The 112,278-nt window shown below is 71.7% G+C and carries 104 protein-coding genes and 2 riboswitches (1 of these 106 only partly in view); of the genes, 56 read left to right on the top strand and 48 right to left on the bottom strand.

Annotated features, from left to right (window positions below; genetic code table 11):
- Window positions 1-132 precede the first annotated feature (132 nt).
- Window positions 133-531, bottom strand: coding sequence for a hypothetical protein (locus ACWDZ4_RS09955; RefSeq protein ID WP_451507911.1), 399 nt, complete (start codon window positions 529-531; stop codon window positions 133-135).
- Window positions 532-806: 275 nt separating this feature from the next.
- Here ACWDZ4_RS09955 and ACWDZ4_RS09960 point away from each other — a divergent pair, with 275 nt between their 5' ends.
- From ACWDZ4_RS09960 to ACWDZ4_RS09975, 4 genes are read left to right on the top strand one after another with little or no spacing between them, the layout of a single operon-like run.
- Window positions 807-1,112: a hypothetical protein gene (locus ACWDZ4_RS09960; protein ID WP_451507912.1), complete on the top strand. Its 306-nt coding sequence runs from the start codon at window positions 807-809 to the stop codon at window positions 1,110-1,112.
- A 44-nt stretch (window positions 1,113-1,156) separates the two neighbouring features.
- Window positions 1,157-2,419 carry a hypothetical protein gene (locus tag ACWDZ4_RS09965; RefSeq protein ID WP_451507913.1) on the top strand — a complete coding sequence of 421 codons (1,263 nt, stop codon included), beginning with the start codon at window positions 1,157-1,159 and terminating at the stop codon, window positions 2,417-2,419.
- Window positions 2,416-3,156 carry a hypothetical protein gene (locus ACWDZ4_RS09970; protein ID WP_451507914.1) on the top strand — a complete coding sequence of 247 codons (741 nt, stop codon included), beginning with the start codon at window positions 2,416-2,418 and terminating at the stop codon, window positions 3,154-3,156. The genes ACWDZ4_RS09965 and ACWDZ4_RS09970 overlap by 4 nt, the downstream gene beginning before the upstream one ends.
- 14 nt (window positions 3,157-3,170) lie before the next feature.
- Window positions 3,171-3,785 carry a hypothetical protein gene (locus ACWDZ4_RS09975; protein WP_451507915.1) on the top strand — a complete coding sequence of 205 codons (615 nt, stop codon included), beginning with the start codon at window positions 3,171-3,173 and terminating at the stop codon, window positions 3,783-3,785.
- Window positions 3,786-4,157: 372 nt separating this feature from the next.
- Here the strand turns inward: ACWDZ4_RS09975 and glnA are convergent, their stop codons facing one another.
- Entirely contained in the window at window positions 4,158-5,567 is a 1,410-nt protein-coding gene (gene glnA / locus ACWDZ4_RS09980) for a type I glutamate--ammonia ligase (RefSeq protein WP_451507916.1), read from the bottom strand.
- A 197-nt stretch (window positions 5,568-5,764) separates the two neighbouring features.
- Between glnA and ACWDZ4_RS09985 the strand changes: the two genes are divergently transcribed.
- Window positions 5,765-6,232, top strand: a complete 468-nt coding sequence (locus ACWDZ4_RS09985; protein WP_451507917.1) for an RDD family protein — start codon at window positions 5,765-5,767, stop codon at window positions 6,230-6,232.
- A gap of 127 nt (window positions 6,233-6,359) precedes the next feature.
- Here ACWDZ4_RS09985 and ACWDZ4_RS09990 read toward each other — a convergent pair whose 3' ends face one another.
- From ACWDZ4_RS09990 to lipB, 4 genes are all read right to left on the bottom strand, one after another.
- A complete protein-coding gene (locus ACWDZ4_RS09990; RefSeq protein WP_451507918.1) occupies window positions 6,360-7,064 on the bottom strand; it encodes a DUF4191 domain-containing protein in 705 nt (234 codons plus the stop codon).
- Between the two features lie 10 nt (window positions 7,065-7,074).
- Complete coding sequence (locus ACWDZ4_RS09995; protein ID WP_451507919.1) at window positions 7,075-7,311, bottom strand: SCO2195 family GlnR-regulated protein; 237 nt, start codon at window positions 7,309-7,311, stop codon at window positions 7,075-7,077.
- A 273-nt stretch (window positions 7,312-7,584) separates the two neighbouring features.
- Window positions 7,585-8,550, bottom strand: a complete 966-nt coding sequence (gene lipA / locus ACWDZ4_RS10000; RefSeq protein WP_451507920.1) for a lipoyl synthase — start codon at window positions 8,548-8,550, stop codon at window positions 7,585-7,587.
- A 112-nt stretch (window positions 8,551-8,662) separates the two neighbouring features.
- On the bottom strand, window positions 8,663-9,460 hold the full coding sequence (gene lipB / locus ACWDZ4_RS10005) for a lipoyl(octanoyl) transferase LipB (RefSeq protein WP_451507921.1): 798 nt from the start codon (window positions 9,458-9,460) through the stop codon (window positions 8,663-8,665).
- Window positions 9,461-9,700: 240 nt separating this feature from the next.
- Here lipB and ACWDZ4_RS10010 point away from each other — a divergent pair, with 240 nt between their 5' ends.
- Window positions 9,701-11,170 (top strand): regulator, encoded by a 1,470-nt coding sequence (locus ACWDZ4_RS10010; protein WP_451507922.1) that lies wholly within the window; start codon window positions 9,701-9,703, stop codon window positions 11,168-11,170.
- 237 nt (window positions 11,171-11,407) lie between these two features.
- Here the strand turns inward: ACWDZ4_RS10010 and ACWDZ4_RS10015 are convergent, their stop codons facing one another.
- Both ACWDZ4_RS10015 and ACWDZ4_RS10020 read right to left on the bottom strand, forming a co-directional pair.
- Complete coding sequence (locus ACWDZ4_RS10015; RefSeq protein ID WP_451507923.1) at window positions 11,408-12,712, bottom strand: NAD(P)/FAD-dependent oxidoreductase; 1,305 nt, start codon at window positions 12,710-12,712, stop codon at window positions 11,408-11,410.
- A gap of 193 nt (window positions 12,713-12,905) precedes the next feature.
- On the bottom strand, window positions 12,906-13,820 hold the full coding sequence (locus ACWDZ4_RS10020) for a TIGR01777 family oxidoreductase (RefSeq protein ID WP_451507924.1): 915 nt from the start codon (window positions 13,818-13,820) through the stop codon (window positions 12,906-12,908).
- A gap of 124 nt (window positions 13,821-13,944) precedes the next feature.
- Between ACWDZ4_RS10020 and ACWDZ4_RS10025 the strand changes: the two genes are divergently transcribed.
- Both ACWDZ4_RS10025 and ACWDZ4_RS10030 read left to right on the top strand, forming a co-directional pair.
- Entirely contained in the window at window positions 13,945-14,478 is a 534-nt protein-coding gene (locus tag ACWDZ4_RS10025) for an N-acetyltransferase family protein (protein ID WP_451507925.1), read from the top strand.
- 108 nt (window positions 14,479-14,586) lie between these two features.
- The gene (locus ACWDZ4_RS10030; RefSeq protein WP_451507926.1) at window positions 14,587-15,744 is read left to right on the top strand and encodes a PP2C family protein-serine/threonine phosphatase; all 1,158 of its coding nucleotides are present in this window, start codon (window positions 14,587-14,589) and stop codon (window positions 15,742-15,744) included.
- Between the two features lie 31 nt (window positions 15,745-15,775).
- Here ACWDZ4_RS10030 and ACWDZ4_RS10035 read toward each other — a convergent pair whose 3' ends face one another.
- Window positions 15,776-16,300 carry a DUF4240 domain-containing protein gene (locus ACWDZ4_RS10035; protein WP_451508036.1) on the bottom strand — a complete coding sequence of 175 codons (525 nt, stop codon included), beginning with the start codon at window positions 16,298-16,300 and terminating at the stop codon, window positions 15,776-15,778.
- A gap of 178 nt (window positions 16,301-16,478) precedes the next feature.
- Between ACWDZ4_RS10035 and ACWDZ4_RS10040 the strand changes: the two genes are divergently transcribed.
- A complete protein-coding gene (locus ACWDZ4_RS10040) occupies window positions 16,479-17,414 on the top strand; it encodes an SDR family oxidoreductase (RefSeq protein WP_451507927.1) in 936 nt (311 codons plus the stop codon).
- A gap of 3 nt (window positions 17,415-17,417) precedes the next feature.
- Here the strand turns inward: ACWDZ4_RS10040 and ACWDZ4_RS10045 are convergent, their stop codons facing one another.
- From ACWDZ4_RS10045 to ACWDZ4_RS10070, 6 genes are all read right to left on the bottom strand, one after another.
- Window positions 17,418-18,386 carry a helix-turn-helix transcriptional regulator gene (locus ACWDZ4_RS10045; RefSeq protein WP_451507928.1) on the bottom strand — a complete coding sequence of 323 codons (969 nt, stop codon included), beginning with the start codon at window positions 18,384-18,386 and terminating at the stop codon, window positions 17,418-17,420.
- Window positions 18,387-18,422: 36 nt separating this feature from the next.
- Entirely contained in the window at window positions 18,423-21,131 is a 2,709-nt protein-coding gene (gene aceE / locus ACWDZ4_RS10050; protein WP_451507929.1) for a pyruvate dehydrogenase (acetyl-transferring), homodimeric type, read from the bottom strand.
- Window positions 21,132-21,383: 252 nt separating this feature from the next.
- Entirely contained in the window at window positions 21,384-22,007 is a 624-nt protein-coding gene (locus ACWDZ4_RS10055) for a GntR family transcriptional regulator (RefSeq protein WP_344491443.1), read from the bottom strand.
- A 98-nt stretch (window positions 22,008-22,105) separates the two neighbouring features.
- Window positions 22,106-23,929 carry a 2-oxoglutarate dehydrogenase, E2 component, dihydrolipoamide succinyltransferase gene (gene sucB / locus ACWDZ4_RS10060; protein WP_451507930.1) on the bottom strand — a complete coding sequence of 608 codons (1,824 nt, stop codon included), beginning with the start codon at window positions 23,927-23,929 and terminating at the stop codon, window positions 22,106-22,108.
- Between the two features lie 54 nt (window positions 23,930-23,983).
- Window positions 23,984-25,372, bottom strand: a complete 1,389-nt coding sequence (gene lpdA, locus ACWDZ4_RS10065) for a dihydrolipoyl dehydrogenase (RefSeq protein WP_451507931.1) — start codon at window positions 25,370-25,372, stop codon at window positions 23,984-23,986.
- Window positions 25,373-25,677: 305 nt separating this feature from the next.
- Window positions 25,678-27,231, bottom strand: a complete 1,554-nt coding sequence (locus tag ACWDZ4_RS10070; protein WP_451507932.1) for a leucyl aminopeptidase — start codon at window positions 27,229-27,231, stop codon at window positions 25,678-25,680.
- A 339-nt stretch (window positions 27,232-27,570) separates the two neighbouring features.
- On the opposite strand from ACWDZ4_RS10070, the gene ACWDZ4_RS10075 reads away from it, so the two are divergent.
- From ACWDZ4_RS10075 to ACWDZ4_RS10095, 5 genes are read left to right on the top strand one after another with little or no spacing between them, the layout of a single operon-like run.
- The gene (locus tag ACWDZ4_RS10075) at window positions 27,571-29,589 is read left to right on the top strand and encodes a hypothetical protein (protein WP_451507933.1); all 2,019 of its coding nucleotides are present in this window, start codon (window positions 27,571-27,573) and stop codon (window positions 29,587-29,589) included.
- 56 nt (window positions 29,590-29,645) lie between these two features.
- Window positions 29,646-31,187 carry a GT4 family glycosyltransferase PelF gene (gene pelF / locus ACWDZ4_RS10080; protein WP_451507934.1) on the top strand — a complete coding sequence of 514 codons (1,542 nt, stop codon included), beginning with the start codon at window positions 29,646-29,648 and terminating at the stop codon, window positions 31,185-31,187.
- Window positions 31,187-32,818, top strand: coding sequence for a hypothetical protein (locus ACWDZ4_RS10085; RefSeq protein ID WP_451507935.1), 1,632 nt, complete (start codon window positions 31,187-31,189; stop codon window positions 32,816-32,818). Before pelF ends, ACWDZ4_RS10085 begins: the two co-directional genes overlap by 1 nt.
- A gap of 10 nt (window positions 32,819-32,828) precedes the next feature.
- Window positions 32,829-33,464 (top strand): spherulation-specific family 4 protein, encoded by a 636-nt coding sequence (locus ACWDZ4_RS10090; RefSeq protein WP_451507936.1) that lies wholly within the window; start codon window positions 32,829-32,831, stop codon window positions 33,462-33,464.
- Entirely contained in the window at window positions 33,461-34,264 is an 804-nt protein-coding gene (locus tag ACWDZ4_RS10095) for an endo alpha-1,4 polygalactosaminidase (protein ID WP_451507937.1), read from the top strand. The genes ACWDZ4_RS10090 and ACWDZ4_RS10095 overlap by 4 nt, the downstream gene beginning before the upstream one ends.
- Before the next feature lie 9 nt (window positions 34,265-34,273).
- Here the strand turns inward: ACWDZ4_RS10095 and ACWDZ4_RS10100 are convergent, their stop codons facing one another.
- On the bottom strand, window positions 34,274-36,910 hold the full coding sequence (locus ACWDZ4_RS10100; protein ID WP_451507938.1) for a hypothetical protein: 2,637 nt from the start codon (window positions 36,908-36,910) through the stop codon (window positions 34,274-34,276).
- Between the two features lie 90 nt (window positions 36,911-37,000).
- A complete protein-coding gene (locus ACWDZ4_RS10105; RefSeq protein WP_451507939.1) occupies window positions 37,001-37,783 on the bottom strand; it encodes an adenosylcobinamide-GDP ribazoletransferase in 783 nt (260 codons plus the stop codon).
- Window positions 37,784-37,861: 78 nt separating this feature from the next.
- On the opposite strand from ACWDZ4_RS10105, the gene ACWDZ4_RS10110 reads away from it, so the two are divergent.
- Entirely contained in the window at window positions 37,862-38,620 is a 759-nt protein-coding gene (locus tag ACWDZ4_RS10110; RefSeq protein WP_451507940.1) for a hypothetical protein, read from the top strand.
- A 341-nt stretch (window positions 38,621-38,961) separates the two neighbouring features.
- Here the strand turns inward: ACWDZ4_RS10110 and cobT are convergent, their stop codons facing one another.
- Window positions 38,962-40,095, bottom strand: a complete 1,134-nt coding sequence (cobT, locus tag ACWDZ4_RS10115; RefSeq protein WP_451507941.1) for a nicotinate-nucleotide--dimethylbenzimidazole phosphoribosyltransferase — start codon at window positions 40,093-40,095, stop codon at window positions 38,962-38,964.
- Between the two features lie 221 nt (window positions 40,096-40,316).
- Window positions 40,317-41,516 (bottom strand): bifunctional adenosylcobinamide kinase/adenosylcobinamide-phosphate guanylyltransferase, encoded by a 1,200-nt coding sequence (locus ACWDZ4_RS10120; RefSeq protein WP_451507942.1) that lies wholly within the window; start codon window positions 41,514-41,516, stop codon window positions 40,317-40,319.
- A 109-nt stretch (window positions 41,517-41,625) separates the two neighbouring features.
- Between ACWDZ4_RS10120 and ACWDZ4_RS10125 the strand changes: the two genes are divergently transcribed.
- Window positions 41,626-41,835, top strand: a complete 210-nt coding sequence (locus ACWDZ4_RS10125; RefSeq protein WP_093803583.1) for a hypothetical protein — start codon at window positions 41,626-41,628, stop codon at window positions 41,833-41,835.
- A gap of 131 nt (window positions 41,836-41,966) precedes the next feature.
- On the opposite strand, the gene ACWDZ4_RS10130 is transcribed toward ACWDZ4_RS10125, so the two are convergent.
- The 3 genes from ACWDZ4_RS10130 to ACWDZ4_RS10140 form a co-directional block, all read right to left on the bottom strand.
- Complete coding sequence (locus tag ACWDZ4_RS10130; protein ID WP_451507943.1) at window positions 41,967-43,058, bottom strand: S1C family serine protease; 1,092 nt, start codon at window positions 43,056-43,058, stop codon at window positions 41,967-41,969.
- A 226-nt stretch (window positions 43,059-43,284) separates the two neighbouring features.
- Window positions 43,285-44,019, bottom strand: a complete 735-nt coding sequence (locus tag ACWDZ4_RS10135) for a class I SAM-dependent methyltransferase (RefSeq protein ID WP_451507944.1) — start codon at window positions 44,017-44,019, stop codon at window positions 43,285-43,287.
- A 77-nt stretch (window positions 44,020-44,096) separates the two neighbouring features.
- Entirely contained in the window at window positions 44,097-44,696 is a 600-nt protein-coding gene (locus ACWDZ4_RS10140; RefSeq protein WP_451507945.1) for a DUF3043 domain-containing protein, read from the bottom strand.
- A 251-nt stretch (window positions 44,697-44,947) separates the two neighbouring features.
- Between ACWDZ4_RS10140 and ACWDZ4_RS10145 the strand changes: the two genes are divergently transcribed.
- The 5 genes from ACWDZ4_RS10145 to ACWDZ4_RS10165 all read left to right on the top strand — a co-directional run bounded on the left by ACWDZ4_RS10145 (window position 44,948) and on the right by ACWDZ4_RS10165 (window position 51,555).
- On the top strand, window positions 44,948-45,727 hold the full coding sequence (locus ACWDZ4_RS10145; RefSeq protein ID WP_093801203.1) for a PspA/IM30 family protein: 780 nt from the start codon (window positions 44,948-44,950) through the stop codon (window positions 45,725-45,727).
- A gap of 30 nt (window positions 45,728-45,757) precedes the next feature.
- Window positions 45,758-46,036 (top strand): PspA-associated protein PspAA, encoded by a 279-nt coding sequence (gene pspAA / locus ACWDZ4_RS10150; protein WP_451507946.1) that lies wholly within the window; start codon window positions 45,758-45,760, stop codon window positions 46,034-46,036.
- A gap of 229 nt (window positions 46,037-46,265) precedes the next feature.
- Entirely contained in the window at window positions 46,266-47,534 is a 1,269-nt protein-coding gene (locus ACWDZ4_RS10155) for a sensor histidine kinase (RefSeq protein WP_451507947.1), read from the top strand.
- Window positions 47,531-48,229 carry a response regulator gene (locus ACWDZ4_RS10160; protein ID WP_451507948.1) on the top strand — a complete coding sequence of 233 codons (699 nt, stop codon included), beginning with the start codon at window positions 47,531-47,533 and terminating at the stop codon, window positions 48,227-48,229. The genes ACWDZ4_RS10155 and ACWDZ4_RS10160 overlap by 4 nt, the downstream gene beginning before the upstream one ends.
- A gap of 146 nt (window positions 48,230-48,375) precedes the next feature.
- Complete coding sequence (locus tag ACWDZ4_RS10165; RefSeq protein ID WP_451507949.1) at window positions 48,376-51,555, top strand: efflux RND transporter permease subunit; 3,180 nt, start codon at window positions 48,376-48,378, stop codon at window positions 51,553-51,555.
- 94 nt (window positions 51,556-51,649) lie between these two features.
- Here ACWDZ4_RS10165 and ACWDZ4_RS10170 read toward each other — a convergent pair whose 3' ends face one another.
- Together ACWDZ4_RS10170 and nadA are read right to left on the bottom strand one after the other, a co-directional pair.
- Window positions 51,650-52,051 (bottom strand): YciI family protein, encoded by a 402-nt coding sequence (locus ACWDZ4_RS10170; RefSeq protein WP_451507950.1) that lies wholly within the window; start codon window positions 52,049-52,051, stop codon window positions 51,650-51,652.
- 114 nt (window positions 52,052-52,165) lie between these two features.
- A complete protein-coding gene (gene nadA / locus ACWDZ4_RS10175) occupies window positions 52,166-53,353 on the bottom strand; it encodes a quinolinate synthase NadA (RefSeq protein ID WP_451507951.1) in 1,188 nt (395 codons plus the stop codon).
- A 244-nt stretch (window positions 53,354-53,597) separates the two neighbouring features.
- Between nadA and ACWDZ4_RS10180 the strand changes: the two genes are divergently transcribed.
- Window positions 53,598-53,954, top strand: a complete 357-nt coding sequence (locus ACWDZ4_RS10180) for an iron-sulfur cluster assembly accessory protein (RefSeq protein ID WP_344498376.1) — start codon at window positions 53,598-53,600, stop codon at window positions 53,952-53,954.
- A gap of 117 nt (window positions 53,955-54,071) precedes the next feature.
- On the opposite strand, the gene ACWDZ4_RS10185 is transcribed toward ACWDZ4_RS10180, so the two are convergent.
- Both ACWDZ4_RS10185 and ACWDZ4_RS10190 read right to left on the bottom strand, forming a co-directional pair.
- Window positions 54,072-55,553, bottom strand: coding sequence for a hypothetical protein (locus ACWDZ4_RS10185; RefSeq protein WP_451507952.1), 1,482 nt, complete (start codon window positions 55,551-55,553; stop codon window positions 54,072-54,074).
- Between the two features lie 121 nt (window positions 55,554-55,674).
- Window positions 55,675-55,884: a hypothetical protein gene (locus ACWDZ4_RS10190; protein ID WP_451507953.1), complete on the bottom strand. Its 210-nt coding sequence runs from the start codon at window positions 55,882-55,884 to the stop codon at window positions 55,675-55,677.
- 179 nt (window positions 55,885-56,063) lie between these two features.
- Between ACWDZ4_RS10190 and ACWDZ4_RS10195 the strand changes: the two genes are divergently transcribed.
- Window positions 56,064-57,038 (top strand): carbohydrate kinase family protein, encoded by a 975-nt coding sequence (locus tag ACWDZ4_RS10195; protein WP_451507954.1) that lies wholly within the window; start codon window positions 56,064-56,066, stop codon window positions 57,036-57,038.
- Between the two features lie 144 nt (window positions 57,039-57,182).
- On the opposite strand, the gene ACWDZ4_RS10200 is transcribed toward ACWDZ4_RS10195, so the two are convergent.
- Window positions 57,183-58,568, bottom strand: coding sequence for an aminotransferase class V-fold PLP-dependent enzyme (locus tag ACWDZ4_RS10200; protein ID WP_451507955.1), 1,386 nt, complete (start codon window positions 58,566-58,568; stop codon window positions 57,183-57,185).
- A gap of 272 nt (window positions 58,569-58,840) precedes the next feature.
- Between ACWDZ4_RS10200 and ctaC the strand changes: the two genes are divergently transcribed.
- The 4 genes from ctaC (at window position 58,841) to ACWDZ4_RS10220 (ending at window position 63,347) form a co-directional block, all read left to right on the top strand.
- Entirely contained in the window at window positions 58,841-59,809 is a 969-nt protein-coding gene (gene ctaC / locus ACWDZ4_RS10205; RefSeq protein WP_451507956.1) for an aa3-type cytochrome oxidase subunit II, read from the top strand.
- On the top strand, window positions 59,806-61,545 hold the full coding sequence (gene ctaD, locus ACWDZ4_RS10210) for an aa3-type cytochrome oxidase subunit I (RefSeq protein ID WP_451507957.1): 1,740 nt from the start codon (window positions 59,806-59,808) through the stop codon (window positions 61,543-61,545). Before ctaC ends, ctaD begins: the two co-directional genes overlap by 4 nt.
- A complete protein-coding gene (locus ACWDZ4_RS10215; RefSeq protein ID WP_451507958.1) occupies window positions 61,542-61,940 on the top strand; it encodes a cytochrome c oxidase subunit 4 in 399 nt (132 codons plus the stop codon). Before ctaD ends, ACWDZ4_RS10215 begins: the two co-directional genes overlap by 4 nt.
- A gap of 144 nt (window positions 61,941-62,084) precedes the next feature.
- Window positions 62,085-63,347, top strand: coding sequence for an Ig-like domain-containing protein (locus tag ACWDZ4_RS10220; RefSeq protein ID WP_451507959.1), 1,263 nt, complete (start codon window positions 62,085-62,087; stop codon window positions 63,345-63,347).
- Between the two features lie 16 nt (window positions 63,348-63,363).
- Here ACWDZ4_RS10220 and ACWDZ4_RS10225 read toward each other — a convergent pair whose 3' ends face one another.
- Complete coding sequence (locus tag ACWDZ4_RS10225) at window positions 63,364-63,759, bottom strand: hypothetical protein (protein ID WP_451507960.1); 396 nt, start codon at window positions 63,757-63,759, stop codon at window positions 63,364-63,366.
- A gap of 205 nt (window positions 63,760-63,964) precedes the next feature.
- Between ACWDZ4_RS10225 and ctaE the strand changes: the two genes are divergently transcribed.
- The 6 genes from ctaE to ACWDZ4_RS10255 all read left to right on the top strand — a co-directional run bounded on the left by ctaE (window position 63,965) and on the right by ACWDZ4_RS10255 (window position 71,123).
- Window positions 63,965-64,585 carry an aa3-type cytochrome oxidase subunit III gene (ctaE, locus tag ACWDZ4_RS10230; RefSeq protein WP_451507961.1) on the top strand — a complete coding sequence of 207 codons (621 nt, stop codon included), beginning with the start codon at window positions 63,965-63,967 and terminating at the stop codon, window positions 64,583-64,585.
- 66 nt (window positions 64,586-64,651) lie between these two features.
- Window positions 64,652-65,461, top strand: coding sequence for a cytochrome bc1 complex diheme cytochrome c subunit (gene qcrC / locus ACWDZ4_RS10235; RefSeq protein WP_451507962.1), 810 nt, complete (start codon window positions 64,652-64,654; stop codon window positions 65,459-65,461).
- Window positions 65,458-66,510: a cytochrome bc1 complex Rieske iron-sulfur subunit gene (gene qcrA, locus ACWDZ4_RS10240; RefSeq protein ID WP_451507963.1), complete on the top strand. Its 1,053-nt coding sequence runs from the start codon at window positions 65,458-65,460 to the stop codon at window positions 66,508-66,510. The genes qcrC and qcrA overlap by 4 nt, the downstream gene beginning before the upstream one ends.
- Entirely contained in the window at window positions 66,507-68,159 is a 1,653-nt protein-coding gene (qcrB, locus tag ACWDZ4_RS10245) for a cytochrome bc1 complex cytochrome b subunit (RefSeq protein WP_451507964.1), read from the top strand. The genes qcrA and qcrB overlap by 4 nt, the downstream gene beginning before the upstream one ends.
- Window positions 68,160-68,302: 143 nt before the next feature.
- Window positions 68,303-69,367 (top strand): anthranilate phosphoribosyltransferase, encoded by a 1,065-nt coding sequence (trpD, locus tag ACWDZ4_RS10250; RefSeq protein WP_451507965.1) that lies wholly within the window; start codon window positions 68,303-68,305, stop codon window positions 69,365-69,367.
- Between the two features lie 85 nt (window positions 69,368-69,452).
- Window positions 69,453-69,569: riboswitch (SAM riboswitch) on the top strand.
- A 159-nt stretch (window positions 69,570-69,728) separates the two neighbouring features.
- Window positions 69,729-71,123, top strand: coding sequence for an aminotransferase class V-fold PLP-dependent enzyme (locus ACWDZ4_RS10255; protein ID WP_451507966.1), 1,395 nt, complete (start codon window positions 69,729-69,731; stop codon window positions 71,121-71,123).
- Here ACWDZ4_RS10255 and ACWDZ4_RS10260 read toward each other — a convergent pair.
- From ACWDZ4_RS10260 to ACWDZ4_RS10290, 7 genes are all read right to left on the bottom strand, one after another.
- Window positions 71,084-72,280 (bottom strand): glycerate kinase family protein, encoded by a 1,197-nt coding sequence (locus tag ACWDZ4_RS10260; RefSeq protein ID WP_451507967.1) that lies wholly within the window; start codon window positions 72,278-72,280, stop codon window positions 71,084-71,086. The two genes, ACWDZ4_RS10255 and ACWDZ4_RS10260, sit on opposite strands and share 40 nt — an antisense overlap.
- Before the next feature lie 4 nt (window positions 72,281-72,284).
- Window positions 72,285-73,718: an SLC13 family permease gene (locus tag ACWDZ4_RS10265; protein ID WP_451507968.1), complete on the bottom strand. Its 1,434-nt coding sequence runs from the start codon at window positions 73,716-73,718 to the stop codon at window positions 72,285-72,287.
- A 96-nt stretch (window positions 73,719-73,814) separates the two neighbouring features.
- A complete protein-coding gene (locus ACWDZ4_RS10270) occupies window positions 73,815-74,480 on the bottom strand; it encodes a response regulator transcription factor (protein WP_451507969.1) in 666 nt (221 codons plus the stop codon).
- Complete coding sequence (locus ACWDZ4_RS10275) at window positions 74,477-75,955, bottom strand: ATP-binding protein (protein ID WP_451507970.1); 1,479 nt, start codon at window positions 75,953-75,955, stop codon at window positions 74,477-74,479. Before ACWDZ4_RS10275 ends, ACWDZ4_RS10270 begins: the two co-directional genes overlap by 4 nt.
- Complete coding sequence (locus tag ACWDZ4_RS10280; RefSeq protein WP_451507971.1) at window positions 75,894-76,208, bottom strand: small hydrophilic protein; 315 nt, start codon at window positions 76,206-76,208, stop codon at window positions 75,894-75,896. Before ACWDZ4_RS10280 ends, ACWDZ4_RS10275 begins: the two co-directional genes overlap by 62 nt.
- Window positions 76,209-76,293: 85 nt before the next feature.
- Complete coding sequence (locus ACWDZ4_RS10285) at window positions 76,294-76,575, bottom strand: Lrp/AsnC family transcriptional regulator (protein ID WP_005318592.1); 282 nt, start codon at window positions 76,573-76,575, stop codon at window positions 76,294-76,296.
- Window positions 76,572-77,282 carry a rhomboid family intramembrane serine protease gene (locus ACWDZ4_RS10290; protein ID WP_451507972.1) on the bottom strand — a complete coding sequence of 237 codons (711 nt, stop codon included), beginning with the start codon at window positions 77,280-77,282 and terminating at the stop codon, window positions 76,572-76,574. Before ACWDZ4_RS10290 ends, ACWDZ4_RS10285 begins: the two co-directional genes overlap by 4 nt.
- A gap of 146 nt (window positions 77,283-77,428) precedes the next feature.
- Between ACWDZ4_RS10290 and ACWDZ4_RS10295 the strand changes: the two genes are divergently transcribed.
- The 6 genes from ACWDZ4_RS10295 to ACWDZ4_RS10320 all read left to right on the top strand — a co-directional run bounded on the left by ACWDZ4_RS10295 (window position 77,429) and on the right by ACWDZ4_RS10320 (window position 84,266).
- Entirely contained in the window at window positions 77,429-77,671 is a 243-nt protein-coding gene (locus tag ACWDZ4_RS10295) for a hypothetical protein (protein WP_451507973.1), read from the top strand.
- A gap of 34 nt (window positions 77,672-77,705) precedes the next feature.
- A complete protein-coding gene (locus ACWDZ4_RS10300) occupies window positions 77,706-79,064 on the top strand; it encodes an NYN domain-containing protein (RefSeq protein WP_451507974.1) in 1,359 nt (452 codons plus the stop codon).
- Window positions 79,065-79,372: 308 nt separating this feature from the next.
- The gene (locus ACWDZ4_RS10305) at window positions 79,373-80,410 is read left to right on the top strand and encodes a C40 family peptidase (protein ID WP_451507975.1); all 1,038 of its coding nucleotides are present in this window, start codon (window positions 79,373-79,375) and stop codon (window positions 80,408-80,410) included.
- A 251-nt stretch (window positions 80,411-80,661) separates the two neighbouring features.
- Entirely contained in the window at window positions 80,662-81,729 is a 1,068-nt protein-coding gene (locus ACWDZ4_RS10310; RefSeq protein WP_451507976.1) for an NlpC/P60 family protein, read from the top strand.
- Between the two features lie 46 nt (window positions 81,730-81,775).
- Window positions 81,776-83,023, top strand: coding sequence for a hypothetical protein (locus ACWDZ4_RS10315; protein WP_451507977.1), 1,248 nt, complete (start codon window positions 81,776-81,778; stop codon window positions 83,021-83,023).
- A gap of 88 nt (window positions 83,024-83,111) precedes the next feature.
- Window positions 83,112-84,266, top strand: coding sequence for a glycosyltransferase family 4 protein (locus tag ACWDZ4_RS10320; RefSeq protein WP_451507978.1), 1,155 nt, complete (start codon window positions 83,112-83,114; stop codon window positions 84,264-84,266).
- A gap of 77 nt (window positions 84,267-84,343) precedes the next feature.
- Here the strand turns inward: ACWDZ4_RS10320 and ACWDZ4_RS10325 are convergent, their stop codons facing one another.
- Window positions 84,344-86,140, bottom strand: a complete 1,797-nt coding sequence (locus ACWDZ4_RS10325) for an AMP-dependent synthetase/ligase (protein ID WP_451507979.1) — start codon at window positions 86,138-86,140, stop codon at window positions 84,344-84,346.
- 289 nt (window positions 86,141-86,429) lie between these two features.
- Between ACWDZ4_RS10325 and ACWDZ4_RS10330 the strand changes: the two genes are divergently transcribed.
- The 6 genes from ACWDZ4_RS10330 (at window position 86,430) to ACWDZ4_RS10355 (ending at window position 91,462) form a co-directional block, all read left to right on the top strand.
- Window positions 86,430-87,179, top strand: a complete 750-nt coding sequence (locus ACWDZ4_RS10330) for a metallophosphoesterase family protein (RefSeq protein WP_451508037.1) — start codon at window positions 86,430-86,432, stop codon at window positions 87,177-87,179.
- Window positions 87,180-87,285: 106 nt separating this feature from the next.
- The gene (locus ACWDZ4_RS10335) at window positions 87,286-87,741 is read left to right on the top strand and encodes an SRPBCC family protein (RefSeq protein WP_451507980.1); all 456 of its coding nucleotides are present in this window, start codon (window positions 87,286-87,288) and stop codon (window positions 87,739-87,741) included.
- 8 nt (window positions 87,742-87,749) lie between these two features.
- Window positions 87,750-89,024: an ArsA family ATPase gene (locus tag ACWDZ4_RS10340; RefSeq protein WP_451507981.1), complete on the top strand. Its 1,275-nt coding sequence runs from the start codon at window positions 87,750-87,752 to the stop codon at window positions 89,022-89,024.
- Window positions 89,025-89,105: 81 nt separating this feature from the next.
- Complete coding sequence (locus ACWDZ4_RS10345) at window positions 89,106-89,594, top strand: DUF5304 domain-containing protein (RefSeq protein WP_451507982.1); 489 nt, start codon at window positions 89,106-89,108, stop codon at window positions 89,592-89,594.
- Between the two features lie 55 nt (window positions 89,595-89,649).
- Window positions 89,650-90,591: an ROK family glucokinase gene (locus tag ACWDZ4_RS10350; protein ID WP_451507983.1), complete on the top strand. Its 942-nt coding sequence runs from the start codon at window positions 89,650-89,652 to the stop codon at window positions 90,589-90,591.
- A gap of 88 nt (window positions 90,592-90,679) precedes the next feature.
- Complete coding sequence (locus ACWDZ4_RS10355) at window positions 90,680-91,462, top strand: endonuclease/exonuclease/phosphatase family protein (RefSeq protein WP_451507984.1); 783 nt, start codon at window positions 90,680-90,682, stop codon at window positions 91,460-91,462.
- A 45-nt stretch (window positions 91,463-91,507) separates the two neighbouring features.
- On the opposite strand, the gene ACWDZ4_RS10360 is transcribed toward ACWDZ4_RS10355, so the two are convergent.
- Entirely contained in the window at window positions 91,508-92,278 is a 771-nt protein-coding gene (locus tag ACWDZ4_RS10360; protein ID WP_451507985.1) for a hypothetical protein, read from the bottom strand.
- Window positions 92,271-93,050 carry an alpha/beta hydrolase gene (locus ACWDZ4_RS10365; protein WP_451507986.1) on the bottom strand — a complete coding sequence of 260 codons (780 nt, stop codon included), beginning with the start codon at window positions 93,048-93,050 and terminating at the stop codon, window positions 92,271-92,273. The genes ACWDZ4_RS10360 and ACWDZ4_RS10365 overlap by 8 nt, the downstream gene beginning before the upstream one ends.
- A gap of 169 nt (window positions 93,051-93,219) precedes the next feature.
- On the opposite strand from ACWDZ4_RS10365, the gene ACWDZ4_RS10370 reads away from it, so the two are divergent.
- The 5 genes from ACWDZ4_RS10370 (at window position 93,220) to ACWDZ4_RS10390 (ending at window position 98,169) form a co-directional block, all read left to right on the top strand.
- Window positions 93,220-93,948 carry a lysophospholipid acyltransferase family protein gene (locus ACWDZ4_RS10370; RefSeq protein ID WP_451507987.1) on the top strand — a complete coding sequence of 243 codons (729 nt, stop codon included), beginning with the start codon at window positions 93,220-93,222 and terminating at the stop codon, window positions 93,946-93,948.
- Window positions 93,949-93,966: 18 nt separating this feature from the next.
- Window positions 93,967-95,223 carry a MacS family sensor histidine kinase gene (gene macS / locus ACWDZ4_RS10375; protein ID WP_451507988.1) on the top strand — a complete coding sequence of 419 codons (1,257 nt, stop codon included), beginning with the start codon at window positions 93,967-93,969 and terminating at the stop codon, window positions 95,221-95,223.
- Complete coding sequence (locus ACWDZ4_RS10380; protein ID WP_451507989.1) at window positions 95,220-95,900, top strand: response regulator; 681 nt, start codon at window positions 95,220-95,222, stop codon at window positions 95,898-95,900. The genes macS and ACWDZ4_RS10380 overlap by 4 nt, the downstream gene beginning before the upstream one ends.
- A 139-nt stretch (window positions 95,901-96,039) precedes the next feature.
- The gene (locus tag ACWDZ4_RS10385) at window positions 96,040-97,068 is read left to right on the top strand and encodes a 6-phosphofructokinase (protein WP_451507990.1); all 1,029 of its coding nucleotides are present in this window, start codon (window positions 96,040-96,042) and stop codon (window positions 97,066-97,068) included.
- A 93-nt stretch (window positions 97,069-97,161) separates the two neighbouring features.
- Entirely contained in the window at window positions 97,162-98,169 is a 1,008-nt protein-coding gene (locus tag ACWDZ4_RS10390; protein WP_451507991.1) for a 2-hydroxyacid dehydrogenase, read from the top strand.
- On the opposite strand, the gene ACWDZ4_RS10395 is transcribed toward ACWDZ4_RS10390, so the two are convergent.
- The 3 genes from ACWDZ4_RS10395 to ACWDZ4_RS10405 all read right to left on the bottom strand — a co-directional run bounded on the left by ACWDZ4_RS10395 (window position 98,109) and on the right by ACWDZ4_RS10405 (window position 100,859).
- Window positions 98,109-100,019 (bottom strand): anthranilate synthase family protein, encoded by a 1,911-nt coding sequence (locus tag ACWDZ4_RS10395; RefSeq protein WP_451507992.1) that lies wholly within the window; start codon window positions 100,017-100,019, stop codon window positions 98,109-98,111. The genes ACWDZ4_RS10390 and ACWDZ4_RS10395 overlap by 61 nt on opposite strands.
- 93 nt (window positions 100,020-100,112) lie before the next feature.
- On the bottom strand, window positions 100,113-100,205 hold the full coding sequence (locus tag ACWDZ4_RS10400) for a trp operon leader peptide (protein WP_451507993.1): 93 nt from the start codon (window positions 100,203-100,205) through the stop codon (window positions 100,113-100,115).
- Window positions 100,206-100,223: 18 nt separating this feature from the next.
- Window positions 100,224-100,859, bottom strand: coding sequence for a TetR/AcrR family transcriptional regulator (locus ACWDZ4_RS10405; RefSeq protein WP_451507994.1), 636 nt, complete (start codon window positions 100,857-100,859; stop codon window positions 100,224-100,226).
- A 51-nt stretch (window positions 100,860-100,910) separates the two neighbouring features.
- On the opposite strand from ACWDZ4_RS10405, the gene ACWDZ4_RS10410 reads away from it, so the two are divergent.
- From ACWDZ4_RS10410 to ACWDZ4_RS10420, 3 genes are all read left to right on the top strand, one after another.
- Window positions 100,911-101,840: a DUF2867 domain-containing protein gene (locus tag ACWDZ4_RS10410; protein WP_451507995.1), complete on the top strand. Its 930-nt coding sequence runs from the start codon at window positions 100,911-100,913 to the stop codon at window positions 101,838-101,840.
- Window positions 101,841-101,858: 18 nt separating this feature from the next.
- Entirely contained in the window at window positions 101,859-103,211 is a 1,353-nt protein-coding gene (locus ACWDZ4_RS10415; protein ID WP_451507996.1) for a class II 3-deoxy-7-phosphoheptulonate synthase, read from the top strand.
- A gap of 146 nt (window positions 103,212-103,357) precedes the next feature.
- Window positions 103,358-103,630, top strand: coding sequence for a (2Fe-2S)-binding protein (locus tag ACWDZ4_RS10420; RefSeq protein WP_451507997.1), 273 nt, complete (start codon window positions 103,358-103,360; stop codon window positions 103,628-103,630).
- A 13-nt stretch (window positions 103,631-103,643) separates the two neighbouring features.
- Here the strand turns inward: ACWDZ4_RS10420 and bfr are convergent, their stop codons facing one another.
- A complete protein-coding gene (gene bfr / locus ACWDZ4_RS10425) occupies window positions 103,644-104,123 on the bottom strand; it encodes a bacterioferritin (protein WP_451507998.1) in 480 nt (159 codons plus the stop codon).
- A gap of 155 nt (window positions 104,124-104,278) precedes the next feature.
- Here bfr and ACWDZ4_RS10430 point away from each other — a divergent pair, with 155 nt between their 5' ends.
- Entirely contained in the window at window positions 104,279-104,911 is a 633-nt protein-coding gene (locus ACWDZ4_RS10430; protein WP_451507999.1) for a sulfite oxidase-like oxidoreductase, read from the top strand.
- 37 nt (window positions 104,912-104,948) lie between these two features.
- Here ACWDZ4_RS10430 and ACWDZ4_RS10435 read toward each other — a convergent pair whose 3' ends face one another.
- The 6 genes from ACWDZ4_RS10435 to thiO all read right to left on the bottom strand — a co-directional run bounded on the left by ACWDZ4_RS10435 (window position 104,949) and on the right by thiO (window position 110,818).
- Window positions 104,949-105,458, bottom strand: a complete 510-nt coding sequence (locus ACWDZ4_RS10435) for a DUF4396 domain-containing protein (RefSeq protein ID WP_451508000.1) — start codon at window positions 105,456-105,458, stop codon at window positions 104,949-104,951.
- 88 nt (window positions 105,459-105,546) lie between these two features.
- Window positions 105,547-106,422, bottom strand: coding sequence for a deoxyribonuclease IV (locus ACWDZ4_RS10440; protein ID WP_451508001.1), 876 nt, complete (start codon window positions 106,420-106,422; stop codon window positions 105,547-105,549).
- A 96-nt stretch (window positions 106,423-106,518) separates the two neighbouring features.
- Window positions 106,519-108,450, bottom strand: a complete 1,932-nt coding sequence (gene pknB, locus ACWDZ4_RS10445) for a Stk1 family PASTA domain-containing Ser/Thr kinase (RefSeq protein ID WP_451508002.1) — start codon at window positions 108,448-108,450, stop codon at window positions 106,519-106,521.
- Window positions 108,451-108,629: 179 nt separating this feature from the next.
- On the bottom strand, window positions 108,630-109,424 hold the full coding sequence (locus ACWDZ4_RS10450) for a thiazole synthase (RefSeq protein ID WP_093801251.1): 795 nt from the start codon (window positions 109,422-109,424) through the stop codon (window positions 108,630-108,632).
- Window positions 109,425-109,427: 3 nt separating this feature from the next.
- Window positions 109,428-109,628, bottom strand: coding sequence for a sulfur carrier protein ThiS (gene thiS / locus ACWDZ4_RS10455; protein WP_451508003.1), 201 nt, complete (start codon window positions 109,626-109,628; stop codon window positions 109,428-109,430).
- Window positions 109,625-110,818 (bottom strand): glycine oxidase ThiO, encoded by a 1,194-nt coding sequence (gene thiO, locus ACWDZ4_RS10460; protein ID WP_451508004.1) that lies wholly within the window; start codon window positions 110,816-110,818, stop codon window positions 109,625-109,627. Before thiO ends, thiS begins: the two co-directional genes overlap by 4 nt.
- Window positions 110,816-110,928, bottom strand: a riboswitch (TPP riboswitch). Its footprint overlaps the gene before it by 3 nt.
- Window positions 110,929-110,979: 51 nt before the next feature.
- Between thiO and ACWDZ4_RS10465 the strand changes: the two genes are divergently transcribed.
- Together ACWDZ4_RS10465 and ACWDZ4_RS10470 are read left to right on the top strand one after the other, a co-directional pair.
- Entirely contained in the window at window positions 110,980-111,321 is a 342-nt protein-coding gene (locus ACWDZ4_RS10465) for a hypothetical protein (RefSeq protein WP_451508005.1), read from the top strand.
- 69 nt (window positions 111,322-111,390) lie between these two features.
- Window positions 111,391-112,278: the 5' portion of an NAD(P)/FAD-dependent oxidoreductase gene (locus ACWDZ4_RS10470; RefSeq protein ID WP_451508006.1), read on the top strand. 327 nt of this gene lie beyond the right edge of the window; the window shows 888 of its 1,215 coding nt (coding positions 1-888); its start codon is at window positions 111,391-111,393; the stop codon falls past the right edge of the window.

Genomic DNA, 112,278 nt, shown 5'->3' on the forward strand with positions numbered 1-112,278 from the left:
GAGGTGACGGCCCTCAGGGCGTGATCTCGTGATCTCTGGAGGTCGAAGCACAACTCGAAAAACCCTCTGAGCTGCAGGGTTACCCTTCTGACGGGCAGGCGGGCCCCGTACGCCGGGAGATGTCTGAGCACGCTACCGGGCGGCTTTGGCGCACGACGAGTCGCTGCCGGGGGTGACCCTGATGCGGGCGTCCTCCAGACGGATGCCCGCCTTTTGGCTGGCGGCCGGGTCCCGGAACTCGACCCGGTCACCGGACTGCCCGAAGACCACCACCGGACTGTCGTGGGGAGGCGGGGTTCCGTAGTACGGCGCTTCGCGAGAGGTCGGCTCCACGCACGCGTACTCGGCGCTGACGCCGAAGTGCTCCGGGATGCCGCGGCCGACCGCGGTGAGCGCGCGGGTCTCCGCGCCACTGCTCGCCGCCGTGTGGAGGGTGAGCAGGCTGAACGCCATGCCCATGCCCAGGGTCACCGTGGGCGCCCAGGACAGCCACGGCCCCCGGACCCGCAGGGAGGAGGCGAGGAATCGCATCCACCCCGGGTGTGCCGGGCGGCCGTGCGCAGCTGCCGCTGCCGCAGCGGCAAGCTGTTGGCCGCTCGCCCCGACCCGCGCTCCGGGGAGCAGCGCGGCGCTCGTAGTGCTCCGCGACACGGCCTGAACCCGGTGGTCGCCCCCGAGCCGCAGCCGTGATGCGCATCAGATGCAGGGGCTTGCGGTGTGTTTGCCGCTCCATGGCATGATCGGTCCATCCAATTGCCGTTGTCGCTTGCAGATGCGACCGTCGATACGCGAACGGGGAGACCCGCGTGGGGGACCACTTCAGGACCGACATTGATCAGCTCGCCACTTTCACCAAAGACCTCGAGGGAGCCCATGACTCCCTCGAGCAGGTGCGGACCGCCCTCCAGCATGTACGGGCCGACCAGATCGGGACACCGGAGCTGGACGAGGCGTGCGACGCGTTCCAGGAGCGCTGGAAGTACGGCAACGAGCAGATCAAGGAGCGCATCGGCAAGCTCACCGAAGGTCTCCAGAAAAATACGGACAACTACCGCGAAGTAGAGAACTCCCTGGAGGAGAGCTTCAAGCGTGCCGCGGCTGCGGGGAAGTGATCACGATGGCACAGAATCCGTATGTGCACCTCGGGTGGAATCCCGTGCCGGGGCAGCCTGGCGAAGTCGAGAAGCTGCGCACCCAGCTCACCCGTTCGGCCGACGCGCTGCAGACCGCGTATCAGAAGATCGACAAGCTGCTCGGCGAGTCCAGCTTCTGGGAGGGCGACGCCGCCGTGGGCTTCCGCGAGGCCCTCGACGGCGACCTGCCGAAGTACATGAAGGACGCCCACAAGTCCCTGACCCTGGCCGCCGGTCACCTCGGCACCTGGCACGGCGGCCTGACCAGCCGCAGGGAGCTGGCGCACAAGTACGACGTCGAGGCGGCCGACCACAAGGGCGACCTGAAGACCGCCAACTCCCGGCACGAGAAGGCCAAGCAGGACCCGGACCTGAAGCTCGCGGGGCAGACGTTCGCCGAAGGCCCGGAGCTGGAGGCCGCCCAGGCGCGTCTGAACGGGGCCACCGCCCGTCTCAACGACGCCGTCACCGCGGTCAACAACGCGCAGGGCGCCCTGGACGAGTTGATGCGCAAGGCGCGGGAGCTGGAGGGGACGCACGAGGCGGAGGCGCGGGACCTCGCGACGAAGCTCAAGGACTCCACGAAGGATCTGGCGCCCGAGGAGCCGGGGTGGCTGAGCAAGGCGCTCAGCTGGATCGGGGACAACCTCACCAACATTCTCAGTGTTCTGGCCGCGGTGGCGGGGGTGCTCGCACTGCTGTGCACGGGGCCTTTCGGCATTGCGATGCTGCTCGCTGCCGGTGCGTTGAGCCTGGCCACCATGGGGTCCCGGCTTGCCGATCCGAAGGTGCGGGCCTCGCTCAAGGACGGGTTCACGAAGGGCGAGTTCGACGCGGACTTCTGGGAGAACTCCGTGGGGCTCGTCGGTGACGCGCTGGGGGCGGTGCCGGGAGTGGGCGCCGTGAGCCGCGGCCTCAATGGTGCGGTCCAGTCGACGAGGTTCGCGTCCGAAGCCGTGAGCGCCGGGCAGTTCCTCGGCCGGTTCGCCGACGACACCGTCACGGCTGCCGGCCGGATCTCGGCCGCGGGTTCTTACAACCCCGTCGGAGACTTGGTGGCGCAGGCAGCAGGGGGCAGCCAGGCGGTCAGGGTGGGCATGGACTATGTCTCGCCGGTCGCGGGTGTGATGACCTCCGGCTACGGACTGGCCGCCGAGAACATCGACGCCTTGAAGAGCGATGCCGGCAAGAACACCGCCACCGGGGTCGACGCGGCCCGCGCGGGCCTGTTCGACGGCCCCGGTGCCGTCTCGGTCATCGGCAACGTTGCGCGGGCACTGCGATGACACAAGAAGCCCCCGAGAACCCGATCCGCCTGGTCATCGACGACACGGCCAGAGATCCGAGCTCGAAGATCTGGTACGCACTACCTGGCGGATACTTCAACGTCCCCATCGACGCTCTCGACCCCGAACCGGGCTCGGAGCAGGAGACGCACCTTGAGCAGGCGCTGGCGTCGATCCTCGAGCTTGCCCCCGAGGACCAGCGTGACCGGTACACGGGCGCCCTGCGGGACGTTCGGTTCATGGCCGGCCAGATGCGGAGCGAAGGTGTCATCGCCTGCTCGCTCGGTATGCACTACGCGGACGACGGGTCTTCTGCGTCGTCCGTGTTCACGGTGGCGCTCAGAGACATCGACTGGGCCCCGGCCAGGATCACGGCGGTTCGCGCGGTCTCCCTGCGCGAATCCGCTGAGAACGTGGGGTTGTTGACGCTTCCGGGAGGTCGTCCGGCGGCCGTCTCCGACACCATGATCACCATGCCCGCCCTGGAGGAGGTGCCCAGCCAGGACGTCTACCAGTGCAATCTCTACATCCCGGCTCCCTCGGGTACGCAGCTGGGCGTCCTGACGCTGAGCACCACGGCCGTGGGCTCCCGGAAGCATTACCGCGACATGATGCAGGGCATCGCGCACACGGTGTCCTTCCACGATCCCATGCCGGAGATCGAGCGCGCTGCACGTGGTGACAAGGCCGACGGCGCGGGCAGCATCGCGGACGACATCGCCTCCGACTTCGGCTGACCCGGGATGTGCGAGTGACCATGAACGTGAACAAGCAGGGCTTCGACGGCCCGGTGGCGTGGGACACACCGGGTGCCCGACGTGCTTTCCGCCGCTGGACGCTGCGTCACCTGGCCAAGTCGCTCGGTTGGGTGGGGCTGTGGTGGGGGACGGTGTACCTCACGCTCCTGCTGCCCGTGGCGGCCGCGGTTCCCATGGTGCTGGTCCTTTTGGTGATCGGAATCCCGGCACTCCTGGCCGTCGGCCGGCTCAGTACGGGGTGGCGGATGCGGCGCATCCTCGCTGTCTACCCCTGGCGTCAGCAGTCCGGCGCCGTCCGGATCACCCAGGGCAAAAACGCGCTCTTCGTGCTGCCCGACCCCGACAGCCCCGAGAAGACGGTGTCGCTGAAGGTGGCCGCCGGTCTGTTCCGGACCTGGAGCCACGCAGCCTTGAAGGACTACGACGACGAACTCTGGTACGCCGGTGACCCACGCTTCGCCTGCGTGGTCGCCAAGCCCGGCCCGCGGAGCTTGAGCTGTCTCGCCCAGCCCACCGCCTACCACCCCCGCACCTCCCCCCGCCGCAAAGGTCTGAGCCCCGAAGCCCGCCGTCGCGCCCGGGCCATCGGTGCGCGCGTCGCCGACTGACGCGGCCCGACGGCCCCGGCTCAGGCGAAATCCAGCTCCCCGTAAGCCCGTTCGTCTGCGAGCACAACCCATCCCTGGGCTTGATCCGCTTTGGCGGACATCCGGGATCAGGGACCCGGCCCGTTACGGGGAGACGAAGAAGGCTGCCGCCGTACGAAGGAGCCCGGTAAGCCGGCGAGGGCTGCTACCCCGATTACGGGTAGCAGCCCTCGCGGTGGTGACCGACGTCAAGCCGGAGAAGTGGCCGGGCGGTGCGCACCCGGTGCGCAAGGGGGCGGAGAGCAAGCGGTGACAGTGAGAACTACTGAGAAGAGTTTTCGCAGGTCACGTCCTGTTTGCAGGGCTTCCGCCCAGGTCGCCCGACGCTGCCTCTTAGAGGTCGAAGTACAGCTCGAACTCGTGCGGGTGCGGACGGAGCTGGATCGGGGCGATCTCGTTCACGCGCTTGTAGTCGACCCACGTCTCGATCAGGTCGGGGGTGAAGACACCGCCGGCCAGCAGGTAGTCGTGGTCCGCCTCCAGCGCGTCGAGGACGGCCGGGAGCGAGGTCGGGACCTGCTGGACGTTCGCGTGCTCCTCGGGAGCCAGCTCGTACAGGTCCTTGTCGATCGGCTCGGCCGGCTCGATCTTGTTCTTCACGCCGTCCAGGCCCGCCATCAGCAGCGCGGAGAAGGCGAGGTACGGGTTCGAGGACGGGTCCGGGGCGCGGAACTCGACGCGCTTGGCCTTCGGGTTCGAGCCCGTGATCGGGATGCGCATGGCCGCCGAGCGGTTGCGCTGCGAGTAGACCATGTTGACCGGGGCCTCGAAGCCGGGCACCAGGCGGTGGTAGGAGTTCACCGTCGGGTTGGTGAAGGCCAGGAGCGACGGGGCGTGCTTGAGGATGCCGCCGATGTAGTACCGCGCCATGTCCGAGAGGCCCGCGTAACCCTGCTCGTCGTAGAAGAGCGGGTTGCCGCCGGACCACAGCGACTGGTGGACGTGCATGCCCGAGCCGTTGTCGCCGAAGATCGGCTTCGGCATGAAGGTCGCGGTCTTGCCGTTGCGCCAGGCGACGTTCTTCACGATGTACTTGAAGAGCATCAGGTCGTCGGCCGCGGCGAGCAGCGTGTTGAACTTGTAGTTGATCTCGGCCTGGCCGGCCGTGCCGACCTCGTGGTGCTGGCGCTCGACCTGGAGGCCGTTCTTGTCCAGCTCCAGGGAGATCTCGGCGCGCAGGTCGGCGAAGTGGTCGACCGGCGGGGTGGGGAAGTAGCCGCCCTTGTAGCGGACCTTGTAGCCGCGGTTGTTCTCGACCGCACCGGTGTTCCAGGCGCCGGCCTCGGAGTCGATGTGGTAGAAGGACTCGTTCGCGGAGGTCTGGAAGCGGACGTTGTCGAACACGTAGAACTCGGCCTCCGGGCCGAAGTACGCCGTGTCGGCGATGCCGGTGGAGGCCAGGTACGCCTCGGCCTTCTTCGCCACGTTCCGCGGGTCACGGCTGTACTGCTCGCCCGTGATCGGGTCGTGGATGAAGAAGTTGATGTTGACCGTCTTGTCCTTGCGGAACGGGTCCATGCGTGCCGTCGACAGGTCCGCACGGAGCGCCATGTCGGACTCGTGGATGGCCTGGAAACCGCGGATCGACGATCCGTCGAAGGCCAGCTCCTCGGTCGGGTCGAACGCCGCAGCCGGGATCGTGAAGTGCTGCATCACTCCGGGCAGGTCGCAGAACCGGACGTCGACGAACTTGACGTCATTGTCGGCGAGAAACTTCTTCGCTTCGTCGGCGTTCTGGAACATCCAACTCCTCCTACTCCCACCCGGTGGGGATGGGGTTGCAGCTCTCCGTGCGGCCAGTGCGGTGGCACACGCTGGACCCGACCATAGGCAGGCCGGATTTCTCAAGCATGACCCATTTGTTTCGCCCAAGTTAACCGGACCGGCTCCGGACGGCCCCGGCCTCCAGGGTACGAAAGCGGGCGCAGTACCGTGGACGGGTGGACAACAGGCAAGCAATGGGATCGTGGCTCTCCGGGCCGGGCGAAGCCGTCAAGCAGATGGGTGGCGACACCGGGTACCGCGGCGAGCGGCTCGGACTGCCGGAGCACGGGCCGGGCGCCGTCGCCCCGCTCGGCCGGCGCTTCGGCGCCCTCTTCGTCGACTGGGCGCTCTGCATGCTGATCGCATACGGGTTGCTCACCGGGGGTGACGCGCAGGCGTCGGGCAACTGGGCGCTGGGCGTGCTGCTCGTCCTGAGCGTGCTCACCGTCGGCACGATCGGCTCCACCCCCGGCAAGCGCCTCTTCGGTCTGCGCGTCGTCGCCGAGAACGGGGGCCGTCTCGGCTTCGGCCGGACGTTCGTCCGCAGCGCGCTCCTGTGCCTCGCGATCCCGGCCCTGGTCTGGGACCGCGACGGCCGGGGCCTGCACGACCGCCTCGCGCGCGCCGTCCAGGTCCGGCTCTGATGTGCCCGTAGGCCCGTAGGGGCAGACGAGGGAAGGGCGGCCCGGAACCTCTCGGTTCCGGGCCGCCCTTCGGCGTATGTCCGTATGTCCTGATGCTTCTGGCGTGGTACGGGAGCGGGGAAGGCGCTCAGCGCATCTTTCCGCCGCGCGGCATCCGCATCCCCTTGGGCATGGGCCCCTTCGGCAGCGGCATGTTCGACATCAGGTCGCCCATCGCGCGCAGCCGGTCGTTGGCCGTCGTCACCTGGGGGCCGGTCAGGACGCGCGGCAGCTTGAGCATCGTGGTGCGCAGCTTCTTCAGCGGCACCTGACCCTCGTCGTTGCCGACCATGATGTCGTGGACCGGTACGTCCATCACGATCCGCGCCATCTTCTTCTTCTCGGCCGCCAGCAGGCCCTTGAGCCGGTTCGGGTTGCCCTCGGCCACCAGGACGATGCCGGCCTTGCCGACCGCCCGGTGCACGACGTCCTGGTTGCGGTTCATCGCCACCGCCGGAGTCGTCGACCAGCCCCGGCCGACGTTCTGCAGTACGGAGGCCGCAGCGCCCGGCTGCCCCTCCATCTGCCCGAACGCCGCTCGCTCGGCACGGCGTCCGAAGACGATCGCCATCGCGAGGAAAGCCAGCAGGAAGCCAAGAATGCCCAGGTAGACCGGGTGATCGATCAAGAAGCCGATCGCGAGGAAGACACCGAAGGTGACGATGCCCACAGCCGCGACGACAAGACCCACCTTCGAGTCGGCCCGACGGGTCATCTTGTAGGTCAGGGCGATCTGCTTGAGTCGCCCGGGGTTCGCAGTGTCCGCGTTGTCTGCGCGTTCCTTCCTCGCCATGCCCTGAAGTTTACGTTGCCCGGGAAGTACGGGCCGCCCCGGCCTCCAGTACGCGCTCGGCCTCGACCCTGTCCCTGGCCCTGCGCCGGTCCTCGAGCACCGACGTCCAGGCGTTGCGGCGGGCGGTGCGCTGTCCACCGCCCATCAGGAGCGACTCGACGGCGCGCAGGGCGGTGGTGACGGACGGGATGGCGGTGACGTGGGTGACTGGCGTCGTCGCTGCGTGGACGGGCGTCGCGGCCGGCATGGTGGGGATCCCCCTCGGGAGCGGTGACTCGGGAACGGGCGGGATGTGCGGGTGCGCGTGCGGACGCAGGCGCGGGTGCTGGAGTGCAGCTGTGTGTAAGCCTAGGGTCACTGATTGGTGTTACCAGCGCATGGCCGGGCGGTCAAACGCCCGTGAATCCTCGACGCGTACGTCCGGGGCACGGATACGGCCCGTACACTCCCCCGACCTGCGGGGACTGTACGGGCCGCGTCGCCCTGGCCACTACTGGCCGGTAACCGTTTGTGCCTGGATTCACACAGTGGGGGCGGCGGACAGGGCGCCGCGCCGCTCCATCGCCTGGCCGAAGAGCCGGCCCGCGCGGTACGAGGAACGGACCAGCGGCCCGGACATCACACCGGAGTAGCCGATCTCCTCGGCCTCCTCCTTCAGCTCCACGAACTCGTGCGGCTTCACCCAGCGCTCGACCGGGTGGTGGCGCGGGGAGGGGCGCAGGTACTGCGTGATCGTGATGAGCTCGCAGCCCGCGTCGTACAGGTCCTGGAGCGCCTGGCTGACCTCTTCGCGCTCCTCGCCCATGCCCAGGATGAGGTTCGACTTGGTGACCAGGCCCGCCTCGCGGGCGCGCGTGATCACTTCGAGGGAGCGCTCGTAGCGGAAGCCGGGGCGGATGCGCTTGAAGATGCGCGGCACCGTCTCGACGTTGTGCGCGAGCACCTCGGGGCGGGACGAGAAGACCTCGGCCAGCTGCTCGGGGACCGCGTTGAAGTCGGGGATGAGGAGTTCGACCTTGGTGCGGCCCTCCGCGCGCTCCGACGTCATCGCGTGGATCTGGCGCACGGTCTCCGCGTACAGCCAGGCGCCGCCGTCCTCCAGGTCGTCGCGCGCGACGCCGGTGATGGTGGCGTAGTTCAGGTCCATCGTGACGACGGACTCGCCCACGCGGCGCGGCTCGTCCAGGTCGAGCGCGGCGGGCTTGCCCGTGTCGATCTGGCAGAAGTCACAGCGCCGGGTGCACTGATCACCGCCGATGAGGAAGGTGGCCTCGCGGTCCTCCCAGCACTCGTAGATGTTCGGACAGCCGGCCTCCTGGCACACCGTGTGCAGTCCTTCGCCCTTCACCAGGGCCTGCATCTTGGTGTACTCGGGGCCCATCTTCGCCCGGGTCTTGATCCACTCGGGCTTGCGCTCGATGGGGGTCTGGCTGTTCCGGACCTCCAGGCGCAGCATCTTGCGTCCGTCGGGTGCGACTGCGGACACGTCCGGCTCCCTACGACTTCGATTCTTCGGCGCCCACCAGGGTACGCCCGATATTTGTACGGGGATTACGTCCCGCCAACCTGTGGCCGGAGGCACGCATTCCCGGGGCGTCCTAGGCGGAGGCCTTCTCGATGATCCGGGGGGCCGGATCCGCGTTCTCCAGTACGTCCCGCAGGTGCTTCTCGACGACCGGCAGCACCTCGTCGACGGTGACGTCCCGGCCGAGCTCGCCCGCGAGCGAGGCGACGCCCGCGTCGCGGATGCCGCACGGCACGATCCGGTCGAACCAGGTGTTGTCCGGGTTCACGTTCAGCGCGAAACCGTGCATCGTGACGCCCTTGGCGACGCGGATGCCGATGGCGGCGAGCTTGCGGTCCTCGCGGCGCTGGCCGGCGTTGGACGGGGCGTACTCGGGACCGTTCAGCCGCGGGTCGAACTCCTCGTCCTGGAGCCTCGGGTCGAAGTCCAGGGAGAGCCCGCCGGGCGCCGGGCGCTGCTCCACCGGGTCGCCGAGCACCCAGACGCCGCTGCGGCCCTCGACCCGGGACGTCCCGACGCCGAACTCCGCGCACGTACGGATCAGGGCGTCCTCCAGGCGGCGCACGTGCGCCACCACGTCGACCGGACGCGGCAGCTTCATGATCGGGTAGCCGACGAGCTGGCCGGGGCCGTGCCAGGTGATCTTGCCGCCGCGGTCCACGTCCACCACGGGCGTGCCGTCCAGCGGCCGCTCACTGTCCGCCGTACGCCGCCCCGCCGTGTAGACGGGCGGGTGCTCGAGGAGCAGGCACGTGTCCGGGATCTCGTCCGCGAACCGTGCGGCGTGCACCTCGCGCTGCTTCTGCCAGGCCTCCCGGTACTCGACCGCTTCCTCGCCGAACCCCAGTCGGACAAACCGCAGCTCACTCACGGCAACGCCTCCTTAGAACCTTCACCGTGCACGTATCGCGCCCCGGCCACTGTACGGCCGTGACGGTTCCGGCCACCGGGCAGGTCGTTTTCGTCAGCGTTCGTCAGTGTTCCCATAAATCCTCACACGATCGGATGAATGTGGGTGGAAGGTGCCGGAGTGGTCTGCGGGTAAAGCTAAATTCGCGCCGTTCCATGAGGGCTGCTCCCGGAGCCCAGAAGGCAGGAGACCGCACAGCTGATGACGGAACGACCTCCGCAGCGCACCCCCAACCGCCAGCTCGCCGCGCTCATCGCGGAAGCGGGATTCTCCAATGCGGGCCTCGCCCGACGGGTGGACCAGCTCGGTCTGGAGCACGGCCTGGATCTTCGGTACGACAAGACCTCGGTGACCCGCTGGCTGCGCGGTCAGCAGCCGCGCGGCACCACCCCCGCGCTGATCGCCGAGGTCTTCGCCCGGCGCCTCGGACGGCGGCTGACCGCCCAGGACCTCGGGCTGGACGCCTGTGCGCCCGTCTACGCGGGACTGGAGTTCGCGGCCACCCCCGAGGAAGCCGTCGACATCGTCAGCGGGCTGTGGCGCAAGGACTCCGGCAGCCACGCCGAGCTGCGCAAGATCGCGTTCACCCCGGCCGGGCTCGTCGTCCCGAGCCGGGACTGGCTGATCGGGCGGGCGGACGACCGGGTCGCGCGCGCCGATCCGCCGGCGACCGGGGCCGGCGGAGCGACCGGGGCGCACGGGGCACGGGTCTCCGTCCCGGGCCGCCCCGTGATGCCCCGCCAGCGGCAGACGGACCGGGGCCCCGGGCAGCGCGTCTCGACGGGGGACATCGCGGCGCTGCGCTCGGTCGGCGAGCTGTTCCGGACGCTGGACGACGCCTACGGCGGTGGGCACGCCCGGCAGGCCCTGGTGCGCTACCTGGAGCACGAGGCGGAGCCGATGCTGCGCGGTACGTACGGGGAGGCGACGGGGCGGAGGCTGTTCGCGGCCACCGCCGACCTGACCCGGCTGGCCGGCTGGACGTCGTACGACATCGCGGCACACGGCCTCGCCCAGCGGTACTTCGTCCAGGCGCTGCGCCTCTCGCAGGCGGCGGGCGACCGGCCGTACGGCTCGTACGTGCTGGCCACCATGAGCCGGCAGGCCGTCCACCTGGGGCACGGGCGGGAGGCGGTGCAACTGGCGCGGGTGGCGCAGCAGGGCGTGGGCAGCACGGCGCCGGCCGTCGTGCAGGCGCTGCTGCACTCGGTGGAGGCGCGCGGGCACGGGGTGCTGGGGGAGGTCCGGGCGTGCACGGCCTCGCTCGTACGGGCGGAGCGGGCGATGGAGGCGGCGCGGCCGGGGGACGAGCTGCCGCACTGGGCGCGTTTCTTCGACGAGGCGCAGCTGGCGGACGAGTTCGCGCACTGCCACCGGGACCTCCAGCAGCACCGGGCGGCGGCGCAGCACGCGGAGCGGTCGTTGCAGTTGCGGGCGCCCGGCTACGCGCGCAGTCGGCTGTTCTGCCGGGTGGTGCTGGCGTCGGCACGGCTCGGGCTCGGGGAGCTGGACCAGGCGTGCGTGCTGGGGGCGGAGTCGGCACAGCAGGCCACGGAGATGCGGTCGGCCCGGGCGCTGGAGTACGTCCGGGATTTCGAGAAACGGCTCGAGCCGTACCGGGACGCGGCGGCGGTCCGCACCTACCGGGACCGGGTCGCGGCGCTGGGGTGAGGAGCGCGGTTCCCCGCACCAACCGGCGGGTGCTCCGGGGAACAAGCCCCCCGGAGCACCCGCCGGTTGGTGCGGCTTCCTCCTGCCTGAGCCTTCGTCAGCGCGTTCGGCCGGGCAGGGGCGCGCCGCCGACCCGGACTGTTCCGGTACGGAGCCGCCGGACGGACCACCGTGCGGGGGCCGGAGCTGTCCGTCCCCGCCGGCCCTGGTCCTGCCGCGGCTCGGACGTACGGGGGCTCAGGCGGCCTCGCGCAGCTCCCCGGCCGCGTAACCGGGCTGGATGCCGAAGTCGCGGAGGATCTCCCGCGCGGCCCGGCGGCCCGAGTGGAGCGCGCCCTGCACCGTGCTCGTTTCGCGGTGGTCGCCGCAGACGTACAGGCCCGAGAGGAGCCGTACGGGGCGGCGCAGGTCGTGCGGCGCCGGCATGGCCGGGACCGCCTCCTTGTCGTGGTGGACCGCGAGGAGTTCCCAGTCGCCCGTGGGGGCGCCGTAGAGCCTGGCCAGGTGGGCGCGCACCACGCGGTCGGCGTCCGGCGGGGGAGTGCCCAGGACCGTCGAGGAGATCAGCGAGCGGCCGCGCGGCGCGCGCGACGGGTCGACCTCGCTGAGTACGGCGGTGTGCGAGACGGGGCCGCTCCGGTCGGCGTCCAGCAGCAGGGACGGGTCCGCCAGCGGGGTCGTGGGCGCGGCGTGGTGGACGACGGTCACCTGGTGGAAGGGCGGCACCCGCAGGCCGGGCAGCAGGCCGGCGGCGGCGCGGGCGCCGGTGGCCAGCAGGAGGGAGCGGCAGCCGAACGTGCCGTGCTCCTCGGTGGTGACGGAGGTGGTGGAAGCCGAGGTCACCCGTACGCCCGTACGCACGGTTCCCGGCGGCAGTGTGGCGGCCAGCAGCTCGGGCAGCGCGGCGGCCCCGCCCGCCGGTACGCACAGCCTGCCGCGCGCGAAGCCGCGCAGCGCGAGGTCGGCGCACCGGCTGGAGGTGGTGAGGTCCGGGTCGCTGAGCAGCGCCGAGAGCAGCGGGCGCAGGAAACCGTCGACCGTGCGGGACGGCAGTCCGCGCCCGGACAGGGCCTCGGCGGCGGTCCGTTCGGGGCGGGCCGTGAGGCGGTGCACCGGGGTGGCCGCGAACCGCCCGAGCGCCGCGCCGAGGCGGGCCTGGTCGAGTGCGCCGCCGAAGGGGGGCCGCGGGGCGCTTGCCAGGGCGCGCGCGGCGCTGAGCGCGCCCCGCGCGCTGCCTGCCTCTCCGGCGCGGTAGTGGCGGCCTTCGCTGTGCACGAGGACGCCGGGGGAGAAGGTGCGCAGCGCGAGCCCTTCGAGCCCCGGTGTGCGGAGCAGTTCCGGATACGCGGTGCTGAGGACCTGGCCGATGCGGTCGAGCCGGAATCCGTCGACCTCCTCGGTGGCCATCCGCCCGCCGACGTGGGGGGCCGCCTCCAGGACGCCGACTGTCACACCGGCGCTGGTCAGCTGATGGGCGGCGGAGAGACCGGCGACCCCGGCCCCCACAATGACGACGTCCGCGTGGTGTGCGGTGGTGAGCACGTGCCCCTCCCCGAGATCGGCGTGACTGTGGGGGACTCATGCCCTCGCAGGTTCACGGAATGCCCGAATTCGAGTTGCAGCGTAGAAGCGGACGGGGGAGGGCACAGTCGCGCACCGACCGGTGCATCGGAGCACAACCGGAGCACAATGGTCGAACGACGGTCGAATAACGGACAGGAACGATCGGAATCGGTCAGCGTGGCTCGGGTCGGTGCAGCGCCGCCCGCACCGCGTCGTCGATCTCCGGGAACGCGAACGAGAAGCCCGACTCCTCCAGCCGCCGCGGCAGGGCCCGCTGGCTGCCCAGGACGTCCACGGAGAGCTCGCCCAGCGCCAGCCGCAGCGCCGACGCCGGCACGGCGAACGGCGTCGGCCGTCTCAGCACCCGTCCCATCGCCTCCGTGACCTCCCGGTTGGTGACCGGTCGCGGCGCCGTGAGGTTCACGGGACCCGAGAGCGACTCGGTGTCGATCAGATGGCGCAGCGCCGCGATCTGGTCGTGCATCGCGATGAAGCTCCAGTACTGGCGGCCCGACCCCAGCCGCCCGCCGAGTCCCGCCCTGAAGAGCGGGAAGAGCCTTCCCCAGGCGCCGCCCTCGCGTGCGACCACGAGTCCGGTGCGGGCGAAGACCGTCCGTACGCCCGCCTCCTGGGCCGGAGCGGCAGCCTCCTCCCACTCCACGCACACGGACGGCAGGAAACCGTCACCGGGCGGCGCGTCCTCGTCGACCGCGCGTTCCCCGGTGTCCCCGTAGAAGCCGATCGCGGAACCGCTCACCAGAACCTTCGGCGGTACGTCCAGGGAGGCGACGGCTCCGGCGATCGCGGCCGTACCGAGGACCCTGCTGTCGCGGATCTTCTTCTTGTACGCCGCGCTCCAGCGCCGGTCGCCGATGCCCGCCCCGGCGAGATGGACGACCGCCCCGCACCCGGCGAGCCCGTCGGCGTCGACGTACTGCCGCTCCGGGTCCCAGGTCACCTCCTCCGGGCTCCGCGCCGCGCGCCGCACCAGGCGGGCGACCTCGTGTCCGTCCGCGCGCAGGGAGCGCACGAGCGCCGTACCGATGAGACCGGACGAGCCGGTGACCGCAATCCGCATGCCGCCCATCCTGCACCCATCCCGGCCCCATCCCGGCCCCATCCCGGCCCCATCCCGGCCCCATCCCGGCCCCATCCCGGCCCTGTCCGGGCCCGGAGGTGTCCGGACGTGTCCGCGGGGCACAGTGACAGCCATGCCGGAACCCCGTGTCGCACCCACCCGTCCCGCCGTCCCTCCCGCCATCCGTCCCGCCACGCGGGCCGACGACGAGGAGCTGGCCGCGCTCGACCGGGAGACCTGGTCGCCGGTGCACTCCGTGCAGCCGAGGCCGCAGCCGCCGTACGGCCCGTTCTTCGGCGAGGGCGACCGCCCCGAGGACATCCTGGTGGCCGAGGCGGACGGCGTGATCGTCGGATACGTCCGGACGGTCCCGCCCACCCCGCTCGCCTCCCACGCGCACGTCCGGCAGATCCAGGGCCTGGCCGTGGCGGAGCGGGCCCGGGGCCGCGGGACCGGGCGCGCGCTGCTGCGCGCGTCCCTCGACGCGGTGCGGCGCCAGGGCGCCGTGCGGATGACGCTGCGGGTGCTCGGCCACAACGCGCCCGCGCGTGCGCTGTACGAGGCCGAGGGATTCGTCGTCGAGGGCGTGTTGCCGGGCGAGTTCCACCTGCGGGGGGAGTACGTCGACGACGTGTTCATGGGGCGGGCGCTGACGGGCGTGCGGTGACTGCCTGAGCCATAGTGGGAGAGGTATGAAGGAGCTCCGGATGCCGCCCACTCCCCCTCCCACTGCCTCGCCGGCGACCCGCGCGACCGGCCGCGGGCCCTTCCCCCGATGAGTTCGGTACGGGCCAGAGGCGCCGAAGAGACCCCCGGCGGGCTGCGCGGAACGCCGCAGCCGCGCTGGCTCAGGGCCCTGCCCGCGGTGATCCTCGCGCTCCTCACCTTCGCCCAGCTCGTCACCCCCCAGACCCTCCAGCTGGGCTACTTCGTCGTCGCCGTGACACCGGTCGCGGCCCTCGCCTACGGCCCGGTGACCGTCGCGGTGCTCGGCTGCCTCACCCTGGTGGCGCTGAACCTGCCGTACGGCCGCCGGATCTGGGACGTCGAGACCCCGGACCTGCTCGCGCTGGTGGTCGTCGTCGTGCTCAGCGTGGTCATCGCCTGGGTGCGCACCCGCCGCGAACAGCAGCTGGTAACGGTCCGCACGGTGGCCGAGGCCGCCCAGCTCGCCGTACTGCCGCCGCTGCCCGCCGCCGTGGGCCGGGTGCGGTGCGCGGGGCTGTACCGGGCCGCCCAGCGCGGGACGCTGGTGGGCGGCGACCTGTACGACGTACGCGAAGGGGCCCACGGCGTACGGGCCCTGGTGGCCGACGTGCAGGGGCACGGGCTGGAGGCGGTCTCCACGGTCGCCGCGCTGCTGGGCGCCTTCCGCGAAGCCGTACTGGACGAGGAGGACCTCGCGCGCGTGGCGGCGCGGCTGGACAGGCGGCTGGTCGTGGACTCCACCGTCGTGGAACACGCGGAGCTCTTCGCCACCGCGGTGGTGCTGGAGTTCCCCGACGGCGAAGCCGTCGTACGGGTGGTCAGCTGCGGCCACCCGCCGCCGCTGCTGCTGCGGGACGGGGCGGCGCACGAGATCCCGGTGGACCCGGCGCCGCCGCTGGGCCTCGGCCTGGCCGGGACGGTCCCGGCCCCGGTGGTCTGCGTACCGCTGGAGCCCGGGGACCGGATCCTCGCCCACACGGACGGGGTGACGGAGGCGCGCGACACCTCGGGTGCCTTCTTCCCGCTCGCACGGCGGCTGCCCGCGCTGGCCGCCTCCGTACCGGAGGACGACCTGCTGGCCCTCAACGAGGCCGTGCACAGGGACCTGGTGCGCTACGTGGGCAGGACGGAGAACGTGCACGACGACGTGGCCCTGCTCGTGCTGGAGCCCGGGGGCGTCGACGGGCGCCGGCCGGCAGCCGTGTCGCGCCCCGACGGCCGGTAGCCTCCCACCCGCCGGCTTCCCACCCGCCTTTTCACCTGTACCCGCCGAACCGTTCCCACAGCCGGGGGTAGCGGTCGGCCAGGGCCGCGTCGTCCTCGAAGTCGAAGGGGGCGCCCTCCGGCTCGGGTGCCTGCGCCGGGACCCCCAGGTCCGGCGCGACCGCGCCGGTGAGCTGCTCGTACGCCTCGTCCGCCGCGTACCCCAGCTCCTCGCCGTCCCCGTCGACCTCCTCGTCGAACTCGTCGAGGAGGTCCGCCAGGTGGTCCGGATCGTGCAGCGCCCCCTCGAAGACCTCCCGGCCCTGGCCGATCAGCCAGCAGCGGAAGTAGTCGAAGGCGTCGTCGCTCGCACCGCCGAGCAGTACGGCCGCCGCGCCCCACAGGTCCCAGCGGTACGCGCGGTTGTAGCGGGCCTCGAAGTGTCTGGCGAAGTCGAGCACGGAATCGGGGTCCCGCTGGAGCAACTGCTCGACCAGCAGGTCGGCGTGGTCCTCGGGGTCGCCCTCGGCGGCCTCGCGGGTGGCGTCGATGATCTCCCAGAATTCCGTCTCGTCCATCACGGGACAAGCATCGGCCTTGGCCCGGGCCCGTGCACGCCCTGTCCCCCGGATGCGGCTGTGTCGTTACCGGACACACGTCGAGAGGAGTAATCACGACAGAAGGTGTCGGCTTTCGCTGCCAGGGTTGTTCCGCGTACGGACGAAGAGCACGGACAGCGGTACCGAAGGAGCGGACATGAGCGAGCAGGACGCACCACTCACCGGCAGGATCGCGCTGGTGGCCGGGGCGACCCGGGGCGCGGGGCGGGCGATCGCCGTGCAGCTGGGGGCGGCGGGGGCGACGGTGTACGTGACCGGGCGCACCACCCGCGAGAAGGTCAGCGAGGTCGGGCGGCCCGGCGAGACCATCGAGGAGACCGCGGAACTCGTCACCGCGGCGGGCGGCACCGGGATCGCCGTACCCACCGACCATCTGGAGCGCGACCGGGTGCGCGCCCTGGTGGAGCGCATCGACCGGGACCACGGGCGGCTGGACGTCCTGGTCAACGACGTCTGGGGCGGCGAGCACCTGGTGGCGGAGGTCCTCGAGAGCAAGCCCAGGATGTGGGAGTACGACCTCGACAAGGGCATGCGGATGCTCGAACTCGGTGTCCGCAGCCACATCATCACCAGCAGTCTCGCCCTGCCGCTGCTGGTGCGGAACCCCGGCGGCCTGGTCGTCGAGGTCACCGACGGCACCGCGGAGTACAACCGGAGCTACCGCGAGAACTTCTACTACGACCTCACCAAGAACGCCCCGATCCGGATGGCGTTCTGTCTCGCCGAGGACCTGAAGGACTTCGACGGCACGGCGGTCTCCCTCACCCCAGGCTTCCTGCGCTCCGAGCAGATGCTCGACATGCTGGGCGTCACCGAGGACACCTGGCGGGACGCCGTCGAGAAGGTCCCGGAGTTCGCGATCGCCGAGTCCCCGGTCCTGGTGGGGCGCGCGGTGGCGGCGCTGGCCGCCGACCCCGGCAAGCGGCGCTGGAACGGCCGGTCGCTGTCCAGCGGACAGCTCGCCAAGGAGTACGGCTTCACCGACGCGGACGGTTCCCGGCCGGATGCCTGGCTCTACTTCAAGGAGGTCGTCCGGGGTGACAAGGACGCCCCGGTGGACGACTACCGGTAGCGCCTACGCGTAGAGCTCCCGCATTCGCTGCGCCGTCCGCGCGAACCGGTCGCGCAGCTCGCCCGGTTCCAGCACCTCCGCCTCGGGACCGAGGGGCAGGAGCTGGCCGTGCGCCACTTCGGGGGACTCGACGCGCAGGGTCACGGTGATCCGGCCCTGCGCGTCGGGCGGCCCCGCCGCGTCCAGCGCCTCGCGGGCCGCGGCGCGGTCCGTCGCGTACGGCAGCTGTCGCGCCCCCGCCTCCGACAGCCGCACCACCACCTCGGTGCGCAGGATCGAGCGGGCGAAATCGGCCGCCCGCTCCTCCCAGAACTCCGGGAGCACGAAACCCTCGTCCCGTACGAAACGCTCCTCGGACACGACCACCGCGGTGAAGCGGTCGATCCGGTACACCCGGACATCACCGTCCGCGCGGGCGCACAGGTACCAGACGCCGGCCTTGAGCACGAGGCCGTACGGTGCCAGTTCCCGCTCCGCCTCGGAGCCCTGGCGGCGCCGGTAGCGGCAGGTGATCGTCCGGTCGTCCCAGACGGCTTCCGCGATCGCCGGCAGCAACTCGGGCGTCTTCGGCTCCTGGTACCAGCCGGGCGCGTCGAGGTGGAACCGCTGCGCGGCCGTGTCGGAAGCGTCCCGCAGCGAGGGGAGCAGCGCCGCCGACACCTTCAGTCGCGCGGCCGACGCGGCGTCGTCGAGCCCCATCTCCCGCAGCGCGCCCGGCAGTCCGGACAGGAACAGCGCCTCGGCCTCACTGCGGGCGAGCCCGGTCAGCCGGGTGCGGTACCCGCCGATCAGCCGGTAACCGCCGGTCCGGCCCCGGTCGGCGTACACCGGAACGCCCGCCTCCGACAGCGCCTGCGCGTCCCGGGTGACGGTCCGTTCGGAGACCTCCAGCTCACGGGCCAGCTCGGCCGCGGTCATGGAGGGGCGGGACTGGAGCAGGAGCACCATCTTGATCAGGCGGGCAGCGCGCATGACGTCATCATGCACGCTGCCTCCGACGGACCGTCCCTACAGGCCGTACCGCTCGCGGGCCTCGGCCACCGCCTCCGCCTTGACCTCGCCCCGGCGGGCGAGCTGGGCGAGCGCCGCGACCACGATCGACTGGGCGTCGACGCCGAAGTGACGGCGGGCCGCCTCGCGGGTGTCGGAGAGGCCGAAGCCGTCCGTACCGAGCGAGGAGTAGTCCTGCTCGACCCACTGGCTGATCTGGTCGGGGACCTGACGCATCCAGTCGCTCACCGCGAGGACGGGACCGGGCGCGCCTTCGAGCGCGCGGGTGACGTACGGCGTGCGCAGCTCGCCGCGCAGCAGCGCCTCGTCGCACTCCAGCGCGTCGCGCCGCAGCTCGCCCCACGAGGTGGCGGACCAGACGTCGGCCGCGACGCCCCAGTCGGCGGCGAGGAGTTCCTGAGCCTCCAGGGCCCAGTGGATCGCCGTACCGGAACCGAGCAGCTGGATGCGCGGGATCTCGGAGGTGGGGGCGCCTCCCTGCTCGAGCGAAGCCGAGAGCTCGGGGGAGTCCGCCGCCTCCTTGAAGCGGTAGAGGCCCTTGAGGATGCCCTCCTCGACGCCTTCCGGCATCGCGGGCTGCGGCTTGGGCTCGTTGTAGACGGTCAGGTAGTAGAAGACGTTCTCGGCCTCGGGGCCGTACATCCTGCGCAGACCGTCCTTGACGATGACGGCGATCTCGTACGCGAACGCCGGGTCGTAGTTGAGCGACGCCGGGTTGGTGGACGCGATCAGGTGCGAGTGGCCGTCCGCGTGCTGGAGGCCCTCACCCGTCAGGGTCGTACGGCCGGCCGTCGCGCCCACGATGAAGCCGCGGCCGAGCTGGTCGCCGAGCTGCCACATCTGGTCGGCGGTGCGCTGCCAGCCGAACATCGAGTAGAAGATGTAGAACGGGATCATCGGCTCGCCGTGCGTCGCGTACGACGTCGAGGCGGCGATGAAGTCGGCCATGGCGCCGGCCTCGGTGATCCCCTCGTTGAGGATCTGGCCGTCCTTGGCTTCCTTGTAGTACATGAGCTGGTCGCGGTCGACCGGCTCGTACGTCTGGCCCAGCGGCGAGTAGATGCCGGCGGACGGGAACAGCGACTCCATGCCGAACGTGCGGGCCTCGTCGGGGACGATCGGGACCCAGCGCTTGCCGGTCTCCTTGTCCCGCATCAGCTCCTTGGCCAGGCGTACGAAGGCCATGGTGGTGGCCATCTCCTGCTTGCCCGACCCCTTGAGCAGGGCGCTGAACGCGCGCTCGGAGGGCTCGGGCAGGGCCACCGCGTGCACCCGGCGGGCCGGGGCGGGGCCGCCGAGGGCGGCGCGGCGCTCCTGGAGGTAGCGGACCTCGGGGGAGTCGGCGCCGGGGTGCCCGTACGGTACGAGCTCCTCGTCCAGCTTCGCGTCCGGGATCGGCAGGTCCAGCAGGTCCCGCATGGCGCGGAACTCCTTGCCGGACAGCTTCTTCATCTGGTGGTTGGAGTTCTTGGACTCGAAGCCCGGACCGAGCGTGTAGCCCTTCACCGTCTGCGCGAGGATCACGGTCGGCGCGCCCTTGAACTCCACGGCCGCCTTGTACGCCGCGTACACCTTGCGGGCCTCGTGGCCGCCGCGCGAGGTGAAGAAGCACTCGGCGATCTTCGCGTCGGTCAGCAGCTTCCCGAGTTCGGCCAGCGCCGGCTCGGCGCCGAAGAAGTGCTCGCGGATGTAGGCGACGTCACGGGTCGCGTACGTCTGGAACTGGGCGTCCGGCACCTCGCGCAGCCGGCGCAGCAGCGCGCCCTGGGTGTCGAGCTGGAACAGTTCGTCCCAGGCGGAGCCCCACAGCGTCTTGACGACGTTCCAGCCGGCGCCGCGGAACTGGGCCTCCAGCTCCTGCACCACACGGAAGTTGGCGCGGACCGGCCCGTCGAGGCGCTGGAGGTTGCAGTTGATGACGAAGGTCAGGTTGTCGAGCTGCTCGCGGGCGGCGAGGGTGATCGCGGTGGTCGACTCGGGCTCGTCCATCTCGCCGTCACCGAGGAACGCCCAGACGTGGGAGTGGGACGTGTCCTTGATGTTGCGGTTCTGCAGGTAGCGGTTGAAGCGCGCCTGGTAGATCGCGGAGAGCGGACCGAGGCCCATCGACACGGTCGGGAACTCCCACAGCCAGGGCAGGCGCCGCGGGTGCGGGTACGACGGCAGGCCGTCGCCGCCGGCCTCCTGGCGGAAGCGGTCGAGCTGGTCCTCGCTCAGACGGCCGTCGAGGAAGGCGCGGGCGTAGATGCCGGGGGAGGCGTGGCCCTGGATGTAGAGCTGGTCGCCGGAGCCGTCCCCCTCCTTGCCGCGGAAGAAGTGGTTGAAGCCGGTCTCGTACAGCCAGGCGGCGGAGGCGAAGGTGGCGATGTGGCCGCCGACGCCGAAGCGCGAGCCGCGGGTCACCATGGCGGCCGCGTTCCAGCGGTTCCAGGCGGTGATGCGGGACTCCATCGCCTCGTCGCCGTCGAAGGCGGGCTCGGCGGAGGTCGGGATGGTGTTGACGTAGTCCGTCTCCAGCAGCTTCGGCAGCGCGATGCCGGCGCCTTCGGCGTGCTGGAGCGTGCGGCGCATCAGATACGCGGCCCGATGGGGGCCTGCGGCCTTGGTGACGGCGTCGAGAGAGGCCGCCCATTCGGCGGTCTCTTCGGTGTCACGGTCCGGGAGCTGGTCGAGCTCGCTCGGAGAAATGCCTACGGGGTCGGTCACGATGGCCGCCTTCCGGACAGGAGGGGGGTGGAGAAAAAGGGGGGCCTTGTCTGGCAGGACAGGGCGGTGGGGCACGGGTCGGGTGGACCCGTCGTCGACTGTAAGTCTCTGATCGATGATCGATCAAAGCCTGGGACGAAAAAACTTCTCCGTACAACGAAATTGGCATTCCGTGCCGTGAAATGGGGCACGCGGTGCCGAGACGTATGCAACATTTCGGGCACGGGTCGGGGGCGGCAGGCGATACCCGTCTTACGCGCGCGGGGCGCAGCCCAGGACGTGGGCCTTGACCAGGGTGCCGATGGCGGGGTCGCGGCGGCGGAAGGCCTGCACCAGGGCCTCGTGCTCCTCCGCGTACGACTTCTGGACCGTCCCCAGCCAGCGGATGGACAGCGCGGTGAAGACCTCGATGCCCAGGCCCTCCCAGGTGTGCAGCAGGACGCTGTTGTGCGCCGCGCGCACCAGCTCCCGGTGGAAGGCGACGGTGTGACGCACCTGCGCCGTCCCGTCCGCCGTGCGGTCCGCCTCGTACAGGGCCGCCACGTGCGGTTCCAGCGCCGAGCAGTCCTCCGCCAGGGCGGACGCCGCCAGCTCGGCCGCGATCTGCTCCAGACCGGCCCGTACGGGGTAGCTCTCCTCCAGGTCGGCCGCCGTCAGGTTCCGTACGCGTACGCCCTTGTTGGGCGCCGACTCGATGAGGCGCAGGGACTCCAGCTCGCGCAGCGCCTCCCGTACCGGCGTCTGGCTGACCTCCAGCTCGGTGGCGATCCGGCGCTCCACGATGCGCTCGCCCGGCTTCCAGCGTCCGCTGACGATCCCCTCCACGATGTGCTCGCGGATCTGCTCGCGCAGCGAGTGGACGACGGGCGGGGTCATGAAGCGCTCCTTCAAGCCGTGTTCGGTCTCTAGACCATACGGCGGCGCCCCCGTCCGGATGACTCCGGACGGGGGCGCAGGCGCTGGTGAGACGAGTGTTACAGGCCGAGCTCGACCTCGAACTCGCCGGCCTCCAGGATCGCCTTGACGGCCGTCAGGTAACGGGCCGCGTCGGCGCCGTCCACCAGGCGGTGGTCGTAGGAGAGGGCCAGGTAGGTCATGTCACGGATCGCGATGGTCTCGCCGAGGTCCGGGTGGTTGATGACCACCGGGCGCTTGACGGTGGCGCCGATGCCCAGGATGGCGACCTGGTTCGGCGGCACGATGACCGTGTCGAACAGCGCACCGCGCGAACCGGTGTTGCTGATGGTGAAGGTCGCGCCGGACATCTCGTCCGGGCTGATCTTGCCGGAGCGGGCCTTGCCGGCCAGCTCGGCGGTCTTCTTGGAGATGCCGGCGAGGTTGAGGTCGCCCGCTCCCTTGATGACCGGGGTCATCAGACCCTTCTCGGCGTCCACCGCGATACCGATGTTCTCGGTGTCGAAGTAGGTGATCGTGCCCTCGTCCTCGTTGATCCGGGCGTTGACGACCGGGTAGGCCTTCAGCGCCTGGGCCGCGGCTTTGACGAAGAACGGCATCGGGGACAGCTTGACGCCCTCGCGGGCGGCGAACGCGTCCTTCGCCTTGTTGCGCAGCTTCATCAGCTTCGTGATGTCGACCTCGACGACCGAGGTCAGCTGGGCCTGCGAGTGCAGCGCCTTCATCATGTTGTCGCCGATGACCTTGCGCATGCGGGTCATCTTGACCGTCTGGCCGCGCAGCGGGGACGGCTCGAGCGAAACACTGCCCGGAGCCTTGGAAGCGGCCGCCGGAGCGGCGGCGGCCGGAGCCGGGGCAGCGGCAGCGGCCTTGGCGGCCTCCGCGGCGGCCACGACGTCCTGCTTGCGGATGCGGCCACCGACGCCGGTGCCCTTGACCGAGCCCAGGTCGACGCTGTTCTCGGCGGCGAGCTTGCGGACCAGCGGGGTCACGTACGCGCCGTCCGCGTCGCCCGAGGCAGGGGCGGCGGGGGCGGGAGCGGCCGGGGCAGCGGCGGCCGGAGCCGGGGCCGGGGCGGCGGGAGCCGGGGCCGGGGCGGCGGGCGCGGGCTGGGCCGGGGCCTCGACAGCGGCCTCGGCGGGAGCCGGCGCCGGTGCCTGCGCGGGGGCCGGTGCGGCGGCGGCCGGCTCGGGAGCCGGCGCGGCGGCGGGGGCCGGGGCCGGGGCCTCCTGCGCCGGGGCGGCGGCCGGGGCCGCGCCCTTGTCACCGATGACGGCGAGCTTCGCGCCGACCTCGGCGGTCTCGTCCTCGCCGACCAGGATCTCCAGCAGCGTGCCCGCGGCCGGGGAGGGGATCTCGGTGTCGACCTTGTCGGTCGAGACCTCGAGCAGCGGCTCGTCCTCCGCGACCTCCTCGCCGACCTCCTTCAGCCAGCGGGTGACGGTGCCCTCGGTGACCGACTCGCCCAGCGCGGGCAGCACTACATCGGTTCCGCCGCCGGCCGGTGCGGCAGCCGGGGCCTCGGCGGCGGGCGCCGGAGCGGCCTCGGGCTGCGCGGCGGCCGGGGCCGGAGCCTCGGCGGGGGCCTCGGCAGCGGCGGGGGCCTCGGCAGCGGCCGGGGCGGGGGCCTCGGCGGGCGCATCCGTGCCGTCGTCGATGACGGCCAGCTCTGCGCCGACCTCCACCGTCTCGTCCTCGGCGACCTTGATGGACGCGAGGATGCCGGCGGCGGGGGCCGGGATCTCGGTGTCGACCTTGTCGGTCGAGACCTCGAGCAACGGCTCGTCGGCCTCGACGCGCTCGCCCTCGGCCTTCAGCCAACGGGTGACAGTGCCCTCGGTGACGCTCTCGCCGAGCGCCGGAAGGGTTACGGAAACCGACATGGTTTCTGTTGCTCCTTACAAAATTGCGGAAGTGGTCGTCGCGCCCGGACTGGATCAGTCGTGGGAGTGCAGGGGCTTGCCGGCCAGGGCCAGGTGGGCCTCGCCCATCGCCTCGTTCTGCGTCGGGTGGGCGTGGATGAGCTGCGCGACCTCGGCCGGCAGGGCTTCCCAGTTGTAGATCAGCTGAGCCTCGCCGACCTGCTCGCCCATACGGTCACCGACCATGTGGACGCCGACCACGGCACCGTCCTTGACCTGGACGAGCTTGATCTCGCCCGCGGTCTTCAAGATCTTGCTCCTGCCGTTGCCCGCGAGGTTGTACTTCAGAGCGACGACCTTGTCCGCGCCGTAGACCTCCTTGGCCCTGGCCTCGGTGATGCCGACGGAAGCGACCTCGGGGTGGCAGTACGTCACGCGCGGCACACCGTCGTAGTCGATCGGAACGGTCTTGAGGCCGGCCAGCCGCTCCGCGACCAGCATGCCCTCGGCGAAGCCGACGTGCGCGAGCTGGAGGGTCGGAACGAGGTCACCGACGGCCGAGATCGTCGGGACGTTGGTCTGCATGTACTCGTCGACGAGGACGTAGCCGCGGTCCATCGCGAGGCCCTGCTCCTCGTAGCCGAGCCCCTGCGACACGGGGCCGCGGCCGATCGCGACGAGCAGCAGCTCGGCCTCGAACTCCTTGCCGTTGGCGAGGGTGACCTTGACGCCGTCGTTCGTGTACTCGGCCTTCTCGAAGAAGGCGCCGAGCGAGAAGCTGATGCCGCGCTTGCGGAACGCGCGCTCCAGCAGCTTCGAGCTGTTCTCGTCCTCGACCGGCACGAGGTGCTTGAGGCCCTCGACGATGGTGACGTCGGTGCCGAAGGACTTCCACGCGGAGGCGAACTCGACGCCGATGACGCCGCCGCCGAGCACGATCGCGGACTTCGGGACCCGGTCCAGCGTCAGCGCGTGGTCCGAGGAGATGATGCGGTCGCCGTCGATCTCCAGGCCCGGCAGCGACTTCGGCACGGAGCCGGTCGCCAGCAGGACGTGGCGGCCCTGGATGCGCTGGCCGTTGACGTCGACGGACGTCGGGGAGGACAGCCGGCCCTCGCCCTCGATGTACGTCACCTTGCGCGAGGCGACCAGGCCCTGGAGGCCCTTGTACAGGCCCGAGATCACGTCGTCCTTGTACTTGTGGACGCCCGCCATGTCGATGCCGTCGAAGGTCGCCTTGATGCCGAACTGCTCGGACTCGCGCGCCTGGTCGGCGATCTCGCCCGCGTGCAGCAGGGCCTTCGTGGGGATGCAGCCGTTGTGCAGGCAGGTGCCGCCGAGCTTGTTCTTCTCGATCAGGGCGACGTCCAGGCCCAGCTGCGCTCCGCGCAGGGCCGCGGCGTAACCGCCGCTACCACCGCCGAGGATCACTAGGTCGAAAACGGTGCTGGCGTCGTTCGCCACGTCACGTCCTCCATGCATGTGCGCCGGGCGCGGTCTTCGATGACCGGGCGGCGGCTGGTGTTCGGCCGCTTTTTATTCGGCCCTGTGGTGGGGGCCCTGTCCTGCCGAGAACCCATCTTCGCACTTGTTGACGGACGGCGGGACGCGGGGCCGGAGTGCGAGACGGTCGTGGACCGCTCGCCGGGTGTTACGGGGGCGTACAGAGGTGCGGATTTCGTCGAAGGCGAAACCGGCCGTACGCGTCCGTCGTGGGGGCGGCCCCGGACGCCTGCCCGGGGCCGTACCCACGACGGTTCCGCGGGGGATCAGCCGAGGTCGCCCGCGGCGGTGCGCTCGGCGAGCGCCACCAGGGTGCGGATCGCGGAGCCGGTGCCGCCCTTGGGGGTGTAGCCGAACGGGCCGCCCTCGTTGAAGGCGGGACCCGCGATGTCCAGGTGCGCCCAGGCGATGTCCTCGCCGACGAACTCCTGGAGGAACAGGCCGGCGACCAGGCCGCCGCCCATCCGCTCGCCCATGTTGGCGATGTCGGCGGTGGCGGACTCCATGCCCTTGCGCAGCTCCGCCGGCATCGGCATCGGCCAGGACTGCTCGCCGGCCTCCTCCGCGATCTCGTGGATCGCGGTACGGAACGACTCGTCGTTGCCCATGATCGCGAACGTGCGGTTGCCGAGCGCCAGCACCATTGCGCCGGTCAGCGTCGCCACGTCGACGATCGCGTCCGGCCGCTCCTCGGAGGCGCGGGTCAGCGCGTCGCCCAGGACGAGACGGCCCTCGGCGTCGGTGTTGAGCACCTCGACGGTCTTGCCGCTGTACATGCGCAGCACGTCGCCGGGGCGGACGGCGCTGCCGGACGGCATGTTCTCGGCGAGCGCCAGCCAGCCGGTGACGTTGACCTTCAGGCCGAGGCGGGCGGCCGTGACGACGGCGGCGAACACGGCGGCGGCGCCGGCCATGTCGCACTTCATCGTCTCGTTGTGGCCGGCCGGCTTGAGCGAGATGCCGCCCGAGTCGTAGGTGATGCCCTTGCCGACGTACGCCAGGGTCTTCTCCGCCTTGGGGTGCGTGTAGGCGAGCTTCACCAGGCGCGGACCGTGCTCCGAGCCCTGGCCGACGCCGAGGATGCCGCCGAAGCCGCCCTTGACGAGCGACTTCTCGTCGAACACCTGCACCTTGAGACCGTGCTCCTTGCCCGCGGTGGCGGCCACGGCGGCGAAGGACTCGGGGTACAGGTCGTTCGGCGGGGTGTTGACCAGGTCGCGGGCGCGGTTGATCTCCTCGGTCAGCGCGAGGGCGCGCTCCACGGCGGCCTTGAACGCCTTGTCGCGCGGCTTGCCGCCGAGCACGGTGATCTCGGCGAGCGGCTGCTTCGCGCCGTCGCCCCCGGACTTCTCGCCCTTCCCGGACTTCTCGCCACCCTGGTACGCGGTGAAGGCGTACGCACCGAGCAGCGCGCCCTCGGCGACGGCGGCGGCGTCCTCGACGGCCTCGACGGGCAGCGCGAAGCCTGCCTTCTTGGAGCCGCTGAGCGCGCGGGCGGCGACACCGGCCGCACGGCGCAGCGCCTCGGCGCTGTACGCGTCGTCCTTCTCCGGGGGCGCGCCGAGGCCCACGGCCAGCACGACCGGGGACTTGAGGCCCGACGGCGCGGGCAGCTTGGTCACCTCGCCCTCGCCGCCCGTGGCGCCGAGGGTCTCCAGGACGGAGGCGAGCTTTCCGTCGAACGCCTTGTCCACGGCCTCGGCGCCCGGTGCGACGACCAGGGTTCCCGACGTGGATCCGGTGCCCTTCGCCACACCGACGACGATGGCGTCGGCGCGCAGCGCCGCCGCGCCGGAAGTGCTGAGAGTGAGAGCAGTCACGGTGGTGAAATCTCGCTTCCGTTGAGTTGTTCGGCCGATGGGGTGGGGCCGGCCGTGCCCGGCGCATCCGCCGTGATCCCGGTGGCCCGGCGGCCCGGCCGGATGAGCGCCGGTGATGAGCCTACGCGCGCTTGCCCGGTTCGATCACAGCAGCGAGCAGTTCACTCGTCAGAGGTGTCCTCTTTGCGTTTACGGCGCCGGGAGTGAGGGCTGCGTCACACTCGGTGCCATCCAGCAAGTGGCCATGGCCGTGCTTTGCATGATTTCCACAGGTCGCCCGTGGTTTCTCCGCTGGAAGATCTTCGAAGGGGAGGGTGCGCGGTGGCGTACAGGACGCGTATGGGCACAGCCGGAGCGGCTCTGCTGGCGGCGGGGCTGCTGGCGGTGGGGGCTCCGCCGACGGGTGCGGGGGCGGCCGTCGCGCCGCGTATCGACCTGCGGGTGCTGGTCGTCGACGACGGCGGCGACGCCGTGGAGGCGGTCGAGTCGGAGCTGCGCGGCACCGGTGTCCCGTACACCGTGGTGCGGCTCGGCGAGCCCGGCCGGCCGGTGATCGACGCGGGTTTCCTCGCCGACACGGTGGACGGGCGGCCGCGCGCCAGGTACCAGGGCGTCGTCCTGCCGAACGCGGACCCGTTCGGCGCCGGCTCCGCCGAGTCGGCCGCCCTCGCCGCGTACGAGAAGACCTTCGGCGTCCGGCAGGTCGACGCGTACACCTGGGCCCACCCGGATGTCGGGCTCGACCACACGGGTGACGGCGGGTACGCCGGGACGCTCGACGGCGTGGACGCGGCCGTGACGCCGGCGGGGAGGGCCGGTCCCTTCGGCTACCTCGACGGCGCCGTCGAGTTCGAGGACAACGCGCCGTCCGTCGGCGAGAGCTACGGGTACGCGGGCCGGCCCCGCGAGGGCTACACCAGCTACCTGGACATGCCGGTCCCCGGCGACGCCGGGGGACGGGCCAGCCTCCTCGGCGAGTACGTCCACGACGGGCGCCGCGAGCTGGTCGTCACCTTCGCGTACAACCAGCACCAGCGGCAGTTCCGGCTGCTCGCCCGCGGCATCGTCGAATGGCTCACCCAGGGCGTCCACCTCGGGCAGAGCCGCAACTACTTCTCCGTGCACGTCGACGACGTCTTCGCGCCCGACAGCCGCTGGCACACCGAACTCAACTGCACGCCCGGCGACTTCGACTGCGGGGACGGGGAGGGGGAGGGCACCGTGCCGGTCCGGATGACGGCGCAGGACGCCCAGTACGCCGCCCAATGGCAGCAGAGCGCCGGCTTCACGCTCGACATGGTCTACAACGCGGGCGCCGGCGAGGCGTGGAAGGCGGCGAACGGCGGCAGCGACCCGCTCACCGCGCAGCTGCTGGCCGACCGGGCGCGGTACCGCTGGGTGAACCACACGTACACCCACCCCTTCCTGGGCTGCGTCCAGGACACCTCGACCGTGCCGTGGCAGTGCGCGAAGGACGCGGCGGGCAACACGCGCTGGATGAGCCGCGCCGAGATCTCCGCCCAGATCAGGAACAACCACGACTGGGCGGTGCGCAAGGGCATCGCCCTCGACAGGACCGAACTGGTCACCGGTGAGCACTCGGGGCTGAAGGCGCTCCCGCAGCAGCCGGTGGACAACCCCGGCCTGGCGGGCGCGCTCGCCGACAACGGCGTGCAGTGGATCGCCAGCGACAACTCGCGCGAGCCGCGCCAGCGGGCCCTCGGCTCCGCGCTCACCGTGCCGCGCCACCCCATGAACGTGTACTACAACGTCGGCACCGCCGCCGAGATGACCGACGAGTACAACTGGGTCTACACCAGCAAGGCCGACGGGGGCAGCGGCGCGTGCGAGACCAGCCCCGGCTCGACCTGCCTCGACGAACCGCTCGACGCGGCCACCGGTTACGCGAGGCACATCGTGCCGCAGGAGGCGCGCACCGCGCTCGGCCACGTCATCGCCAACGACCCGCGACCGCACTACGTCCACCAGTCCAACCTGGCCGAGGAGCGGATCCTCTACCCTGTCCTGGACAAGGTCCTGGGCGACTACCGTTCCCTCTTCGCCGACAACACGCCGGTCGTCAACCCGCGCCACCGGGACGCCGGTTCCGAGCTCGCCCGCCGCGCCGCCTGGGACAAGGCGCTCGCCGACGGCAAGGTCACGGCGTACCGCGTCGGCACGACCGTCACCGTCCAGTCACCCTCGGGGACCGCCGCGCCCGTCACCGTGCCCGAGGGAACCCGCAGGCAACTGCTCGCGGGAACAACCGCGTTCGGGACGGCGTACGCCGGACAGCGCTCGGCCTGGGCCTCGCCCGAACCGCTCCAGCGGACGGTCACGCTGCGGCTTCCGGCCTGACCGCGGCGGCACCTGACCACAGCAGCACCTGGCCACTCGTCACGGGGGACACGAACATGAGCCGCGGGCTCCACGTCAGCATGCTCACCGAAGGCACCTACCCGCACGTCCAGGGCGGCGTCAGCACCTGGTGCGACCAGCTCGTCCGCGGAATGCCCGACATCGGTTTCCACGTCGTCTCGCTCACCGGCACCGGCCGCGAGCCCGTGACCTGGGAGCTGCCGGGCAACGTCCACCACCACACGACGGTCCCGCTGTGGGGAGCGGAGACGGCAGGGGGCAAGGGGCCGCGGCGCGGCCCGCGCCCCTTCGCCGGCCGGGAGCGCCGCCGTTTCCTCGCCACGTACGAACGCTTCCTGCTGGCCGTACTCGACCCGGAGGCCGGCTGCGACTTCGGCCACGAGCTGTACGCCCTGGCCGCCCTCGCCCGGCAGGGGCGGCTCACCACCGCCCTGCGCACCGAGGCGGCCCTGCGGACCCTGACCGGGATCTGGACCATGCGGCACCTGCCGACGGCCCGCGCCGACCCCACCCTCCACGACGCGCTCACCGGCACCGACCTGCTGGAACACCTGCTGCGCCCACTGGCCGCCCGCATACCCGCGGGCAGCGTCGCGCACGCCGTCAGCAGCGGGCTCGCCACCCTGCCCGCGCTCGCCGCCAAGCACTTCGACGGGGCCCCCTTCCTCCTCACCGAGCACGGCATCTACCTGCGTGAGCGCTACCTCGGCTACCGCACGGCCGCCCAGCGCTGGCCGGTCAAGGCCCTGCTGCTCGGCTTCTACCGGGCGCTCAACTCGCTCGGCTACCGGGAGGCCGACCTGATCACGCCCTGCAACCAGTACAACCGCCGCTGGGAGGAGCGGGGCGGCGCCCCCGCCGACCGCATCCGCACCGTCTACAACGGCGTCGACCCCCACCTCTTCCCGCACGCCGGTCCCGAACCGGAGGTCCCCACCCTCACCTGGGCCGGCCGCATCGACCCGATCAAGGACCTGGAGACGCTCCTACGGGCCTACGCGCTGGCCCGCGCCCGCCTGCCCGAGCTGCGGCTGCGACTCTTCGGCGGAGTGCCGGACGGCGGCGAGGAGTACCGGACGAAACTGGAGAAACTCGCGGCCGAGCTCGGCGTCAGTGACGGCATCACCTTCGAGGGGCGCATCTCCGACGTGGCGCGCGCCTACGGGGCGGGGCACGTCGTGATGCTCTCCAGCATCAGCGAAGGCTTTCCCTTCAGCATCCTCGAAGCGATGTCGTGCGGGCGCACGACGGTGTCGACGGACGTCGGCGGCGTACGGGAAGCCGTCGGTGACACGGGGATCGTGGTGCCCCCGCGCGAACCCGGGGCGATGGCGCGGGCGGTGCTCGGCCTCATGGCGGACGACGCCCGGCGGACCGGGCTGGGGCGGCTCGCGCGCCGCCGGGTGATCGACCTGTTCACGCTGCGGCGCTCGGTCGAGGGCTTCCGCGAGATCTACCACGAACTGGCCGGCGTGACGCAGGCGCGAGGGCCGCTCGCCGCCGGGCCCGTGGCCGACTGGACGACCGAACTCAGGGACCCCTGGTGGGGCGGCCTGACGACGCACGGGGCGGCCTGATGAGCGGGCCCCTGTGGACGGACCCCGCCGTACGGCGCGACACGCTGCCGCGCGTACCGCGCCCGCGCCCGCGCTGGGCGGCCGACCCCTTCGACGAACTCGCCGACCGGCTGCGCGGGCCGGCGGGGGCCGCCGTACATCCCGACGAGATCGCCGCGATCCTCGAGTCCGACGGCATGACGGACGATCACATCCGGCTGACGTACGGCCGTGAGGACTCCTTCGCGCTGGCCGAGGACCTGTTCGCGCGGGTGCCCCGCGCCTACCCCGAACCGGACGCGCCGTCCGGCGGCTCCTGGCGCACGGGCCTCGTCGGCTGCCTGCTGCGCGGGCTGGTGTTCGCGCTGCCGGGGCTCGCGTACGTCCTGGGGGCGCCGTTCCTGGCCGGTGCGGCGGGGGACGGGCGCGGCCTGCCCGCCGGGACGGACGTCCTCCTGGCCGGCGCGCTCACCGGCTGGGCGTGGAACCAGGCGCTGGCCCACCGCGCGTACGCCTGGCTCGGGCTCGGCGACCGGCCGGCCGCCGCCCGCGCCCTGCTCACCGGCGCCCCGGCGGGCGCCCTGCTGGGCACGGCGGCCGCCGTCGCCGCGGCGGGGCCCGGGGAGGGCTGGGCGGCCGGGTTCGCCACCGCCCAGGCGCTGTACCAGGGCGCGGCGACGGCGCTGCTGGTGCTGGGCCGCGAGCGCCTGCTGCTGTACGCCCTGGCCCCGATGGCGCTGGGCGCCCTGCTGACTCTGGTGCACGAGGTCCCGGGCGCGGGGAGGGCGGCGCTGCTGCTGGGGCCGGGGGCGGCGGTCCTGGCCCTGGCGGCCCGCGTGGTACTGCGGGCCCGCAGGTCCTCCGCTCCCCGCCCCGCCCGTTCCCGCCGCGACGTCCTGCGGCTCGGCCGCGTGGCACCCCCGAACCGCCGGGGCACTTCCGCCCCTTCGGCGTCCGGGGAGCGGGGTCCGGGGCAGAGCCCCCGTTCGGGAAGGGGCCGGGCGGGGAAAAGCTCCGCCGGACAAGTCCCGGACGGCTCCCCGGCCTCCGGCGCGGTCTCCGGGCCGTCGCTGTGGCGGTCCGTGCCGTACGGGATCTTCGGACTCGCGACCGGCGTGCTCGTGCTGCACGCCGTGCTCCAGAACCTGCTCGCCGGAGGCGTCTCCGGGATCGTCGCCGCCCCCGGCGCCGTCGCGCTCACGCTCAGCATGGGGCCCGCCGAGTGGCTCCTGTACCGGTTCCGGCGCCGGTGCGACGCCGGGCTGCGGGCAAGCACCACGCCCCGCGCCTTCCGGCGCGCCGCCACCGTCACCCTCGCCCAGTGCCTCGGCGGTTACCTCGCCGTGCTGCTCGCCCTCCTCGCCGCGACGACCCTGCTGTGGCTCGGCGCGCCCGTACCCGACGCGTCCCGCGCGAGTGGCCTGCTGCTCACCGGTGCCATGCTGTGGACGGGGCTGCTGCTCCAGTCGTCCGGCGCGCAGACCGTCGCCGCGACCGTCTGCGGCGCGGCCGCGCTCCTCCAGACGGCGGCGCTCTTCGCGGACCCCGCCGTCACCGGCGCCGCCGCGCTCGCCGTCCCCGTCGTCGCGTCCGCCGCCCTGACCGCCCTGGTCTGCGGACGGCTCGGTCGCGCGACGGCCCACCGCCATTGAGGATGTCCACGTGAAGAACCTGCTCGTGCCCTTCTACGAGCACCCCGCCGAACGCCCGGACGCCTGGGACACCCTGATCCGCGCCGCCCCCCGCCTGTACGGCGTCGTACTCAACCCCGACAGCGGCTCCGGCGCCGCGCCCGACCCGGCCTTCGCCGCCGTGTCGTCGCGGCTGCGCGCGGCGGGCGTACGCGTCTTCGGGTACGCCGACACGGACTACGCCCGGCGCCCGCACGCCGCGGTGGTCCAGGACCTGCTGCGCCACCGCGACTGGTACGGCGCGGACGGCGCCTTCCTGGACCAGGTGGCGTCGGAGCCGGACGCGCTGCCCCACTACCGGCGTCTCGCGGTCGCCGCGCGGGCGGCCGGCGCGGCCGCCCTCGTGCTCAACCACGGCGTCCACCCCGACCCCGGCTACCTCGAACTCGCCGACGTCCTCGTCACGTTCGAGGGCACCTGGGACACGTACCGGAGCGCCCCGGACGCCCCGCCCTGGACGGCGGCGCACGCGCCCGGCCGGTTCTGCCACCTCGTGTACGCCGCGCCGCCCGCCGCCGCGTTCACCGCCGGGACCGGCTGCGCCGTACCGGGCGAAGGACCGCACCCGTGGGGGACCCTGCCGCACGCCCTGGAGGCGGCCCGGTGAGGTCCAGAAGCGCGCTGCTCCTCCTGCTTGTGCTGCTGCTCCTCGCCGGCTGCGCGGACGGCGACGCCCCCGCACCGGACGACCGCGGGCCGAAGTCCGCGCGCTGGCAGCCGGAGCCCGGTCTCACCTGGCAGTGGCAGCTCAGCGGCACGCTCGACCCGGCCGTCGACGCGGCGGTGTACGACATCGACGGCTTCGACCACCCCGCCTCCGCCGTCGCCGACCTGCACCGCCGGGGCCGCAAGGTCATCTGCTACCTCTCGACCGGCGCGTGGGAGGACTTCAGGCCGGACGCCGGTGAGTTCCCCAGGTCCGTACGGGGCCGGGGCAACGGCTGGAAGGGCGAGCGCTGGCTCGACATCCGCCGTACCGACGTCCTGGAGCCCCTGATGGCCCGCCGCATGGACCTGTGCCGGGAGAAGGGCTTCGACGCGGTCGAGCCCGACAACATGGACGGCTACCGCAACCGCACCGGCTTCCCCCTGACCGCCGCCGACCAGCTGCGCTACAACCGCCTGATCGCCCGCCTCGCCCACGACCGGGGCCTCGCCGTCGGCCTCAAGAACGACCTCGACCAGATCCCGGAACTGGTGGACGACTTCGACTTCGCGGTCAACGAGCAGTGCGCCCAGTACGAGGAGTGCGCGAAGCTCACGCCGTTCATCACGGCCGGCAAGGCGGTCTTCCACGTGGAGTACGAGCTGGCGACGCGCGACTTCTGCCCCGGGGCGCGCGAGCTGCGGCTCAGCTCGATGCTGAAGAAGTACGACCTGGGGGTGTGGCGCGAGCCCTGCGCGTGACCGCGCCGCCTACTCGTCCTGCGGACAGCCGTACGCCCTGCCGCCCTGCCGCCACTCCTTCCCCGCGTCGATGTTCTTCCCGGAGTCCCCGCACATCAGCACCGGCGCCGAGCCGTCCTTCCCGTGGTGCAGGACGGTCAGCAGCTTGTTGAGCGGGCGCTGCAGCGAGCCCGCAGCGAACCGCAGACGGCCGCTGGCCCCCTCCAGGTCGAACGAACCGCTGTTGACGATCTGCTGGACGTTGGGGCGCGTCAGCTCCACGCCCGCCGCGTTCGCCTGACTCGTGGCCTGGGCGAGCACCTGCACCGCGTCGTGGGCGAGCGCGGCGTGCCCGTCGTTCAGCCACAGGTCGGATTCCGTGAATTCCTCGGTGTACGCGTCGTTGAACGCCTTCGCCGTCGCGCTGCGGTCCGGATGGCCGGCGGGCAGCATATGGGCCGTGTGGTAGAGGTGCAGCCACGACTTCCCCACGAATCCGCCGGAGAGCGCCGCATTGGTGAGCTCGTTTCCGCCCATCACTGTGAGGTCCTTGTTGGCGCACTTGCTCAGGCTCTGGTACGTCTCCAGGAAATTGTCGAATTCCCTCACCCGCGAGGTCCAGTAGACCAGCGTCTTCTTCTTTCCCGCGACCCTGCTGCACACCGCCTCCGCCACCTCGGACATGCTGAACTTCATGTCGAGGTCGGGCTCGTTCGGTACGACGACTCCGCTGTTCCCGCCGGGTATGTAGCCGATGCGGCTCTCCGTGGAGCGGAAGTCCTTGGCGAACTCCTTGCCCAGCTCGTCGCTGTACACATCGGTCGGGTCGGTCACTACGGCGACGCTTTCCGCGGGCGCGCAGGAATCCTCTCCCGTACGTACCGTGTTGGCCCTCCTCGCGAACTCCGCCACGACCCGCGCCTCCCGCTTGTTGTTGGGCGCGGCGCCGTGGTAATAACGCCCGACCTCCATGGCTTTCGCCGTGGCCGTGGAGCTCACGATGGGAATCCGGGCCGAATTCAGCACGCGCAGCGCCTCGACCGTCTCCGTCCGGCTCTCGGTGAATCCGGTGACGCCGATGAGGTGCTGGTCCTTCTCCGCCTCGCGGACGATCTCCGCCGCCACCTTGCGGGCGTTCTTGAACTGCACCCCGGCGTCGTACGTCTTGATCCGCACCCAGATCCCGTTGTCGTTGGCGGGCGCCAGCCGGTGCAGCGCCTGCTGGGCCAGGGCCAGCCCGCGCAGTTCGGGGATGGCCGCGCCGGACCGCCGCTCGGCCGCGTTCGGCGCCATCGAGGCGCGCACATGGGCGATGGTCACGGTCCGCTCCGGCTCGCCCTCGGTCCGCGCGACCCTGTTCTGCTCCGCGATCATCCGGAGGGCGCCGGCGTACTGGGCGGGGAGCGCGGGCCCGGCCGCCCTGGACTGCCGCACGTAGTCCGTTCCGGTGAGGCACTGCGTGTAGGTGCGGGTGAAGGGGCTGTCGAAGTACGGGAGGAAGGCGAGCTGTCCGGTGAGCCAGAGCGTGACGGCGAGCGCCCCCGCTTCGAGGGCCAGTTCCCTGCCGGGCCGCAGCCGCACCCACGGCGTCCACACCGGCGCCACCGTGACGCCGCGGCTGCCCGGTTCCGGGCGGGCGAGCCGCACGTCGTAGGGCGTGGGGACCGTCCCCTTCGCGGGGTCGAGCCGGCGCGCGGCCTCCTCCAGCGTGCCGCCGCCCGGCGCCGCGTCGTGCGTGTCCGGCAGCGCGGCCACCACCACCGTGGCGGCGTTGGGACTCGGCCGCTGCTGGGCGCCGTACAGCCGGATGAAGCCCGCCACGGCCGCGCTGCCCCCGACCCCGCCGGCTCCGGTCCGCGCGCCGTTGAGCAGCAGCGCGTGGCGCGGGCGGCGGCGTCTGCGGCCGGGGTGGAGCAGGCCCTGGCGGGCGTGGCCGTACAGGTCGGTCATCAGGGCGGCGAGGAGCAGCCCGTCCCACCGGTCGACGTCCTGGGGGTCGCTGCCGTCCCGGGCGGCCGCCTCCCAGATCCGGAGGAACTCGTCGAGCGCGGCGGCGTACGTGCGCTGGCCGTGGTAGTGCTCCGGCCACAGCAGGCGGTAGCGCCTGCGCCGCGTCAGACGCCACTCCCAGCGGCGTTCCCAGAGCTTGAGGCGGAGGCGCTCCATCACCGACCAGACGGAGCGGAGCGGTACGGTGAAGATCCCCGCAGTGATCGCCGGGCCGGGCTCGCCCTGGGCCGGCGGTACGGCGCTCACGCGTCCCCGGTGCCGGGCGAACACCCGGTCCGCCAGCTGTGCGTCGGTCCCCGCCCGGTGGTCGGCGACGCACTGGAGCAGGTCGTACGCGGGCAGCCGCACTCTGCCGGCCTCGTCGGGAGCGTTCTTCTTCAGCTCCTCGGCGATCCTGGCGATCAGCTCGGTCCTGGAGCCGCCGCGCCAGTCGACATGGGCGTACGGCGTGCACGGTACGGTGCCCCGCGCCCTCGACGAGCGCTGGAGGCCCAGCTCCAGGGCCTCCAGGGCCTGCTGGGCCTCCTCCGCGCCGGTGCGCAGCACGATGGGAGGGTGCCTGGGGCCGCGCTTCGACAGCCGCGACCGGCTGCGCACCGCCTTGCGGTAGGCCTCAGTGAATTCGGCGCTGTGGTCCCAGCCAGGAAACTCGGGCATCTTCTGTCTCCCCCGACAGCCGTGGGGAAAGAGCGTGCACCTTGCGGCGACGGCCCGTCAACTGCCTTGTGCATCCGAGGTGTTCCTCTGTCACTCCAGCACCAGGACCATCAGCGCGGCCGTCGCCGCGGTCTCCGCGACGCCGCCGAAGACGTCGCCCGTGACCCCGCCGAAGCGGCGCACGCAGTGGCGCAGCAGCAGGTGCGCGGCGGCGAGCGCGAGCAGGACGGCGACCGCGTGGTGCAGGGCGGCGTACGGCCCGAGGAGCGCGCCCGCGGCACCCGCGCAGGCGGCGGACACCAGGAGCGCGGCGGCCGTCGCGGTACGTACCGAAACCGTCCCCGCGACCGCCGCGCCCAGCCCTTCGGGGCGGGCCGGCGGGACGCCCGTGCGGGAGGCGAGGGTCAGGGCGAGGCGGCCGGCGACGGCCGATACGGCGGCCCCGGCCGCGCCGTGCGCCCACCCGGCGGCGTACAGCTCGAAGAGTGCCGCGACCTGGGCCAGCAGCACGAACAGCAGCGTGATGACACCGAAGGGGCCGATGTCCGACTGCTTCATGACGCGCAGCGCCCCGTCGGCGGGCCTGCCGCTGCCCAGGCCGTCGGCGGTGTCGGCGAGACCGTCGAGGTGCAGGCCCCGGGTGAGGACGGCGGGCACGGCCGTACTCGCCACGGCGGCGAGCAGCGGCCCCGAGCCGAGCAGCAGGAGCACGCCGCCGGCCGCCGCGGCGCACAGGCCCACGACGAGCCCCGCGAGGGGAGCGCACAGCATCCCGGCGCGGGCCGCGTCGCGGTCCCACCGGGTCACGCGTACGGGAAGCACGGTGAGCGTGCCGAAGGCGAAACGTATGCCGTCGCTGAGGAGGGAGGTCACGGCGTGCACGCTAGTCGCCGGGGGAGGCCGGTAAGTTACGCATAAGGCGCAAAATCACCCAGAGGGGGGCCGAGTGGCATGGGTCACTGGTGGTACCGGAACATCCTCGAACCGGGAAAGCTCCCGCTGCTGCTGGCCCTGCTCTCCTTCGTCCTCACGTTCGCGGTCACCCGCACCGTCACCCGGATGATCCGGGCGGGCCGCGGCCCCTTCCGGAACGTCTCACCCGGCGGTCTGCACATCCACCACGTGGTCCCCGGCGTGATCCTGATGACGATCGGCGGCTTCGGGGCGGTGGCCACCGGCGCGCACGGCGTCAGTTCGGCGATCTGCGCGGTGATCTTCGGAGTGGGCGCGGGGCTGGTCCTCGACGAGTTCGCGCTCGTCCTCCATCTCGACGACGTGTACTGGAGCGAACAGGGCCGGCGGAGCGTGGAGGTCGTGGTCGTGACCGCCGCCGTGGTGGGACTGGTCCTCAGCGGATCCGTGCCCTTCGGGGTGGACGGACTGTCGCCGGACGAGCGGGAGAGCCGCACCACACTCATCCTGAACGTGCTCTTCAACTTCTCCCTGGCGCTGATCGCGCTCAGCAAGGGCAAGGTCCTCACCGCGCTCTTCGGCACGGTCGTGCCCGTCGTCGCGCTCGTCGGCGCGATCCGGCTGGCCAAACCCGGCTCCCCGTGGGCCAGGCGCCTCTACCGCCGGCGCCCCAGGGCCCGCGCCGGAGCGGCGCTGCGCCTGTGGCGCCACGACCGCCGCTGGGCGGGGCTCGGCCGGAAGATCCAGGACCTCATCGGCGGGACCCCGGACCGGACGCCCACGCGCGACGAGAAGTGAGCGAGCGCGCACAGGACCGGCGCCACGGTGATCGCCGCCGGATGTTCCTTGCCCGCGAGGTTGCTCCTGACGCTGTCAGCAGGCAGGGGGTGAAGCAGTCCTCGATGTTGTGGCGCGCGGGTCCTGGCCGAGGGAGACCCGGACGGCGCTCAGAAAGGTGATGAAAGGGACGACGCGCGATACCGGACGGCGAATGCCGCGCTCCGGTGCGACCGGGGGGTGCGCCGGTCCTTTCCTTCGGCGGCCAAGCGGACTTCCGCCATGAAACGCGATGATATCGGGCACCGCGGTGCGGGGTGGGCGGCATGTGCGGCCGACGGCCGCACATGCCGCCCACCCGGTCAGCCCGTCGCGCCGCCGGCCTCGCCGACCGCCACGCCGGTCGTCGCCTCGTCGTCCGTGGCCCTGTCGTCCGGCACCTCGTCGTCCGGCGTCCGCTCGGGCAGCTCCGCCGCGAGAGCGGCAGCGGCCTGTACGAGGGGAAGCGCGAGCAGCGCCCCGGTTCCCTCCCCCACGGTGACGCCATGATCGAGCAGCGGATTGAGCGCCATCCGGTCCAGCGCCTTCGCCTGGCCCGGCTCACCGCTCACCTGGCCCGCGAGCCACCAGTCCGGCGCCCGGAAAGCGGCGCGCTGGCCGACCAGGGCACAGGCCGCGGACACCACGCCGTCGAGGATCACCGGTGTACGCCGCACGGCGCACTGGAGCAGGAAACCGGTCGCCGCGGCGAGGTCGGCGCCGCCCACGGTCGCCAGCAGCTCCAGCTGGTCGCCGAGAACCGGCCGTGCCCGGCGCAGCGCGTCCCGGACGGCCGCGCACTTGCGCATCCACGCCAGGTCGTCGATGTGGACGCCGCCGCGCCCGGTGACCACGGAGGCGTCCGTGCCGCACAGGGCGGCGATCAGAGTGGCGGCCGCGGTCGTGCCGCCGACGCTCAGATCGCCGAGTACGACCAGATCGGTCCCGGAGTCGGCCTCCTCGTCGGCGATCGCCATGCCCAGGCGTACGGCCTGCTCGGCCTCCTCCACGGTGAGCGCGTCCTCGACGTCGATGCGCCCGCTGCCGCGCCGCACCCGGTGGCGTACGACGTCTTCGGGGAGCAGCTCCGGATCGCAGTCGAGTCCGGCGTCGACGATCCGCACCGACGCGCCCATGCGGCGGGCCAGTACGGCGACGGGGCTCCCGCCGTCCAGCACGGCGCGCACGAGCCGGTGGGCGCTCCCGGCGGGACGGGCCGACACGCCCAGTTGCGCCACGCCGTGGTCGCCGGCGAAGAGGACCACGCGGGCCCGCTCCACGGGCCTGACCCGTACGGACGACTGCGCGGCCGACAGCCACTCACCCAGCTCGTCGAGCCGGCCGAGGGCGCCGGGCGGCACGGTCAGCCGCTCCCGGCGCTCTTCGGCGTCGCGCCGCACGCCACCGTCCGGGCGCTCGATCAGGTCGGAAAAGTCGTCGAGGTTAAGCGAGCTCATTCGCCGAACAGTACCGGCACCTTCGCTGACGACCCGTCAGCGGTTCGGGTGCCCCGCGGGGCCGCCCGTGTCCCCGGGCGCCGGACCGGCCCGACGCGGCTGAGCCGGATGCGCCACCGGGCAACTCCAGCCCCTTCGGCACTTGAGGAGCGGGGCCGGGGCGGGACCGGAGCGGGACCGGAGCCCGGAAGGCGCCACCCCGCAAGGCTCCGCCCAGCCGCTCACCCGCGCACCACCACCACCTGCCCCGCCACCACCAGCAGGACCTGCTCGCACTCCCCGGCGAACGCCGCGTTCAGCCGACCCAGTTCGTCCCGGAACCGGCGCCCGCTCACCGTGGCCGGCACCACGCCCGATCCCACCTCGTTGCTCACCGCCACCACCGTCCGCCGCGTGGCCCGCACCGCCCCCACCAGCTCCACCACCCGCTCCCGCAGCGCCCGCTGCCCGTCCGCCGCCCACTTCGCGTCGTCCCACGCCCCGACCCGGTCCATCGCGTCGGTCAGCCACAGCGCCAGGCAGTCGATCAGCAGCGGCGGCCCGTCCGCCGCCAGCAGCGGCGTCAGCTCGCACGTCTCCTCCGTACGCCACGCCCCCGGCCTGCGCTCCCGGTGCAGCCCCACGCGCTCCGCCCACTCCCCGTCCCCCTCCCGGGTGCCGCTCGTGGCGACGTACACCACCTCGGGAAAGGTCTCCAGGCGTCGCTCGGCCTCCACCGACTTGCCCGACCGCGCCCCGCCCAGCACCAGCGTCCGGCGCGGCACGTCCGGCACCGCGTGGTACTCGCCGACGACCACGGTCGTCCCGTCCGGCACGGCCCGCGCACCCGCCGCCGCGAGCCGCCGCTCCAGCTCGGGACCCGGCGGCACGTCGTGGTCGAGGTGGACGGCGACGACGTCCGTGGCCGCGCCGACGGCTCCGGCCGCCCGCAGCCGTGCCAGCGCGTCCGGCCGGCCCGTGACGTCGGCGACGACCATGTCGTACGTACGGCCGCCCGCTCCCACCCCGGCGGGAGCGCCGCCCGGCGGCAGGTACAGCAGCACCTCGCCGTCCGGCGAGGTCACCTCGTACCCCGTGCCGGGCGCGTCCATCGGGACGGCCCGCACCCGGTGCCCGCTGATCAGCGTCAGTTCCTGCCCGTCCGGCACCCGCCCGGCCGCCGGCAGCCCGGCCGGCAGCTCCACCGGCGGCCCGTCGTGCGGATGCGTCAGCAGCACCTGCCGTACGCCGGTGAGCGAGTGCCCGGCGCGGGCGGCGGCCAGCGCCGCCCCCGGCGTCAGGTCGAGCAGCAGCGCGTCGTCCACGAGCAGCGCGGTCGCCGCCCGCGCCAGGCCGCCGCGGGCGGTGGCGCACGAGGCGCAGGGGCAGTGGGGGCGGGGCAGGCCGGCCGGGGCCCCGGTGCCGAGGAGAGTCAGTTCCACGAGGACGATCCTCCCGCGTCCTCGCCGGTGACGCGCGCCCGGATACCCCGGCTACTCTGCGGGGCAGGCTGTGCTGGACAAAAGCACGGGCGGGACCCGGGAGGCGAACATGGCGTGGACGTGGCGGTTCGAGAAGGCCGACGGTACGGAGGTCCAGCCGGCGGTGGTGCCGGAGGAGTTCACCACGCAGGGCGACGCGGAGTCGTGGATCGGCGAGGTCTGGAAGGACCTGGTCGAGGGCGGCGCCGACCAGGTGGTGCTCTTCGACGACGGCACGAAGATCTACGGCCCGATGAGTCTGCACGCCGAAGAGGCCTGACGGCCTGACGGCCCGGCGGCGTGCGGACGTGACGGTCCGGCCACGTGTCACCGGCCGCCGGGCGGGCTCGCACCGAGCCCGCCCGGCGGCCGGTGCCCGGCGGCCGGGCGCCGAGGCACGCCGGACGCGCCCTAGATCTCGCCGAGGGTGACGTCCGCCGTGCGCTTCTCGCCGCCGCGCAGATAACTCACCCGCACCCGGTCGCCCGGCTTGTGCGGGGCCAGCGCCTCCGCCAGCGAGGTGACCGTGGCGATCGTGGTGGAGTCGACCGCGGTGATGACGTCCCCGGCCTTCAGGCCCGCCTGCGCCGCCGCGCCGTCCGGCTCGGTCGAGACGACGGCGATGCCGGCCGGTTCGAAGGCGCTGTTCACGACCGTACGGGCCGTGATGTCCAGGGCCGCCCGCCCCGAGTCGGTGACTCTGCCGTCCCTGATGATCTGGTCGGCGACCGTCTTCACCATCGAGGACGGGATCGCGAACCCGATCCCCGGCGCCGCGCCGCCGCCCAGTTCGGGGTCGGTCGCCGCGAGCGTCGGGATGCCGATGACCGCGCTGTCGAGGTCGACCAGCGCGCCCCCGCTGTTGCCCGGATTGATCGCGGCCGAGGTCTGCACCATGTTCGCGATGGTCGCGCCCGTACCGCCGCCCGAACGCCCCTCGCTCACGGTCCTGCCGACCGCGGAGACGATGCCCTGCGTGACGCTGCTGGAAAGCCCCAGCGGACTGCCCATCGCCAGCACGATCTGCCCGGCCTCGACCCCGGAGGAGTCCGCGAACCTCGCGGCCCTCAGCCCGTCGGGAAGACGGTCGAGCTTGATGACGGCGAGGTCCTGCTCGGGGTAGGCGGCGACCAGCCTCGCGCCGAGCGGGGTGCCGCCGGTGGCCGCCGTGACCTTGAAGCTCTTCTCCCGGCCGACCACGTGGGCATTGGTGACCACGTGCCCCTTGTCGTCGTAGACGACGCCCGACCCCAGGCTGTCGGACGCGTCGATCTGGACGACCGAGGGCAGTACCTCCCTGATCACCTCTTGGTAGTCGCTCTGCAGATCCTCCCGCGCCCCGGGCGCCACCGGCGCGCCCGCGTCCGCGGTGGAGGCCGGCGCGGACGCCGCGTCCGGGTCGGAACAGCCGCTCAGGCCCAGCAGCGCGACCGCACAGGCTCCGGCGGTCAGGGGCAGCGGGAGCCGGCGGCGCGTACGGCTGGGATTACGTGATCCATCCATGCCTGGAGTGTCCCTTTTATGGAAATTCCAGGCCCGTGGAGCGGGGCCATCAGAGGGCCACGGCGCTTTTCAGCCGCGTACGCCGCACAGGTGCAGCAGCGCCGCGACCTGCCGGTAGGGATCGGTGCGCCCGGCCCGGACTGTTTCTTGACGCGTCCCTTGCACCGTTCGGCGCCGGGGCGCTGCGGCGGACTCCGTCCGCAGGGGGGTGTGGCCGCGGCGTTTCTCAGCCGCGTACGCCGCACAGGTGCAGCAGCGCCGCGACCTGCCGGTAGGGATCGGTGCGCCCGGCCCGGTCCTCCAGGGCCAGCACCCGCTCCAGCTCCTCCGCGGAGAGCTCCGCCTCGTCGTCCTCGACGTGGTCGGTGAAGATCCGCACGCCGTACCAGGCGTGCAGCGGGGCGGCGATCCCGGCGAGGGTCGCCTTCAGCGCGCCGAGCCGGTCGGCGCGGACCGGCAGGCCGAGCCGGTTGGTGTACGTGTCCGAGTCGAACGCGGCGAGCGCCCCCGCCCAGTCCCCGGCGAGGCCGGGCCGCATCGCGAGCGCGTCGGCGTTCCGTACGAGCAGCGACAGCAGTCCGCCGGGAGCCAGCATCCTCGCCAGGCCCGCGATCATGGCGTCGGGCTCCTGGACGTGCATCAGCACGCCGTGGCACAGCACCACGTCGAAGCTGCCGGGCAGGAAGTGCACCCCGGTCTCGGTGCCGTCGCCCTCGATCATGCGTACCCGCTCGCGGATGCCCTCGGGCTCACCGGCGAGCGCCTCGCGCGCCGCCGCCAGCATGTCCCGGTCGGACTCCAGACCGGTCACCTTGTGGCCGGCCCGGGCCAGGCGCAGGGCCTGCGCGCCCCGGCCCATGCCGACGTCGAGCACGGCGAGCCGCCGGCCCACGGGGAAGCGGGCCGATATCTGCTCGTCGAGCCGGCGGGCGACCAGTTCCTGGCTGACGGTGTCGCGCAAGGTGCCGACGCCCTTCGGCGAGCCGGCCGCCGCGCCTTCGGGCCGGGGCGTGCCCGTGATGTCAGGGGCGTCCGCGCTCAGGGCCGTTCCCCGCGCTTGACCTGGGGCTTGGGCAGACGCAGGCGGCGCATCTGGAGCGTACGCATCAGGCCGTAGGCCACGGCGCCGCGCTTCGGCTCGTTCGGGAAGCGCTCGTTGAGCTGCTTCTTGAGCCGGATGACCAGACCGATGGAGTCGATGACGATCATCACGATCACGCCGAGCCACAGCAGCAGCGCGATGTTCTGGATGTTGCTGGTGCGGATCATGCTGAGGACGAGGATCACCACCGCGAGCGGCAGGAAGAACTCGGCCACACAGAAGCGGGAGTCGACGAAGTCGCGCACGAAACGGCGGACGGGGCCCTTGTCGCGGGCCGGCAGGTAGCGCTCGTCGCCGCTCGCCAGTGCCTCCCGCTGCCTTGCCAGGTCCGCACGGCGGGCTTCGCGCTGACGCTTCATCGCCTCCTTGCGGTTCGCCGGGGTCGCCGCCACGCTGCGGCGCTGCGACTGTGCGACAGCGCGCTTCGGAGTGGGGCGGCCCTTCGGGGCCTGCGGGTCACGGGACGCTTTGGAGAGGTCCACCTGCACCTTGTCGGTGGGGGCCTTCTCTTCCTTGGAGGAACGGCTACGGAACACAAAGCCCAAGGGTACGGGGTGCCGGGCATGGACCACAGCCTCGAGGGGAACGATCCCGCAACGGTCGGTTTCCCCGGCCGTCACCTACTCCCTGAGCTGGAGCCCGGCGAACCGTAGTCGTCCTGGAGGAGGAGCGCATCGGCCCGCGAACAGTGCGGTAATGGATGCAGGGCCCGTAGTGTGGGTTCAAGTGCTGGAGCCGGAGTCCGTAGTCCGTCAGAAGGGGGCGCGCGAAGCCCATGAGCGGTGTCATGAAGCGTATGGGGATGATCTTCCGCGCGAAGGCAAACAAGGCCCTCGACCGGGCCGAGGATCCGCGCGAGACCCTCGATTACTCGTACCAGAAACAGCTGGAGCTGCTCCAGAAGGTACGCCGCGGTGTCGCCGACGTGGCGACGTCGCGCAAGCGCCTCGAACTGCAGCTGAACCAGTTGCAGGGCCAGTCCTCCAAGCTGGAGGACCAGGGCCGCAAGGCGCTCGCGCTCGGCCGGGAGGACCTCGCCCGCGAGGCGCTGTCCCGCCGCGCCGCGCTGCAGCAGCAGGTCACCGACCTGGAGACGCAGCACCGGACGCTCCAGGGCGAGGAGGAGAAGCTGACGCTCGCCGCGCAGCGCCTCCAGGCCAAGGTCGACGCCTTCCGCACGAAGAAGGAGACCATCAAGGCCACCTACACCGCCGCGCAGGCGCAGACCCGGATCGGCGAGGCGTTCTCCGGCATCTCCGAGGAGATGGGCGACGTCGGCCTGGCGATCCAGCGGGCCGAGGACAAGACCGCGCAGCTCCAGGCACGGGCCGGCGCGATCGACGAGCTGCTGGCCTCCGGCGCCCTGGACGACCCGTCCGGGATGGCGAAGGACGACATCGCCGCCGAGCTGGACCGTATCTCCGGTGGTACGGATGTGGAGCTGGAACTGCAGCGCATGAAGGCCGAGCTGGCGGGCGGTCCGACGGCGCAGCAGCAGGCGCTCGAAGGCGGCGCGCAGGACGGGACGCAGCAGTCGCAGCCCCGGCACAACTTCGACAAGCAGTAGGCCGTCCTCACTCCACCAAGGGAGAACGTCGTGATCGTACGGATCATGGGGGAGGGCCAGGTGAAGCTGGCCGACAGCCACCTCACCGAGCTGAACAAGCTGGACGACGAGCTGCTCGCCGAAATGGAGAGCGGGGACGAGTCCGGCTTCCGGCGCACGCTCGGCGCGCTCCTCGAAGCGGTACGCCGCCTCGGGGAGCCGTTGCCGGACGAGTCCCTGGAACCTTCGGAACTGATCCTCCCGTCGCAGGACGCGACGCTGGACGAGGTCCGCGAGATGCTGACCGACGACGGCCTGATCCCCGGCTGACCCCCTCGGGCCCGCTCCGGCCATCTCCGGCCCGCCCCCCGGCCACTCAAGTCCGCCCAAGCCCCCTCAAGCCCGTCCGGCGATGGAGGACAGAGGGGGGCCCGGGGGCCTGCCTCCAGCTTCGGGAAGGGGCGGGCGGGGGAACGACTCCGCGCAGCGGCCCGCACCTGCCCCGGCACCCGTCCCCGCACCGCTGCCCCCGCCCGCCCCCACCCCGTACCGTTGCGCCATGACTGCCCTCGGTACGGGCTGCGCCCGGTCCCGGTGCTGGCTCCGCGCACACCCCCTCGCCCTCGACGCCGCCCTGGCGCTCGCCGTGCTGGTGGTGATCGTGGCCGGGTCCTTCGCCGACCCGCACGGCAGCCCCAACGGACCGACCTTCGGCACCCGGGTCCCCGGAGCCCGCAGCGTCGTCCTGATGGTGCTCGGCTCCGCCGCCCTCGTCCTGCGGCGCCGCAGGCCCATGGGCGTACTCGCCTTCACGGGTGTGGTCACACTCGTCGAGCTCGTCGCGGGCGACCCGCCGGCGCCCGTCGCGATGAGCGCTGTCATCGCGCTCTACACCGTCGCGTCCCGCACGGACCGCCCCACCACCTGGCGCGTGGGCCTGCTGACGATGACCGGTCTGACGGCCGCCGCGATGTGCTTCGGCTCCGGCCCCTGGTACTCCCAGGAGAACCTGGGGATCTTCGCCTGGACCGGCATCGGGGCGACCGCCGGAGACGCCGTGCGCAGCCGCCGCGCCTTCGTCGACGCCATCCGTGAACGTGCCGAACGCGCCGAGCGCACCCGGGAGGAGGAGGCCCGCCGCCGGGTCGCGGAGGAGCGCCTGCGCATCGCCCGCGACCTGCACGACGTCGTCGCCCACCACATCGCTCTCGTCAACGTCCAGGCGGGCGTCGCGGCCCACGTCATGGACAAGCGCCCCGACCAGGCCAAGGAAGCCCTCGCGCACGTACGGGAGGCCAGCCGTTCCGCACTGAACGAGCTGCGCGCCACCGTCGGCCTGCTCCGCCAGTCCGGCGACCCCGAGGCCCCGACCGAGCCCGCCCCCGGTCTCGCCGTGCTCGACCAGCTCCTGGACACCTTCCGCCACGCGGGCCTCCCGGTGGAGGTGGCCAGGCCGGACAGCGGAGTGGCCGCACCCCTCCCCGCCGCCGTCGACCTCGCGGCGTACCGGATCATCCAGGAGTCCCTGACCAACGTCCAGAAGCACGCGGGCCCGCAGGCCAAGGCCGAGGTGAGCGTGGTCCGCGTCGGTTCGTCCGCCGAAGTCACGGTGATCGACAACGGTGCGGGGACGGCCGGGGGGACAGCAGGGGAGACCGCCGGGGCGGAGGGCCCCGAAGCCGGCGGCGGCCACGGCCTCACCGGGATGCGCGAGCGGGTCACCGCCCTCGGCGGGACCCTGACCGCGGGTCCCCGCTACGGCGGCGGGTTCCGCGTCCATGCGATCCTGCCGTTCACGGCGCGTACCGGTACGGGGGAAGACACATGACGACGGCCACGACCATCCGCGTCCTGCTCGCCGACGACCAGGCGCTCCTGCGCAGCGCCTTCCGGGTCCTGGTGGACTCCGAGCCCGACATGGAGGTCGTCGGAGAGGCCGTGGACGGCGCCCGGGCCGTCGAACTCGCCCGCGCCCTGCGCGCCGACGTCGTCCTGATGGACATCCGCATGCCCGGTACGGACGGCCTCGCCGCCACCCGCATGATCAGCGAGGACCCGGAGCTGTCCGCGGTGCGCGTCGTCATGCTGACGACCTTCGAGGTCGACGAATACGTCGTGCAGTCCCTGCGCGCCGGTGCCTCCGGCTTCCTCGGCAAGGGGGCGGAGCCGGACGAACTGCTCAGTGCCATCCGTATCGCTGCGGCCGGTGAGGCCCTGCTCTCGCCCGTCGCCACGAAGGGACTGATCGCCAAGTTCCTCGCCCAGGGCGGCACATCGGAGGACGACGAGGCCGCCGCGGCCCGTGCCGAGCGGCTCTCGGCGCTGACCGTGCGCGAGCGCGAGGTCCTCGTCCAGGTCGCGGGCGGCCACTCCAACGACGAGATCGCCGAGCGGCTGGTCGTCAGCCCGCTCACGGTCAAGACCCATGTGAACAGGGCGATGGCGAAGCTCGGCGCCCGCGATCGAGCCCAATTGGTGGTAATCGCGTACGAATCGGGTCTCGTGCGGCCGAGGGTGGAGTGAAGGTGTAGCGGCGCGTACTCCAGCTGCGGTATGCGCGGCACAAGAAAGGCACTTGGGAGCGAGGGATCACCCTCTTCGCATGGCTGATCGTATAAGCGGACCACCGTGTCCGCCTGCCTCGCACGCCACAGAAGAGAGACCCACCCATGTCCTGGCTGTCCAGATTCAGCCTCGCTCAGCGGGCGCTGATCGGTCTGATGTCGATCATCGCGATCGTCTTCGGCGCCATCGCGATACCGCAGCTCAAGCAGCAACTGCTGCCCACCATCGAGTTTCCGATGGTCTCCGTGCTGGCGCCCTACCAGGGTGCGTCCCCCGACGTGGTCGAGAAGCAGGTCGTCGAACCGCTCGAGAACACCATCAAGGCAGTCGACGGCATCACCGGCGTCACCTCCACGGCGAGTGAGGGCAACGCCGTGATCATGGCCCAGTTCGACTACGGCAACGACACCAAGCAGCTCGTCGCCGACGTTCAGCAGGCCGTGAACCGCTCCCGCGCCCAGCTGCCCGCCGACGTCGACCCGCAGGTCGTGGCCGGTTCGACGGACGACATACCGACCGTCCTGCTCGCCGTCACCTCGGCCCAGGACCAGCAGGCGCTCGCCGACCGGCTGGAGAACACCGTCGTCCCCCGCCTGGAGGACATCGACGGCGTGAGCCAGGTCGCCGTCGACGGCGCACGGGACCTCCAGGTCGCCGTCACCCCCGACGACAAGAAGCTCGCGGCGGCCGGCCTCGACGTCTCCGCGCTCAGCCAGGCCCTCCAGGCGGGCGGCGCCACCGTCCCGGGCGGTTCCTTCGCCGAGGACGGCAAGAGCCGTACGGTCCAGGTCGGCGGCGGTTACACGTCGCTGAAGCAGATCGAGGACCTGCGCGTCACCGCCGCCGCCACCGGCGCGCCCGCCGGCCAGGGCGGCAAGCCGCCGAAACCGGTACGCCTCGGTGACGTCGCCACCGTCGAGGAGCAGCCCGCCACCGCGGTCTCCATCACCCGTACCAACGGCAAGCCCAGCCTGTCCCTGGCCATCACCATGGACCAGGACGGCAGCGCCGTCGCCATCTCCGACGCGGTCACGGACCTCCTGCCCGACCTGCGCGCGAGCATCGGCGCGGACAGCGAGATCGCGGTCGTCTTCGACCAGGGCCCGGCCGTCTCCAAGTCGATCTCCGGTCTGACCACCGAGGGCGCCCTCGGCCTGGTCTTCGCCGTGATCGTCATCCTGGTCTTCCTGGCGTCGGTCCGCTCGACGCTCGTCACGGCCATCTCCATCCCGCTGTCGGTCGTCCTCGCGCTGATCGTGCTGTGGACCCGCGACCTGTCGCTCAACGTCCTCACGCTCGGCGCGCTGACCATCGCGATCGGCCGCGTCGTCGACGACTCGATCGTGGTCCTGGAGAACATCAAGCGTCACCTGGCGTACGGCGAGGAGCGCCACTCGGCGATCACCACCGCGGTCAAGGAGGTGGCCGGCGCGGTCACCGCCTCCACGCTGACCACCGTCGCCGTCTTCCTGCCGATCGGCCTGGTCGGCGGCATGGTGGGCCAGCTGTTCGGCTCGTTCTCCCTGACCGTCACGGCGGCCCTGCTCGCCTCGCTGTTGGTGTCCCTCACCGTGGTGCCGGTCTTCTCGTACTGGTTCCTGCGTCCCCCGAAGGGCTCCGAGGGCGTCGACCCGGCGGAGCTGCGCCGCAGGGCGGAGGAGAAGGAGGAGCGCAGCCGTCTCCAGCGGGCGTACGTCCCGGTCCTGCGCTTCGCGACCCGCCGCCGCCTCTCCAGCCTGGCCATCGCGATCGTCGTCCTTCTCGGTACGTTCGCCATGGCGCCGCTGCTGAAGACCAACTTCCTCGACCAGGGCGAGCAGGACACCCTGTCCGTCACCCAGGAGCTGGAGCCGGGCACCAGCCTGGCCGCCGCCGACCGGGCCGCGCTGAAGGTCGAGAAGGCGCTCGACTCCATCGACACGATCAAGGACTACCAGGTCACGGTCGGCTCCTCGGGCTTCGCGGCCGCCTTCGGCGGAGGCACGGGCGCCAACCAGGCGACGTACCAGCTGACCCTTGAGGACGCCTCCGACTTCGAGGCCACCCAGGACCGGATCGACGAGGAGCTGGGCAAGCTCGACGGCATCGGCGAGACCACGATCGGCGCGGGCGGCGGCTTCGGCAGCCAGGACCTGAGCGTCGTGGTGAAGGCCGGTGACGGTGACGTCCTGAAGAAGGCGTCCGAGCAGGTACGGAACGCGGTCGCCGAGCTCGACGACGTCACCGACGTCCAGAGCGACCTGGCCCAGAGCGTGCCCCGGATCTCCGTCAAGGCCAACGACAAGGCGGCCGCCGCGGGCTTCAACCAGGCCACGCTCGGCGCCGCCGTCACCCAGGCGGTGCGCGGCACCACCTCGGGCAAGGCGATCCTCGACGACACCGAGCGCGACGTCGTCGTGAAGTCGGCCAGGCCGGCCACCACGATGGACGAGCTGAAGAAGCTGAACCTCGGGCGGGTGGAGCTCGGTGACATCGCCGACGTGAAGCTGGTCGCGGGACCGGTCTCCCAGACCCGGATCGACGGCGCCCGCGCCGCGACGATCACGGCCAAGCCGACCGCCGACAACACGGGCGCGGTGACCGCCGCGCTCCAGACGGAGATCACCGAGCTGAAGAAGGAGCTGCCGGAGGGCGCGAGCGTCGAGATCGGCGGCGTCTCCTCCGACCAGGACGAGGCGTTCGCCCAGCTCGGCCTGGCCATGCTGGCGGCCGTCGCAATCGTCTTCATGCTGCTGGTGGCGACGTTCCGCTCGCTCGTCCAGCCGCTGATCCTGCTGGTGTCCATCCCGTTCGCGGCGACCGGCGCCCTCGGCCTGCTGCTCCTCACCGGTACGCCGATGGGCGTCCCGGCGATGATCGGCATGCTGATGCTGATCGGCATCGTGGTCACCAACGCGATCGTGCTGATCGACCTGATCAACCAGTACCGGGCCCAGGGCCTGGGCGTCGTCGAGGCGGTCCTGGAGGGCGGGCGTCACCGCCTGCGCCCGATCCTGATGACGGCACTCGCGACGATCTTCGCGCTGCTGCCGATGGCACTGGGCATCACCGGCGAGGGCGGTTTCATCTCGAAGCCGCTGGCGATCGTGGTGATCGGCGGTCTGATCACGTCGACGCTGCTGACGCTGCTCCTGGTGCCGACGCTGTACGCGATGGTGGAGCTCCGCAAGGAGCGCCGGGCCGAGAAGAAGGCGGCCGGGCGCGCGGCGAAGGCGGACACCCCGGCTCCGTCCGATCCCGGCTCCGGCACCGAGTCGCAGGAGCCGGAGCCGGCGAAGACCTGACCGGCGTACGGCCCAGCACAGCGGTGAGCCCCGGCCCCCTTCTCGGGGGACCGGGGCTCACCCCGTTCCGGGTCCGGCCAGGTCCGCCCAGGGGTCAGGGCTCCGGCACCTCGGGCGGCCCCTGGGGGATGGCGTGCACCTCGACCGGATCGCTCCCGGGCTTGCCGCCGGGGCCTGGACAGGCCGAGGCCCGCGCGGCGATCTCCAGGGCCCGCTCCTCGTTCTTGACGTCGACCACCCAGTAGCCGGCCAGGATGCGCCCGGGCTCCGCGGGTCCGTCGGTCACCTTCGCCCGGCCGTCGTCCGTCGCCCGTACCGTCTTGACCATCGCGGGCCCGCCGAGACCACGGGCCTCCACCAGTTCGCCCGCCGCGCCGATCTCCTGGTTGAGCGCGTCCATGTGCGCGAACATCGCCAGCATGTCGTCCTTGGAGAACGACGACATCATGCCGTCCCACTCGTCGGCGGACACGTTCATCTGGATCATGTACTCCATAGTCCTCACCCTTCCTCGCTTCCACGGTGGCAGGTGGGCGCAACCACCGCACCCCCTGACGCGAGGCGTGAGGGGGCGCGGTGCGAGACGCACGGGAAGCCGTACGGGAGGGACCTACGGCAGCGCCAGCATCCGCTCCAGCGCGAGCTTCGCGAACTGCTCGGTCTCACGCTCGACCTCGATGCGGTTGACGAGGTTGCCCTCGGCCAGCGACTCGAGCGCCCACACCAGGTGCGGCAGGTCGATGCGGTTCATGGTCGAGCAGAAGCAGACCGTCTTGTCGAGGAAGACGACTTCCTTGCCCTCCGGGGCGAACCGGTTGGCGAGCCGCTGCACCAGGTTCAGCTCGGTGCCGATGGCCCACTTGGAGCCGGCCGGAGCCGCCTCCAGCATCTTGATGATGTACTCCGTCGAGCCGACGTGGTCGGCGGCCGCCACGACCTCGTGCTTGCACTCGGGGTGCACGAGGACGTTGACGCCCGGGATGCGCGCGCGCACGTCGTTGACGGACTCGACCGAGAAGCGCCCGTGCACCGAGCAGTGCCCGCGCCACAGGATCATCTTCGCGTTCCGCAGCTCCTCGACCGTCAGGCCGCCGTTCGGCTTGTGCGGGTTGTAGAGCACGCAGTCGTCCAGCGACATGCCCATGTCCCGCACCGCGGTGTTGCGCCCGAGGTGCTGGTCGGGCAGGAAGAGGACCTTCTCGCCCTGCTCGAAGGCCCAGTCCAGCGCCCGCTTGGCGTTCGACGACGTACAGATCGTCCCGCCGTGCTTGCCGGTGAACGCCTTGATGTCCGCGGAGGAGTTCATGTACGACACGGGCACGACCTGCTCGGCCACACCGGCCTCGGTCAGCACGTCCCAGCACTCGGCGACCTGCTCGGCGGTGGCCATGTCGGCCATCGAGCAGCCCGCCGCCAGGTCGGGGAGTACGACCTTCTGGTCGTCGGAGGTCAGGATGTCCGCGGACTCGGCCATGAAGTGCACGCCGCAGAAGACGATGTACTCGGCCTCCGGCCTGGCGGCCGCGTCCTTGGCCAGCTTGAAGGAGTCCCCGGTGACGTCGGCGAACTGGATGACCTCGTCACGCTGGTAGTGGTGGCCGAGGACGAAGACCTTGTCCCCGAGCTTTTCCTTGGCGGCGCGGGCGCGCTCCACCAGGTCCGGGTCGGAGGGCGAGGGCAGGTCGCCGGGGCAGTCCACACCGCGCTCGCTCCTGGCGTCGGCCTCGCGGCCGAGCAGCAGGAGAGCGAGCGGCGTCGGCTGGACGTCCAGTGGCTGGGCGGTGGTCACCACACGCACCCTTTCTTGTCTGCGAACACGCTTTTCGTCGATTTGACGTTATCTATCATAACCGCTTCATGTCACTTTGACGATGCCGATGTCGTCGATGTGACGAATTGCCGTCGGCTCCGGCCCCGTGTCCCTGCGGAACGGGGTGTGCGAGCATGAATGGAGAAGGCAAGAGCTCAGGCCCGGAATGAATCCGCGGCCGCGCCGGTTGCAACCGTCGGCAAGCAGTCCGTACAACCCGGGAGAGATGTAGATGTCCGTTCAGGACGACAAGACCACCGTGAGCGACGGCATTCTCCTGTCCGACGCCGCCGCGGCCAAGGTCAAGGCCCTGCTGGACCAGGAAGGCCGGGACGACCTGGCGCTGCGCGTCGCCGTGCAGCCCGGTGGCTGCTCCGGCCTGCGGTACCAGCTCTTCTTCGACGAGCGCTCGCTCGACGGTGACGTCATCAAGGACTTCGACGGCGTCAAGGTCGTCACCGACCGCATGAGCGCCCCGTACCTGGGCGGCGCCTCCATCGACTTCGTCGACACCATCGAGAAGCAGGGCTTCACGATCGACAACCCGAACGCCACGGGTTCCTGCGCCTGCGGTGACTCGTTCAGCTAAACCTGAACCGCGATCCGAACCGCGCGTGAGAGAAGTGGGAGAAGGCGGCCGCCCCCGGACCGGGACGGCCGCCTTCTCCGTGCTCTGTGGCTTCTCGGTGCTCCGTGGCGTACGGGCCTAAGCGTGCGGCACCGTCTCACCGCTCCGCGCGTCCACGACCTTCCGGCCGTCCAGCGGCTTGTCGAGCGCCACGGTCTCCGTCAGCTCCTTGGCGATCATGATGCAGGCCCGCCCCGGGTCCGGGTTGGTCTCGGTGATCCTCACCTTCACCACTCCGTCCTCCTCCTCGGCCTTCGCGCCGTAGTCGCTGCACACCCCGCCCCAGAAGTGCAGGGTCAGCTCGCGCCCGTCGGCGCTGTACGACTCGATGTGCCGCGCCGGCGCCGAGGGCTCGCCGCGCTCCGGCGGAGCCGACGGAGCGCTCTCACGCGGCGACGGCGGCGCGGACGGTTCGGCCAGGTAGTCCGGATCGACCGCGGGGTGGGTGATGGTGAAGGGCTGCGCGCCGCCTCCCGGCCTCACCTCGAAGAGCCACGAGGGTACGAGCGCCTGCCGCCCGTCGACGTACTGCGCCGACAGCCCGAAGACCGCCTTGCCCACGGTCACGGGCTCCGGCGCGGCCGGCGTCTGCCCGCCGTCCGTCTCGCACGGCGCCGCGGCCCCGGCGCCGGCCGCGCGGTCCTCGGCCCCGCCCCCGTGGGGCACGGGCGTGGCACAGCCGCCGATGCCGGTCTTGCCGGCGCCCTCGCCGGCCCTGTTCAGCTGCTCCAGCGCCTCACCCGCGCTGATCACCGGGTACTCGGCGCCCTTCGTCAGGCTCTTCAACTGCCCGCTGCCCCCCACCGGGCGGCCGTCGGGGCCGATCTGGACTCCGGTCGCCCAGCCGTACGTCGGCAGTCCGCCCACCTTCGGGTCGGCGTTCACCACCCGCACCGCGCCCATCAGCTGGCGTGCGTTCAGCTCGGCGTCGCCCTGGCCCACCGCCTTCAGCACGGGCGCCGCCGCCTCCTTCGCGGCTTTCTCGCTCACCGCCGACCCCTGGCCACCGGGCGCGTAGGAGGTGCCGGAACACTTCTCGCGCTTGGTGCAGTTGTCGCTGCCGCCCCGGCCGTACTGCGCGAAGGTCCAGGTGCCCGGCGCCTGCCTGTTGACCTGGAGCACCGGCCCCGAGCCGTCCTTGGTGACGCCGGCCTTCCAGGCCGGACCCTCCACGCGCGGTTTGCCCGGTACGCCGAGCGCCTCGGCCAGCCGTGCCACCTCGGCCTCGGTGACCGTGCCCGACGCCCGGTACACCGGGGCGGAACCGGGCCCCTCCGGCAGCTTCCCCGCCGCGCGGTAGGTCGCCCCGCCGTTCGGATCGGGCTCGCCGGGTGCGATGCCCGGAGCGCCGCCGCCCGTACGGCCGTCGAGGTTCAGCGGCGGCGGAGTGCCGCCGTCCGCCGCCACGCCGCTCCCGGTGCCGCCGCCCGAGGCGGTCGACGCCCAGTACGCCGCACCGCCCCCGGCCAGCAGCACCGCCGCGGCCACTGAGGCGGCCACCAGCGGGGAGCGCCGCCTGTGGACGCCGTCCGCGTCCTCTTCCGGTCGCTCGGTGCTCACCGCATCGCTCCTTCGGCTGCTGGGCCGTCCTGTGCCGTATGTCGTATCCCTGTTTACGGGGGACACCGGTGGGACGGAACGCAAGGGCGCACGGTTCCCCCGTATGCCGCAGGAGCAGGACTCAGCCGCCGTACTCGGACATCCCGCCCACCAGTCGCGCCGAGGCGGGCGGCACGGTGATCCCGTGGATCAGGGAGGCCGGCACGGGGGCCGGCACGGGAGCCGCGGGCACCGCCCAGTGCGGGACCATCCGCGCGCAGTCTCCGCGCAGCTCCTCCAGGCCGCCGTCCTGCTCGGCCCGGCCGGACACCATGACGCTGTGCTTGTGCATGCGGGATACTCCCGTAGCTCTCGGGGCCGCACGTCCACGGACCCTGACATGGGCACCGTAAGCACCTCGGGCAACGGAAAAAAGCCCTACTATTGGGTAGTTTTGCCGCTTAGTGCGAAAGGGCTACGACCGGGTAGCGTGAGCTGTCCTCACCCCTCGCCCGCAGGAGCGTCCTCGCCGTGCGTATCGCAGTCACCGGTTCCATCGCCACCGACCACCTCATGACCTTCCCCGGCCGCTTCGCCGACCAGTTGGTCGCGGACCAGCTGCACACGGTCTCGCTCTCCTTCCTCGTCGACAACCTCGACGTACGCCGGGGCGGAGTCGGCCCGAACATCTGCTTCGGCATGGGCCAGCTCGGCGGCAACCCGATCCTGGTCGGCGCCGCCGGCTCGGACTTCGACGAGTACCGCGCCTGGCTCGACCGGCACGGCGTGGACACCGGCTCGGTGCGCATCTCCGAGGTCCTGCACACGGCCCGCTTCGTGTGCACCACCGACGCCGACCACAACCAGATCGGCTCCTTCTACACGGGCGCGATGAGCGAGGCCCGCCAGATCGAGCTCCAGGCGGTCGCCGAGCGCGTCGGCGGCCTCGACCTGGTGCTGATCGGCGCGGACGACCCCGAGGCGATGCTCCGCCACACGGAGGAGTGCAAGACCCGCTCCATCCCGTTCGCCGCGGACTTCTCCCAGCAGATCGCCCGCATGTCCGGCGACGACATCCGCACGCTGCTCGACGGCGCGACGTATCTCTTCTCCAACGAGTACGAGAAGGGGCTCATCGAGTCCAAGACCGGCTGGACCGACGCCGAGATCCTCGGCAGGGTCGGCCACCGCGTCACCACGCTCGGCTCCCGCGGCGTCCGCGTCGAGCGGGTCGGCGAGGAGCCGGTGCTCGTCGGCTGCCCGGAGGAGGTGGCCAAGGTCGACCCGACCGGCGTCGGCGACGCCTTCCGCGCCGGATTCCTGTCCGGCCTCGCCTGGGGCGTCGGCCTCGAACGCGCCGCCCAGGTCGGCTGCATGCTGGCGACCCTGGTCATCGAGACCCTCGGCACCCAGGAGTACACGCTGCGCCGCGCCAACTTCATGGACCGCTTCACGAAGGCGTACGGCGACGAGGCGGCGGAAGAGGTCCGGGTGTACCTGTCCTGACCCCGAGGCGCCCCCGGGCGTGCCCCTCGGACGCCGGACGGACCGGAGGACCCGGTCCGGAGGATCCGGTCCCGCCCGCTCCTCCGACGTCCGAGGAGCGGGCCCGCGCCGGAGCGTGCCGCGGGCCCGCCCCCTCCCGCACCGTCAGGCGAGCCGCCGCACCACGTACGCCACGCCCCGCTCCGCCGCCCGCTCGCCCACGTACTCCTGTCCCCGCATCCCGCACCACGCCGGAATGTCCAGCCGCGCCGCCTCGTCGTCCGACAGCACCGTCACCGTCCCTCCGACCGGCACGTCGCCGATCACCTTGGCCAGCTCGATCACCGGGACCGGACACCGCTTGCCGAGCGAGTCCACGACGAGCGACGGCGCGTCCGGCTGTTCGGCGGCGGACGGTGCGACCGGCGCCCCCAGCCGCTCCCGTACCCCCGCCACCGCACCCGGCAGCACCTCCAGGAAGCGGTCCACGTCCTGCGCCTGCGTCCCCGGCGGGAGCGAGACCCGGACGTTGCCTTCCGTCAGCACCCCCATCGCCCGCAGCACATGGCTGGGCGTGAGCGTGCTGCTCGTACAGGACGAACCGGACGATACGGAGAAACCTGCCCGGTCCAGCTCGTGCAGCAGCGTCTCCCCGTCGACGTACAGGCACGAGAAGGTGACCAGATGCGGCAGCCGCCGCACCGGATCGCCGACCACCTCCACGTCCGGTACGAGCTCGGGCACCCGGGCCCGGATCCGCTCCACCAGTGTCCGCAGCCTCGCAGCCTCGCCGGCCGCCTCCGCCCGTACGGCCCGCAGCGAGGCGGCCGCCGCCACGACGGCCGGCAGATTCTCGAAACCGGCCGCCCGCCCGGACTCCCGCTCGTCGGCGGGCCCTTGGGGCGCGAACCGCACCCCCTTGCGTACGGCCAGCAGCCCGACCCCGGCGGGGCCGCCCCACTTGTGGGCGCTCGCGGTCAGCAGCGACCAGTCCCCTTCCACCGGACCCCACCCCAGCGACTGCGCCGCGTCCACCAGCAGCGGCACACCCACCGCCCGGCACTCCTGTGCGATTTCGGCCACCGGCTGCTCGGTGCCGACCTCGTGGTTGGCGGACTGCAGGCACGCCAGCGCGGTGTCCTCGCGCAGCGCCCGCGCGTACGCCCCGGGGGCCACCCGGCCCGCCCGGTCCACCGGGACCTCCGTCGTCGTGCCGCCCCGGCCCTCGTGCTCGGCGGCCGAATGGAGCACGGAGGAGTGCTCGACGGCGGAGACGACCAGGTGGCGGCCGACACGCCGACGCCCGGCGAGCGCGCCGGAGATCCCGGAGTGCACCGCGCGGGTGCCGGAAGAGGTGAACACGAGCTCGTCCGGGCGGCACCCCACGGCCTCCGCCGCCGCCTCGCGGGCCGCGTCCAGCAGCAGCCTGGCGCGCCGCCCCTCGCGGTAGAGACGGGCGGGATCGGCCCACCCCTCGTCGAGCGAGGCCAGCAGGGCCTGCCGGGCGACGGGGTGCAGGGGGGCGGAGGACGCGGTGTCGAAGTAGGGCACGCAACCACGCTAATCGCCGTTCTGGCGGGCCGGTGCCCCGCCACCAGGGAAATGGCCGTCAGGAGACGGGCGGAGGCCGTGGTTCCACCGAGAAGCCATCCCTTCGGGGAGGGGTACGGCGCGTTGGGCACCCTCCCCGCGCGACCCCAAATAGCGTCCAGTAGGGTTTGGTCCGCATAAACATCCAAACCCCTGCCCGCGTCAGGGCCGGCGACCGACCAGCGAGACGGCCGCGACCCACCGCGCGGGCGAGACTCTCGGGAAGGCGCTACGTGAGTCCCAACGGCTCCGACCGCTCGTCGCGGCGCCCGATGCGGCGGAAGCTGCTCCAGGTGCTGACCGCGGGCGTGGTCCTGGCGACCGCCTCTGGTTGCTCGTACACATGGGAGGACTTCCCCCGCCTCGGGATGCCTACCCCGGTCACCGAAGAGGCTCCCAGGATTCTCTCCCTCTGGCAGGGCTCGTGGGCGGCAGCGCTCATCACGGGCGTCCTGGTGTGGGGACTGATCCTGTGGAGCGTCTTCTTCCACCGGCGTAGCCGCACCAAGGTCGAAGTACCTCCGCAGACCCGGTACAACATGCCCATCGAGGCGCTGTACACCGTGGTCCCGCTCATCATCGTCTCGGTCCTCTTCTACTTCACCGCGCGCGACGAGTCGAAGCTCCTCGCGCTCGAGGACAAGCCGGCCCACACCATCAACGTGGTCGGCTTCCAGTGGAGCTGGGGCTTCAACTACGTCGAGAACGTGGACGGCGACGCCAAGACGGGAGCCAAGCCCCCCAAGGAGCTCGGTTCCATCCCTGACCGCTACGCCAAGCAGTTCCCCGCCGGGGCCGAAGGTGTCCACGCGGTCGGCACGCCGGGCGAGCGGAACCCCCAGAACGGCAATCCGGGCCCGACGCTGTGGCTGCCCAAGGGGGAGAAGGTCCGGTTCGTCCTGACCTCCCGCGACGTCATCCACTCCTTCTGGGTGGTGCCGTTCCTGATGAAGCAGGACGTCATCCCCGGCTACACCAACGTCTTCGAGGTGACCCCCACGCGTGAGGGCACCTTCATGGGCAAGTGCGCCGAGCTGTGCGGCGTCGATCACTCCCGGATGCTCTTCAACGTCAAGGTGGTCTCCCCGGAGCGCTACCAGCAGCACCTCAAGGAGCTGGCGGAGAAGGGGCAGACCGGCTACATCCCGTCCGGTATCGCGCAGCTCGACACGGCCAGGAACGCGGGAGCGAGCAAACTGTGACCATCCTCAACGAACCTCACGGTGGCGCAGCAGCCGACGAGGCGTCCTACCAGAACGAGCTGCCGGTGCGGCGCAAGCAGCCGGGGAACGTGGTGGTGAAGTGGCTGACCACCACTGACCACAAGACCATCGGTTCGCTCTACCTGATCACGTCGTTCGTGTTCTTCTGCGTCGGCGGAGTCATGGCGCTCTTCATGCGCGCCGAACTGGCCCGTCCCGGCACGCAGATCATGTCGAACGAGCAGTTCAACCAGGCGTTCACGATGCACGGCACGATCATGCTGCTGATGTTCGCGACGCCGCTGTTCGCCGGATTCGCGAACTGGATCATGCCGCTGCAGATCGGCGCGCCCGACGTGGCGTTCCCGCGGCTGAACATGTTCGCGTACTGGCTGTACCTCTTCGGCTCGATCATCGCCGTGGCCGGCTTCCTCACCCCGCAGGGCGCCGCCGACTTCGGCTGGTTCGCCTACGCCCCGCTGTCGGACGCGGTCCGCTCGCCGGGCATCGGCGCCGACATGTGGATCATGGGCCTGGCCTTCTCCGGCTTCGGCACGATCCTCGGTTCGGTCAACTTCATCACCACGATCATCTGCATGCGCGCACCCGGCATGACGATGTTCCGTATGCCGATCTTCACCTGGAACGTGCTGCTGACCGGTGTCCTGGTCCTGCTCGCTTTCCCGGTGCTGGCCGCCGCGCTCTTCGCGCTGGAGGCGGACCGTAAATTCGGTGCGCACATCTTCGACGCCGCGAATGGCGGGTCGCTCCTGTGGCAGCACCTCTTCTGGTTCTTCGGTCACCCAGAGGTCTACATCATCGCGCTGCCGTTCTTCGGAATCATTTCCGAAGTGATTCCGGTCTTCAGCCGCAAGCCGATGTTCGGTTACATCGGTCTTATCGGCGCGACGATCGCGATCGCCGGCCTCTCGGTCACGGTGTGGGCCCACCACATGTACGTCACGGGCGGCGTGCTGTTGCCGTTCTTCTCGTTCATGACCTTCCTGATCGCGGTACCGACCGGTGTGAAGTTCTTCAACTGGATCGGCACCATGTGGAAGGGCTCGCTGTCCTTCGAGACCCCGATGCTCTGGGCCGTCGGCTTCCTGATCACCTTCACCTTCGGTGGTCTGACCGGCGTCATCCTGGCCTCGCCCCCGATGGACTTCCACGTCTCCGACTCGTACTTCGTCGTCGCGCACTTCCACTACGTCATCTTCGGCACCGTGGTCTTCGCGATGTTCTCCGGATTCCACTTCTGGTGGCCGAAGTTCACGGGCAAGATGCTGGACGAGCGCCTGGGCAAGATCACCTTCTGGACGCTGTTCGTGGGCTTCCACGGCACGTTCCTGGTGCAGCACTGGCTCGGTGCCGAGGGCATGCCGCGCCGTTACGCGGACTATCTCGCCGCCGACGGCTTCACCCTGCTGAACACGATCTCGACGATCGCCTCGTTCCTGCTGGGCCTGTCCATGCTTCCGTTCTTCTACAACGTCTGGAAGACCGCGAAGTACGGCAAGAAGGTCGAGGTCGACGACCCCTGGGGCTACGGCCGTTCGCTGGAGTGGGCGACGTCCTGCCCGCCCCCGCGGCACAACTTCCTCACGCTGCCGAGGATCCGTTCCGAATCCCCGGCGTTCGACCTGCACCACCCTGAGATCGCCGCTCTCGAGCAGCTCGAGAACCACGGACAGAAGGACACCGCGCTGTTCGGCGGCAAGGAGGTCGGCAAGTGAAGATCCAGGGCAAGATGTTCATCTGGCTGAGCGTCTTCATCCTCGCCATGGCGATCGTCTATGGCTTGTGGTCGAAGGAGCCCGCCGGAACCACGGCGCTCTTCCTGGCCTTCGGCCTGAGCATCATGATCGGCTACTACCTGGCCTTCACGGCCAAGCGTGTCGACGCCATGGCTCAGGACAACAAAGAGGCCGACGTGGCGGACGAGGCCGGTGAGGTGGGGTTCTTCGCCCCGCACAGCTGGCAGCCGCTCTCGCTGGCCATCGGTGGCGCCTTCGCCTTCCTGGCCGTCGCCATCGGCTGGTGGCTGCTGTACTTCTCGCTGCCGCTGCTCCTGATCGGCCTCTTCGGCTGGGTCTTCGAGTACTACCGCGGTGAGAACCAGAACCAGTAGTCCGCGGCAGGCCCGGCATTCGCAGTAGTCCGTGGCATTTGCAGCATCCCCCGAGGGGCCCGCTCACCTGCAGTTCAGGTGGCCGGGCCCCTCGTTTGCGCCGTTGGGCTCGCTGAATGTGATGAATGTTCTTAATGTGTGATCATGAGCCAAGCACCCCGATTCCGGATGGTCCTGAGCTGCTCTCTGCTGATCGCGTCCCTCGCGGCGGCCGGGACGGCGTGCGACGGGTCCGGCGACGGCCATCCGCTCTCCGCCGCACCGTACGACGCTGCGGACCAGGTCTCCTTCAACGCCGGGACGGGCACGGCGAAGGCCGATCCCGAGAAGCCCCTGGAGATCACCGCCAGGGACGGGGACGGCCGGATCACGGATGTCACGGCTTCCGACGCCACAGGGCGCTATCTGGCGGGCGAACTCTCCGCCGACGGGGCGCGCTGGCACAGCACCGCCCCCCTGGCCGCGGGGGCGCGCTACACGGTCAGGGTCAGCACCGAGGACTCGGACGGCGCCCCCGGCCTGCGTACGCTCTCCTTCGAGACCGCGCAGGCCCCGGCCAAGAAGCGGCTGACCGTCACCTTCGGCCCCGAGCCGGGCACGTACGGCGTCGGCCAGCCGGTCACCGCCGAACTCAGCGCCCCCGTCAAGGGCGAGGCGGCCAGGGCGGTCGTCGAGCGCGCGCTGAAGGTCGGCTCGACACCCGCGGTGGAGGGCGCCTGGCACTGGGTGGACAGCGAGAACCTGCACTACCGCCCGAAGGAGTACTGGCCGGCCAACGCCACCGTCAGGGTGCGCAGCACCCTGGAGGGCCTCAAGGTCGCCGACAGGCTCTATGGCGGCCCCTCCAAGCAGGTGCAGTTCACCACCGGCGACCGGCTCGAAGCCATCACGGACGCAGGCTCGTACCAGATGACGGTGAGGCGCAACGGCAGAGTGATCAACACCATTCCGGTGACCACGGGCAAGCCCGGCTTCTCCACCCGCAACGGGGTCAAGGTCGTGCTGGGCAAGGAGTACTTCGTACGGATGCGCGGTACGACCGTCGGCATCCCGGAGGGCACGGCCGACTCCTACGACCTGCCCGTCTACTACGCCACGCGGGTCACCTGGAGCGGCGAGTACGTCCATGCCGCGCCCTGGTCTGTCGGCTCGCAGGGGTCCGCCAACGTCAGTCACGGCTGCACCGGCATGAGCACCGACAACGCCGAGTGGTTCTACAAGACCGTCCGCCAGGGCGACATCGTCAAGGTCGTCAACAGCTCCGGCGACATGATGGACCCCTTCGGCAACGGCTTCGGCGACTGGAACCTGTCCTGGGACAAGTGGCGCGAGGGCAGCGCCCTGCTGCCCGGCGCCCTGGACGGCGGGAACCCCGTCGACGCGGCCAGACTGCGGCCGGAGGTCTGACGGGGCCCGCGGGGTGTCACGCCTCGACCGAGCGCCTGCCGCGCAGCAGGGCGGCCAGGGCGCCCGAGAACTCCACGGGGTCGACCGGAAGCGTCACCGCGCTCTCCGCGCGGCTCCAGGTGGCCAGCCAGGAGTCCTGGGGGCGGCCGATCAGCAGCAGCACGGGCGGGCAGTTGAAGATCTCGTCCTTGATCTGCCGGCACACACCCATGCCGCCCGCGGGCGTGGCCTCGCCGTCCAGCACGCAGACGTCGACACCGCCCCGGTCCAGTGCCGTGAGGACGGCCGGCAGCGTGGCGCACTCCAGGAACTCGACCGGCGGCACGTCCGGGGCAGGCCTGCGACCCGCTGCCAGCCGCACCTGTTCGCGGGTGTTCGCGTCGTCGCTGTAGACCAGGACCGTGGCGGTCATTGTTCCTCCATGCATCTGAAAGCCCTCGAAGGCTCGGTGTTGGATCAGGAACCGATGCGCGGATGCTACTCCGTCCGACACCTTGTCAGCAGGGGTTCGGACACCCCTTCGATGGGCCGTTCGGGTCAGGCCGCAGAGCCTTCCGGGAGCATGGACACACCGAATGGCACCCCCGGGAGTGAGGGCGGGATAAGCGACCGACATAATGTCGGTCGTGGCGACAGCAACGACAGTAGATACCGGGCACGCGCACCCGTCGGTCAATCGACCGAACCTCACCAGCGTCGGAACCATCATCTGGCTGAGTTCCGAGCTGATGTTCTTCGCGGCCCTCTTCGCGATGTACTTCACCCTGCGATCGGTGACGGGTCCCGAGCACTGGAAGGAAATGGCGTCCGCGCTGAACTTCCCGTTCTCGGCGACGAACACCACCATCCTGGTGCTCTCCTCCCTCACCTGTCAGCTCGGCGTCTTCGCCGCGGAGCGGGGCGACGTGAAGAAGCTCCGGGCGTGGTTCATTCTCACGTTCGTGATGGGTGCGATCTTCATCGGAGGCCAGGTCTTCGAGTACACCGAGCTGGTCAAGCACGAGGGCCTCTCGCTCTCGTCCGACCCGTACGGCTCGGTGTTCTACCTGACCACCGGCTTCCACGGACTGCATGTGACGGGCGGACTCATCGCCTTCCTGCTGGTCCTCGGCCGTACCTACGCGGCCAAGAGATTCACCCACGAGCAGGCAACCGCCGCCATCGTCGTGTCCTACTACTGGCACTTCGTCGATGTCGTCTGGATCGGCCTCTTCGCCACGATCTACATGATCAAGTAGGTCGGGTCCGTACCCGCCTCATATCCAGCACCATCGACGCAGAAGATCCTGACACCGGGGTAATCCGTGAAAAAGCTCTCCGCACGACGACGCCATCCGCTGGCGGCGGTCGTCGTCCTACTCCTCGCGCTGGCGGCCACCGGGGGGCTGTACGCCGCGTTCGCACCCGCGAGCAAGGCACAGGCCGATGAAACCGCCCAGTCCCTCGCCATCGACGAGGGCAAGAAGCTGTACGCCGTCGGCTGCTCCAGCTGCCACGGCACCGGCGGTCAGGGCACTTCCGACGGCCCGTCCCTCGTGGGCGTCGGCTCGGCCGCAGTGGACTTCCAGGTCGGCACCGGCCGTATGCCGGCGCAGCAGCCCGGCCCCCAGGTGCCGGAGAAGAGGAAGGTCTACTCGCAGGCCGAGATCGACCAGCTCGCGGCGTACGTCGCTTCCCTCGGCGCCGGCCCGATCACGCCGACCGAGAAGCAGTACAGCCCTGAGGGCGCGGACATCGCCAAGGGTGGCGAGCTGTTCCGCACCAACTGCGCCCAGTGCCACAACTTCACGGGCGCGGGCGGTGCCCTCACGAACGGCAAGTACGCCCCGCCTCTTACAGACGTGGAGCCGAAGTACATCTACGAGGCCATGCAGCACGGCCCGCAGAACATGCCCTCCTTCCCCGACACGACGATGCCGGAGCAGGAGAAGAAGGACATCATCGCGTACGTCCGGACGGTGAACGGCGAGAGGACTGCGACCCCCGGCGGCTTCGGGCTGGGCGGCATCGGCCCCGTCACCGAGGGACTGTTCGGATGGATCTTCGGTCTGGGTTCGCTGATCGCCATCGCCGTCTGGGTCGCGGCCCACACCGCTAAGGCCAAGAAGTCATGAGTAACCAAGAGATTCCAGAGAAGAACCTGCCGAGTGGGCAGGACACCGCGCACGGCGCGGTGGCCGTGGCGGACGACCCGTTCGCGGACCCGGGGCTGCCGCCCCACAAGCCGCGCATCCAGGACATCGACGAGCGGGCCGCCAAGCGCTCCGAGCGTACGGTCGCCCTCCTGTTCACGCTGTCGATGCTGGCCACGATCGGCTTCATCGCCTCCTTCGTGGCGTTCCCCGTCGACCAGCTCGTGTACGTCTGGCCGCTGGGTCACGTCAGCGCGACGAACCTGTCGCTCGGTCTGACGCTGGGCATCGCGCTCTTCTGCATCGGCGCGGGCGCGGTCCACTGGGCCCGCACCCTGATGTCCGACCACGAGGTCGCCGACGACCGGCACGCGATCGAGGCCACGCCCGAGGTCAAGGCCAAGGTCATGGCCGACTTCGCGGACGGCGCGCGGGAGTCCGTGATCGGCCGGCGCCCGCTGATCCGCAACACGATGTTCGGCGCGCTGGCCATGGTGCCGCTCTCCGGCGTGGTGCTGCTGCGCGAGCTGGGCCCGCTGCCCGAGAAGAAGCTGTTCCACACGTCGTGGGACAAGGGCAAGCAGCTCATCAACATGAACACGAACGAGCCGCTGCGTCCCGAGGACGTCGTCGTCGGCTCGCTCACCTTCGCCAAGCCCGAGGGCCTGGAGGAGGACGACCACGAGTTCAACAACAAGATCGCCAAGGATGCCTTGATGATCGTCCGGATCGAGCCGGAGGACATCAAGGACAAGCGCGAGCTGGAGTGGTCGCACGAGGGCATCGTGGCCTTCTCCAAGATCTGCACCCACGTGGGCTGCCCGATCTCCCTGTACGAGCAGCAGACCCACCACGTCCTCTGCCCGTGCCACCAGTCCACCTTCGACCTCTCCGACGGCGCCCGCGTCATCTTCGGCCCGGCCGGTCACGCCCTTCCGCAGCTGCGGATCGGCGTGAATGACGAGGGCTTCCTCGAGGCACGCGGCGACTTCGCCGAGCCCGTCGGCCCTGCATTCTGGGAGCGCGGATGAGCACCACGACCGCAACACAGTCACCGGGCGCCGACGCGCCGGGCAACCGGAAGGCCCCCGCGGGCGAGCGGGTCGCCGACTGGGCCGACGGCCGGCTGGGGATCTACTCGCTGGCCAAGGCCAACATGCGGAAGATCTTCCCGGACCACTGGTCCTTCATGCTGGGCGAGATCTGCCTCTACAGCTTCATCATCATCATCCTCACGGGTGTGTACCTGACGCTGTTCTTCCACCCGAGCATGAACGAGATCGTGTACCACGGCTCGTACGCGCCGATGCACGGCATCCGGATGACCGAGGCGTACGCCTCGACCCTGGAGATCAGCTTCGACGTCCGCGGTGGTCTGCTCATCCGGCAGATCCACCACTGGGCCGCCGTCATCTTCATCGCCGGCATGTTCGTGCACATGATGCGCGTCTTCTTCACCGGCGCGTTCCGCAAGCCGCGTGAGATCAACTGGCTGTTCGGCTTCCTGCTGTTCGTCCTGGGCATGTTCACCGGTTTCACCGGTTACTCGCTCCCGGACGACCTGCTGTCCGGCACCGGTGTCCGCTTCACGCAGGGCGCGATCCTGGCGACGCCCGTCGTCGGCACGTACATCTCGATGTTCCTGTTCGGCGGCGAGTTCCCCGGCCACGACATGGTGGCCCGGTTCTACTCGATCCACATCCTGCTGCTGCCGGGCATCATGCTCGGCCTCGTGGTGGCGCACCTGATCCTGGTCTTCTACCACAAGCACACGCAGTTCCCCGGCCCCGGCCGGACGAACAAGAACGTCGTCGGCATGCCGCTGCTGCCGGTCTACATGGCCAAGGCCGGAGGCTTCTTCTTCCTGGTCTTCGGTGTCATCGCGGCCATCGCCGGCATGTTCACCATCAACCCGATCTGGACCATGGGCCCCTACCGCCCGGACCAGGTGTCCACCGGCGCCCAGCCCGACTGGTACATGGGCTTCGCCGAGGGCCTCATCCGTGTGATGCCGGGCTGGGAGATCAACCTGTGGGGCCACACGCTGGTCCTGGGTGTGTTCATCCCGCTGGTGTTCTTCGGCCTGATGCTCGTCGCGATCGCGGTCTACCCGTTCATCGAGTCGTGGATCACCGGCGACAAGCGGGAACACCACCTCCTGGACCGGCCGCGCAACGCGCCGACCCGGACCGCTCTCGGCGTCGCCTGGGTCACCGGCTACATGATCATGCTGCTGGGTGGTGGCAACGACATCTTCGCCACCCACTTCCACATGTCGCTCAACGCGATCACCTGGTTCGTCCGGATCGCCTTCTTCGTCGGCCCGGTCGTCGCGTTCATCGTCACCAAGCGGATCTGCATGGGTCTGCAGCGGCGCGACGCGGACAAGGTGCTGCACGGACGTGAGTCCGGCATCATCAAGCGGCTGCCGCACGGCGAGTTCGTCGAGATCCACGAGCCGCTCAGCCAGGACCAGCTCTACAGCCTCACGGCGCACGAGCAGTACACGCCGGCCAAGATCGGCCCGTCGGTCGACGAGAACGGTGTCGAGCGCAAGGTGGGCCGCGGCCAGAAGCTCCGGGCCAAGCTGAGCAAGGGCTACTACGGCGAGGGCAACCAGGTCCCCAAGCCGACCGCCGAGGAGTACGAGGAGATCACCAGCGGCCACGGCCACCACTGATCCCTCCGGTCTCCGACCGGACCGACCTGACACAGGTCGCCACAGCAGGAGCCCCGTCCATGCGTCGGACGGGGCTCTTCGCTGTCCCCGTGGCTGGATAGGGTAGGAAGCACCCTTACTGGCTGTGGACCCTGGAGCGGACCATGAACGTTGTGACCCCGGCCGGCGGCGACAGCGTGGCGGCCGGCTCCTGGCCTGGCGTGCTGAACCCCCTGCTGCGCGGCGAGAACCTGTCCGCGGACGACACCGCCTGGGCCATGGACCGCATCATGAGCGGCGAGGCGACCGACGCCCAGATCGCCGGTTTCGCGGTGGCGCTGCGGGCCAAGGGCGAGACGGTCGACGAGGTCACCGGTCTGGTACGGGCCATGTACGCGCACGCCAACACCATCGAGGTGCCCGGTCGTACGGTCGACATCGTCGGTACGGGCGGCGACCTGGCCAAGACGGTCAACATCTCCACGATGTCGGCGATCGTCGTCGCGGGCACCGGGGCCAAGGTCGTCAAGCACGGCAACCGGGCCTCCTCGTCCGCGAGCGGGGCCTCGGACGTGCTGGAGAAGCTCGGCGTCAACCTGGAGCTGACGCCCAAGCGTGTCGCCGAGGTCGCGGAGGAAGCGGGCATCACCTTCTGCTTCGCGGTGAAGTTCCACCCGGCCCTGCGGTACGTCGCGAAGGCGCGCAAGGAGCTGGGCGCGCCGACGACGTTCAACATCCTCGGCCCGCTGACGAACCCGGCGCGGGTGAAGGCGCAGGCGGTCGGTGTCGCCGACGCCCGGATGGCCCCCATCGTGGCGGGCGTTCTCGCCGGGCGGGGGAATTCCGCGCTGGTCTTCCGGGGCGACGACGGTCTCGACGAACTGACCACCACCGCGACCTCGCGCGTGTGGGTCGTACGGGACGGGGCGGTCCGGGAGCAGGCCTTCGACCCGCGCGACGTGGGCCTGGAGATCGTGCCCGTGGAGGCGCTGCGCGGCGCGGACGCGTCGTACAACGCGGATGTCGCGAGGCGGCTGCTGGCCGGGGAGACCGGCCCCGTGCGGGAGGCGGTGCTGCTCAACACGGCGGCGGCGCTGGTCGCCCTCGACCCGGGCGGCGCGTCCCTCGAGGAGCAGATCGCGGCGGGGATCGCCAAGGCGGCGGAGTCGATCGACTCGGGAGCGGCCCGTGCGGCGCTGGAGCGCTGGGTGGCTGCCAGCAACAGCTGAGTGCGCAGGGTGTGTGACACGAGGTGCAGTCCAGACTCTGGACTGCGCCTTGCGTCTTCTTGATCGTGTGGCAGGATGCTTGGCAGGTCATGAGTGACAGCGTTTTGGCCCCGGCTTGCTGTCCGGCAACCCTCCGTCCGTGGCGGGGTGCCCCGGGTGAAGACCAGGCCGTAGACAGAAAGGTCTACGGCAAGCGCGGACCCCTCGAAGACTTGGGGTCCTGGTTCTCAGGGAGCCTCTTGTGAGCAAGCGAATGCGATAGGGCCTTCCGCCCCTTCTTCGCACACCCCTTTTTCCCTCTCCAGCGCTGCTGCGTATCCGCCGGCGCGGGGAATTCGCCTGCCTGTTTCGGGAGTTCGCCATGTCTGTCTCCACTGCTGCCACCGGCCAGACCGTTTGTACGCCTCTGCCCGTCCTCGGGCGAGATGTCCTCGTGCCGCTCGTGACGGGAGGTGAGGTCACCTACGCCGCCCTCGACTACGCGGCGAGCGCCCCGGCCCTCCAGCGCGTGTGGGACGACGTGGCGGCGTACGCCCCGTACTACGGCAGTGTGCACCGCGGCGCCGGCTACCTCTCGCAGCTGTCGACGGACCTCTTCGAGAGCAGTCGCGCCACCGTCGCCGAGTTCCTCGGCTGCCGCGAGGGCGACCAGGTCGTCTTCACCCGCTCCACGACCGACTCGCTCAACCTGCTCGCCGCGGCCCTCCCGGCCGACTGCCAGGTCTTCGTCTTCGAGACCGAGCACCACGCCTCGCTGCTGCCCTGGCGCGACGCCAAGGTCGACTACCTGAACGCGCCCCGCACTCCGGCCCAGGCCGTCGAGACCCTGGAGCGCGCACTGGCCGCCCGTGACCCCTACGGTCCCGCCCTGGTGTGCGTCACGGGCGCGTCGAACGTCACCGGTGAGCTGTGGCCGGTGAAGGAGCTCGCCGCCGCCGCCCACGCCCACGGCGCGCGGATCGTGCTCGACGCGGCCCAGCTCGCCCCGCACCACCCGCTGGACATCGCCGAGCTGGACGTCGACTGGGTCGCGTTCTCCGGGCACAAGCTGTACGCGCCGTTCGGCTCCGGCGTACTCGCGGGCCGCGCCGACTGGCTCCGGAGCGCCGAGCCGTACCTCGCGGGCGGCGGCGCCTCGCGCAAGGTCGCCCGCCGCGCCGACGGCGGCGTGGACGTCGAGTGGCACACCACGGCCGCCCGCCACGAGGCCGGTTCGCCCAACGTCATCGGCGTGTACTCCATCGCCTCCGCCTGCAAGGCGCTCACCGAGGCCGGCTTCGACTCCCTCGTCGAGCGCGAGCAGGCGCTGGTGACGAAGGTCCTGGAGGGACTGGCCGGAGTCGGCGCGGTCAGGGTGCTCTCCCTCTTCGGGGACGACTCCCCGCGCGTCGGCGTCATCTCCTTCGTCGTCGAGGGCTGGAACAGCTCGCACTTCGCGGCCGCGCTCTCCGCCGAGTACGGGATCGGCGTACGCGACGGCCTGTTCTGCGCCCACCCGCTGGTCCGGACCCTGCTCGGCAGTGACCCGCAGGGCCCGGGCGAGTGCGGCGCGCCGGAGGCCGAGCCGGGCGAGCCCCAGTCTCGAACGGACTCGACCGGGGGGACCCCCATGCTGAACGCGATCCGCGTGAGCTTCGGTGCCGGTACGCCCGACGAGCACGTGGAGCGGTTCCTGCGCGCCGTCAGGGAACTCGTCGAGAACGGTGCGAAGTGGAACTACCGCACCGAGGAAGGCCGCTGCGTCCCGGCGGTCTGAACGGCCCGGGCTCCCATCAGGACCATCCGCAGCGCCCGTTCGGTCGCGTCGGTGAGGAACTCGCCGCCGCGCCCGAGCGCTTCGGTCAGTGACACCGGCGCGGGCAGGATCGAGCTGTACGCGTCGATGCCCGCCGCCCGCACCTCGTGCGCGCCCTCCCCGATCGTGCCCGCCAGCGCGAGCACCGGACGGCCCGACAGCTTGGCGCGGCGGGCCACTTCGGCCGGGATCTTGCCGCACGGCGTCTGCTGGTCCAGGGCGCCCTCGGCGGTGACGACCAGGTCGGCGCGGGCGAGGCGGGCGTCCAGGTCGATGTGGTCCAGCAGAACGTCGAAGCGGGGAAGCAGCCGGGCGCCGAGCGCGGCGAGCCCGGCGCCCAGGCCGCCGGACGCGCCGGTGCCCGCGCCGAAGCGCAGGTCGGTGCCGGTGGGGGCGAGGGTGTGTTCCAGGACGTACGCCCACTGGTCGAGGGCGGCCGCGAGCTCCTCCACCTGGGGCGGGGTCGCGCCCTTCTGCGGGCCGAAGACGCGGGCCACGCCGCGGGGACCGCACAGGATGTTGCAGGGGTTGCAGGCGACCAGGATCTCGGTGTCCCCCAGGCGCGGGTCGAGGCCGGTCGCGTCGATGTCGTGGAGCCGGTTCAGCTCCCTTCCGCCGCGCGCCAGTTCGCGGCCGTCCGTGTCCAGCAGGCGGGCGCCGAGGGCCTGGAGCGCGCCGGCGCCCCCGTCCGACGTACCGGAGTCGCCGCAGCCGACGAGGATGCGGCGGACGCCCAGGCCGAGAGCGGCGCGGATCAGTTCGCCGACACCGTACGTCGTCGTCGCGCCGGGGTCGCGCCGGGAGCGCGGGACCAGGGACAGGCCGGCCACGGCCGCCATCTCGACGACCGCGCTCCCGTCACCGAGCAGCGCGAAGTGGGTGCCGACGGGCCGGCCGACGGGCCCGGTGGCGGGCAGCGCCACGAGGCGGCCGCCGGTGGCCGCGGCGAGCGCGCGGGCGGTGCCCTCGCCGCCGTCGACCAGGGGGATCAGATCGATGTCGGCGTGCGGAACGACACGGCGTACCCCGGCGGCGATGGCCTCGGCGGCCGCCTGCGCGGACAGCGACTCCTTGAAGCCGCTGGGCGCCACGGCGAAACGGGTGAGGGCGAGAGGCATGGCTTCAACTTCCTTCGGTGAGGACGGGAACGCCGAACAGCGGCCAGACGACGAGGGCGAACGCCAGCACCACGACCGCCGTCAGCGGGGCGAGCACCGCCGAGAGCCGCAGCAGGTCGCGCGGGGTGTACGTCGGGGTGCCCGGGAGGTCGCAGAAGAGCGTCACGGGCTTCGCGGACGCGGGCAGGGTGTGGCAGAAGCCGGCCGCCGCGGTCGAGGCGAGGGCGGCCGCGACCGGGTTGACGCCGGAGCCGGCCGCGGCCGCGACCACCAGCGGCACCAGCACGCTGGAGCGGGCCGAACGGGACTGGAGGACCAGGTGGGCGGCGGTACTGACCGTGATCACGGCGGCCAGGAAGAGCCAGGGCGGAACGCTCACCGGCAGCCCCGACACCAGCCAGCGGGCCGCCCCCGATTCGGCGAGGGCGACCCCCATCGCCATCGTGGCCGCCATGAAGAGCAGCAGTGACCACGGCACGGTCGTGAGGGCGTCCTTGAGGCGTACGGTGCCCAGCGCGGGGGACGACGCGACGACCGCGCCGATGAGGGCGACGACGGCGGGCGGCACCTGGTGCAGCGGCTCGCTGCACCACAGCACCACCACCGTGGCGAGCAGCGCCGCGCACCGGGTCTCGGCGGGGCCGAGCGTGCCGGTGACCGGTTTCTCGCTGTGCTCCTGGATCTGCTCGGCGGTGATGCGGACCGGGCCGGAGCGGTCCGTGCGGCGCGTGGTCGTCAACAGCACCGCCTCCGCCGCCAGATGGGACGACACGGCGGCGAGCGGCAGCCCGAGCAGCAGCCACTGGGTGAAGCCGATGCGCTCGCCGGTCGCCTCCCAGAGCACGGAGACGGTGATCAGGTGGGCGCCGGCGCCGATGAGGGTGGCGACCGCGGACAGCAGGATCACCGTGGGGAAGAGCAGGGCGAGCATGACGACCAGGCGGCGGCGGTCCGCGAGGACCTTGGCGAGGGCGAGGAAGACGGGCAGGGCGAGGGCCGCGCGGCCGGAGGTGGCGGGTACGGCGAACGCGGTGACGACCAGGGCCGCGGTGGTGAGGTGCGTGAGCCGGCGTACGGTACGGGCGCCGCTCACCAGGAACGCCGCGGCCCGGCCCGCGAGACCGGTCCGTGCCACGGCCGCCGCCAGTACGAACGCGCAGATCAGCAGCCAGACGGTCTCGTCGCCCAGGGTCCCGAAGAGGGTCTCGCTGCTGATCACACCGGTCGCGGTGAGGGCGAGTCCGGCGCCGAGGGCGATGTAGGTGTCGTCCACGGGGGTGGCGATCCAGGCGCAGGTCGCCAGGGCGAAGACGACGAGGGTGAGGCGGGCGTCACCGGACAGGCCGGGGGACACACCGGGGACGGTGAGCAGTGCGCACAGGGTCAGCGCGGTGCACAGCGTCGCGTACTGCCACGGCTTCAGCGGGGTCGGGGTCACACCGGGAAGTCTCGGAGGCCCGGATGAGCCTCCCGTGAGCCGTACATGAAGGGAACTTCACCCGGTACGGCGGGCTCCGTTCGCGGGAACCGCCGCCTAGCCCGGGGGAAGGCGGTAGCCCATGCCGCGTACCGTCTCGACGCGCTCCGCGCCCAGCTTCTTGCGCAGAGCCCGGACGTACACGTCCACGATGTTCGAGCCGGGGTCGAAGTCGTAGCCCCACACGTGGGAGAGGATCTGCTCGCGCGACAGGACCTGGTCCGGGTGGCGGAGGAACAGTTCCAGCAGCACGAACTCGCGCGCTGTCAGGTCCACCGTCCGCTCGCCCGACCGCGCCCTGCGCGTCCGCAGGTCCAGTGACAGCCCGCCACTGCGCAACACCGTGACTTCCGGCGCCCGCGCCGCCGTGCGCAGCCGCAGCCGGACCCGGGCGAGCAGCTCCTCGAAGCGGAAGGGCTTGGTCATCCAGTCGTCCGCGCCGCCTTCGAGGCCGGCCACCGTGTCCCGTACGGAATCGCGCGCCGTCAGGACGATCACCGGCACGCTCACCCGGGCCTCGCGCAACTCGCGCAGCACCGTGAAGCCGTCCTTGCCGGGCAGCCCGATGTCGAGGACGACCAGGTCGAAGCCGCCGGTGCAGGCGTAGTCGTACGCCGTCTCGCCGTCGGAGGCGACCGTCGTCGTGAAGCCGTTGGAGCGCAGGCCCTTCTCCACGAAGGAGGCGATGCGCTCCTCGTCCTCGACGATGAGAATCCTGCTCACTGGTCCCCCAGTCCGACGACGAGTACGAAAGTGGCTCCGCCACCCTCGGTGGGGCGCAGCTCGACACGGCCCCGGTGTCCCTCGGCGATCGCCTTGACGATGGACAGGCCGAGCCCCGCGCCGGTCCCGCGTGCCCCGCGCCGCGCCGTCCCGCGCCGGAACCGTTCGAAGATCACTTCGGTGTCCTGCTCCTGTACGCCCGGCCCGCTGTCGGCCACGTACAGCTCGGCCCGTCCCTCGCAGGCCCGCGAGCCGATGCGGACCCGCTGCCCCGGCACGGTGTGCTGCACGGCGTTCTGCGCGAGCTGCACCATCGCCTGCGTGATGCGCTGCGGATCGAGGTGCGCCTGCCGGTCGGCGACCGTGTCCAGCACCCACGCGCGGTCGCCCAGGGTGCGCGCCTTCACGTAGACGTCCGCCGTCAGCTCGGCCAGCTGCACCGGTTCCGGCGTCACGAAGTCGGGGCGCTCCGCCTTGGCGAGCAGCAGCAGGTCCTCGACGATGCGGCTCATCCGGTCGAGCTCGTCGGTGACCAGACGTACGGTCTCCTCGCGTTCGGCCGGATCGTCGCCCATCAGCTCCAGGTGGCCGCGCACGATCGTGATGGGCGTGCGCAGCTCGTGGCCGGCGTCGTCGACGAACTCCCGCTGCGCGGCGAACGCCCGCTCCAGCCGGTCGAGCATGGCGTTGAAGGTCTCGGCGAGCGCCGCGATGTCGTCCCGCCCCTGGACGGGGATGCGCCGGGTGAGGTCCTGCTCGGTGAGTTGCGCCGCTGTCGTACGCACGACCCGTACGGGGGCGAGGATGCGGCCCGCGACCGCCCAGCCGATGCCGGTGGTCATCAGCAGCGCCACCCCCGAGATGGCCAGCAGCGTACGGAACGCCTCCTCCGCGATGGCCCGCTCGTTCTCCGCGTGGAAGGCGACGACGAAGGCGGCGGGCGGCGCGGCGCCGGCCGGGGCGATGCCGACCTTGGCCCAGCGGACCTCGCCCTGCGGCCTGCGCAGGGTGCCCGAGGACGCGTCGGAGGCGAAGACCTCGGCGAGCGAGGCCCGGTCCCGGTGCAGGGGGGTGCCGACCGGGATGTCACGGGGCTGGCGCAGCACGTCCGGCACGGGGCCCGGCGACCGGGTGAGGCCGAGCAGTTCCTCGTCCGGGTCGGAGTACTGGCGCTGCAGGAAGACCTCCAGCAGCCGGCGCGGTTCGCCGAAGCGGCCGCCGGTGGCCGGGTCGACCCCCTGGTCCACGAAGTTCGCGAACTCACGGGTCTCCTGGGTGAGCAGCCGGCCGATCCGGTGGTCCAGGTCCCGCAGCAGGATCGAGCGGGTGGTGGTGGCCACGGCGCCCAGCGCCACCGCCATCACCGCCAGCAGCCACAGCAGGATGCGGACCCGCGCGGAGATCCTGCGCGATTCAGTCCTTCTCACCGAGATCGTCGTCGTCGGAGTGCGTGTCGTCGTCGGGGCCGTCGGCATCGTCGTTCGTGGCCGTGGGGCCCGGGACGACCGCGTCGCTCGGAGTGGTGCTGGGAGCAGCGGTGCCGGGCGTGGGGCCCGGAGTCGTACGGGGCGAGGACAGCGGGGTGTCCGGAGCGGTGCTCTCCAGCTCGACCTTGGACGGCACCTTCGGCGGCTCGGGGCGGTCGGTCAGGGCGTAGCTGGTCGCGGCGATGCCGAGCGGGATCGCGACGACGGCCGCGAGCGTCGCCAACCGGTGGGAGAAAGCCATGGACACCACCGTGGGGCAGGCGCGTGGAGCCCGGATGAGGCCGGGATGAAGAATCCTTCATGTGCGCGCCCGGAGGCCGGAGGCGTTACGCGTCGAGACCGATCGCGAAGGCCGCTTCCAGGTCGTGCTGCGAGTACGTACGGAACGCGACGTGCGTGTCGGTGCCCTCGACGCCGGGGATCTTGCTGATCCGGCCGGGGATGACGTCCGCCAGGTCGTCGTGTTTGGCGACGCGGACCATGGCGATCAGGTCGTACGTACCGGTCACGGAGAAGACCTCGCTGACGCTGTCCAGCGCGGCGATCGACTCCGCGATCTCGGGGATCCGGTCCACGCTGGTCTTGATGAGCACGATCGCGGTGATCACGGTTGGCTTTCTCCCTGGGTGGCCGACGCTGGGGCCTTCACTCTATCCGTACGCCGGTAACGCCCCCAGGCGTAGAGGAAGCCCGCGCAGAACCCCGCCACATGTGCCAGGTACGCCACCCCGGGACCCGGGCCCGCGCTCCGCGCCGCCAGCCACTGCAGGACGAACCAGAAGATCAGGACGATCCACGCGGGGAAGCGCAGCGGCAGGAAGAGGAGGAAGGGGAACAGGCTGGTGACGCGGGCGCTGGGGAAGAGGAAGAGGAACGCGCCGAGCACCGCCGAGATCGCTCCCGAAGCCCCCACCAGCGTCTCGTCGGAACCGGCGTGGGCGGCGGCGTACGTGAGCAGGGCGAGGTAGCCGCCGCCCACGGAGAACAGGGCGAACTGGACGCGGCCCATCCGTTCCTCGGCCATCACCCCGAAGACGTACAGGAAGAGCATGTTGCCCAGCAGGTGGAGCCAGTTGCCGTGCACGAACAGAGCGGTGAGCGGAGTGACCAGCGCGGACGGGGTGCCGCTGAGCAGCTCGCTGGGGATCACCCCCCAGCGTTCGAAGTACGCGCTCTGTGCGGCGAGGAGCATGTCGCCGGTGCCGTGGGCCGGATTGAGTCCCGAGAGGGGGCCGAGGGCGAAGACCAGGCAGCAGAGGCCGATGGCGCCGTACGTCACCACGGGTCCCCGGGCCGCTTTCCGCCGATTGATCATGCCCGGATCATCCCGTAACGGGACCGGGCGGGGCGGACCGCCTCGCCGGGCCCCGTCCCGCACGGTGGACCGTCCGCCGCACGGGGCACCCGTGAGGCCGTAGGGTTACGGGCAGTAGACACGACGAAAGAGGACGTGGACGCACGATGACGACAGTTCCCCTGCCGACTGCCGGGACCCGGTGGCGCTGCGCCCTGTGCGGCAACCTCACGCGTTTCGACGTGACCCGCTCGTCCAAGGTGGTCGAGTACGTCCACCTCGACCTGGCCGGAGAGCCGAAGGTCGAGGAACGCGAGGTGGTCAGTGAGACCATCGAGTCCGTGCGCTGCCGCTGGTGCAACGCGGTGGACCAGATCGAACTGGTGGACAGGCCGGGTGCCGGCTCCTGAGAGGACCGGTCGAGAAGTAGTGGGGTGACGGATCGTGGAGCATGCAAGCGGCGCTGAACCGGCCGATTCGGCCGGAGGCGCCGCAGAGGTGCTCGACCGCCCGCTGCCGGAAGGTGTACGGCACAAGGTCGTCGCGCTGGTCTCGGACGCCTTCGGCGGGCTCACCGTCGCCGAACTCCCGCCCCAGCTGAGGCAGTACGCCCGCTTCACCCCGACCAGGCGCGCCAAGTTCGCGGGCAACGCGATGGCAGCGGCCCTGGAGGGTGATCCGCTGTTCCGCCGGCGCATCGGCGAGCGGCTGCGCGAGGCGCAGCCCGAGCTCGCCCGCGCGCTGGAGTCCGGTGCCCCTCCGGCCGCCGCCGACCCCGCCGACGTGGCGGCCGCGGCGTACGTGCTGCGCCCCGTCGGCTGGGTCAAGCTGGTGGCGGCCGCGGGCGAGGAGGCCCTGCGGGCGGACGCCGAGCGCGCCGACGAGGCCGCCCAGCGCGAGCTGGAGCGCCTGCGCGAGGAGCTGGCGCAGGCGCGCGAGCACACGAAGAGCGAGACCGAGCGGCTCCGCACGGAGCTGGAGACCGCCCGCAAGGAAGCCGACGTACTCCACCGCAAACTGCGCAGCGCGCTGAGCGACGTGAAGCGCGGCGAGGCCGCCCTGCGCCGTACGAACGCCGAGACCGAGGCGCTCAAGTCCGAGACCGCCGCCCAGATCGCCGCCGCCGAGAGCGAGGCGCGGCGGCTCAGGGCCCGGCTCGGCGAGGCGGAGGCGGCCGTCGAGTCGAGCCGCAGGGCGGTGCGCGAGGGCCGGAGCATAGAGGACATGCGGGTGCGGCTGCTGCTCGACACGGTGCTGGACGCCGCCCAGGGGCTGCGCCGCGAACTGGCCCTGCCGCCGGCGTCCGTGCACCCCGCCGACACGGTGGAGGCCGTCGAACCGGGCCGTATGACCCCCAAGGACATCGCGGCCAGGGCGCTCTCCGAGACCGACCCCGCCCTGCTCGACCAGCTGCTGGAGCTGCCGCAGTGCCATCTGGTCGTGGACGGCTACAACGTCACCAAGACCGGCTATCCGCAGATGCCGCTGGACAAGCAGCGGTTGCGGCTCCTGGGCGGTCTGTCGATGCTCGCGGCGCAGACGGGCGCCGAGGTGACGTGCGTCTTCGACGGGGCGGAACTGGTGGCGCCGGTGCTGCTCGCGCCGCCGCGCGGCGTCCGCGTGCTGTTCAGCAAGCCGGGAGTGACCGCCGACGAGCTCATCAGGCAGCTCGTACGGGCGGAGCCGCCGGGACGGCCCGTGGTGGTGGCCTCCACCGACCGCGAAGTGGCCGACGGGGTCGCGAAGGCGGGTGCGAGGCCGGTCGCGTCCGCCTTGCTGCTGAAGCGGCTTTCGCGCGTCTGATAACTTCTCGGCGTAATGCCCGAATTGAGGAAACGTAACGTCAAGTGGTCATTACTGCGCGTGTGATGCAAGTAAATAATGTGACCAGTGGGTGAGTTTTTAGCTCTTGGGATTTGATCTGATCACAAGAAGGTCACTAAGGTCTGCCCTCGAACCTTCGCACGGTTGATCGCCCACCCGGGGCGGCAGCGAAGGCACCGCCGAGTCCATGCAATTCGGTCCAAGTTCCGCGGGGGAACCGAATCGTGGAGCCGGGGACGACGTCCCCCGCCCCGGTAGGCGGCTCGAGGAAGAAGGAGCTCGCCTTCGTGGCGTCCCACCGTCGTCCCAAGCAGCCGAGCCGCACTCGTGTGACTGTGCTCACAGCGACCGCAGCCGCAGCCGTCGCTCTCACGTCCCAGACCGCCCAGGCCGACCCCAAGCCGTCCAAGAGCGAGGTCAAGGCCAAGGTCGACAAGCTGTACCACGAGGCCGAGGTGGCCACGGAGAAGTACAACCAGTCCAAGGAGCGGCAGGACAAGCTCAAGGACGAGGTCGACAACCTCCAGGACAAGGTCGCCCGCGGCCAGGACGACCTCAACGACCTGCGCAGCCAGCTCGGTTCGGTGGCCAGCGCGCAGTACCGCTCGGGCGGCATCGACCCCTCCGTGCAGCTCTTCCTCTCCGCCGACCCGGACAGCTACCTCGACAAGGCCGGCGCGATCGACCAGTTGAGCGCCAAGCAGGCCGAGTCGCTGGAGAAGATCCAGGCGAAGCAGCGCACCCTCGCGCAGCAGCGCGCCGAGGCGACCGACAAGCTCGCCGACCTCGAGGACGTACGCAAGGAACTCGGCGACAAGAAGAAGAAGTTCCAGGGCAAGCTCGCCGAGGCCCAGCGCCTTCTCAACACGCTCACCGCCGAGGAGCGGGAAGAGATGCGGGAGAAGGAGCGGGAGAAGGAGCAGCGCGCCAGCCGCGCGGTCAGCGACCGGGTGGAGCTGGGCAAGGAGCAGGCCGCTTCCGGGCGCGGCGCCGCGGCACTGGCCGCCGCCGCCACCCAGATCGGCAAGCCGTACGTCTCCGGCGGGTCCGGCCCCAGCTCGTACGACTGCTCCGGGCTGACCCAGTGGGCGTACGCCCAGGCCGGTGTCTCCATCACCCGGACCACGTACACGCAGCACAACGACGGCACCAAGATCGGCCGCGGTGAGCTCAAGCCCGGCGACCTGGTGTTCTTCAGCAACCTCTCCCACGTGGGGCTCTACGCCGGCAACGGGCAGGTGCTGCACGCCCCTTACCCGGGCACCTCGGTCCGCTACGAGGCGATGGAGTACCTGGGCACCTTCCAGTTCGGCGTGCGCATCTGACAGCGCACACCCGACGAACACTGAAGGCCGTCGCCACACCGCCCGTTCGAGGGAATTCCGGTGACGTCCGCTGACTGTCCGCCCCGCCGGTGACCTGGTTCTCCGGCGGGGCGTCACTGTGTGTGCCCGGCGCGGTCCTTGGTCGCCGCGTGATCGCACCGCTACTGTCTGCACGCGCAGCTCCCCGGTCCATCGGTCCGCCCGCCCGGGCGGCAGGGGGCTGCACGCAGCGGAAGGGAGTGCGGCTTCCTGTGGCGACCCATCGGCGTCCCTCACAGTCCGGCCTCACACAGAGCGCCCGGGTCACAGTTCTGTCCGCTGCCGCGGCCACGGCGGCGGCAGCGTTCGGCGCCCCGACGGCGAGCGCCGACCCACACGACACCTCCTCGGCCACCACCACGGCCACCCAGGCGCGGGTCGACCGGCTCTTCGAGCAGGCCGAGCAGGCCACCGAGAGGTTCAACGAGGCCGACGAGCGCGCGGACCGGCTGCGCGAACAGGTCGACCGGGCCCGGGACGAGGCCGCGCGCGGCCAGGAGCGCATCAACCGCATGCGGAGCGCGCTCGGTGCGATCGCGGGCGCCCAGTACCGGGAGGGCGGCATGGACCCGGCCCTCGCCCTGCTGCTGACCGAGAACCCCGACAGCTACCTCTCCAAGGCCGCGGCGCTCGGCCGCATCAGTGCCCGCCAGGCCGCCGCCCTGACCGAACTGCGGTCCGCCCAGCGCGAGCTGAGCCAGGAACGCGCGGAGACCTCCGCCGCCCTCGGTGAACTGGAGCGCAGCCGGGCCGCCGTAGCCCGCCACAAGCGCACCGTGGAGCGCAAGCTCGCCGAGGCGCGGCGGCTGCTCAACTCGCTGTCGTCCGCCGAGCGCGAGGAGTTCGACGACCGGGCGTCCCGTTCCGGCCGCAGCGGGACGCCGCCCACGGCCGTGCCGGCCGCGGCGGCGGGGGAGGCAGGGGCGCCCGCCTCGTCGCGCGCCTCGGCGGCCGTGTCGGCCGCGCGGCAGGCCGTGGGAAAGCCGTACATCTGGGGCGCCAACGGCCCGTCCGGCTTCGACTGCTCGGGCCTCACCCAGTGGTCGTACGCGCAGGCGGGCGTCTCCCTGCCGCGCACCTCGCAGGCGCAGCGGTACGCCGGACGGCAGGTCCCCCTCGACCAGGCGCAGCCCGGCGACCTCGTGGCGTACCGCGACGACGCGAGCCACATCGGGATGTACATGGGCAACGGCCAGGTGGTGCACGCGCCCTACCCCGGCGCCCCGGTGCGCTACGACCCGGTCGGCATGATGCCCGTCTCGTCGGTGACCCGGGTCTGACCCGGGCCCGGCCCGGCCGCGCGCCGGGGCCCGTACGATCGGCCGGGTGGCAGAACGGCGGCGCGGGACTCGGCGGCAGCGGTGGGCGGGGCCCGTCGCGCTCCTCGCCGCGCTCCTGCTCGTGCCCGGGTGCGCGCCCCCGGGGAAGCCGGCGGACACCGCGGCCCGGGACGTCCAGCGGACGCTGGACCGCAGGGCTGCGGCCGTCGTCGACCGTGACGAGAGCGCGTATCTCGCCGTCCTCGACCCGGCGGCGGCGAGCCTGCGGGCGGCGGAGCGCAGGGAGTTCGCGAACCTCGCGCAGGTGCCGCTGCGCTCCTGGGAGTACCGGCTGACCGGCCTCGACCGTACGAGCGCGGGACGCGCCACCGCCGAGGTCGAGCTGCGCTACCGGTTCGACGGGTACGACGAGGCGCCCATGAAAGCGGCCGGGCGGCTGGACCTGGTCCGGCGCGACGGGCGCTGGTACGTCGCCGCCGAGCTCCCGGACCGCGGCGGTGGGCGTCAGCTCTGGGAGCAGGGCGAGGTCACCGTCGTACGCGGCGCACACAGCCTGGTCCTCGGCGCGGGCCAGGACGAGCGGCGGCTGCGCGCCGTGGCGGACGCCGCCGACCGCGCGGTGCCGGCGGCGGACCGGGCCTGGCCGGGCCGGTGGGCGCGGCGCCTGGTGGTCCTGGTACCCCCCTCGCTCGGCTCCATGGGCTCGCTGCTCGGCGCTCCGGCGGCCGGGTACCGGGGCATCGCGGCCGTCACCACCGGGGAGACGGGCGGCTCGGGCGCCGCTCCCGCGGACCGGGTGATCGTCAATCCCGAGGCGTACGCGCTGCTCGGCGACTTCGGGCAGCAGATCGTCCTCACCCACGAGGCCGCCCATGTCGCCACCCGTGCCGACACCTCGGCCGCCACCCCGATGTGGCTCTCGGAGGGCTTCGCCGACTGGGCGGCGTACCGGGGGACCGGACGCACCGCGAGCGAGGCCGCCCCGGAACTCCGGCGGGCGGTGCGGAAGAAGGACCTGCCCGCCGCGCTCCCGACGGACCAGGAGTTCGGCTTCGGCGCGGATGCGGACACGGACGCGGACACGCTGGCGCGCTCGTACGAGGGCGGCTGGCTGGCCTGTGCGCTGATCGCGCGGGAGTGGGGCGAGGAGAGGCTGACGGCCTTCTACCGGGCGGTCGGCGGGCACGGGCAGCGCGAGGGCGCGGTCGAGAAGGCGATGCACGAGGTGCTGGGCACGACCCCGGAGGACTTCAGGGTGCGGTGGCGCGCGTACGTGCGGGAGCGGCTCGCGTAGCCGGGGCGGGCGGGGGGAGGGGCTCCGCAGGGCGCGGTGCCCGGCCTGTCGCGCCGGCGGGCCGGGCCGTTCGGTACTGTCGGCGGCGATGCACAAGACCTTGATCGTGACCAACGACTTCCCGCCCCGCCCCGGCGGCATCCAGGCGTTCCTGCACAACATGGCACTGCGCCTGGACCCCGAGCAGCTCGTCGTCTACGCCTCCACCTGGAAGCGCGGCAGCGAGGGCGCGGCGGCCACCGCGGCCTTCGACGCCGAGCAGCCGTTCACCGTCGTACGCGACCGGACGACGATGCTGCTGCCGACGCCGCGCGTCACCCGGCGCGCGGCCGGGCTGCTGCGCGAACACGGCTGTACGTCCGTGTGGTTCGGGGCGGCCGCGCCGCTCGGACTGATGGCTCCCGCCCTGCGCAGGGCGGGAGCGGAGCGGATCGTCGCCACCACGCACGGCCACGAGGCGGGCTGGGCCCAGCTGCCCGCCTCCCGGCAGCTGCTGCGCAGGATCGGCGAGGGCACGGACACGATCACCTATCTCGGCGAGTACACCCGCTCGCGGATCGCGGCCGCGCTCACGCCGCAGGCCGCCGCGCGCATGGTCCAGCTGCCGCCCGGCGTCGACGAGAAGACCTTCCACCCCGGCTCCGGCGGCGACGCGGTCCGTGAGCGGCTCGGGCTCGCCGGCCGGCCCGTGGTGGTGTGCGTGTCCCGCCTGGTGCCGCGCAAGGGCCAGGACACGCTGATCCTGGCGATGCCCCGGATCCTGCGTGAGGTGCCGGACGCGGTGCTGCTGATCGTCGGCGGCGGACCGTACGCCGAGGAGCTGAGGGAACTGGCCGCCGGGACGGGCGTCGCGGACTCCGTGCGCTTCACGGGGCCCGTGCCCTGGGCGGAGCTGCCGGCGCACTTCGGCGCCGGTGACGTCTTCGCGATGCCGTGCCGTACGCGCCGGGGCGGGCTCGACGTCGAAGGGCTCGGCATCGTCTATCTGGAGGCGTCGGCGACCGGACTGCCGGTGGTGGCGGGCGACTCGGGCGGGGCGCCCGACGCCGTACTCGACGGGGAGACCGGGTGGGTGGTGCGCGGCGGGCCGGCCGACGTCGCCGCCGACGAGTCGGCCGACCGGATTGTCCCGCTGCTCAAGGACCCGGAACTGCGGCGTCGGATGGGGGAGCGGGGCCGGGAGTGGGTCGAGGAGAAGTGGCGCTGGGACCTGCTCGCGGAGAAGCTCAAGACGCTGCTCTGACGCCCGCACGGGCCTGGCGGGGAAGCGGAGCGGCCCCCCGGTCCGTCCGGGGGGCCGCTGCCGTGCACAGGAACCGGTCAGCCCCGGTAGAGCGCCTCGATCTCGTCGGCGAAGTCCTTCGCCACCACATTGCGCTTCAGCTTGAGCGACGGCGTGATGTGACCGGCCTCTTCGGTGAACTGGGACGCCAGCACGCGGAACTTGCGCACCGACTCCGCCTTCGACACCGCCGCGTTGCCGTCGTCGACCGCCTGCTGGACGACCGCGAGCAGCTCGGGGTCCTCGCGCAGCGCCGACGCGGTCGAACCGGCCGGTTTGCCGTTCTCGGCGGCCCAGCGGCCGAGGAACTCCTCGTCGAGGGTGACCAGCGCGCCCACGAACGGCCGCCCGTCACCCACCACCATGCACTCCGCGACCAGCGCGTGCGCCCGGATGCGGTCCTCGATCACCGCGGGGGCGACGTTCTTGCCGCCCGCCGTGACGATGATCTCCTTCTTGCGGCCGGTGATCGCGAGGTAGCCGTCCTCGTCCAGCGTGCCGATGTCGCCGGTGTGGAACCAGCCGTCGGTCAGCGCCTCGACAGTGGCGCTCTCGTTGTTCCAGTAGCCGGAGAAGAGGTGCTCGCCGTGGAGCAGCACCTCGCCGTCGTCCGCTATGCGCACGACCGAACCCGGCAGCGGCTGGCCGACCGTACCGATCTTCTGCCGGTTCCACGGGTTGAAGGCGGTGGCCGCGCACGACTCCGTCAGGCCGTAGCCCTCCAGGACGGTGAAGCCGATGCCGCGGAAGAAGTGGCCGAGACGCTCGCCCAGCGGGGCGCCGCCGGAGATCGCGTACTCGCCGCGGCCGCCGAGCACCGCGCGCAGCTTGCTGTAGACCAGCTTGTCGAAGACCTTGTGCTTGAGCTTCAGGCCGAAGGACGGGCCCTGCGGGGTGCCGATCGCGCGGCTGTAGGCGATCGCGGTGTCCGCGGCCTTGTCGAAGATCTTGCCCTTGCCGTCCGCCTGCGCCTTGGCGCGCGCCGAGTTGTAGACCTTCTCGAAGACGCGCGGCACACCGAGGACCATCGTCGGCCGGAAGGAGGCGAGTTCGTCGGTGAGGTTCTTGATGTCCGGTACGCAGCCGAGCTTGATCGGCGCCATCACCGACGCCACCTCGACCAGCCGGCCGAAGACGTGCGCGGCCGGCAGGAAGAGCAGGACGGAGCACTCGCCCGTACGGAACAGCGGCTTCAGGCGCTCGACGACGTTGCCGCACTCCGCGAAGAAGCTGCGGTGCGTGAGTACGCAGCCCTTGGGGCGGCCGGTGGTGCCGGAGGTGTAGACGATCGTGGCCGGGTCGTCCGCCTTGGCGCTCGCGCTGCGCTCGTCGACCGTCTCGTCCGTGACCCCGGCGCCCGAGGCGCACAGGCCCTCCACGGCGCCCTCGTCGATCTGCCAGACGTGCTCCAGGGCGGGCAGCCGGTCGCGTACGGACTCGACGGCGGCGGCGTGCGCCCCGCTCTCGACGATCACGGCGACCGCGCCGGAGTCGCCCAGGATCCACTGCACCTGCTCGGCGGAGCTGGTCTCGTACACCGGCACGGTCACCGCGCCCGCGCTCCAGATCGCGAAGTCCAGCTGCACCCACTCGTAGCGGGTGCGGGACATCAGGGCGACCCGGTCGCCCGGCCTCACGCCGGCCGCGATCAGGCCCTTGGCGGCGGCGCGGACCTCGGCGAGGAACTCGGTGGCGCTGACGTCGGTCCAGGCGCCCCCGGTCTTGCGGCTCATGACCGCCACGTCCGGGTGCTGCGTGGCGTTGCGGCGGATGAGATCTGTCAGGTTGCCGTCCGAGGGGACCTCGTACAGGGCCGGAAGGCTGAACTCGCGCAAGACTGCTGCTCCTCATCGGGCGCCGGCGCCACGTCGGTGTGCGCGTCGGCTGCGGTCCAAGACCGGGCAGGTGCTCAGTGGGGTGAGCACGTTTGGACTGCCCGGACGTTACCCACCAGTATCCGGTTCCCGATAGGGGGGTAAGGCCAGATGTTCGCTGCGTCACACGCTGTGGCGGTGCTCCGCGCAGACTAGTCCAATCCGGCGGCAACCCGGAAGTAACCGCAGGTCCGACCCCCTCTACCCAGTCCCGGGCGGGCGTCCTAGGGTGATCGTCATGCGAGTCCATGTGGTCAGCGACGTACACGGGAACGCCAGGGACCTGGCCAGGGCGGGAGACGGCGCCGACGCGCTCGTCTGCCTCGGTGACCTGGTGCTCTTCCTCGACTACGCCGATCACTCGCGCGGTATCTTCCCCGACCTGTTCGGCACGGAGAACGCGGACCTGATCGTCGCGCTGCGCACCGCCCGCCGCTTCGAGGAGGCCCGCGAGCTCGGCCGCAGGCTGTGGGCGGGCATCGACCGGGCGGCCGCCACCGAAGAGGCGGTGCGTAAGCAGTACGCCGAACTCTTCGCGGCGTTCCCCGCCCCGACGTACGCCACCTACGGCAATGTCGACATGCCGCAGCTGTGGTCCGAGTACGCCCGGCCCGGCACCACCGTCCTCGACGGCGAGCGCGTCGAGATCGGCGGCCGCGTCTTCGGCTTCGTCGGCGGCGGCCTCAGGACGCCGATGCGCACGCCCTACGAGATCGACGACGAGGAGTACGCCGCCAAGGTCGAGGCGCTGGGCGAGGTGGACGTGCTGTGCTCGCACATCCCGCCCGAGGTCCCCGAGCTCGTGTACGACACCGTCGCCCGCCGGTTCGAGCGCGGCAGCCGGGCCCTGCTCGACGCGATCCGCCGTACCCGCCCCCGGTACGCGCTCTTCGGCCACGTCCACCAGCCGCTGGCCCGGCGCATGCGCGTCGGCGTGACGGAATGCGTGAACGTCGGTCACTTCGCGTCCACCGGCCGCCCCTGGGCGCTGGAGTGGTGAGCCCGCAGCGGTGACGGGCCCCCCGGCCGGTCGCGGTAGCCTTCACGCGGACATGCCCCCGAAATCCCTGCCCCCTGACCGGAACCGCACTGGAGGAGCCACAGCGATGGCGGAACACACCAGCTCGAGCATCACGATCGAGGCGGCGCCGGCCGACGTGATGGGCGTGATCGCCGACTTCGCCCGCTACCCCGAGTGGACCGGCGAGGTGAAGGAGGCCGAGGTCCTGGCCACCGACGCCGAGGGCCGCGCCGAGCGGGTGCGCCTGCTCCTGGACGCCGGCGCGATCAAGGACGACCACACCCTCGCGTACACCTGGACCGGTGGCGACGAGGTCAGCTGGACGCTGGTCAAGTCCCAGATGCTGCGCGCCCTGGACGGTTCGTACCGCCTCGCCCCGCTGGACGGCGGCCGCACCGAGGTCACCTACCGGCTGACCGTCGACGTCAAGATCCCGATGCTCGGCATGATCAAGCGCAAGGCCGAGAAGGTCATCATCGACCGCGCCCTGGCCGGTCTGAAGAAGCGCGTCGAGAGCCACCCGAGCCAGCCGAAGGGCTGATGTCCTGCATGCGTACGGTCCTCGTCACCGGCACCGGCGGCGCGGGCCGCACCACCATCGCCGCGGCGACCGCCCTCGCGGCGGCACGCGGCGGGGACAGGCTCTCCCCCGCTCGAACGCGGCCGAGAGCCGGGGGAAAAGTCCTCGTCCTCTCCACCGACGCGACGGACACCCTGGGCGCGGCCCTGGGCACGGCGACCGGCCCCGCGCCCGTCGAGGCGGCCCCGGGGCTCTGGGCCGCCCGGCTCGACTCCGGCGCCCACTTCCGCGCGGAGCTCCTGGCGCTCCAGGAGCGCGCGGCCGCCATGCTCGATCTGCTCGGCGCGAACCGGCTGGCCGCCGAGGAACTGACCGAACTCCCGGGCGGCGAGCAGTTCGCCCTCCTGCGCGCCCTGCGGGCCTGTGCCGAGGCCGGTGACGGCGCCGAGGGCCCCGGGGGCCTTTCGGGAACGTACGACCTGGTGGTGGTCGACCTGCCGCCCCTGCCCTCGGCCCTCGCCGTCCTCGCGCTCCCCGAACAGCTGCGCCGCTACCTGCGCCGGCTGCTGCCGCCCGAGCGGCAGGCGGCCCGCGCGCTGCGGCCCATGCTCGCCCAGCTCGCCGGTGTCCCGATGCCCGCGCAGTGGCTGTACGAGACGGCCGCCCGCTGGGACGCGGAACTGGCCGCCGTCCAGGCCCTGCTCGACGCCCCCGGCACGACGGTGCGGCTGGTCGCCGAGCCCGGGCCCGCCGGAGCCGACGCCCTGCGCACCGCCCGCACCGGACTGGCCCTCTTCGGCCTCGGCGCCGAGGCGGTCACGGCGAACCGGACCCTGCCGCAGGACTCCCCGGACACCTGGCTCGCGACGCTCGCCGCCCAGCAGCAGAAGTGCCTGGCCGAGTGGTACGACCGGTGGCGGCCCGTGGCACCGGTCCACGAGGTGCGCCACCTCGGCCGTGACCCGCGCGGCCTCGACGACCTCGACGCGCTGGCCGGGGACGGGGCGCTCGCGGTCGGGCCGGGGCGCGAGGGCGCGGACGAGCCCTGGCCCGTGGAGGACCGGCGCGCCGACGGCGACGGCGGGGTCCTCGTATGGCACCTGCCGCTGCCCGGCGCCGTGAAGGAAGAGATCGGCCTGGTCCGCCGGGGCGACGAACTCGTCCTCGACGCGGGCCCGTTCCGCCGGATCCTGCCGCTGCCCCCCGCCCTGCGCCGCTGCGACGTCTCGGGCGCGGGCCTGGCGGACGGCGTGCTGAAGGTGCGGTTCACCCCGGACCCCCGGCTGTGGCCGCAGACCGAGTGAACCGCCTGCCGCCGTTCGGGTAACGTCAGTGGTACGAGGCGTACGTACGGTACGAACCGCCCCCTGCCGCAGGAGTCCGCCATGAGCGATGCCACCGAGGGTCCCTCCCCCGAGCCCGCCGAGGCCCCTGACGCCGACGCGTGGGCGAAGGCGTGCGCCGAGGACCTCGCCGCCGAGAGGGCCCGCCGCCGCGCCCAGGACGGCGGGGCGCAGCCGGGGTCCGCCGCCGAGGAGCTGCGCAAGCTCGTCGACGCCGTCGCCGACAAGGTCGCCTCCCTCCAGTCGGTCCTGCCCGGCATGGCCGCGCAGGGCGCCGTCAGCCAGCTCATCGACCAGGCGAAGTCCGCCGTCGAGCCGGTCATCGAGCGCAACCCGGAGGTCTTCGACCACCTGGCCGCGGCCGGCAACGAGCTGCTCGCCGCCTACCGCTCCGCCGTCCAGGGCCAGGAGAGCCGCTGGACCCGCGGCCCGTCGCAGCCGACGGGGCGCGAGAAGGACGGCGCCGGGGGCGCCGACGGCGAGGACGGCCCCGAAGGCCCCTCGTCGAGCACTCACATCGACCTGGACTGAGCTGCGCCTCGGGTACGGTTGCCCTAGCGGGGCTCGACCGAAAACTGAGGGACACATGGGACTCACCATCGGCGTCGACATCGGCGGCACGAAGATCGCGGCAGGCGTGGTCGACGAAGAGGGCGCCATTCTCGACACCCACAAGGTGTCCACGCCGTCGACTGCCGAAGGCATCGTCGACGCGATCTGCGCGGCCGTATCGGAGGCGGGCAAGGGCCACCAGATCGAGGCGGTCGGCATCGGCGCCGCCGGGTACGTGGACGACAAGCGCGCCACCGTTCTCTTCGCGCCGAACATCGACTGGCGGCACGAGCCGCTGAAGGACAAGGTCGAGCAGCGCGTCGGTCTGCCGGTCGTCGTCGAGAACGACGCGAACGCGGCGGCCTGGGGCGAGTACAAGTTCGGTGCCGGCCAGGGCCACGAGGACGTCATCTGCATCACCCTGGGCACCGGTCTCGGCGGCGGCATCATCATCGGCAACAAGCTGCGCCGGGGACGCTTCGGCGTGGCCGCCGAGTTCGGTCACGTCCGGGTCGTCCCCGACGGCCTGCTGTGCGGCTGCGGCAACCAGGGCTGCTGGGAGCAGTACGCGTCCGGGCGGGCCCTCGTCAGGTACGCCAGGCAGCGCGCCAACGCCACTCCCGAGAACGCCCGGATCCTCCTCGCCCTGGGCGACGGCACGGTCGAGGGCATCGAGGGCAAGCACGTCAGCGAGGCCGCCCGGCAGGGCTGCCCGGTGGCCGTCGACTCCTTCCGCGAGCTCGCCCGCTGGGCGGGCGCGGGCCTGGCCGACCTGGCCTCGCTCTTCGACCCGTCGGCGTTCATCGTCGGCGGCGGTGTCTCGGACGAGGGCGAGCTCGTCCTCGACCCGATCCGCAAGTCCTTCCGGCGCTGGCTCATCGGCGGCCAGTGGCGTCCGCACGCGCAGGTGCTCGCGGCGCAGCTGGGCGGCAAGGCCGGCCTCGTCGGGGCGGCGGACCTGGCCCGCCAGGGCTGACGCCCGCACGCACGTGCCGCCCGTACGCGGGCGGGGTGCCCGCTGTGCCCTCTTGGGGCGCGGCGGGCATTTCCGTATCTTGATCCGCATGGCGACGAGTACGACCGCGACGAGCACGCTGCCCGCTTCCCGTACCGAGCCGGACGGTTCGGCCGTGATCCGTGTCCTCAGCTACAACATCCGCTCCATGCGCGACGACCGCGAGGCGCTGGCCCGGGTGATCGGCGCCTGTGAGCCCGACCTCGTCCTTGTGCAGGAGGCTCCGAGGTTCTTCCGCTGGCGCAAGCGCGCGGCGTGGCTCGCCGCCCACAGCGGTCTGGTGGTGCTCGGCGGCGGAGCCACCGCTTCGGGGCCGCTGCTGCTGTGCTCGCTGCGCGTGACGGTGGAGCGTACGGAGGACGTACTGCTGCCGCGTACGCCGGGGCTGCACCAGCGGGGGTTCGCGACGGCGGTGGTACGGATCGGGGGCGCCAGGTTCGGCGTACTGAGCTGCCACCTCAGCCTCCAGCGCGAGGAGCGGTACGCGCAGGGCGGGATGCTGCTCGACCGCGTCGAGGAGATGGGCGTGGAGCACGCGGTCGTGGGCGGCGACCTCAACGACCGGCCGGACGGGCGGACTTTCCGCCGGCTGGCGGGTGAGCTCCAGGACTGCTGGGCGGTGAAGCCGTGGGGCGGGGAATTCACCTCGACCCCGGAGAACCCGCACCAGCGCATCGACGCGGTCTTCGCGACACCGGGGATCGAGGTCCTGGGCTGCGGCGTCCCGTCGGGTCTTGCGGAGGCGGACGTGCGGGCGGCCACGGACCACCTCCCGGTGCTGGCGGCGCTGCGGGTTCCGGCTGCCCCCGACGGCCGGACGGGCTCGAACTGAGCCCGTCCGGCCGTCGGGTACCGAGGCCGGGGCCGGGGAAAGCCCCTAAACGACCGCGCCGCGGCCGGGGTCGTCGCCGTCCTCGTCGTCGCCGTGCGCCATCCGCGCCACCAGCGTGGCGAAACCGCCGAGGAAGCCGCCTACGCCGAGTGTCGTCAGCCACCACGTCATGTCCCACCGGAACAGCACGGCGCCGAGCAGCAGCAGCGGGCCGCCGAGGACCGCGAGCCAGGCGAACTTGGCCGTGGTGTCGGCGGGCGGCAGCGGGGGCGGCTCCGGCGGGACGAAGTGGCCCTCGTCGCTCTCGTCGAGGTCGTCCTCGCCCGGCTCCGCCAAGGAGTAGTTGCGCGGGCCGCCGACGCCGGGGGCGAAGACGACGGAACTGCCGAGCGGTCTGTCCGGGGCCGGATCCGGATCCGCGTCCTCCTGCTCGGCCCCCGCACCGGCCTCCGCACCGGCCCCGGTACCGGCTCCCGCACGGACCCCCGCACCCGCCCCGTCCTCAGGGCCCTTCCCCAGCGGCTTCTCCGGCCGGTCGGCGCCGGTGCCGTTGAGGTCGCCCTCCGGCAGGAAGAGGTCCTCGATCGGCTTGAACGGCTTCGCACCCGGCGGATCCGGCGGCTCCTCGCCGTACCCGGCGACGATCGCGGCCCACACCGCGTCCTCGTCGACGGGGGTCCCTGCGGATGCCCCGGCGGGCGTCCCGGCGGGCGTCCCGGCGGGCGTCCCGGTGGTGGGCGCCTCGGCCGACCCCGCCGTCTCGTCCGGCTCCCGCTCCTCCTCGCGGCCCGCAGGCTCCGCGTCGTGCTCAGCCACCGGTGGTGCTCCCCTTCTTCCCGACACTCGGAGCGAGGCGGCCGATGAACGCGTGGCTCTCGTCGAAGATCCGCTCCGCGTCATGGTCCAACGTCGCGACGTGGTAGCTCTGTTCCAGCAGGATCTCGGTGACGTCCGTCGACGAGACCCGGCTGAGGATGCGGGCCGAGTCGGCCGCCGGCACCACATGGTCCTGCGGGCTGTGCAGGAGCAGCAGCGGCTGGGTCACCTGCGGCAGCTCGGAGTCGACGGTCCGGAAGAAGTTCCGCACGGAGTGGGCCGCGTGCAGCGGAACGCGGTCGTAACCGATCTCCTCCGCCCCCGCCTTGGCGATGTCGTTGCGCAGCCCCTTCGTCGTACGTACGAGATGGCGGGTCACCGGCAGCGTGTACGCCGACAGGCCGTGCACCTTGTTCGCCGGGTTGACCACGGCTATTCCGCTGATCGCGTCCCCGTGCTTCGCGGCCAGGCGCAGGGCCAGGGCCCCGCCCATGGAGAGCCCGAAGACGAAGACCTGGCCGCACTGCCGGCTCAGCACGCGCAGTTCGCGGTCGACCTCCGCGTACCAGTCCTGCCAGCCCGTGAGCTGCATGTCCTCCCAGCGGGTGCCGTGACCGGGCAGCAGCGGAAGGGAGACGGTCAGTCCGCGCTCGGCCAGGTGGCCGGCCCAGGGGCGCAACGACTGCGGGGAACCGGTGAAGCCGTGGCAGAGGAGGACGCCGACCTCTCCGCCCTCGTGGCGGAACGGTTCGGCTCCAGGGAGGACCGGCACCGGGGTCTCCTGTTCATGGGTCGTGGACGGCGAAGGGGGGTGCGCAAGATGTACTTCACCGTACGCGACCGGACCGACACCGACCAGGTCCGTCGGGCGGCCTTGTGCGGGGGAGCGCAGGCCCGGCACCGGTTATGGTCTTGTCGACAGACACAGGGAAGGCACTCGGTTGATCTACGGCGCAATGAAGCTCTCCATCGGAGGGCCACTGAAGGCTGCCTTCAGGCCCTGGGTGGAGGGCCTGGAGAACATCCCCGCCGAGGGCCCTGCCATCCTCGCGAGCAACCACCTGTCCTTCTCGGACTCCTTCTTCCTGCCCGCCGTCCTCGACCGCAAGGTCACCTTCATCGCCAAGGCCGAGTACTTCACCTCGCCCGGTGTGAAGGGGAAGCTCACCGCCGCCTTCTTCAAGGGCGTCGGCCAGCTGCCCGTGGACCGCTCGGGCGGGCGCGGCGCGGGCGAGGCGGCGATCAAGGCCGGCATCGAGGTCATCAGGGGCGGCGGCCTCTTCGGCATCTACCCCGAGGGCACCCGCTCGCCCGACGGCCGTCTCTACCGCGGCAAACCGGGCGGCCTCGCGCGCGTGGCGCTCGCCACCGGCGCTCCCGTGATCCCGGTCGCGATGATCGACACCGAGAAGATCCAGCCGCCCGGCAAGGTCATGCCCAAGCTGATGCGGCCGGGCATCAGGATCGGCAGGCCGCTGGACTTCAGCCGCTATCACGGGATGGACGGCGACCGGTTCATTCTGCGGTCGGTGACCGACGAGGTCATGTACGAGATCATGAAGCTCTCCGGCCAGGAGTACGTCGACATCTACGCGACGGCGGCGAAGCGCCGGATCGCCGACGCGGAGAAGGCCGCCAGAGCGGAGAAGGCGGGACAGGACGGCGCGTAACTGCGTCCGTCCGGGGGGATGGGGATGATGGCCAAGGCCCAGCGCGAGCGGGTCGTACGCATGTCGGTCGAGCAGCCGCTGTGGCGTGCGCTCACCGCCTACCGCGTCCTGACGATGCTCTACGCGGTGCTTCTCGCCGGGTTCACCCGGGAGAAGTTCGAGCGTCCGTGGGTGGCCGTCGCCTTCCTCGCGGTGATGTCCCTCTGGACCCTCGTCACGCTCCCCAAGGTGGCGAACGCCGCGAGCTGCACCAAGCGCTTCCTCGGCGTCGACCTCGCCGTCGCCCTGACCGGCATCCTGCTCACCCCGCTCGCCGACTTCCACGCGCAGCAGGTCGACGGCTCGACCCTGCCGTCGATATGGACCGCGGGTTCCGTCCTCGCGTTCGCCATCAAGGGCGGCTGGCGCTGGGCGGCCTTCGCCTCCTCCTTCGTCGCCGTCGCCAACATCGTCGAGCGCGGCCACCCCAGCCGGGACACCCTCCACAACGTCCTGCTGGTGTGGGTCGCCTCCATCGCGATCGGTTACGTCGTCGAGGTCGCCCGCGCCTCCGAGCGCACCCTCGCCCGCGCCCTGGAGATCGAGGCCGCGACCCGCGAGCGCGAGCGCCTCGCCCGCGACATCCACGACAGCGTGCTCCAGGTCCTCGCCATGGTGCAGCGGCGCGGCGCGGCCCTCGGCGGTGAGGCGGCCGAACTGGGCAGGATGGCCGGGGAGCAGGAGATCGCCCTGCGCACCCTGGTCTCCAGCGGCCTCGTGCCGGCGACGCGCACCTCGGAGGACGCCGCGCAGGGCGCGGTGGTCCGCACGGTCGAGGTGGACGACGACGGGGGCGGGGAGGGCGGGGACGGCGGTACGGGCGACGGGCGCCCCTGCGATCTGCGTTCCCTGCTCGCCCCGTACGCCGGTTCCAGGGTCAGCTTCGCCGAGCCCGGCGCCCCGGTCCTGCTGGAAGCGGCGGCGGCCCGGGAGCTCGCGGCCGCTGTCGGTGCCGCACTGGACAATGTCCGCAGGCACGCGGGGGAAGACGCCCGGGCCTGGATCCTGGTCGAGGACTGGCCGCAGGAAGTGATCGTGACGGTGCGGGACGACGGTCCCGGCATCCCCGAGGGCAGGCTCGCGCAGGCCGAGGGGGAGGGGCGCCTCGGTGTCGCCCTGTCGATCCGCGGGCGGCTGCGGGACATCGGGGGCACCGCCGAGCTGATCTCGGTGCCGGGGCAGGGCACGGAAGTAGAACTGAAGGTCCCACGGGGGAAGGCAGGACAGGCGCGATGAGCGAAGAGCGGCAGCAGACGATCAGGGTGATGGTGGTCGACGACCACCCGATGTGGCGGGACGCGGTCGCCCGCGACCTCGAAGCCGCGGGATTCGACGTGGTCGCCACGGCGGGCGACGGACCGCAGGCGGTGCGCCGCGCCCAGGCCGTCGGGCCCCAGGTCCTCGTCCTCGACCTCAATCTCCCCGGCATGCCCGGCGTCCAGGTCTGCAAGGAGCTCGTCGGCGCCGACCCGTCGCTGCGGGTCCTCGTGCTGTCCGCGAGCGGCGAGCACGCCGACGTACTGGAAGCGGTGAAGTCCGGTGCGACGGGCTACCTGCTGAAGTCCGCGGGGCCCGACGAGCTCATCGACGCGGTACGGCGCACGGCCGCCGGCGATCCGGTCTTCACCCCGGGCCTGGCGGGCCTGGTCCTCGGGGAGTACCGCCGGCTGGCTTCCGACCCGGCGCCCGCGGCCTCGTCGAACGAGCCGAAGGTGCCGCAGCTCACCGACCGCGAGACCGAGGTGCTGCGGCTGGTCGCCAAAGGGCTCTCGTACAAGCAGATCGCCGAGCGCCTGGTGATCTCGCACCGCACCGTCCAGAACCACGTGCAGAACACCCTCGGCAAGCTCCAGCTGCACAACCGCGTGGAGCTCGTCCGCTACGCGATCGAACGCGGCCTCGACGACGCCTAGCGCGATCGATGCGCCCGGTGTGCCCAGTGCGCCCGCCCGTGCGACCCCGAATTGTCCCTCCGCCCCGTGTCGCTGTGACCTGGGTCACCACTAGCGTGGCCGCACACGGCACAGCCGAATGTGGCGAAGGGACAATTCCATGCGGGTCGGAGTACTGACCGGGGGAGGCGACTGCCCCGGGCTCAACGCGGTCATCCGCGCCGTCGTACGCAAGGGCGTGCAGGAGTACGGGTACGAGTTCACCGGCTTCCGCGACGGCTGGCGCGGACCGCTCGAAGGCGACACCGTACGGCTCGACATCCCGGCCGTCCGCGGCATCCTGCCCCGCGGCGGCACCATCCTCGGCTCCTCGCGCACCAATCCGCTCCAGGCCGAGAACGGCATCCGCCGGGTGAAGGAGAACCTCGCCGAGCTGGGGGTCGACTCGCTCGTCGTGATAGGCGGCGAAGACACCCTCGGCGTGGCCACCCGCCTGTCCGACGAGTACGGCGTCCCGTGCGTCGGCGTACCGAAAACCATCGACAACGACCTGTCCGCCACCGACTACACCTTCGGCTTCGACACCGCCGTCGGCATAGCGACCGAGGCGATCGACCGCCTCCACACCACCGCCGAATCGCACATGCGCGTCCTCGTCGTCGAGGTGATGGGCCGCCACGCCGGCTGGATCGCCCTGCACTCGGGTCTGGCGGGCGGCGCGAACGTCATCCTCATCCCCGAGCAGCGCTTCGACATCGAGCGGGTCTGCGACTGGGTCACCTCCCGCTTCAAGGCGTCGTACGCCCCGATCGTCGTCGTCGCGGAGGGCGCGACGCCCAGGGACGGCGAGATGATCCTCAAGGACGGCACGCTCGACTCCTTCGGGCACGTGCGGCTCTCGGGCGTCGGCGAGTGGCTGGCCAAGGAGATCGAGAAGCGCACCGGCAAGGAGGCCAGGACGACGGTCCTCGGCCATGTCCAGCGCGGCGGTACGCCCAGCGCCTTCGACCGGTGGCTGGCGACGCGGTTCGGACTGCACGCGATCGAAGCCGTACGGGACGGTGATTTCGGCACGATGGTCGCGCTCCGCGGAACGGACATCGTGCGGGTGCCGATGAGGGAGGCGACGGCGCGGCTCAAGACGGTCGACCCGGAGCTCTACGCCGAGGTCGGGGTCTTCTTCGGCTGAGCGGGGCGAAGACGTGGGCCGTATATTCGCGGCATCCGCGTTGTGCGTGCGGTACGGCCCATATCTCCGCTTCCGCCCCTCCAGGGAGACATCGTGGAAATCCTGGCATTCGGTGTGCAGTCCGACGAGAAACCACTGATCGAGAACGCCTTCGCCGGTCACCACGAGATCCGCTGTCTCGATGTCTTCCTCAGCGAGGACACCGCCCCCATCGCCGCCGGCCACGAGATCATCAGCACCAGCGTCAACGCCGACCTGGGGGCGCGTGTCCTGCGCGCGCTCGCCGACGGCGGAACGAGGATGATCGCCCAGCGTTCCACCGGTTTCAACAACATCGACCTCGACGTCGCCGGGCGGCTCGGCCTGACGGTCGCCCGCGTCTCGTACTACTCGCCGTACTCCGTCGCCGAGTTCGCCTGGACCCTCGCGATGGCCGTCAACCGCCGCATCGTGCGCGCCGCCGGACGCACCCGCGACTTCGACTTCCGCCTCGACGGGCTCCTCGGCCGTGACATGCGCGGCCGTACGGCCGGTGTCCTCGGCACCGGCAGGATCGGCGAGGCGTTCACCCGCATCGCCCACGGCTTCGGCATGAACCTGCTCGGCTGGGACGTCGTGCAGAACCCCGCCTGCGTCGGGCTGGGCATGGAGTACGTCGACAAGGACCGCCTCCTCGCCGAGTCCGACCTGGTCAGCCTGCACCTGCCGCTGATGCCCGCCACGCACCGTCTCATCGGCGCCGACGAACTGCGCGCCATGAAGGACGACGCGATCCTCGTGAACTCGAGCCGCGGTGGTCTCGTCGACACCGCGGCTCTCGTCCGTGAACTGCGCCTGGGCCGCTTCACCGGCGTGGGGCTCGACGTGTACGAGGCGGAGGCCGGGCTCTTCTTCCTGGACAAGTCCCTGGAAGTCGTCGACGACGACACCCTGGCCCGGCTCGTCACCCTCCCGAACGTCCTGGTCACCTCGCACCAGGCGTACTACACCGCCGACGCGGTCGGCCAGATCGTCGAGGCCACGCTCGGGAACGTCCTCGACTACACGGCGGGCCGCCGCAGCGAGAACGTCCTGGTCCCGGCGGAGCCGGCCGTGAGCTGACCGAGCAGTCCGCCCACGATCGCCGTGCCCCGCAGCGTCAGCACCGACTCCGGGTGGAACTGCACGCCCGCGAAGCCCGGCCCGCGCAGGGCGTGCACCTCGCCGGTGGCCGGGTCGCGGCTGACCTCGACGCCGTGCGCGGTCAGCTCCGCCGCCTCGTCCTCGCCGCAGCGGGCGACGAAGCTGTTGTAGAAACCGACGGTCTCCGGTCGCCCGAAGAGATCGATCCGGGTCTGCGCCCCCTGGTACGGCACCCGCTTGCGTACGGTCTCCAGGCCCAGCTCGGCCGCCAGCAGCTCGTGCCCCAGGCAGACCCCGAGCAGCCCGTGCCGGTGCCCGTGCACCAGTTCCACCGTGAGTCCGCGCAGGAACCGCATCTTGGGGTCGTCCGCGTCGGAGGGGTCCCCGGGCCCGGGGCCGAGCACCACGGGGCCCTCGTGCGCGAGCGCGGCCTCCCGCAGGCCCGGCTCGTCGTACCGCCGTACGGACACGTCGAGCCCGGACGAGCGCAGCAGATGCGCGAGCATCGCCGTGAAGGTGTCCTCCGCGTCGATCACCAGCGCGTGCCCGGCCAGGGACGCCGTGCGCTCCTGCATCCGCAGCCAGAACGGCGCGAGGGACGCGCGCCGCGCGTCGAGCGCCTCCCGTACGCGCGGATCGTCCGCGAGCTTCGGCCCCGCGCCCTCGCGCTCCGGCCTCGCGGGACGCACCCCCAGCGCCGCCAGCACCCCCGCCGCCTTGGCATGGGTCTCGGCGACCTCGCTGTGCGGGTCCGAGTCGCGCACCAGCGTCGCCCCGACCGGCACCCGCAGCCGGCCGTCCGGTGCGATGTCGGCGGTGCGGATCAGGATCGGCGAGTCCAGGGTCTGGGCGCCGCCCGCGTCACGGCCGACGAGGGCCAGTGCGCCCGCGTAGTAGCCGCGGCCTCCGGTCTCGTAGCGCTCGATCACGCGGCAGGCGTTCTGCACCGGCGACCCGGTGACGGTCGCCGCGAACATCGTCTCCTTCAGCACCTCGCGCACGTCGAGGGACGTCCGGCCCCGCAGCTCGTACTCGGTGTGTGCGAGATGGGCCATCTCCTTGAGCCGCGGGCCGACGACGACCCCGCCCATGTCACCCACCGTGCACATCATCTTGAGCTCCTCGTCGACGACCATCGAGAGCTCGGCCGTCTCCTTGCCGTCGTCGAGGAAGTCCAGCAGCCCCTCGGTGCTCGGGCCCTGGGCCGGGTAGCGGTAGGTGCCGCTGATCGGGTTCATCACGACGGTCCCGCCGCTCATCCGGACGTGCACCTCGGGGCTCGCGCCGACCAGCGTGCGCTCCCCGGTGTGCACGACGAACGTCCAGTACGCCCCCCGCTCACCGGCGAGCAGCCGCCGGAACAGCGCCAGCGCGTCGGCGCGCGAGAAGCCGGGGACGCTGCCCTCGAAGGTCCGGCGGATGACGAAGTTCGCGCCCTCGCCGCGCCCGATCTCGTCCTCGACGACCCGCCGCACGATCCCGGCGTACTCCTCGTCCGCGATGTCGAAGGCCCCGCCCTCGACGCGGACGTCGTGCGCGGGGAGCTGCGCCAGCACGTCGCCGAGCGGCAGCGCGTACGTCTCGGCGGCGACCAGCACGCTCAGGGGTGTCCCGTCGTCGCGCACGTCGAACCCGCGCTCCCTGATCTGCCGGAACGGCACCAGCGCGAGCGCGGGCAGGTCGTCGGCGCCGGCCGGGATGTCGGCCAGGCGCGCGGCCTCGTGGACGTCCCCGATCAGCAGCTCGACGGTGTCGTGGTCACGGCCCGGCGTCCGCCGGCGCAGGAGGGCGAAGGGGCGGGTGTCGTCGAGGAGAGTGCTGATGAGCATCGGTGGTGTTCCTTCCGGTGGAGAGGAACAGCCCCTGGAAACACCAAAGGCCGCCCCTCGGGCGGCCTTCGCGATTCAGTGCGCGCGATGTGTTCAGTGGGCCGCCGGATGAGCGGTCCACCACCAGTTCTGAGTCGTCTGCGCGAACATGCTCCGCACCCTAGCGGACCCCGGGGCCGGTGTCATGCGTGTCTCACGAGTCGATCACACGTCACCGGGGCATCGGCCTCCCGATGGGTCCGGCCGCAGGCGCATCAGCGCGTCGAGCGCCGATTCGAGGTACGAGCCGAGTTCGTCGCCCTCGGGCAGTACGGAAGGGGCGGCGTGCCCCAGCTGGCTGTGTCCCAGGTAGACGCTGTACGCGAGCAGCCCCCGGCGGCGGGCCTCCGGCTCGGAAAAGCCGAGATCGGCGAAGAGCCCGGCCACGTACTCGACGCGGCGCTCGGTCACGCGCTTCAGGGCCGCCGCGACCTGCGGGTGCGAGGCGGTGGCGAGCAGGGAGACCTCCAGTGGGTCGTCGATGGCCGACACGGTGGCCTCGGTGAAGAGCCTGCGGATGCGGGAGGCCGGGTCGGGCTCGGTGTCGATCTCGGTGATGGCCGCCTCGGTCGCGGTCTCGGCCCAGCGGGCGAGCGCGGCCTCGATGAGCGCCTCGCGGTTGGTGAAGTGCCAGTAGAAGCTGCCCTTGGTCGTGCCGAGCCGGGCGGCGAGCGGTTCCACGGCGACCGCCGCGAGGCCGCCCTCACCGATCGCGGTGAGCGCGGCGTCCGCCCAGTCCCGCGCGCTCAGCCGGGCCTTCTTCTCCTTCTTGTCCTGCTTCTTGTCCTGCCGTTGTGCCATGTCCGTACGGTACCGTATGGTGCTCCATACGCCAGCGTATGGAGGTTCGTCATGAGTGCGATCCGCGATGTCCACGAGCGCACCGTCGAGGCCCCCGCGGAGGTGGTCGGGCCGCTGCTCGACCGCCTTGCCGCGGCGGACGACCCGGTCTTTCCCACACCGGCCTGGGAGCCCATGCGCTTCGACGGCCCGCTCGCGGTCGGGGCCGCCGGTGGCCACGGTCCGGTCCGCTACAGCGTCTCGGCGTACGAACCGGGCCGCCGGGTCCGCTTCACGTTCGCGCCGCCCGACAACGGGTTCCACGAGATGACGGTGGAGCCGCTCGGGCCCGGGCGCTGCGTCGTGCGGCACGTACTGGAGCAGGACCAGCGGGGCGCCCGGCTCCTGCTGTGGCTCGCGGTCGTGAAAGCGGTCCACGGCACGGTGGTCGAGGAGTGCTTCGACAACATCGAGCGGGCGGCGGCCGGCGGGGTGGAGCGCCCCGTGCGGTGGTCGGCGTGGGTGCGGCTGCTCCACCGGCTGAACTGGGCCAGAGCGGCGGCCGTGGACATTCCGGAGCGTGCCGGGCTGATCCGTACCGCTCTCGACCGCCCGGTGTACCAGGACGCCTACCGGATGGAACTGCTGCCCGGAATGCCGCGCGATCCGGACGCCTGGACGGGCATTCTGCGGGACGCCTTCCCTGTCGTGGCACGCGAGGGCGGCGAGTTGCTGATGAACGTCGACACGGCGGGCGTCCGGGCGCGGGCGTCCATCCTGGTCGACGACCGGTACGTGACGCTGAGCACGGTGGCCGGGGCCGACACCACGCGCGGCCGCCTCTACTGGGGCGTCGTACGCAGGGTGCATCCCTTCATGGCCCGCCTCATGCTGCGCCGCACCCACCGCGGCCTGGCGCTCGCCGCGCCGAGCGCGGGGGAGCGGTCCCTGGCCGAAAGTGCTGTCTCATCTGGTGGGCCAGAGCATGGACTGGGGGGCTGACCCCGTAATGTTGTCAGGGTGACCGTGAACGCTAAGACCACCCCTGAGGGTGGCAACACCTGGCGAGACCTTCCCGCGGCGCAGCAGCCCGAGTACCCCGATGCCGAGGCTCTGCGCGATGTGATCGCGGACCTCGAGTCGTATCCGCCGCTCGTCTTCGCGGGCGAGTGCGACCAGCTGCGCGCCCGACTGGGAGCCGTCGCCAAGGGCGAGGCGTTCCTGTTGCAGGGCGGCGACTGCGCCGAGGCATTCGACGGCGTATCCGCCGACCACATCCGAAACAAGCTCAAGACCCTTCTCCAGATGGGCGCGGTTCTGACGTACGCCGCCTCCGTGCCCGTCGTGAAGGTGGGCCGGATCGCCGGCCAGTACTCCAAGCCGCGCTCCAAGAACACCGAGACCCGCGACGGCGTCACCCTGCCGACCTACCGCGGCGACTCCGTCAACGGCTTCGAGTTCACCGAGAAGGCCCGGATCCCGGACCCCGAGCGGCTGAAGCGGATGTACCACGCGTCCGCCTCGACGCTGAACCTCGTGCGCGCCTTCACCACCGGCGGTTACGCGGACCTGCGCCAGGTGCACGCCTGGAACCAGGACTTCGTGAAGTCCTCCCCCTCCGGGCAGCGCTACGAGCAGCTCGCCCGCGAGATCGACAACGCGCTGAACTTCATGAAGGCGGCCGGGACCGACCCCGCGGAGTTCCGCACGGTCGAGTTCTACGCCTCGCACGAAGCGCTGCTCATGGACTACGAGACCGCCCTGACCAGGGTCGACTCGCGTACGGGCCACCTGTACGACGTATCGGGCCACATGCTGTGGATCGGTGAGCGCACCCGCCAGCTCGACGGCGCGCACATCGAGTTCGCCTCGAAGATCCGCAACCCGATCGGCGTGAAGCTCGGCCCGGCGACCACGGTCGACGAGGCCCTGAGCTACGTCGACAAGCTCGACCCGGACCGCGAGCCCGGCCGGCTCACCTTCGTCGTCCGCATGGGTGCCGACAAGGTCCGCGACAAGCTCCCCGAGCTGGTCGAGAAGGTCACGGCGTCCGGCGCGGCCGTGGCGTGGGTGACCGACCCGATGCACGGCAACACCTACGAGGCCGCCTCCGGGCACAAGACGCGTCGCTTCGACGACGTACTCGACGAGGTCAAGGGCTTCTTCGAGGTGCACAAGGCCCTCGGTACGCACCCGGGCGGCATCCACGTCGAGCTGACCGGTGACGATGTCACCGAGTGCGTGGGCGGCGGCGACGAGATCTTCGTCGACGACCTGCACCAGCGCTACGAGACGGCCTGCGACCCGCGGCTCAACCGCAGCCAGTCGCTGGACCTGGCGTTCCTGGTCGCCGAGATGTACCGCGATCAGTAGGCCGTAGGAGCACGGAACGGCTGTGGGGCGCGGATCGAATGTGATCCGCGCCCCACAGCCGTAACCGGGGCTTTTGCGTGCGGGGGACGGCGGGTAAGGTTAGGTTGGCCTTACCGATTAGCCGTCCCCCTCGCCCGTGTCAGGAGGTGTGCCGCGTGTTCGTCTGTTCCTGCTTCGGCGTAACGGATCGGCAGATCAAGGAGCACGCTGCCGCCGGTGCCTGCACACCGCGCCAGATCGCGTCGGTCAGCAAAGCGGGAACGGACTGCGGCTCCTGCGTACGCACGATCCAGGGGCTTCTCGGCCGCGGCGGATGCCCGCGCCGCGCGCTGATCGAACAGGGCGGGACGGCGCTGGACGCGGCGGCACTCGCCGACCCGTCGCCCCTCGCCGGGACACGCCTCTCCGAAGCGGCCTGATCGGCTCGCCCGGTCAGCTCTCCGGCTGCTCGATCAGCTGGGCGATGTAGAGCGCCTCACCGAGCTTCTCGACCAGCTCCAGCTGGGTGTCGAGATAGTCGATGTGGTGCTCCTCGTCCTTGAGGATGTCCTCGAAGATGTTCGCCGACGTGACATCGCCCTTGGCCCGCATGACCTCGATGCCGCGCTTGAGGCGGTCGATCGCCTCGACCTCGATCTGCCGGTCGGCCTGGAACATCTCGGTGACGGTCTGCCCCACCCGTACGTGGAAAAGCCGCTGGTAATTCGGCAGGCCGTCCAGGAAGAGAATCCGGTCGGTCAGTGTCTCCGCGTGCCTCATCTCGTCGAACGACTCGGCCCGGGTGTACTTGGCGAGCTTCGTCCAGCCGAAGTTGTCCTGCATCTTGGCGTGCAGGAAGTACTGGTTGATGGCGGTCAGCTCGGCAGTCAGCTGCTCGTTGAGGAATTCGATGACCTCGGGGTCGCCCTGCATCGCAGAGGCTCCTTCCAGGCGTGGTACTGGGCAGTTTCCGCGCATCCTCGCACCACGGGTGGGAGGCGTCCAGTAAGTGCAGGCTTATCAGGAGTTGCCCCGAATATGGTCAGACCTGGTCATGACCACCTCTTGCAGTCTGTCACCATGGAGTCATGGGTCAGCCGGAAAGCCGGGAACATCACGAATCAGCGCAGCCCGAACTTCCGCCGGGACAGCGACTGCAGCGTGGCTGGCCGGTCACCCACTACGGTCCCGTACCCAAGTTCAAGCCGGACCGCTGGGAGTTCAGGGTTTTCGGCGCCACGGCGGACGGCGACAAGCGCTGCTGGAACCACGAGGAATTCTCGGCGCTCCCGTTCGCCACGGTCGAGGCCGATCTGCACTGCGTCACGAAATTCAGCATGCTCAGGGCCGAATGGGGTGGCGTACTCGCTCGTAAGCTCGTCGAACTCGCGCCCCCCGCGCCGAGTGTCACGCACGTCATGGTCTGGGCCGAGTACGGCTTCAGCGCCAACCTGCGGCTCGCCGACTTCACTTCCGACCGGACCATCTTCGCCACCCACAAGGGCGGTGAACTGCTGACCGCCGAGCACGGATTTCCGCTGCGCCTGGTCGTACCGCACCTGTACGCCTGGAAGGGGCCCAAGTGGGTCCGGGGCGTCGAGTACATGACGGCGGACCGCCGCGGTTTCTGGGAGGAGCGCGGCTACCACAACGTCGGCGACCCCTGGCGTGAGCAGCGGTACTCCTACCAGGAGGAGCCGGGGGACGGCCCCGAGCTGTAGGGCCCGGCGGGCCGTGCCCGTCCCCTCCGGCCTCCGGTCAGTGGCGGTACGGGTGGACCACCGCGTGGCCCTTGCCGCGGCCGATCATCCACTTGTTGACGGGTGTGGTGATGAGGAAAGCGGCGAAGAGGGCGAAGGCGAGTACGCCCCAGAACATTCCGTCGGTGAGGTGTGCGTCCATCGCGCCGGGCCACAGCGCGAGCACGCCGTTGTCGATCAGCTCCATCACCGCGATGGAGAGGGTGTCGGCGGCGAGGGCGACCCGGAAGGCGGTCCTGAAGCCGACGCCGGCCTTGAGGACGCCGCGCAGGGTGAGGGCGTAACCGAAGAAGAAGGCCAGGGTGATCGCCAGGATCATCGTCTGCATGTCGCCCCACCCGAGCGCGGTGCCGATGACCATGCCCAGCACCTCACCGATGGCGCAGCCGGTGAGGCAGTGGAGTGTGGCCCGGGCGGCCATGGACCAGCTGACCTTGCCGTGACCGGCGTGGTCTTCGTGACCTGCGTGGCCGTGGTGCATGTGGTGCGTGTGCGTGTCGTGCTGCATGGCGTGCCCCCAAGGTCGGGTAACGATTCCTGCCGCAGACAGAACTATATACCCCCCAGGGGTATTCATCGATGAGTTTCGGTGAATCTCATGAGTCGCGCAGCTCCTTCAGTCGCGCCACATCGGCCGCATGGCCCTCCTTGCCGCCCGGCGTCTCGATCGTCAGCGGTACGCCCTCGGTCGCCGGATGCGCGAACAGTTCGCGGAACGGCTCCGAGCCGATGCGGCCGGAGCCGATGTTCTCGTGGCGGTCCTTGTGCGCGCCGACGCCTTCCTTCGAGTCGTTGGCGTGGATCAGCTTGAGCCGGCCCTCGCCGACCGTGTCCACCAGCAGGTCCAGCGTCTGCTTCATTCCGCCGGGCTCCGCGAGATCGTGCCCCGCCGCGTAGATGTGGCAGGTGTCGAGGCAGACGCCCAGCTTGGGGTGCGCGTCGAGCGCCTCGAAGTACGGGCCGAAGTCCCAGGTGCGCGAGCACAGGGAGGAGCCCTGCCCCGCCGTCGACTCGAGCAGCAGCAGCGGGTCGTCGTCGTGCGTCAGCTCGTCGAGGAGCGGCAGCAGGTGCGTGCGTACCTGCGCGAGCGCCTCCGAACGCGGCCGGCCGCCGGTCGCCGAGCCGGTGTGCACCACCACGCCCAGCGCGCCGATCTCGCGTCCGCGGCGCAGCGAGTGCCGCAGTGACTCCACGGACTTCTCGGCGGTGGCCTCGGTGTGCGAACCGAAGTTGATCAGGTAGGGGGCATGGACGTACGCCGGTATCCGCTCGGCGGCGCAGGCCGCGCGGAACAGCTCGTCCTGGGCGGGGTTTCCGGTGGGCGTCGCCCAGCCGCGCGGGTTGGCGACGAAGACCTGGACGGCTTCGGCGCCCAGCTCACGGGCGTACGCGAGGCCGTTCGTGGCGAGACCGCCGGCTACGAGTACATGACTGCCGACGGGGTTTCGGGAGGGGAAAGGTGCGTTGCTCATCGGTATCAAGGATGCCAGGACGCCCGTGCGGAGGCCGGTACGAAGCCGGTGCGAGGGGCCGCCGTCCGGCCGGCGGCCCCTCGCACCGGCGGACTCCTACAGGCCCTTGGTCCTGATCGTGATCGTGCTGCCCTCCGGAGCCTCGTCGCCCTCCTCGACCGACTGGCTCGCGATCTTGTCGCTGAAGGAGAGGAAGGGGCGGTCCACCTCCACCTCGAAGCCCGCCTCCCGGAGCGTGCGCTTGGCGTCGTCGACGTCGTCACCGACCACATCGGGCACGGAAATCATGCGCGGCCCCTTGGACACTGTCAGCGTGACGGTGTCCCCCTCGGCGAGCCGGTCGCCCTCGGCCGCGGACTGCCTGACGACCGATCCCGCCTCCTCCCGGGAGGTGACGCGTCCGGGCGCGACCTTCACGGTGAGCCCGGCCTCCTCCAGTTCGGAGGTGGCGTCCTCCACGCTCTCGCCGGTCACGTCGGGCACCTCCACGGGGGCGCCCTTGCTGACGACGAGGGCGATCGCGGAGTCCGGGTGCCGCTCGGTGCCGGCGCGCGGGGTCGTACTGACGACGGAGCCCTGCGGGACGCCCTCGCTGAACGTCCTGGTGACGATGCCGGGGGCCAGGCCGGCCTTCTTGATCTTGTCCCTGGCCTCGGCCAGCGGCAGCCGTCCGACGTCGGGGACCTTCACGGTTTCCGGGCCGCGCGAGACGACCAGCGTGACGGAGCCGTTGTCACGGATACGGGCACGGGAGGCGGGGTCGCTCTTCATGACCGTGCCGCGGTCGTACGCCTCGCTGTACTCGCGCCGCACCTCCTTCACTTCGAGACCGGCGGCGGAGAGCCGCTCGGCGGCCTCCTTCTGCGTCTGGCCGAGGAGGGAAGGGACGTGGGTGAACTGTCCGGAGTTGATGTACCAGACGCCGGCGCCGACTCCGAGGACGAGCAGGACGGCGGTCACGGCCGCGAGCACGCCACGCCTGGGCGCGACGGCGCGCCTGGAGGGCACCGCCGCCGGTTGCGGCGGAGGCATCCGGAGCCGGCTGGTGCGGTTGAGGGGCTCGTCACCGTTGCCGCCGTTGCCGCCGGGGGCCACGATCGCGCGCGGAATGACGCTCGTACGGTCCTCGGCGCCGTCGTGCGCCTGGGCGCGGGCCTGCGGCGGCACCGCGTCGAGCTGCTCGTCGCTGAGCGCGGCGCGTGCCTCCCTGGCCTGTGCGAGGAGCGCCACGGCGTCGTACGGACGGATCTCCGGATCGCGCGCGGTGGCGCCCGCGACCAGCTCGTCCAGAACGGCCGCGAGCCCGGGAACGGCGGCGGACGGAGCGGGCACGTCCTCGTGGAGGTGCCGGTAGAGAACCTGCGCGGGGGTGCTGCCGGAGTGCGGTTTGGCGCCGGTCAGCATCTCGTACAGCACGACGCCGCAGGCGTAGACGTCGGCACGGGTGTCGGCCGTGCCGTGCTCTATCTGCTCGGGCGCGAGGTACGACACGGTGCCGAGGACCGATCCGGTGGTGCTGGTGACGGTGTCCACGGCCCGTACGAGACCGAAGTCGGCGACCTTGACCCGGCCGTCGTCCCCGATCAGGACGTTCTCCGGCTTCATGTCCCGGTGCACGAAGCCGGCGCGGTGCGCGGCCCCGAGCGCGGCCAGCACCGGCTCCAGGATGTCGAGGGCGGCACGGGGCTGGAGAGCGCCGCGCTCGCGCAGTACGTCGCGCAGGGTGCACCCGGCGACGTACTCCATGGCGAGGTAGACGTACTCCCCGGACGTTCCCTGGTCGAAGACGCCGACCACGTTCGGGTGCGCGAGCCGGGCGACCGACTTCGCCTCCCGGATGAACCGGTCCACGAAGGAGCCGTCGGCGGCGAGGGCGGGGTGCATCACCTTGAGGGCGAGCACCCGGTCGAGACGGGTGTCGACGGCCCGGTAGACCGTGGCCATGCCGCCGACGGCGATGCGCGCATCGACGCGGTAGCGGCCGTCGAGCACGTGCCCGACGAGCGGGTCCTGAAGGGTCGTATCCACGGGGCGAGTCTACGAGCCGCCGCTGACACGTCCTGCGGGTGCGGGTTCCGGGGGCGGCATTGCAGCGGAGCTGTGACGCGGGGGCGGGCGTCGGCGCCTGCGGCGGGCCTTCTCCCGCGCTGGGGCTCGCCCCGGTTCGGGAAGGGGCGGGGGGAAGCCCCGCACAGCGGCCGGCCAGGTCAGAACGCCGGGCGTTCCGGGTCCAGCACCGCCCGCCCCGCCACCGGCGACGACGCCTCCGCGAAATGGCGCCGGGGAATCCGCCCGGCCCGGTACGCCAGCCGTCCCGCCTCCACCCCGTGCCGCATCGCCTCGGCCATCAGCACCGGCTCCTGCGCCCGCGTCACCGCCGACGCCAGCATCACCGCCGCGCACCCCAGCTCCATCGCCAGCGCCGCGTCCGACGCCGTACCCGCCCCCGCGTCCAGCACGACCGGCACGCGCGCGTGCTCCACGATCAGCTGGAAATTGTGCGGGTTGCGGATGCCGAGCCCCGATCCGATCGGCGACCCCAGCGGCATGATCGCCGCACACCCCACGTCCTCCAGCTTCCGCGCCAGCACAGGATCGTCGTTCGTGTAGGGCAGGACGGTGAAACCGTCGTCCACCAGCGTCTCCGCCGCGTCCAGCAGCTCGATCGGATCGGGCAGCAGCGTCCGCTCGTCGGCGACGACCTCCAGCTTCACCCAGTCCGTACCCAGCGCCTCCCGCGCGAGGCGCGCCGTCAGCACGGCCTCGCCCGCCGTGAAACACCCCGCAGTGTTCGGCAGCACCCGGATGCCCAGCTTCTCCAGTACGGAAAGCACCGATCCCTGGACGGTCGGGTCCAGCCGCCGCATCGCGACGGTCGTCAGCTCGGTCCCGGACGCGACGAGAGAGCGTTCCAGTACGTCGAGACTCGGCGCCCCGCCCGTCCCCATGATCAGCCGTGAGGAGAACGTGGTGTCGCCGATGGTCAGAAGGTCGTCGGCCATGGTTCAGCCTCCCTGGACTGCGGTGAGGACTTCGATGCGGTCGCCGTCGCCGAGCACGGTGACATCCCACTGCCCGCGCGGCACGACGGTTTCGTTGAGGGCGGCGGCGACCCCCGAAGGGGCCCGGGTGAGGGCCGCGACGAGCGCGCCCAGCGTCGTACCGGCGTCGACCTCGCGGTTCTCGCCGTTCACGGAGATGGTCATGCGGGCTGCTCCTGCGGTACGGAGACGGGGGAGGAGGGGGGAGCGGCAGAGGCCGGGGCGAAACGCAGCGGACTGAACGGACGCGCCTCGTCCGGCAGCTCCCCACCGGCCAGTACAGCGGCCATCGCATCGCCTGTCACCGGTGTGAGCAGCACCCCGTTGCGGTAGTGCCCGGTGGCCAGGTGCAGCCCCTCCAGCGCGGTCGGCCCGAGCAGCGGCGCGTTGTCCGGGGAGCCGGGCCGCAGCCCCGCGCGGGTCTCCGTCAGCGGGAGTTCGGTGATGCCCGGCATCAGCTCGTGCGCGTCGCGCAGCAGTTCGTACACCCCGCCCGCCGTGACCGTCGTGTCCCAGCCGAGCTCCTCGCTGGTCGCTCCGACGACCAGTTCGCCGTTCTCGCGCGGCACGAGGTAGACGTGGCTGCCCCGCACCACGGCACGCACCGTCCGGCTCAGGAAGGGCGCGTACGCCCGCGGCACGGACAGCCGCAGCACCTGCCCCTTCACGGGCCGTACCGGCGGCAGCACCTCCTGCGGTACGCCCGCCAGCCGGCCGCTGAGGCTTCCGGCCGCCAGTACGACCTGGCCGGCGGTGAGCTCCGTCCCGTCCGCCAGCACGGCGCCGGCGGCCCGCTCCCGTACGACACGGAGCCGGTCGGTCCAGCCGCGGTGGAAGACCACTCCGGCCCGCTCACAGGCCGTCAGAAGGGCTGCGGCCAACCGTCTCGGGTCGACCTGGTGGTCACCGTCGACCCGCAGGCCCCCGCGCACGCCCGGCGCGAGCATCGGCTCCAGGCGGCGGCACTCGCGCCCCGTGAGCCACTCCGACGCGAGCCCGGAGCGGCGTTGCAGGGCATGGAGTTCACGCAGATGGGCGCGGTCGTCCGTGTCGAGCGCGACGGCGAGCGTGCCGCAGGGGCGGTAGCCGGTGGCCTGTCCGCTCGCCGCCTCCAGCTCGGCGACGAACGCGGGATAGCGCTCGGCGGACACGAGATTGAGGCCGAGGAGCGTCTGCTCCCCGTAGTGGAGTTCGGTGACGGCGGCGAGCATTCCGGCCGCGACCTGCGCGGCCCCGCCGCCCGGCTGCGGATCGGCGACGGCGACGCGCAGCCCGCGCTGCGCCGCCCGCCAGGCCGTGACCAGGCCGATGATTCCGCCCCCGACGACGAGGACGTCTGACGATGTACGCGGCATGGGCGTCCAGCCCCTCCCTTCGCCGGCATGACCCGGATCAGGTTCGTACGGTCGGAGGCCGCCCAGCCTCCCTCTCAGCCCGGTACGTCCGGGCTCCCGCGAGTGCTTTACGGTGGCCACCCTAACGCCAGGCCCCGACGCGCTGTAAGGGAGCGACTCCTGTGGCCCGCTCGCTCGACGGACTCGTCCTCTCGCCGGTCGCCGACCAGGCCCCCGGCCAGGTCGGGACACGGACCCGGTTCACGTACCACGAGGAGGACGGCCGGATCTGGGCCGAGTACGCGGGCGGCGACGTCGTACGGGGCCATCTCGTCGGCACCCGCGAGGGCGACGCGCTGGACTTCCGTTACGTACAGCTGAAGCAGGACGGCACGACCTCGTCGGGGCACTGCGCGTCCACCGTCACCGACCTCCCCGACGGGCGCGTGCGGCTGGAGGAGACCTGGGCCTGGGAGTCCCAGGAGGGCAGTGGGACGAGCGTCGTCGAGCAACTGCCCCTGTGACGCTGTGCCGGAGCTCTTCCTCCGGGGTCCCGACGAGGGCGGCGGGGCGCGCCGTCCTACAGTGACCGGGTGAGCGAGCAGAGGCAGACAGAGCGGCGCGTCGTCATCGTCGGCGCGGGAATGGCCGGTGTCCAGACCGCGGTGTCCCTGCGCGAGCAGGGCTGGACCGGTTCCGTCACGCTGATCGGCGCCGAGCCGCACCAGCCGTACGACAGGCCGCCGCTGTCCAAGGCGGTGCTGCTCGGCCACGCCGAGGAGTCGGCCTTCGACGTCGACTTCGAGGCGCTCGGCATCGAGCTCCACCTGGGGCGCGAAGTGACGGGCGTGCGCCCCGGGGCGCACGAGATCGACACGCCCTCGGGCCCCGTTCCGTACGACGTGCTGGTCGTCGCCACCGGGGCGCTGCCCCTCGTACTGCCCGGCAGCGAGGGCGTACCCGGAGTGCACCTCCTGCGCACCCTCGACGACGCCGCGCGGCTGCGGCCCGTGCTCGGCCGGCAGCACGACATCGTGGTCGTCGGGGCGGGCTGGATCGGCGCGGAGTTCGCCACGGCCGCCCGCGGGGCGGGCTGCGCGGTGACCGTCGTCGAGGCGGCGGACCGGCCGCTCGCGGGCACCCTGCCCGCCGAGGTCGCGGCCCCGATGGCCGCCTGGTACGCCGAGAGCGGTGCCGAACTCCTCACCGGCGCGCGCGTCGCGCACATCGAGCCCGGCACGGTCGTCCTCGCCGACGGCCGTCGGCTCGCGGCCGGCGCGGTGGTCGTCGGCATCGGCGCCAGACCCGCGACAGCCTGGCTCGCGGGCTCGGGGATCGAGCTCGGCCCGGACGGATCCGTCACCGCCGACGCCCGCCTGCGCACCTCGCTCCCCGATGTGTACGCGGTCGGGGACTGCGCCTCCTTCCCCTCCGTCCGCTACGGCGAACGCCTGCTCGTCCACCACTGGGACAACGCGCTC

The organism is Streptomyces sp. NPDC003016, assembly GCF_053591455.1.

What these genes read in the sequence shown, in the direction of transcription:
- ACWDZ4_RS09955 (WP_451507911.1), bottom strand. Translation starts at nt 531, where the DNA reads ATGCGATTCCTCGCCTCCTCCCTGCGGGTCCGGGGGCCGTGGCTGTCC.
- ACWDZ4_RS09970 (WP_451507914.1), top strand. Translation starts at nt 2,416, where the DNA reads ATGACACAAGAAGCCCCCGAGAACCCGATCCGCCTGGTCATCGACGAC.
- glnA (WP_451507916.1), bottom strand. Translation starts at nt 5,567, where the DNA reads ATGTTCCAGAACGCCGACGAAGCGAAGAAGTTTCTCGCCGACAATGAC.
- ACWDZ4_RS09990 (WP_451507918.1), bottom strand. Translation starts at nt 7,064, where the DNA reads ATGGCGAGGAAGGAACGCGCAGACAACGCGGACACTGCGAACCCCGGG.
- ACWDZ4_RS09995 (WP_451507919.1), bottom strand. Translation starts at nt 7,311, where the DNA reads ATGCCGGCCGCGACGCCCGTCCACGCAGCGACGACGCCAGTCACCCAC.
- ACWDZ4_RS10010 (WP_451507922.1), top strand. Translation starts at nt 9,701, where the DNA reads ATGACGGAACGACCTCCGCAGCGCACCCCCAACCGCCAGCTCGCCGCG.
- ACWDZ4_RS10020 (WP_451507924.1), bottom strand. Translation starts at nt 13,820, where the DNA reads ATGGGCGGCATGCGGATTGCGGTCACCGGCTCGTCCGGTCTCATCGGT.
- ACWDZ4_RS10025 (WP_451507925.1), top strand. Translation starts at nt 13,945, where the DNA reads ATGCCGGAACCCCGTGTCGCACCCACCCGTCCCGCCGTCCCTCCCGCC.
- ACWDZ4_RS10030 (WP_451507926.1), top strand. Translation starts at nt 14,587, where the DNA reads ATGAGTTCGGTACGGGCCAGAGGCGCCGAAGAGACCCCCGGCGGGCTG.
- ACWDZ4_RS10035 (WP_451508036.1), bottom strand. Translation starts at nt 16,300, where the DNA reads ATGGACGAGACGGAATTCTGGGAGATCATCGACGCCACCCGCGAGGCC.
- ACWDZ4_RS10040 (WP_451507927.1), top strand. Translation starts at nt 16,479, where the DNA reads ATGAGCGAGCAGGACGCACCACTCACCGGCAGGATCGCGCTGGTGGCC.
- ACWDZ4_RS10045 (WP_451507928.1), bottom strand. Translation starts at nt 18,386, where the DNA reads ATGCGCGCTGCCCGCCTGATCAAGATGGTGCTCCTGCTCCAGTCCCGC.
- ACWDZ4_RS10055 (WP_344491443.1), bottom strand. Translation starts at nt 22,007, where the DNA reads ATGACCCCGCCCGTCGTCCACTCGCTGCGCGAGCAGATCCGCGAGCAC.
- sucB (WP_451507930.1), bottom strand. Translation starts at nt 23,929, where the DNA reads ATGTCGGTTTCCGTAACCCTTCCGGCGCTCGGCGAGAGCGTCACCGAG.
- ACWDZ4_RS10075 (WP_451507933.1), top strand. Translation starts at nt 27,571, where the DNA reads ATGGGCACAGCCGGAGCGGCTCTGCTGGCGGCGGGGCTGCTGGCGGTG.
- pelF (WP_451507934.1), top strand. Translation starts at nt 29,646, where the DNA reads ATGAGCCGCGGGCTCCACGTCAGCATGCTCACCGAAGGCACCTACCCG.
- ACWDZ4_RS10085 (WP_451507935.1), top strand. Translation starts at nt 31,187, where the DNA reads ATGAGCGGGCCCCTGTGGACGGACCCCGCCGTACGGCGCGACACGCTG.
- ACWDZ4_RS10100 (WP_451507938.1), bottom strand. Translation starts at nt 36,910, where the DNA reads ATGCCCGAGTTTCCTGGCTGGGACCACAGCGCCGAATTCACTGAGGCC.
- ACWDZ4_RS10110 (WP_451507940.1), top strand. Translation starts at nt 37,862, where the DNA reads ATGGGTCACTGGTGGTACCGGAACATCCTCGAACCGGGAAAGCTCCCG.
- cobT (WP_451507941.1), bottom strand. Translation starts at nt 40,095, where the DNA reads ATGAGCTCGCTTAACCTCGACGACTTTTCCGACCTGATCGAGCGCCCG.
- ACWDZ4_RS10125 (WP_093803583.1), top strand. Translation starts at nt 41,626, where the DNA reads ATGGCGTGGACGTGGCGGTTCGAGAAGGCCGACGGTACGGAGGTCCAG.
- ACWDZ4_RS10130 (WP_451507943.1), bottom strand. Translation starts at nt 43,058, where the DNA reads ATGGATGGATCACGTAATCCCAGCCGTACGCGCCGCCGGCTCCCGCTG.
- ACWDZ4_RS10145 (WP_093801203.1), top strand. Translation starts at nt 44,948, where the DNA reads ATGAAGCGTATGGGGATGATCTTCCGCGCGAAGGCAAACAAGGCCCTC.
- ACWDZ4_RS10155 (WP_451507947.1), top strand. Translation starts at nt 46,266, where the DNA reads ATGACTGCCCTCGGTACGGGCTGCGCCCGGTCCCGGTGCTGGCTCCGC.
- ACWDZ4_RS10160 (WP_451507948.1), top strand. Translation starts at nt 47,531, where the DNA reads ATGACGACGGCCACGACCATCCGCGTCCTGCTCGCCGACGACCAGGCG.
- ACWDZ4_RS10165 (WP_451507949.1), top strand. Translation starts at nt 48,376, where the DNA reads ATGTCCTGGCTGTCCAGATTCAGCCTCGCTCAGCGGGCGCTGATCGGT.
- ACWDZ4_RS10170 (WP_451507950.1), bottom strand. Translation starts at nt 52,051, where the DNA reads ATGGAGTACATGATCCAGATGAACGTGTCCGCCGACGAGTGGGACGGC.
- ACWDZ4_RS10180 (WP_344498376.1), top strand. Translation starts at nt 53,598, where the DNA reads ATGTCCGTTCAGGACGACAAGACCACCGTGAGCGACGGCATTCTCCTG.
- ACWDZ4_RS10190 (WP_451507953.1), bottom strand. Translation starts at nt 55,884, where the DNA reads ATGCACAAGCACAGCGTCATGGTGTCCGGCCGGGCCGAGCAGGACGGC.
- ACWDZ4_RS10220 (WP_451507959.1), top strand. Translation starts at nt 62,085, where the DNA reads ATGAGCCAAGCACCCCGATTCCGGATGGTCCTGAGCTGCTCTCTGCTG.
- ACWDZ4_RS10225 (WP_451507960.1), bottom strand. Translation starts at nt 63,759, where the DNA reads ATGACCGCCACGGTCCTGGTCTACAGCGACGACGCGAACACCCGCGAA.
- ctaE (WP_451507961.1), top strand. Translation starts at nt 63,965, where the DNA reads ATGTCGGTCGTGGCGACAGCAACGACAGTAGATACCGGGCACGCGCAC.
- qcrA (WP_451507963.1), top strand. Translation starts at nt 65,458, where the DNA reads ATGAGTAACCAAGAGATTCCAGAGAAGAACCTGCCGAGTGGGCAGGAC.
- qcrB (WP_451507964.1), top strand. Translation starts at nt 66,507, where the DNA reads ATGAGCACCACGACCGCAACACAGTCACCGGGCGCCGACGCGCCGGGC.
- trpD (WP_451507965.1), top strand. Translation starts at nt 68,303, where the DNA reads ATGAACGTTGTGACCCCGGCCGGCGGCGACAGCGTGGCGGCCGGCTCC.
- ACWDZ4_RS10255 (WP_451507966.1), top strand. Translation starts at nt 69,729, where the DNA reads ATGTCTGTCTCCACTGCTGCCACCGGCCAGACCGTTTGTACGCCTCTG.
- ACWDZ4_RS10260 (WP_451507967.1), bottom strand. Translation starts at nt 72,280, where the DNA reads ATGCCTCTCGCCCTCACCCGTTTCGCCGTGGCGCCCAGCGGCTTCAAG.
- ACWDZ4_RS10275 (WP_451507970.1), bottom strand. Translation starts at nt 75,955, where the DNA reads ATGCCGACGGCCCCGACGACGACACGCACTCCGACGACGACGATCTCG.
- ACWDZ4_RS10280 (WP_451507971.1), bottom strand. Translation starts at nt 76,208, where the DNA reads ATGGCTTTCTCCCACCGGTTGGCGACGCTCGCGGCCGTCGTCGCGATC.
- ACWDZ4_RS10290 (WP_451507972.1), bottom strand. Translation starts at nt 77,282, where the DNA reads ATGATCAATCGGCGGAAAGCGGCCCGGGGACCCGTGGTGACGTACGGC.
- ACWDZ4_RS10295 (WP_451507973.1), top strand. Translation starts at nt 77,429, where the DNA reads ATGACGACAGTTCCCCTGCCGACTGCCGGGACCCGGTGGCGCTGCGCC.
- ACWDZ4_RS10320 (WP_451507978.1), top strand. Translation starts at nt 83,112, where the DNA reads ATGCACAAGACCTTGATCGTGACCAACGACTTCCCGCCCCGCCCCGGC.
- ACWDZ4_RS10335 (WP_451507980.1), top strand. Translation starts at nt 87,286, where the DNA reads ATGGCGGAACACACCAGCTCGAGCATCACGATCGAGGCGGCGCCGGCC.
- ACWDZ4_RS10340 (WP_451507981.1), top strand. Translation starts at nt 87,750, where the DNA reads ATGCGTACGGTCCTCGTCACCGGCACCGGCGGCGCGGGCCGCACCACC.
- ACWDZ4_RS10345 (WP_451507982.1), top strand. Translation starts at nt 89,106, where the DNA reads ATGAGCGATGCCACCGAGGGTCCCTCCCCCGAGCCCGCCGAGGCCCCT.
- ACWDZ4_RS10350 (WP_451507983.1), top strand. Translation starts at nt 89,650, where the DNA reads ATGGGACTCACCATCGGCGTCGACATCGGCGGCACGAAGATCGCGGCA.
- ACWDZ4_RS10355 (WP_451507984.1), top strand. Translation starts at nt 90,680, where the DNA reads ATGGCGACGAGTACGACCGCGACGAGCACGCTGCCCGCTTCCCGTACC.
- macS (WP_451507988.1), top strand. Translation starts at nt 93,967, where the DNA reads ATGGGGATGATGGCCAAGGCCCAGCGCGAGCGGGTCGTACGCATGTCG.
- ACWDZ4_RS10380 (WP_451507989.1), top strand. Translation starts at nt 95,220, where the DNA reads ATGAGCGAAGAGCGGCAGCAGACGATCAGGGTGATGGTGGTCGACGAC.
- ACWDZ4_RS10385 (WP_451507990.1), top strand. Translation starts at nt 96,040, where the DNA reads ATGCGGGTCGGAGTACTGACCGGGGGAGGCGACTGCCCCGGGCTCAAC.
- ACWDZ4_RS10395 (WP_451507992.1), bottom strand. Translation starts at nt 100,019, where the DNA reads ATGCTCATCAGCACTCTCCTCGACGACACCCGCCCCTTCGCCCTCCTG.
- ACWDZ4_RS10400 (WP_451507993.1), bottom strand. Translation starts at nt 100,205, where the DNA reads ATGACACCGGCCCCGGGGTCCGCTAGGGTGCGGAGCATGTTCGCGCAG.
- ACWDZ4_RS10405 (WP_451507994.1), bottom strand. Translation starts at nt 100,859, where the DNA reads ATGGCACAACGGCAGGACAAGAAGCAGGACAAGAAGGAGAAGAAGGCC.
- ACWDZ4_RS10410 (WP_451507995.1), top strand. Translation starts at nt 100,911, where the DNA reads ATGAGTGCGATCCGCGATGTCCACGAGCGCACCGTCGAGGCCCCCGCG.
- bfr (WP_451507998.1), bottom strand. Translation starts at nt 104,123, where the DNA reads ATGCAGGGCGACCCCGAGGTCATCGAATTCCTCAACGAGCAGCTGACT.
- ACWDZ4_RS10430 (WP_451507999.1), top strand. Translation starts at nt 104,279, where the DNA reads ATGGGTCAGCCGGAAAGCCGGGAACATCACGAATCAGCGCAGCCCGAA.
- ACWDZ4_RS10435 (WP_451508000.1), bottom strand. Translation starts at nt 105,458, where the DNA reads ATGCAGCACGACACGCACACGCACCACATGCACCACGGCCACGCAGGT.
- ACWDZ4_RS10440 (WP_451508001.1), bottom strand. Translation starts at nt 106,422, where the DNA reads ATGAGCAACGCACCTTTCCCCTCCCGAAACCCCGTCGGCAGTCATGTA.
- ACWDZ4_RS10450 (WP_093801251.1), bottom strand. Translation starts at nt 109,424, where the DNA reads ATGGCCGACGACCTTCTGACCATCGGCGACACCACGTTCTCCTCACGG.
- thiS (WP_451508003.1), bottom strand. Translation starts at nt 109,628, where the DNA reads ATGACCATCTCCGTGAACGGCGAGAACCGCGAGGTCGACGCCGGTACG.
- thiO (WP_451508004.1), bottom strand. Translation starts at nt 110,818, where the DNA reads ATGCCGCGTACATCGTCAGACGTCCTCGTCGTCGGGGGCGGAATCATC.